This is a genomic window from Nocardioides jishulii (assembly GCF_006007965.1).
Classification (GTDB): domain Bacteria; phylum Actinomycetota; class Actinomycetes; order Propionibacteriales; family Nocardioidaceae; genus Nocardioides; species Nocardioides jishulii.
Window position 1 is genome coordinate 905,027 of record NZ_CP040748.1, and the last position, 113,619, is coordinate 1,018,645.

General features: G+C 70.5%; 102 protein-coding genes, 6 tRNA genes and 1 riboswitch (2 of these 109 only partly in view). Of the genes, 63 read left to right on the top strand and 45 right to left on the bottom strand.

Going from position 1 to position 113,619, the window contains the following annotated elements:
• From FCL41_RS04320 to FCL41_RS04330, 3 genes are all read right to left on the bottom strand, one after another.
• Positions 1–340 carry the 5' portion of an isochorismatase family protein gene (locus tag FCL41_RS04320; protein ID WP_275403778.1) on the bottom strand. It extends 245 nt beyond the left edge of the window, so only the first 340 of its 585 coding nucleotides appear in the window; the start codon lies at positions 338–340; its stop codon lies off the left edge, out of view.
• 95 nt (positions 341–435) lie between these two features.
• A complete protein-coding gene (locus FCL41_RS04325) occupies positions 436–1,347 on the bottom strand; it encodes a hypothetical protein (RefSeq protein ID WP_137066172.1) in 912 nt (303 codons plus the stop codon).
• A gap of 145 nt (positions 1,348–1,492) precedes the next feature.
• Entirely contained in the window at positions 1,493–2,794 is a 1,302-nt protein-coding gene (locus FCL41_RS04330; RefSeq protein WP_275403756.1) for a nicotinate phosphoribosyltransferase, read from the bottom strand.
• A gap of 26 nt (positions 2,795–2,820) precedes the next feature.
• Between FCL41_RS04330 and clpS the strand changes: the two genes are divergently transcribed.
• Together clpS and FCL41_RS04340 are read left to right on the top strand one after the other, a co-directional pair.
• Positions 2,821–3,114: an ATP-dependent Clp protease adapter ClpS gene (clpS, locus tag FCL41_RS04335; protein WP_137066174.1), complete on the top strand. Its 294-nt coding sequence runs from the start codon at positions 2,821–2,823 to the stop codon at positions 3,112–3,114.
• A complete protein-coding gene (locus FCL41_RS04340) occupies positions 3,114–3,698 on the top strand; it encodes a DUF2017 domain-containing protein (RefSeq protein ID WP_137066175.1) in 585 nt (194 codons plus the stop codon). Before clpS ends, FCL41_RS04340 begins: the two co-directional genes overlap by 1 nt.
• Positions 3,699–3,722: 24 nt before the next feature.
• On the opposite strand, the gene FCL41_RS04345 is transcribed toward FCL41_RS04340, so the two are convergent.
• Positions 3,723–5,000, bottom strand: coding sequence for an MFS transporter (locus tag FCL41_RS04345; RefSeq protein ID WP_170970273.1), 1,278 nt, complete (start codon positions 4,998–5,000; stop codon positions 3,723–3,725).
• Positions 5,001–5,129: 129 nt separating this feature from the next.
• Here FCL41_RS04345 and FCL41_RS04350 point away from each other — a divergent pair, with 129 nt between their 5' ends.
• The 3 genes from FCL41_RS04350 to FCL41_RS04360 are packed head-to-tail and all read left to right on the top strand — an operon-like array spanning position 5,130 to position 6,825.
• Entirely contained in the window at positions 5,130–5,546 is a 417-nt protein-coding gene (locus FCL41_RS04350; RefSeq protein WP_137066177.1) for a M67 family metallopeptidase, read from the top strand.
• Positions 5,547–5,597: 51 nt separating this feature from the next.
• Positions 5,598–5,873 (top strand): MoaD/ThiS family protein, encoded by a 276-nt coding sequence (locus FCL41_RS04355; RefSeq protein WP_137066178.1) that lies wholly within the window; start codon positions 5,598–5,600, stop codon positions 5,871–5,873.
• A gap of 4 nt (positions 5,874–5,877) precedes the next feature.
• A complete protein-coding gene (locus FCL41_RS04360) occupies positions 5,878–6,825 on the top strand; it encodes a PLP-dependent cysteine synthase family protein (RefSeq protein ID WP_137066179.1) in 948 nt (315 codons plus the stop codon).
• 31 nt (positions 6,826–6,856) lie between these two features.
• Here FCL41_RS04360 and FCL41_RS04365 read toward each other — a convergent pair whose 3' ends face one another.
• Positions 6,857–7,876: an alkaline phosphatase family protein gene (locus FCL41_RS04365; protein WP_175422341.1), complete on the bottom strand. Its 1,020-nt coding sequence runs from the start codon at positions 7,874–7,876 to the stop codon at positions 6,857–6,859.
• A 262-nt stretch (positions 7,877–8,138) separates the two neighbouring features.
• On the opposite strand from FCL41_RS04365, the gene FCL41_RS04370 reads away from it, so the two are divergent.
• The 5 genes from FCL41_RS04370 (at position 8,139) to rdgB (ending at position 12,169) form a co-directional block, all read left to right on the top strand.
• Positions 8,139–8,903: an MBL fold metallo-hydrolase gene (locus FCL41_RS04370; RefSeq protein ID WP_137066181.1), complete on the top strand. Its 765-nt coding sequence runs from the start codon at positions 8,139–8,141 to the stop codon at positions 8,901–8,903.
• Positions 8,904–8,960: 57 nt separating this feature from the next.
• A complete protein-coding gene (locus FCL41_RS04375; RefSeq protein ID WP_137066182.1) occupies positions 8,961–9,875 on the top strand; it encodes an ABC transporter ATP-binding protein in 915 nt (304 codons plus the stop codon).
• Positions 9,872–10,708 carry an ABC transporter permease gene (locus tag FCL41_RS04380; protein ID WP_137066183.1) on the top strand — a complete coding sequence of 279 codons (837 nt, stop codon included), beginning with the start codon at positions 9,872–9,874 and terminating at the stop codon, positions 10,706–10,708. The genes FCL41_RS04375 and FCL41_RS04380 overlap by 4 nt, the downstream gene beginning before the upstream one ends.
• A gap of 77 nt (positions 10,709–10,785) precedes the next feature.
• Complete coding sequence (rph, locus tag FCL41_RS04385; protein WP_137066184.1) at positions 10,786–11,538, top strand: ribonuclease PH; 753 nt, start codon at positions 10,786–10,788, stop codon at positions 11,536–11,538.
• 1 nt (position 11,539) lies between these two features.
• Positions 11,540–12,169 carry an RdgB/HAM1 family non-canonical purine NTP pyrophosphatase gene (gene rdgB / locus FCL41_RS04390; RefSeq protein ID WP_275403757.1) on the top strand — a complete coding sequence of 210 codons (630 nt, stop codon included), beginning with the start codon at positions 11,540–11,542 and terminating at the stop codon, positions 12,167–12,169.
• Positions 12,170–12,223: 54 nt separating this feature from the next.
• Here the strand turns inward: rdgB and FCL41_RS04395 are convergent, their stop codons facing one another.
• Both FCL41_RS04395 and FCL41_RS04400 read right to left on the bottom strand, forming a co-directional pair.
• On the bottom strand, positions 12,224–13,105 hold the full coding sequence (locus FCL41_RS04395; protein WP_137066185.1) for a bile acid:sodium symporter family protein: 882 nt from the start codon (positions 13,103–13,105) through the stop codon (positions 12,224–12,226).
• Between the two features lie 156 nt (positions 13,106–13,261).
• Positions 13,262–13,346 (bottom strand) — tRNA-Leu (locus FCL41_RS04400).
• A gap of 19 nt (positions 13,347–13,365) precedes the next feature.
• Here FCL41_RS04400 and FCL41_RS04405 point away from each other — a divergent pair.
• Together FCL41_RS04405 and FCL41_RS04410 are read left to right on the top strand one after the other, a co-directional pair.
• The gene (locus FCL41_RS04405) at positions 13,366–14,307 is read left to right on the top strand and encodes an ABC transporter ATP-binding protein (RefSeq protein ID WP_212723153.1); all 942 of its coding nucleotides are present in this window, start codon (positions 13,366–13,368) and stop codon (positions 14,305–14,307) included.
• The gene (locus FCL41_RS04410; RefSeq protein ID WP_137066186.1) at positions 14,304–15,116 is read left to right on the top strand and encodes an ABC transporter permease; all 813 of its coding nucleotides are present in this window, start codon (positions 14,304–14,306) and stop codon (positions 15,114–15,116) included. The genes FCL41_RS04405 and FCL41_RS04410 overlap by 4 nt, the downstream gene beginning before the upstream one ends.
• 5 nt (positions 15,117–15,121) lie before the next feature.
• Here FCL41_RS04410 and bcp read toward each other — a convergent pair whose 3' ends face one another.
• Positions 15,122–15,592, bottom strand: a complete 471-nt coding sequence (bcp, locus tag FCL41_RS04415; RefSeq protein WP_137066187.1) for a thioredoxin-dependent thiol peroxidase — start codon at positions 15,590–15,592, stop codon at positions 15,122–15,124.
• A gap of 135 nt (positions 15,593–15,727) precedes the next feature.
• Between bcp and FCL41_RS04420 the strand changes: the two genes are divergently transcribed.
• Complete coding sequence (locus tag FCL41_RS04420) at positions 15,728–15,979, top strand: DUF3618 domain-containing protein (protein WP_137066188.1); 252 nt, start codon at positions 15,728–15,730, stop codon at positions 15,977–15,979.
• 40 nt (positions 15,980–16,019) lie between these two features.
• Positions 16,020–16,319, top strand: a complete 300-nt coding sequence (locus FCL41_RS04425) for a GroES family chaperonin (protein WP_137066849.1) — start codon at positions 16,020–16,022, stop codon at positions 16,317–16,319.
• 36 nt (positions 16,320–16,355) lie between these two features.
• Here the strand turns inward: FCL41_RS04425 and FCL41_RS04430 are convergent, their stop codons facing one another.
• The gene (locus FCL41_RS04430; protein ID WP_137066189.1) at positions 16,356–18,002 is read right to left on the bottom strand and encodes a sensor histidine kinase; all 1,647 of its coding nucleotides are present in this window, start codon (positions 18,000–18,002) and stop codon (positions 16,356–16,358) included.
• Between the two features lie 333 nt (positions 18,003–18,335).
• Here FCL41_RS04430 and FCL41_RS04435 point away from each other — a divergent pair, with 333 nt between their 5' ends.
• Positions 18,336–21,752 (top strand): Ig-like domain repeat protein, encoded by a 3,417-nt coding sequence (locus FCL41_RS04435; RefSeq protein WP_137066190.1) that lies wholly within the window; start codon positions 18,336–18,338, stop codon positions 21,750–21,752.
• Between the two features lie 206 nt (positions 21,753–21,958).
• On the opposite strand, the gene FCL41_RS04440 is transcribed toward FCL41_RS04435, so the two are convergent.
• From FCL41_RS04440 to FCL41_RS04450, 3 genes are all read right to left on the bottom strand, one after another.
• Entirely contained in the window at positions 21,959–22,483 is a 525-nt protein-coding gene (locus tag FCL41_RS04440) for a hypothetical protein (protein ID WP_137066191.1), read from the bottom strand.
• A gap of 110 nt (positions 22,484–22,593) precedes the next feature.
• Positions 22,594–22,666, bottom strand: a tRNA-Lys gene (locus FCL41_RS04445).
• A 90-nt stretch (positions 22,667–22,756) separates the two neighbouring features.
• On the bottom strand, positions 22,757–24,328 hold the full coding sequence (locus FCL41_RS04450) for a phytoene desaturase family protein (protein ID WP_137066850.1): 1,572 nt from the start codon (positions 24,326–24,328) through the stop codon (positions 22,757–22,759).
• Between the two features lie 129 nt (positions 24,329–24,457).
• Between FCL41_RS04450 and FCL41_RS04455 the strand changes: the two genes are divergently transcribed.
• Positions 24,458–26,554, top strand: a complete 2,097-nt coding sequence (locus FCL41_RS04455) for a sensor histidine kinase (RefSeq protein ID WP_137066192.1) — start codon at positions 24,458–24,460, stop codon at positions 26,552–26,554.
• A 64-nt stretch (positions 26,555–26,618) separates the two neighbouring features.
• Here the strand turns inward: FCL41_RS04455 and FCL41_RS04460 are convergent.
• Both FCL41_RS04460 and orn read right to left on the bottom strand, forming a co-directional pair.
• Positions 26,619–26,694: transfer RNA gene (locus tag FCL41_RS04460), tRNA-His, on the bottom strand.
• Between the two features lie 42 nt (positions 26,695–26,736).
• Positions 26,737–27,384 (bottom strand): oligoribonuclease, encoded by a 648-nt coding sequence (orn, locus tag FCL41_RS04465; RefSeq protein ID WP_137066193.1) that lies wholly within the window; start codon positions 27,382–27,384, stop codon positions 26,737–26,739.
• Between the two features lie 89 nt (positions 27,385–27,473).
• Here orn and FCL41_RS04470 point away from each other — a divergent pair, with 89 nt between their 5' ends.
• From FCL41_RS04470 to FCL41_RS17610, 5 genes are all read left to right on the top strand, one after another.
• On the top strand, positions 27,474–28,025 hold the full coding sequence (locus tag FCL41_RS04470; RefSeq protein ID WP_137066194.1) for a MauE/DoxX family redox-associated membrane protein: 552 nt from the start codon (positions 27,474–27,476) through the stop codon (positions 28,023–28,025).
• The gene (locus FCL41_RS04475; protein WP_137066195.1) at positions 27,979–28,785 is read left to right on the top strand and encodes a DsbA family protein; all 807 of its coding nucleotides are present in this window, start codon (positions 27,979–27,981) and stop codon (positions 28,783–28,785) included. Before FCL41_RS04470 ends, FCL41_RS04475 begins: the two co-directional genes overlap by 47 nt.
• On the top strand, positions 28,785–29,039 hold the full coding sequence (locus FCL41_RS04480) for a hypothetical protein (RefSeq protein WP_137066196.1): 255 nt from the start codon (positions 28,785–28,787) through the stop codon (positions 29,037–29,039). The genes FCL41_RS04475 and FCL41_RS04480 overlap by 1 nt, the downstream gene beginning before the upstream one ends.
• Before the next feature lie 67 nt (positions 29,040–29,106).
• Positions 29,107–30,171, top strand: coding sequence for an adenosine deaminase (locus tag FCL41_RS04485; RefSeq protein ID WP_137066197.1), 1,065 nt, complete (start codon positions 29,107–29,109; stop codon positions 30,169–30,171).
• Between the two features lie 4 nt (positions 30,172–30,175).
• The gene (locus FCL41_RS17610; protein WP_275403758.1) at positions 30,176–30,772 is read left to right on the top strand and encodes a sugar O-acetyltransferase; all 597 of its coding nucleotides are present in this window, start codon (positions 30,176–30,178) and stop codon (positions 30,770–30,772) included.
• A gap of 47 nt (positions 30,773–30,819) precedes the next feature.
• Here the strand turns inward: FCL41_RS17610 and FCL41_RS04495 are convergent, their stop codons facing one another.
• The 3 genes from FCL41_RS04495 to FCL41_RS04505 form a co-directional block, all read right to left on the bottom strand.
• Positions 30,820–32,112 carry an HNH endonuclease signature motif containing protein gene (locus FCL41_RS04495; protein WP_239021775.1) on the bottom strand — a complete coding sequence of 431 codons (1,293 nt, stop codon included), beginning with the start codon at positions 32,110–32,112 and terminating at the stop codon, positions 30,820–30,822.
• A 257-nt stretch (positions 32,113–32,369) separates the two neighbouring features.
• Positions 32,370–32,936, bottom strand: a complete 567-nt coding sequence (locus FCL41_RS04500) for a DUF2231 domain-containing protein (RefSeq protein WP_137066198.1) — start codon at positions 32,934–32,936, stop codon at positions 32,370–32,372.
• Between the two features lie 80 nt (positions 32,937–33,016).
• Entirely contained in the window at positions 33,017–33,346 is a 330-nt protein-coding gene (locus FCL41_RS04505; RefSeq protein ID WP_420846571.1) for a YnfA family protein, read from the bottom strand.
• A gap of 94 nt (positions 33,347–33,440) precedes the next feature.
• A riboswitch (SAM riboswitch) is annotated at positions 33,441–33,555 on the top strand.
• A 29-nt stretch (positions 33,556–33,584) separates the two neighbouring features.
• On the opposite strand from FCL41_RS04505, the gene FCL41_RS04510 reads away from it, so the two are divergent.
• The 4 genes from FCL41_RS04510 to FCL41_RS04525 all read left to right on the top strand — a co-directional run bounded on the left by FCL41_RS04510 (position 33,585) and on the right by FCL41_RS04525 (position 39,520).
• Positions 33,585–34,925 (top strand): aminotransferase class V-fold PLP-dependent enzyme, encoded by a 1,341-nt coding sequence (locus FCL41_RS04510; RefSeq protein ID WP_137066200.1) that lies wholly within the window; start codon positions 33,585–33,587, stop codon positions 34,923–34,925.
• Positions 34,926–35,025: 100 nt separating this feature from the next.
• Entirely contained in the window at positions 35,026–36,453 is a 1,428-nt protein-coding gene (locus FCL41_RS04515; protein ID WP_137066201.1) for a dicarboxylate/amino acid:cation symporter, read from the top strand.
• Positions 36,454–36,496: 43 nt separating this feature from the next.
• Entirely contained in the window at positions 36,497–37,303 is an 807-nt protein-coding gene (locus tag FCL41_RS04520; protein WP_137066202.1) for a hypothetical protein, read from the top strand.
• Positions 37,304–37,351: 48 nt separating this feature from the next.
• Positions 37,352–39,520, top strand: coding sequence for an Ig-like domain-containing protein (locus tag FCL41_RS04525; RefSeq protein ID WP_137066203.1), 2,169 nt, complete (start codon positions 37,352–37,354; stop codon positions 39,518–39,520).
• Between the two features lie 66 nt (positions 39,521–39,586).
• Here the strand turns inward: FCL41_RS04525 and FCL41_RS04530 are convergent.
• The 7 genes from FCL41_RS04530 to glsA form a co-directional block, all read right to left on the bottom strand.
• Positions 39,587–39,660: transfer RNA gene (locus FCL41_RS04530), tRNA-Arg, on the bottom strand.
• 539 nt (positions 39,661–40,199) lie between these two features.
• Positions 40,200–40,421 (bottom strand): hypothetical protein, encoded by a 222-nt coding sequence (locus tag FCL41_RS04535; protein ID WP_137066204.1) that lies wholly within the window; start codon positions 40,419–40,421, stop codon positions 40,200–40,202.
• Positions 40,422–40,502: 81 nt separating this feature from the next.
• Positions 40,503–41,213 carry a hypothetical protein gene (locus FCL41_RS04540; RefSeq protein ID WP_137066205.1) on the bottom strand — a complete coding sequence of 237 codons (711 nt, stop codon included), beginning with the start codon at positions 41,211–41,213 and terminating at the stop codon, positions 40,503–40,505.
• Between the two features lie 41 nt (positions 41,214–41,254).
• Positions 41,255–43,078 (bottom strand): substrate-binding and vWA domain-containing protein, encoded by a 1,824-nt coding sequence (locus tag FCL41_RS04545; protein WP_212723154.1) that lies wholly within the window; start codon positions 43,076–43,078, stop codon positions 41,255–41,257.
• Between the two features lie 523 nt (positions 43,079–43,601).
• On the bottom strand, positions 43,602–45,653 hold the full coding sequence (locus FCL41_RS04550; protein WP_137066209.1) for a hypothetical protein: 2,052 nt from the start codon (positions 45,651–45,653) through the stop codon (positions 43,602–43,604).
• Between the two features lie 176 nt (positions 45,654–45,829).
• On the bottom strand, positions 45,830–46,678 hold the full coding sequence (locus FCL41_RS04555; protein ID WP_137066210.1) for an SDR family NAD(P)-dependent oxidoreductase: 849 nt from the start codon (positions 46,676–46,678) through the stop codon (positions 45,830–45,832).
• 3 nt (positions 46,679–46,681) lie between these two features.
• Positions 46,682–47,680 carry a glutaminase A gene (glsA, locus tag FCL41_RS04560; RefSeq protein ID WP_137066212.1) on the bottom strand — a complete coding sequence of 333 codons (999 nt, stop codon included), beginning with the start codon at positions 47,678–47,680 and terminating at the stop codon, positions 46,682–46,684.
• 169 nt (positions 47,681–47,849) lie between these two features.
• Between glsA and FCL41_RS04565 the strand changes: the two genes are divergently transcribed.
• Positions 47,850–49,364 carry a DUF4389 domain-containing protein gene (locus FCL41_RS04565; RefSeq protein WP_137066213.1) on the top strand — a complete coding sequence of 505 codons (1,515 nt, stop codon included), beginning with the start codon at positions 47,850–47,852 and terminating at the stop codon, positions 49,362–49,364.
• Positions 49,365–49,368: 4 nt separating this feature from the next.
• On the opposite strand, the gene FCL41_RS04570 is transcribed toward FCL41_RS04565, so the two are convergent.
• From FCL41_RS04570 to FCL41_RS04580, 3 genes are all read right to left on the bottom strand, one after another.
• Positions 49,369–50,271 (bottom strand): class C sortase, encoded by a 903-nt coding sequence (locus FCL41_RS04570; RefSeq protein WP_175422342.1) that lies wholly within the window; start codon positions 50,269–50,271, stop codon positions 49,369–49,371.
• Positions 50,272–50,285: 14 nt separating this feature from the next.
• Complete coding sequence (locus FCL41_RS04575; RefSeq protein ID WP_212723155.1) at positions 50,286–51,806, bottom strand: SpaH/EbpB family LPXTG-anchored major pilin; 1,521 nt, start codon at positions 51,804–51,806, stop codon at positions 50,286–50,288.
• Between the two features lie 95 nt (positions 51,807–51,901).
• Positions 51,902–54,532: a CshA/CshB family fibrillar adhesin-related protein gene (locus tag FCL41_RS04580; protein ID WP_137066217.1), complete on the bottom strand. Its 2,631-nt coding sequence runs from the start codon at positions 54,530–54,532 to the stop codon at positions 51,902–51,904.
• Between the two features lie 398 nt (positions 54,533–54,930).
• Between FCL41_RS04580 and FCL41_RS04585 the strand changes: the two genes are divergently transcribed.
• From FCL41_RS04585 to FCL41_RS04600, 4 genes are read left to right on the top strand one after another with little or no spacing between them, the layout of a single operon-like run.
• Complete coding sequence (locus tag FCL41_RS04585; RefSeq protein WP_137066219.1) at positions 54,931–55,926, top strand: Bug family tripartite tricarboxylate transporter substrate binding protein; 996 nt, start codon at positions 54,931–54,933, stop codon at positions 55,924–55,926.
• Positions 55,923–56,450 (top strand): tripartite tricarboxylate transporter TctB family protein, encoded by a 528-nt coding sequence (locus FCL41_RS04590; protein ID WP_137066221.1) that lies wholly within the window; start codon positions 55,923–55,925, stop codon positions 56,448–56,450. The genes FCL41_RS04585 and FCL41_RS04590 overlap by 4 nt, the downstream gene beginning before the upstream one ends.
• The gene (locus tag FCL41_RS04595) at positions 56,450–57,982 is read left to right on the top strand and encodes a tripartite tricarboxylate transporter permease (RefSeq protein ID WP_137066222.1); all 1,533 of its coding nucleotides are present in this window, start codon (positions 56,450–56,452) and stop codon (positions 57,980–57,982) included. Before FCL41_RS04590 ends, FCL41_RS04595 begins: the two co-directional genes overlap by 1 nt.
• Positions 57,979–58,383, top strand: a complete 405-nt coding sequence (locus FCL41_RS04600; RefSeq protein WP_137066224.1) for a universal stress protein — start codon at positions 57,979–57,981, stop codon at positions 58,381–58,383. The genes FCL41_RS04595 and FCL41_RS04600 overlap by 4 nt, the downstream gene beginning before the upstream one ends.
• Positions 58,384–58,395: 12 nt before the next feature.
• Here the strand turns inward: FCL41_RS04600 and FCL41_RS04605 are convergent, their stop codons facing one another.
• The 6 genes from FCL41_RS04605 to FCL41_RS04630 form a co-directional block, all read right to left on the bottom strand.
• Positions 58,396–59,433: a hypothetical protein gene (locus FCL41_RS04605; RefSeq protein WP_137066226.1), complete on the bottom strand. Its 1,038-nt coding sequence runs from the start codon at positions 59,431–59,433 to the stop codon at positions 58,396–58,398.
• 264 nt (positions 59,434–59,697) lie between these two features.
• Entirely contained in the window at positions 59,698–61,017 is a 1,320-nt protein-coding gene (locus FCL41_RS04610; protein WP_137066228.1) for a uracil-xanthine permease family protein, read from the bottom strand.
• Between the two features lie 70 nt (positions 61,018–61,087).
• The gene (locus FCL41_RS04615) at positions 61,088–61,720 is read right to left on the bottom strand and encodes a hypothetical protein (protein ID WP_212723156.1); all 633 of its coding nucleotides are present in this window, start codon (positions 61,718–61,720) and stop codon (positions 61,088–61,090) included.
• A 79-nt stretch (positions 61,721–61,799) separates the two neighbouring features.
• Positions 61,800–62,477: an enoyl-CoA hydratase/isomerase family protein gene (locus FCL41_RS04620; protein ID WP_137066230.1), complete on the bottom strand. Its 678-nt coding sequence runs from the start codon at positions 62,475–62,477 to the stop codon at positions 61,800–61,802.
• Positions 62,478–62,614: 137 nt separating this feature from the next.
• Positions 62,615–63,754, bottom strand: a complete 1,140-nt coding sequence (gene rlmC / locus FCL41_RS04625) for a 23S rRNA (uracil(747)-C(5))-methyltransferase RlmC (RefSeq protein ID WP_275403759.1) — start codon at positions 63,752–63,754, stop codon at positions 62,615–62,617.
• Positions 63,755–63,790: 36 nt separating this feature from the next.
• Complete coding sequence (locus FCL41_RS04630; protein ID WP_239021777.1) at positions 63,791–65,239, bottom strand: aminopeptidase P family protein; 1,449 nt, start codon at positions 65,237–65,239, stop codon at positions 63,791–63,793.
• Positions 65,240–65,309: 70 nt separating this feature from the next.
• Here FCL41_RS04630 and FCL41_RS04635 point away from each other — a divergent pair, with 70 nt between their 5' ends.
• The 5 genes from FCL41_RS04635 to ettA all read left to right on the top strand — a co-directional run bounded on the left by FCL41_RS04635 (position 65,310) and on the right by ettA (position 72,597).
• On the top strand, positions 65,310–66,431 hold the full coding sequence (locus FCL41_RS04635) for a PrsW family intramembrane metalloprotease (RefSeq protein ID WP_137066234.1): 1,122 nt from the start codon (positions 65,310–65,312) through the stop codon (positions 66,429–66,431).
• On the top strand, positions 66,428–68,245 hold the full coding sequence (locus tag FCL41_RS04640; RefSeq protein WP_239021778.1) for a dynamin family protein: 1,818 nt from the start codon (positions 66,428–66,430) through the stop codon (positions 68,243–68,245). Before FCL41_RS04635 ends, FCL41_RS04640 begins: the two co-directional genes overlap by 4 nt.
• 192 nt (positions 68,246–68,437) lie before the next feature.
• Positions 68,438–70,093, top strand: a complete 1,656-nt coding sequence (locus FCL41_RS04645) for a YfjP family GTPase (RefSeq protein WP_137066235.1) — start codon at positions 68,438–68,440, stop codon at positions 70,091–70,093.
• A gap of 207 nt (positions 70,094–70,300) precedes the next feature.
• Complete coding sequence (locus FCL41_RS04650) at positions 70,301–70,798, top strand: single-stranded DNA-binding protein (RefSeq protein ID WP_137066237.1); 498 nt, start codon at positions 70,301–70,303, stop codon at positions 70,796–70,798.
• Between the two features lie 116 nt (positions 70,799–70,914).
• Positions 70,915–72,597 carry an energy-dependent translational throttle protein EttA gene (gene ettA / locus FCL41_RS04655; RefSeq protein ID WP_137066239.1) on the top strand — a complete coding sequence of 561 codons (1,683 nt, stop codon included), beginning with the start codon at positions 70,915–70,917 and terminating at the stop codon, positions 72,595–72,597.
• Between the two features lie 87 nt (positions 72,598–72,684).
• Here the strand turns inward: ettA and FCL41_RS04660 are convergent, their stop codons facing one another.
• Complete coding sequence (locus FCL41_RS04660) at positions 72,685–73,182, bottom strand: MarR family winged helix-turn-helix transcriptional regulator (RefSeq protein WP_137066241.1); 498 nt, start codon at positions 73,180–73,182, stop codon at positions 72,685–72,687.
• Between the two features lie 73 nt (positions 73,183–73,255).
• Here FCL41_RS04660 and FCL41_RS04665 point away from each other — a divergent pair, with 73 nt between their 5' ends.
• Positions 73,256–74,143, top strand: a complete 888-nt coding sequence (locus FCL41_RS04665; protein ID WP_239021779.1) for an acyl-CoA thioesterase — start codon at positions 73,256–73,258, stop codon at positions 74,141–74,143.
• 15 nt (positions 74,144–74,158) lie between these two features.
• Here FCL41_RS04665 and FCL41_RS04670 read toward each other — a convergent pair whose 3' ends face one another.
• Positions 74,159–74,533 (bottom strand): globin, encoded by a 375-nt coding sequence (locus FCL41_RS04670; protein ID WP_137066243.1) that lies wholly within the window; start codon positions 74,531–74,533, stop codon positions 74,159–74,161.
• Between the two features lie 50 nt (positions 74,534–74,583).
• Positions 74,584–75,579: a mechanosensitive ion channel family protein gene (locus tag FCL41_RS04675; protein WP_170970276.1), complete on the bottom strand. Its 996-nt coding sequence runs from the start codon at positions 75,577–75,579 to the stop codon at positions 74,584–74,586.
• Between the two features lie 182 nt (positions 75,580–75,761).
• On the opposite strand from FCL41_RS04675, the gene FCL41_RS04680 reads away from it, so the two are divergent.
• Both FCL41_RS04680 and FCL41_RS04685 read left to right on the top strand, forming a co-directional pair.
• Positions 75,762–76,136, top strand: a complete 375-nt coding sequence (locus tag FCL41_RS04680) for a hypothetical protein (RefSeq protein ID WP_137066245.1) — start codon at positions 75,762–75,764, stop codon at positions 76,134–76,136.
• Complete coding sequence (locus FCL41_RS04685) at positions 76,114–76,503, top strand: DUF5130 family protein (protein ID WP_170970277.1); 390 nt, start codon at positions 76,114–76,116, stop codon at positions 76,501–76,503. The genes FCL41_RS04680 and FCL41_RS04685 overlap by 23 nt, the downstream gene beginning before the upstream one ends.
• Before the next feature lie 180 nt (positions 76,504–76,683).
• Here FCL41_RS04685 and pepN read toward each other — a convergent pair whose 3' ends face one another.
• Positions 76,684–79,239: an aminopeptidase N gene (gene pepN, locus FCL41_RS04690; protein WP_137066249.1), complete on the bottom strand. Its 2,556-nt coding sequence runs from the start codon at positions 79,237–79,239 to the stop codon at positions 76,684–76,686.
• Between the two features lie 154 nt (positions 79,240–79,393).
• Here pepN and FCL41_RS04695 point away from each other — a divergent pair, with 154 nt between their 5' ends.
• Complete coding sequence (locus FCL41_RS04695) at positions 79,394–80,026, top strand: DsbA family oxidoreductase (RefSeq protein ID WP_137066251.1); 633 nt, start codon at positions 79,394–79,396, stop codon at positions 80,024–80,026.
• Between the two features lie 746 nt (positions 80,027–80,772).
• Positions 80,773–81,354, top strand: coding sequence for an N-acetylmuramoyl-L-alanine amidase (locus FCL41_RS16955; protein ID WP_175422343.1), 582 nt, complete (start codon positions 80,773–80,775; stop codon positions 81,352–81,354).
• 21 nt (positions 81,355–81,375) lie between these two features.
• On the opposite strand, the gene FCL41_RS04705 is transcribed toward FCL41_RS16955, so the two are convergent.
• A complete protein-coding gene (locus tag FCL41_RS04705) occupies positions 81,376–82,083 on the bottom strand; it encodes a GOLPH3/VPS74 family protein (RefSeq protein WP_137066254.1) in 708 nt (235 codons plus the stop codon).
• A 56-nt stretch (positions 82,084–82,139) separates the two neighbouring features.
• On the opposite strand from FCL41_RS04705, the gene metG reads away from it, so the two are divergent.
• The 13 genes from metG to FCL41_RS04770 all read left to right on the top strand — a co-directional run bounded on the left by metG (position 82,140) and on the right by FCL41_RS04770 (position 93,589).
• A complete protein-coding gene (metG, locus tag FCL41_RS04710) occupies positions 82,140–83,930 on the top strand; it encodes a methionine--tRNA ligase (RefSeq protein WP_137066256.1) in 1,791 nt (596 codons plus the stop codon).
• A gap of 75 nt (positions 83,931–84,005) precedes the next feature.
• Positions 84,006–84,599: an LURP-one-related family protein gene (locus FCL41_RS04715; RefSeq protein ID WP_239021780.1), complete on the top strand. Its 594-nt coding sequence runs from the start codon at positions 84,006–84,008 to the stop codon at positions 84,597–84,599.
• A gap of 20 nt (positions 84,600–84,619) precedes the next feature.
• Entirely contained in the window at positions 84,620–85,507 is an 888-nt protein-coding gene (locus tag FCL41_RS04720; RefSeq protein WP_137066258.1) for an alpha/beta hydrolase, read from the top strand.
• Between the two features lie 14 nt (positions 85,508–85,521).
• Positions 85,522–86,028: a ribose-5-phosphate isomerase gene (locus FCL41_RS04725; RefSeq protein WP_137066260.1), complete on the top strand. Its 507-nt coding sequence runs from the start codon at positions 85,522–85,524 to the stop codon at positions 86,026–86,028.
• 27 nt (positions 86,029–86,055) lie between these two features.
• Positions 86,056–86,886, top strand: coding sequence for an Fpg/Nei family DNA glycosylase (locus FCL41_RS04730; RefSeq protein ID WP_137066262.1), 831 nt, complete (start codon positions 86,056–86,058; stop codon positions 86,884–86,886).
• Between the two features lie 30 nt (positions 86,887–86,916).
• On the top strand, positions 86,917–88,011 hold the full coding sequence (locus FCL41_RS04735) for a PP2C family protein-serine/threonine phosphatase (RefSeq protein WP_137066263.1): 1,095 nt from the start codon (positions 86,917–86,919) through the stop codon (positions 88,009–88,011).
• A gap of 93 nt (positions 88,012–88,104) precedes the next feature.
• Positions 88,105–88,178, top strand: a tRNA-Gly gene (locus FCL41_RS04740).
• 44 nt (positions 88,179–88,222) lie between these two features.
• Positions 88,223–88,298 (top strand) — tRNA-Pro (locus tag FCL41_RS04745).
• A 224-nt stretch (positions 88,299–88,522) separates the two neighbouring features.
• Complete coding sequence (gene tig, locus FCL41_RS04750; RefSeq protein ID WP_137066265.1) at positions 88,523–89,902, top strand: trigger factor; 1,380 nt, start codon at positions 88,523–88,525, stop codon at positions 89,900–89,902.
• A 240-nt stretch (positions 89,903–90,142) separates the two neighbouring features.
• Positions 90,143–90,748 carry an ATP-dependent Clp protease proteolytic subunit gene (locus FCL41_RS04755; protein ID WP_170970312.1) on the top strand — a complete coding sequence of 202 codons (606 nt, stop codon included), beginning with the start codon at positions 90,143–90,145 and terminating at the stop codon, positions 90,746–90,748.
• 5 nt (positions 90,749–90,753) lie between these two features.
• Entirely contained in the window at positions 90,754–91,362 is a 609-nt protein-coding gene (locus tag FCL41_RS04760) for an ATP-dependent Clp protease proteolytic subunit (RefSeq protein ID WP_137066268.1), read from the top strand.
• Between the two features lie 153 nt (positions 91,363–91,515).
• Positions 91,516–92,790, top strand: a complete 1,275-nt coding sequence (gene clpX, locus FCL41_RS04765; RefSeq protein WP_137066270.1) for an ATP-dependent Clp protease ATP-binding subunit ClpX — start codon at positions 91,516–91,518, stop codon at positions 92,788–92,790.
• 154 nt (positions 92,791–92,944) lie between these two features.
• Positions 92,945–93,589, top strand: a complete 645-nt coding sequence (locus tag FCL41_RS04770) for a hypothetical protein (protein ID WP_137066272.1) — start codon at positions 92,945–92,947, stop codon at positions 93,587–93,589.
• Between the two features lie 120 nt (positions 93,590–93,709).
• Here FCL41_RS04770 and valS read toward each other — a convergent pair whose 3' ends face one another.
• The 4 genes from valS to FCL41_RS04790 form a co-directional block, all read right to left on the bottom strand.
• The gene (gene valS, locus FCL41_RS04775; protein WP_137066274.1) at positions 93,710–96,322 is read right to left on the bottom strand and encodes a valine--tRNA ligase; all 2,613 of its coding nucleotides are present in this window, start codon (positions 96,320–96,322) and stop codon (positions 93,710–93,712) included.
• Positions 96,323–96,332: 10 nt separating this feature from the next.
• Positions 96,333–97,625, bottom strand: coding sequence for a M48 family metalloprotease (locus FCL41_RS04780; RefSeq protein ID WP_137066276.1), 1,293 nt, complete (start codon positions 97,623–97,625; stop codon positions 96,333–96,335).
• Between the two features lie 117 nt (positions 97,626–97,742).
• Positions 97,743–98,564, bottom strand: a complete 822-nt coding sequence (locus tag FCL41_RS04785; protein WP_137066278.1) for a flavodoxin family protein — start codon at positions 98,562–98,564, stop codon at positions 97,743–97,745.
• A 69-nt stretch (positions 98,565–98,633) separates the two neighbouring features.
• Positions 98,634–99,521 (bottom strand): hypothetical protein, encoded by an 888-nt coding sequence (locus FCL41_RS04790; protein WP_137066280.1) that lies wholly within the window; start codon positions 99,519–99,521, stop codon positions 98,634–98,636.
• A gap of 192 nt (positions 99,522–99,713) precedes the next feature.
• On the opposite strand from FCL41_RS04790, the gene FCL41_RS04795 reads away from it, so the two are divergent.
• Both FCL41_RS04795 and FCL41_RS04800 read left to right on the top strand, forming a co-directional pair.
• A complete protein-coding gene (locus FCL41_RS04795; RefSeq protein ID WP_137066282.1) occupies positions 99,714–101,108 on the top strand; it encodes a bifunctional folylpolyglutamate synthase/dihydrofolate synthase in 1,395 nt (464 codons plus the stop codon).
• A complete protein-coding gene (locus FCL41_RS04800) occupies positions 101,101–101,559 on the top strand; it encodes a DUF4233 domain-containing protein (RefSeq protein WP_239021781.1) in 459 nt (152 codons plus the stop codon). The genes FCL41_RS04795 and FCL41_RS04800 overlap by 8 nt, the downstream gene beginning before the upstream one ends.
• A 6-nt stretch (positions 101,560–101,565) precedes the next feature.
• Here the strand turns inward: FCL41_RS04800 and FCL41_RS04805 are convergent, their stop codons facing one another.
• A complete protein-coding gene (locus FCL41_RS04805) occupies positions 101,566–102,912 on the bottom strand; it encodes an aminotransferase-like domain-containing protein (RefSeq protein ID WP_239021782.1) in 1,347 nt (448 codons plus the stop codon).
• A gap of 88 nt (positions 102,913–103,000) precedes the next feature.
• Between FCL41_RS04805 and FCL41_RS04810 the strand changes: the two genes are divergently transcribed.
• The 8 genes from FCL41_RS04810 (at position 103,001) to rodA (ending at position 110,848) form a co-directional block, all read left to right on the top strand.
• Positions 103,001–103,762, top strand: coding sequence for a pyridoxamine 5'-phosphate oxidase family protein (locus tag FCL41_RS04810; protein WP_137066284.1), 762 nt, complete (start codon positions 103,001–103,003; stop codon positions 103,760–103,762).
• Between the two features lie 9 nt (positions 103,763–103,771).
• Positions 103,772–104,179 carry a nucleoside-diphosphate kinase gene (ndk, locus tag FCL41_RS04815; protein WP_137066286.1) on the top strand — a complete coding sequence of 136 codons (408 nt, stop codon included), beginning with the start codon at positions 103,772–103,774 and terminating at the stop codon, positions 104,177–104,179.
• A gap of 27 nt (positions 104,180–104,206) precedes the next feature.
• Positions 104,207–104,908 carry a hypothetical protein gene (locus tag FCL41_RS04820; RefSeq protein ID WP_137066288.1) on the top strand — a complete coding sequence of 234 codons (702 nt, stop codon included), beginning with the start codon at positions 104,207–104,209 and terminating at the stop codon, positions 104,906–104,908.
• Positions 104,909–105,065: 157 nt separating this feature from the next.
• Positions 105,066–106,094, top strand: a complete 1,029-nt coding sequence (locus FCL41_RS04825; protein ID WP_170970279.1) for a rod shape-determining protein — start codon at positions 105,066–105,068, stop codon at positions 106,092–106,094.
• The gene (gene mreC / locus FCL41_RS04830; protein ID WP_137066290.1) at positions 106,094–107,011 is read left to right on the top strand and encodes a rod shape-determining protein MreC; all 918 of its coding nucleotides are present in this window, start codon (positions 106,094–106,096) and stop codon (positions 107,009–107,011) included. The genes FCL41_RS04825 and mreC overlap by 1 nt, the downstream gene beginning before the upstream one ends.
• Positions 107,008–107,529, top strand: a complete 522-nt coding sequence (gene mreD / locus FCL41_RS04835) for a rod shape-determining protein MreD (RefSeq protein WP_137066292.1) — start codon at positions 107,008–107,010, stop codon at positions 107,527–107,529. The genes mreC and mreD overlap by 4 nt, the downstream gene beginning before the upstream one ends.
• Positions 107,529–109,670 carry a penicillin-binding protein 2 gene (gene mrdA / locus FCL41_RS04840; RefSeq protein ID WP_137066294.1) on the top strand — a complete coding sequence of 714 codons (2,142 nt, stop codon included), beginning with the start codon at positions 107,529–107,531 and terminating at the stop codon, positions 109,668–109,670. The genes mreD and mrdA overlap by 1 nt, the downstream gene beginning before the upstream one ends.
• Positions 109,667–110,848 carry a rod shape-determining protein RodA gene (gene rodA / locus FCL41_RS04845; protein WP_137066295.1) on the top strand — a complete coding sequence of 394 codons (1,182 nt, stop codon included), beginning with the start codon at positions 109,667–109,669 and terminating at the stop codon, positions 110,846–110,848. The genes mrdA and rodA overlap by 4 nt, the downstream gene beginning before the upstream one ends.
• Positions 110,849–110,877: 29 nt before the next feature.
• Here rodA and FCL41_RS04850 read toward each other — a convergent pair whose 3' ends face one another.
• The gene (locus FCL41_RS04850) at positions 110,878–111,999 is read right to left on the bottom strand and encodes a calcium:cation antiporter (protein WP_137066297.1); all 1,122 of its coding nucleotides are present in this window, start codon (positions 111,997–111,999) and stop codon (positions 110,878–110,880) included.
• A gap of 21 nt (positions 112,000–112,020) precedes the next feature.
• Positions 112,021–113,619 carry the 3' portion of a sensor histidine kinase gene (locus FCL41_RS04855; RefSeq protein WP_170970280.1) on the bottom strand. Its footprint extends 465 nt past the window's final position, so the window shows 1,599 of its 2,064 coding nt (coding positions 466–2,064); the start codon falls outside the window, past its right edge — the gene reads right to left on this strand; it ends in the stop codon at positions 112,021–112,023.

Sequence of the window (113,619 nt, forward strand, 5' to 3'; positions counted from 1 at the left end):
ACGCGGCCGAGTGCCGCCCCTTGAGGAAGACCGCGTCGAAGGTGCGCGGCATGAGGTTGGGGTGGAACTCCTCGCCCGACGTACCGACCTCGCAGTGCACCGGCCACGTGTCGACGAAGTCGGGGTTGGAGGACCAGTGCTCACCGGGGTCGATGTGGTGGTCGCGCGTGGCGACGACGTACGGGTAGTGCGGGGCGGCGGCCGACTGCTCCTGCCGGGCCGCCAGCAGCGCCGCGATGTCGGCGGCCACCCGCGCGCCGCCCTGGACGGCCAGCGAACCGCCCTCACAGAAGTCGTTCTGCACGTCCACCACGATGAGTGCCCGAGTCATGGTGGTCAGCGTAGACCGCCTGACCAGTCGCGTCAGCGCAGAAACTGGCGGGTCGGCGACGCTGAGGGCGCTCGGAGCGTCTCCTCGCCGCCAATTGCGCGGCGTCACCGGACGAGCCGTCGGCCAAGCGCCGTACGCACGGAGTCGGTGAGAGCGGAGGAACGCAGCTGGTCGTGCCAGGAACGGACCCGGGCGGGATCGTGCGACCGTCCCAACGTCAGGTCGATGTCGCGCAGTACGCCGCTCGCCCGCCCGAGGAGGTCACTGCTGGTGTAGCCACGCCGCACCCATCCCGCTTCGACCAGACGGCGCTGCCTCCGCAGGTCCGTGCGCTGACGCTCGACCTCGAGGTGGTGGTGACCGTCGTACTCGTGCAGGACCGCGAAGCCGTCGAGACGGAGGTCGCCGCGAGCCACGAAGCCTCCGTCGTCGGTCCGGACCTCGAACTGCGGGGTGACCGCCACGCCCATCAGGCGGTGGAACTCGCGCAGCACCGTCTCCCATGCCGACTCGCTGCGCCCGTCGGCCAGCCGGATCACCCGGCGCAGCCGGGGTGCGCCACGCCGCCGGACCCGGCTGGCCTCCTGCAGCTGTGACAGGTCCACGAGACGGAGGTGCAGGGCGGAGTCGACGGCGACGAGGGCGTCGAGGTCAGCCAGGTCGCGGCACAGCGTCAGCAGGACGTCGACCACGCCGACCAGCGGGATGCCGCGATGGACGACAGGCGGTTGGACCGGCTCGCTCCTGATCACCCGGAGTCCCGGTCGCTCCGGTTTCGCCGAGCCCGGGACCTGCACGGTCACCGGGAGCGGCACGGGCACCGAGGGAAGCCACAGCCCCCACGCCTTCGCGCCGGTGAGGTGGGTGAAGGCCGCTCCCTCGGGAAGCCGGCTGGCCCAGGCGCGCAGCTCAGCACTGAAGGAATCGGCGGCGTCGGCGCGGCGAACGGCTCCGCGGGTCACCGGGACCCATGCGACGCCCCGGCGTTCGCCTCGATGCGTGGTGCGTACGTCCATGCACCGAGCGTGGCCGCTGGTCGCGCCGCCGGTGTGCGCAGGACGTACGGCAGGGGGAAGACGCAGCAACTGGCGGGTTGGTGACGCTTCGCGGCGCCGGGGCGTCTCCCTTCCGCCAGTTGCCGCGCGCGAGCGCCGAACGCGCTCAGCCCAGGTGGATCGTCGGGATGACCGGCTGGCCCTTGCTCAGCATCCGCGCCTGCAGCGGCAGCTCCTCGCGTGAGCTGAGGTGGCGCTCTCGCGAGGCGGCCAGCGGCTCCTCGCCCACGACCACGCCGTCGCGCACCAGCGGCACCAGCAGCTCGCGGTCGTCGCCGTCGTCGACGGGCGGCGTACCGATGCCGATGACCTCGGCCTCGGCGACGCCGTCGCGGTCGCGGCGTCTCAGGGCGTACTTCCGTCCGCCGACGGAGGCCTTGTCCTTGCTCTTCTTGGCCACCGGCACCAGCTCGCCGTCGTCGCCCTCGCGCGCGACCAGCTTGTAGACGAAGCCGGAGGTGGGGTGACCCGAGCCGGTGACCAGCTGGGTGCCGACGCCGTAGCCGTCCACGGGGGCGGCGGCCAGGGCGGCGATGGCGTACTCGTCGAGGTCGCTGGTGACGACGATCTTGGTCTCCCGCGCGCCGAGGGCGTCGAGCTGGGCGCGCACCTCGTGGGCCAGCAGCCCCAGGTCGCCGGAGTCGATGCGTACGGCCCCGAGCTCGGGTCCGGCCACCTCGACCGCCGTACGCACGGCCTCGGCGATGTCGTAGGTGTCGATGAGCAGCGTGGTCCCGCGGCCCAACGACGAGACCTGCGCGGTGAAGGCGTCGCGCTCGGTGTCGTGGAGCAGCGTGAAGCTGTGGGCCGACGTCCCGGTCGTGGGGATGCCGTGGCGCTGGCGTGCGGCGAGGTTGGAGGTGGCCTCGAAACCGGCGACGTACGCAGCCCGCGCCGCTGCGACCGCCGCCTCCTCGTGCGTGCGGCGCGACCCCATCTCGATGCACGGTCGCCCGTCCGCGGCCCAGGTCATCCGGGAGGCGGCCGAGGCGATCGCGGAGTCGTGGTTGTAGATCGACAGCAGCACCGTCTCCAGGAGCACGGCCTCGGCGAAGGTGCCCTCCACGACCACCAGCGGCGAGTAGGGGAGGTAGACCTCGCCCTCCGGGTAGCCCCAGACGTCGCCGGTGAACTCGTGGTCGGCCAGCCAGGAGAGCGTCTGCTCGTCGACGACGCGCCCCTCGTCGAGCACCCCCAGCACCTCGTCGTCGAAGCGGAATCGCGCGATGGTGTCCAGCGCGCGCCCGACACCGCCGACCACGCCGTAGCGCCTGCCCTCGGGGAGGCGGCGCGGGAAGAGCTCGAAGACCGCACGACGCCGTGCCGTTCCGGCCTGGAGGGCGGCCTGGAGCATGGTCAGCTCGTAGTGGTCGGTCAGCAGGGCGGTCGACGGTGCTCGTTCGCTCACGCACACCACTGTGCCACGATGAAGCCGTGTCATCTCCGAGCCCCGTCGAGGTCGAACCGGACCTCCACGTCCACGACGTCCTCCGTCCCGACCGCGGATGGGTGACCATCGTGTGGAACGACCCGGTGAACCTCATGTCCTACGTGACCTACGTCTTCCGCACCCACTTCGGCTACTCCAGGGAGAAGGCCGAGAAGCTGATGATGGAGGTCCACGAGGAGGGCCGCTCGTCGGTCAGCACGGGCAGCCGCGAGGAGATGGAGCGCGACGTCCAGGCCATGCACGGCTACGGACTGTGGGCCACGATGGAGCGCGCCTGATGGGAGCCTTCACCCGGCACCGCCGCAGTGGGCAGGTCATCGCCAACTTCTCCGGCTTCGAGGCCGACCTGCTGCGCAACCTCGCCTCCCAGCTGGTCGAGCTGCTGCGTGACGAGCAGCCGACGCCCGACGACGACGCCGATCCGCTCGAGGCGATGTTCGACTTCTCCGGCCCTGTCGACGAGCCCGAGGACCCGGTGCTGCTGCGGCTCTTCCCGACCGCGTACGCCGACGACCCCGAGGCCGCGGGCGAGTTCCGGCGCTACACCGAGACGACGCTGCGCGAGGCCAAGGAACGTACGGCGATGACGATGATCTCCTCGCTCGAGGAGGGCGGGCTGCCGCCCGAGCTGGAGGACTTCGACCTGGTCATCGACGTCGAGCTCGACGCCGAGGAGGCGCTCGCCTGGCTGCGCGGGCTCACCGACCTGCGCCTCGCCCTCGCCGCGCGTCTCGGCGTCGAGGACGGCGACGAGGAGTTCTGGGAGGCCCTCGACGACGAGGACCCCCGCGCCGCCACCCACGACATCTACGAGTGGCTCGGCTACCTGCAGGAGACCCTCGTCATGGCCGTCGACGTCTGACGCGACCGGACCGGCCGCACCGCCTCAGCCCGAGTGCGTGGTCACGCCGTAGTGCGCACGGCTCGTGAGTGCCCAGCGGGAGACCGGGACGATCGCCAGCGCGGTGGCGACCATGATCGCGCCCATCACCAGCCAGCCCAGCTCGCCGACGTCGACGCAGAGCAGCACCACCACGGGTGGCCCGAAGATCTCCATCAGGCTCCAGCCGAGACCGCTGAAGCCTTGGTACTGGCCCTGCTTCTCGTGCGGGGCGAGCCCCATCTGCAGCGCCCACTGGCCACCCGAGCCGACCATCTCCCCGACGACGTGGACGAGGCTGCCAGCCACCAGGGCGACCGAGGCGAGCACAGCGCCGAGCGTGCCGGCGAGGGCGACGAGCGCGAATCCGCCGGCCAGGAAGAGCGAGGCGATGAGCATGGAGCGCGCGCCCTCGGTGACCGTGCCGCTGCCGTGGGAGAGCCGCACCTGGAAGAGCGCCACCATGGCGGTGTTGAGCACCAGGAGCACCGAGATCATCACGTGCGGCGCGGTGGTGTGCTCGGCGAGGTAGAGGACGATGCCGATGTCCATCACCACGAAGTGCACGCAGAAGATGCCGATCAGGAGCGTGAGCACGGCGTAGGGCACGTCGCGCAGCACGCCCAGGCGCGGCTCGCCGGCCACGACGGGCCGCGGCGGCAGGTGGGGCAGCCGCAGGGTCACCACGGCTGACACGGCGCAGAGCAGGGCGTCGAGGACGAAGACGCTGACGTAGGCCCACGGCTCGTCGACGAGCAGGGCGAGTCCGCCGACCAGTGAGCCGAGACCCATGGAGACGTTGGTGACGGCGCGCAGGTAGGCCTTGAACTGCACGCCGCGACCACCCCTGGCCAGCTGGGCGATCACTCCGCCGCGGACGGCGTGGCCCGAGCTCCGGAAGAGGGCGAGTGCCCCCATCAGCAGGGCGAGCTGCAAGGGCGTACGCGCCAGCACCGGGGTCGCCGCCAGGAGCGCGGTGAAGGCAGCCGTGGCCACCACCACCTCGCGGGGACCGCGGGTGTCGGCGAGGTGACCGGCTGGCACTTGCACCAGGAGGCCGACCAGTCCGGCCATCGACAGTGCCAGCGCGACCTGACCGGGCGAGAAGCCCGCGACCCGGGTGAAGTAGAGGGCGCTGGTGGTCATCAGGGCGCCACTGCCGAAGCGGTGGGCGAAGGTGCTCGCAGCGAGGATCCGCAGGTCGGGGTCGAGGGGGATGCCGCGGCGCGTCAACGGGGGACGCGGCGCCTGGGAGGCGCTGGTGCCTGGGGTGGTTGAGGTCATGGCCGCCTTCCGAGTGACGTGCGCCGCGATCATGAGACTGCACCGGGCCGCGACTGCGCAAATGCTTTACGCCGTACGCTGCGCGGCCACCCGTGGAGCGCGCCCTCGCGCTCGCCTAGGATTGAGGTCGTGTTGACCATCAGCAGCCTCCTGCGCGACGCGATCGTCGCCCACGCCGAGCGGGACCATCCGGACGAGGCCTGCGGCATCGTCGCCGGCCCGGAGGGCAGCGACACCCCCACGCGCCTCGTCGAGATGGTCAACGCGGCCAGCAGCCCGACCTTCTACGAGTTCGACCCGACGGAGCTGCTCGCCCTCTACAAGCAGATGTGGGCGAACGACGAGGAACCGGTCGTCGTCTACCACTCCCACACCGCGACCGAGGCCTACCCGAGCCGCACCGACATCGGTCTGGCCAGTGAGCCGGGCGCCCACTACGTGCTGGTCAGCACCCGCCACCTCGAGGACGGGGGAGAGGCGGAGTTCCGCTCCTTCCGGATCATCGACGGCACCGTCACGGAGGAAGAGATCACCTTCACCGACTGACCTCCACCGTCCCCCCGCACGTCCCGCACCCAGCCCCACGAGGAGTTCCCCATGGCCATCGAGGTCAAGATCCCCACCATCATGCGCACCTACACCGGCGGCGAGAAGGTCGTCACCGGCGAGGGCACCACGCTCGCGGCCCTCATCGAGGACCTCGAGGCCCACCACCACGGCATCGCCGAGCGCCTGCTCGAGGACGGCAAGCTGCGCCGCTTCGTCAACGTCTACGTCAACGACGAGGACGTGCGCTTCCTCGGTGGTCTGGAGGCCAAGCTCAGCGACGGCGACGAGGTCGTCGTCCTGCCGGCCGTCGCGGGCGGCTGCTGACCGCGTGCGCTTCGACAACCTCCTCGCCTCGGTCGGCGGGACCCCGTTGGTCGGGCTCCCGCGTCTCTCGCCGAGCCCCGACGTACGCCTGTGGGCGAAGCTCGAGGACCGCAACCCGACCGGGTCGATCAAGGACCGCCCCGCCCTGAAGATGGTCGAGATGGCGGAGGCCGACGGCACCCTGCGCCCCGGATGCACCATCCTGGAGCCGACCAGCGGCAACACCGGCATCTCGCTCGCCATGGCGGCCAAGCTCAAGGGCTACCGGATCGTCTGCGTGATGCCGGAGAACACCTCCGAGGAGCGGCGCCAGCTGCTGCGGATGTGGGGCGCGGAGATCATCTCCTCGCCCGCTGCCGGTGGGTCCAACGAGGCCGTGCGGGTGGCCAAGGAGCTGGCCCAGCAGCACCCGGAGTGGGTGATGCTCTACCAGTACGGCAACCCCGCCAACGCCCTCGCGCACGAGCAGGGCACGGGCCCCGAGCTGCTGGCCGACCTGCCCGAGATCACCCACTTCGTCGCGGGCCTCGGCACCACCGGAACCCTGATGGGCGTCTCGCGCTTCTTCCGCGCGGCCAAGCCGGACGTACGCATCGTGGCCGCCGAGCCGCGCTACGGCGAGCTCGTCTACGGACTGCGCAACCTCGACGAGGGCTTCGTGCCCGAGCTGTACGACGCCGACCTCATCGACGCACGCTTCAGCGTCGGCCCCCGCGACGCGGTCAAGCGGGTCCGTGAGCTGCTGGAGCAGGAGGGGATCTTCGCCGGCATCTCGACCGGTGCGATCCTGCACGCGGCCATCCGCCAGGCGCAGGCGGCCGTCAAGGCCGGTCAGCGGGCCGACATCGCCTTCGTCGTGGCCGACGGCGGCTGGAAGTACCTCTCCACGGGCGCCTACGAGGGCACGCTCGACGAGGCGGAGGACCAGCTCGACGGCCAGCTCTGGGCCTGACCGCACGGTCGCGGCCCGACGGGCGTGACCCTCAGGGGCGGACCCACTTCAGGTGCTGGTCCTTGTTGAACTCGCTGCCCGGCACCGGGGGGAGCCCCAGGAGGTCGAGCACGAAGTTGGCGGCGTCGCCGTTGCGCACCGGTGGCAGGTCGGCGTCGTACGCCGGCTGCTGGCGCCCCGGGTCGGCGACCGTGTCGGGGTTGATCCGGTAGAAGTCGGCGCCGGCCGCGATGCCGGGACCCTGGGCGATGAAGAAGATCTTCTGGTTGCCCAGCCGGTCGGCGTCGCCGTGGCCCTTGCCGCCCGCGGAGCCGTGGTCGGAGGTGAGCACGATCGCGACCTTGCCGCGCAGCCGTGGGGTGGTGCGGATGGTGCGCACCGCCTTGCCGATCAACTGGTCGGTGCGCATGACTGCCCTCAGGTACGCCTTCGAGGAGAAGCCATGGGCGTGACCGGCGCGGTCGGGCGTGGCGATGTGCCAGAACCGCAGCGCCCGCTTCTTCCGGCGCAGGTCGGTGGTCACGTCCTTGGCGAGTCGGCCGTCATCGGTGCGCACCCGGAAGCGGTCGATCGACTTGCCCCAGCTGCGCCGGTGGAGCGTGAACTTCGTCTTGCCGGCGAAGAGCGCGGTGCGGCGACCCGCGGAGTCGACCCGGGTGAAGAGTGAGGCGACACGGTGCCCCGCGGCTTCGTGGACGGTGGCCGGCTCGCGGCGGGCGTCGTTCCACAGGACCCCGTGGCCGCCCGTCTCCGCGTCGATCCGCCGCCCGGTGAGCATGCCGGTGTGGTTGGGCAGGGTCGTGGTCAGCTCGACCGCCGTGCGCGCGTTGCGCGTCGAGGTGCCTCGGGCCATGAGCCGGTGCAGGTGCGGGGCGCGTTGGCGACCGAGCTTGGCCACGGAAGCGGGGGTGAGGCCGTCGACGGAGATCAGCAGCACGCTGCGTACGCGGGACCCGGCGCGCGCCGTGCCGTCCGCCGCGGGAGTCGAGGACGCCGTGGCGCTGGACCCACCGCTGGACCCACTGCTGGGACCATCGGAGGGAGTACTCACTGCCGCCCCGGCCGTGCCCTGGGAGGGAGGCGCCAGGAGGACTCCCGCAGCCAGCGCGGAGACGGCGAAGGAGGCCAACGGCGATGCGGTCCGGGTGCGCATACCGCCACCGTACGCCGGTGTGACGTGTCACAGGCATGGCTTGGAGGAGGTCCCGGACCCACGTGAGATGGATCGCCCCGGCCCCCACCGGAGCCCGAACCGCATAACCTTGGCCGCGTACGCGCACCCCGAGCGCGAACCGTTCGTGAAGGGACAGCGCATGAGGCTCACAGTGGTTGGTTGCTCCGGGTCCTACCCGGGCCCCGACTCTCCAGCGAGTTGCTACCTCCTGGAGGCCGACCACGAGGGCCGCACCTGGCGCGTCCTGCTGGACCTCGGCAACGGCGCGCTGGGCGTGCTGCAGCGGTTCGCTGACCCCCTGACCATCGACGCCGTCTTCCTCTCCCACCTGCACGCGGACCACTGCCTCGACCTCTGCGGCTACCACGTGATGCGCAAGTACCACCCCAGCGGCCACCAGCCGCGCATCCCGGTCTGGGGCCCGATCGGCACCGCGGAGCGCATGGCGAAGGCGTACGACCTTCCCCTCGACCCCGGCATGAGCGAGGAGTTCGACTTCCGGGTCTGGGGCGAGCCGGTGCGGATCGGTCCGTTCACGGTCGAGGCCGTGCCTGTCGACCACCCGGTGCCCGCCTTCTCCCTGCGCGTCACCTGGCAGGACAAGGTGCTGGCCTACACCGGCGACTGCGGGCCGTGCGACGGCGTGCGCGAGGCAGCGCTGGGCGCCGACCTGCTGCTGGCCGAGGCCTCCTTCGAGGAGGGGGCCGACAACCCTGCGAACCTTCACCTCACCGGCCAGGAGTGCGCCGACCTGGCCACCGTCGCCGGAGCGCCGCGGCTGGTGCTCACCCACATCCCGCCGTGGCACGACCCGCAGGTCGTCCTCAAGGAGGCGCGGGCCGCGTACGACGGTGAGCTGAGCCTCGCGCGCACCGGCGCGGTGTACGACTTCTCGACCTTCTGACGACCACTCGGTGGTGCGGCTCACACGGTGCGGCCGTGATGAGGCATCCTGAGGGCCATGATTTCTGTCCAGAACCTCAGCAAGAGCTATGGCGGGTTCCGCGCCGTGGACGACGTCTCGTTCGTCGCCGAGCCCGGGAGGGTGACCGGTTTCCTCGGGCCGAACGGGGCCGGCAAGACCACCACGATGCGGATGCTGGTCGGGCTGACCACCATCACCAACGGCACCGCCACGATCGGCGGGATGCGTTTCTCCGAGATCCCCAACCCGGGTCGCCACGTCGGCGTCCTGCTCGACGCGTCGGCGCAGCACGCCGGGCGTACGGGCCGGGAGGTGCTGGCCCTCTCGGCAGCGACGATGGGCCTTCCCGCCAGCCGGGTCGACGAGATGCTCGAGCTGGTCAGCCTGACCGGCACCGAGTCCAAGCGTCGGGTGCGCAACTACTCCCTCGGGATGAGGCAGCGCCTCGGCATCGCCAACGCGCTGCTCGGTGACCCGTCGGTCCTGATCCTGGACGAGCCGGCCAACGGCCTCGACCCGGCCGGCATCCACTGGATGCGTGGCCTGCTCAAGACCTTCGCCGACCAGGGCGGCACGGTGCTGCTCTCGTCGCACCTGCTCAACGAGGTCGAGCTCGTCGCCGACGAGATGGTGGTGATCGGCAACGGCCGGATCGTCGCCCAGGGCGACAAGAGGACGTTGCTCGAGCAGGCGGGCGGCTCCGGCTGCTACGTCACGGGCGAGGACCGCGAGGCGCTGGCCACCGCGCTCAAGGCCGCGGGGCTGCCCCACACCGTCGCCGGCGACGGCTTCCACGTCGAGGCTGAACCGCGCGAGGTGGGCCGTGCGGCGGCGCAGCACGGCGTCGTCCTCGTCGACCTCCGTCCGGCCGAGGGCGGGCTCGAGAAGCTCTTCCTGACGCTCACCGCCCCCACCCAGCGAGACCACCAGACCGAAGGAGCCTCGGCATGAGCACCCCGGCAACCGCCACGGCATCCACCGCGGCACCCGTCAACCGCACCTTTGACGTCTCCGGGACCCGCCCGGTCCCGTTCGCCCGCCTGGTCAAGGTCGAGCTGCGCAAGATGACCGACACGCGCGCCGGGCGCTGGATGCTCGGGATCATCGCGCTGGCCACCGCCGGCGTCGTGGTGCTGGGCTTCGTCCTCACCCGTGACGACGTCGACGACCGCACCTTCCTGAGCTTCTTCGAGAACACGAACACCCCGCAGATGCTGCTGCTGCCCGTGCTCGGCATCCTGCTGATCACCCAGGAGTGGGGCCAGCGGACCACGCTGACGACCTTCGCCCTGGAACCGTCGCGGGTCAAGGTGGTCGCCGCCAAGACGGTCGCAGCGCTGCTCTTCGGCCTCGCCGCCGTCCTCCTGGCGGGCGTGATCAGTGCCGTCGCCGCGGTCGTCGGAGGAGCGGCCGACCCGTGGCTCGACACCGAGTGGCTGCGCTTGGCCAACCTCACCCTGCTCCAGGTGATGGCGGTGCTCCAGGGCGTCGGCTTCGGCCTGCTGCTGCTCAACTCGGCCGGTGCGATCGTGCTCTTCTTCGCCCTGCCGGTCGTGGTCAACATCGTTGCCGGCTTCTCGTCCTGGGTGCGCGAGAACAGCCCCTGGTTCGACATCGCCATGGCGCAGGCGCCGCTCTACGGCTACGACCCCATGACGGGCGAAAGACTGGCCGCCGCGCTCAGCGGCGAGCAGTGGACCCAGCTCGGCGTGGTCACCGTGATCTGGATCGTCCTGCCGTTCGTGATCGGCATGGCGCGCGTGCTGCGCGGCGAGATGAAGTGAGCCGCTGAGCCCGTCGTACGACATCACAGGCGCCCCGGACCGGACGGTTCGGGGCGCCTGTGCCTAGGCTCGTCCCCATGACTGACCCCACCTCCCTCACCCACCCCCCGCGCGTCGACGGGCGAGCCGACGACGAGCTGCGCGAGATCCGGTTCACCCGCCAGTGGCAGGACCACCCGGCCGGGTCGGTCCTGGTCGAGTTCGGGCGTACGCGCGTGCTGTGTGCGGCCTCGGTGAGCGAAGGCGTGCCGCGCTGGCGCAAGGGGTCGGGCCTGGGCTGGGTGACGGCGGAGTACGCGATGCTTCCCTCGGCCACCAACACCCGCTCCGACCGCGAGTCGGTGAAGGGGCGCATCGGCGGGCGTACGCACGAGATCTCCCGCCTGATCGGACGCTCGCTGCGCGCGGTCATCGACTACAAGGCCCTCGGGGAGAACACGATCCAGCTCGACTGCGACGTGCTCCAGGCCGACGGCGGCACCCGCACAGCTGCGATCACCGGCGCGTACGTCGCGCTGTACGACGCCGTCGAGCACCTGCGCGCCAAGGGCGCGTTGGCCGGCGAGGCCCTCACCGGCTCCGTCGCCGCGGTCAGCGTGGGCATCATCGACGGCGCCCCGCGCCTCGACCTGCCCTACGTGGAGGACGTGCGCGCCGAGACCGACATGAACATCGTGATGACCGGTGACGGTCGCTTCATCGAGGTGCAGGGCACCGCCGAGGGCGCTCCCTTCGACCGCTCCGAGCTCGACGGACTACTCGCGCTCGGCGAGAAGGGGTGTGCCGACCTGACGCGTCTCCAGCGACTCACCCTCGGCCTGGAGGCCTGAGGTGGGCGGGGGGCCGCAGATCTTCCTCGCCTCGCGCAACGCGAAGAAGATCGCGGAGATGGAGCGCATCCTCGCCGAGCACGTGCCCGACGTGGAGGTGCTCGGCCTCGACGACGTCGACGACTACGACGAGCCGGCCGAGGACGAGGCGACCTTCGAGGGCAACGCCCTGCTGAAGGCACGCGCGGGCGTCGCGGCCACCGGGCTGCCCACGATCGCCGACGACTCGGGTCTCTGCGTCGACGCCCTCAACGGGATGCCGGGTGTGCTCTCCGCGCGCTGGGCGGGCCGCATGAAGAGCGACACGGCCAACAACGAGCTGCTCCTCGACCAGATGCACGACGTGCCGGACGCCCGTCGTGGCGCCCACTTCCGCTGCGCGGTGGCGTGGGTGCTCCCCGACGGCACCGAGCGCGTCGTCGAAGGGCGCATGGCCGGCCGGATCATCCGCGAGATGCGCGGGTCGGGCGGGTTCGGCTACGACGTGCTCTTCGTGCCGGAGGAGTACGCGACCTCCGGCCTCACCTCGGCCGAGATGCTGCCGCAGGAGAAGGACCGCATCTCGCACCGCGGCCGGGCGCTGCGCGAGATCGCGCCCCTGGTCGCCGCCGACCTGCGCGACCGGGACTGAGCCAGGGCCGGACGCAGGGCCGGACGCAGGGCCGGACGCAGGGCAGACGCAGGGTCAGACGGTCGCGTCCACCTGCACCTGCGGCGCGGACTCACGCCGCGAGACGAAGCTGCCCCAGGCTGCGGCGAAGACGAACATGATGATCGAGTAGACGGCTGCGGGCACCGAGATCTCCGTGTTGTCGAGCACCTCGACGGCCACGAAGATGGCCAGCGTGGAGTTGTGCACCCCGATCTCCATCGACGACGAGATGGCCTGGGGGCCGGGCACGCCCAGCGACTTCGGCACGAAGTAGCCGACCGCCAGGCTGATCGCGCAGAAGAGGGCCGCAGCGACCCCGATCTGGGCGAGGTAGTCGCCGATGTGGGCGCGCTCGGCCGCGATCACGCCGAGGATGAGGACCACCAGGATGATGGCCGAGGCAATGCGGACGGGCTTGTCCATCCGCTGGGCGAACCCGGGCTTCTTCGCCCTGACCAGCATGCCCAGCCCCACCGGCACCAGGATCAGCGCGAAGACGTTCAGCACCTCGCCCAGTGGCATCGTCACGTCGTCCTGACGGTCGTACCAGGCGATCGCGAAGCCGGTGATCAGCGGCAGCGTGAGGATGGCGATCAGCGAGTTGACCGCGGTCAGCGTGATGTTGAGGGCCACGTCGCCCCGGTAGAGGTGGCTGAAGAGTGCCGCCGTCGTCCCGCCGGGGGAGGCGGCCAGCAGCATGAGTCCGATGCCCAGCAGCGGGGAGAGGTCGAGCGCGACGACCAGCCCGAAGCAGATGGCCGGCAGCAGGAGCAGCTGGCAGACCAGCGCGATCACGGCCGCCCGCGGGTGCCGTCCGACCCGCTTGAAGTCGTTGACGGTGAGGTCGAGACCCAGCCCGAACATGATGATCCCGAGGGCGACGGGCAGACCGATGGTCGTGAGCGCTGAGTCCATGGCGACGGACCCTAGGGTGACGCACGTCACTTGGGAAGGGGCGGTCACTCCTCGGACGCGCCTGCCGAACCGCCGGGGGCCCAGCACCCCCGGGGCCAGGGAGGGTGCGCGTGTGGGAAAGTGAGCGCTCTCACGCAGGGGTCACGTCGAGGTGACTGGTGCCGAAGGGGGGACTCGAACCCCCACGCCCTGGAGCACAGGAACCTAAATCCTGCGTGTCTGCCAATTCCACCACTCCGGCCTGAGGAGAAAGTCTAGGTATGACGCCCGCTCCAGCCCGCACAGGGATGTCGATCGAGTTCCGCGGACTCAGCAAGTCGTTCGGAGGGGTGCAGGCCGTCAGCGACCTCACCTTCGAGGTGGCGCCGGGGAGGGTGACCGGCTTCCTCGGCCCCAACGGCTCCGGCAAGACCACGACGTTGCGGATGCTGATGGGGCTCGTCACCCCCGACGCGGGCACCGCCCTGGTCGGCGGGCGACCGTACGCCGAGCACCCGCACCCGGCCCGCGTGGTGGGTGCCTCGCTCGAGGCGAGCTTCCACCCCGGTCGCACCGCGCGGGGGCACCTGCGTACGTTGGCTCCGCACGTCGGCGTTCCGGCCGCGCGCGTCGACGAGGTGCTGGCGCAGGTCGGCCTCTCCGCGGCGGCGGACCGCAAGGTCGGCGGCTTCAGCCTCGGCATGCGTCAGCGCCTGGCCCTGGCCACCACGCTGCTCGGCGACCCCGACGTGCTGGTGCTCGACGAGCCGGCCAACGGGCTCGACCCGGCCGGCATCATCTGGCTGCGTGACCTCCTCCGCTTCCTGGCGAGCGAGGGCCGCACCGTCCTGGTCTCCTCCCACGTGCTCGCCGAGGTGCAGGCCACCGTCGACGACGTCGTCGTGATCGCCCAGGGGCGGCTCGTCCACGCCTCCAGCCTCGCGGAGATGGTCCGACTGGCCGACTCCCACGTGCGCGTCTGCGGGCCCGACCTCGCCGCCCTGGCGACGGTGGCGCAGGAGCAGGGGTGGCGCGTCGACCGACGCGGTGACCACCTCAGGATCTCCGGCGCCAGCGCCGCCCAGGTGGGCGCCGCCGCCTTTGCCGCCGGACAGGCGGTGCACGAGCTGACCGAGGTGGGCGCCAACCTCGAGGAGACCTTCCTGCAGCTGGTCTCGGGCGAGTCCGTCGCCGCGGAGAAGACCCAGGAGGTGGCGGCATGAGTGCGTTCAGGGCCGGACTGGTCTCCGAGCTCCGCAAGTCGACCTCCACCTCCCTGTGGTGGATCCTCGCCGGAGGGGCCTTCCTCTACCTGGCCTTCATGGGGGCGGTGATGGCCTTCGCCGTCTCGGTGCCCGTGGAGGAGGGTGGCATGGGCGGTGAGGGCATGGACCCGCTCGCCCTGGTGCAGACGATCTACTCGTTGCCCACCGCGATGGGCTACGTCTTCCCGCTGGTCTTCGGGGCACTCTCGATCACGGGGGAGTTCCGTCACCGCACGTTGACCTCGAGTCTCGTGGCAGACCCGAGTCGTACTCGACTGATCGTCTCCAAGGTGCTCGTCCAGGGCGGCTTCGGCGCCCTGATCGGCGCCTGCAGCATCTTGGGCGCGGTCCTGGCGGCTGCCCTCGTCTTCGCCGCGACCGACGTGGACCCCTTCCTCGGCTCCCCCGAGGTGTGGACGACGCTGGGCCTGAGCGTGCTGGCGCTCGCGCTGTGGGGCATGGTCGGGGTCGGCTTCGGTGCGTTGGTTCCCAACCAGGTGGCCTCGATCGTCATGATCCTGGCGTTCACCCAGCTGCTCGAGCCGATCCTGCGGCTGGCGCTGGGCGCCATGGGCGACGCCACCGCGCAGGTCTCGCTCTACTTCCCGGGCGCAGCAGCGGAGGCGCTCGTCGGCTCCAGCATCTACACCGCCATCGGCGCCTCGGAGCTGCTGTCGCGCTGGGCCGGGGGACTGGTCCTGCTGGCCTACGCCGTGCTCTTCGCGCTGGTCGGTCGGTTCACGACGCTGCGGCGCGACCTGACCTGAGCCCCTCAGGCGAGGGACAGGTCACGCCGTAGCTTGGCGACGTGGCCGGTGGCCTTGACGTTGTACTGGGCGACCTCGACCTTGCCCTCGGGGTCGACGACCACGGTGGAGCGGATCACGCCCTCGACGACCTTGCCGTAGAGCTTCTTCTCGCCGAACGCGCCGTAGGCCGTCAGCGTCTCCTTGGTCGGGTCGGAGAGGAGCGTGATGGTGAGCCCGTCGCGCTCGCGGAACTTGGCCAGCTTCTCCGGCTTGTCGGGGGAGATGCCGACGACCTCGTAGCCAGCGGCCTTGAGGGAGTCGAGCGAGTCGGTGAAGTCGCAGGCCTGCTTGGTGCAACCGGGGGTCATCGCAGCCGGGTAGAAGTAGACGATGACGCGACGGCCCGCGAAGTCGGAGAGCGAGACCTGCTCGCCGGTGTCAGAGGTGAGGGTGAAGGCGGGGGCGGTGTCGCCGACGGCGAGGCGGTGGCTCACGGGGGTCTCCTGGGGTCGTACGGGCGGGGCCCGGTCGGGCCCGGGCACGAGGTGACGGTACCGGGCGAAGGGGACGCAGCGTCCGCGGTGCCGCCTACCCTGTCCTCGCGATGGACCGGTTGGTAGCCTGCGGGGGTGACCAATGACGTTGCCGCCCTTGAGCGGGAGATCGAGCAGACGCGCGACCGACTGGCCGACACCTTGGACCAGTTGCTCTACCGGGCCCACCCGAAGACCATCGTCAGTCGAGAGGTCACCTCGTTGAAGGCGCACTTCGTCGACCTCGACACCGGTGCCGCGCGCACCGACAACATCCTCAAGGCAGCCGCCGGCGTGGCCGGGTTCGTGGTGCTCTTCGCGGTGATCCGCAAGATTGCTCGTGACTGACCCCTCGCTCGCCTCTGCGGGGTTCAAGGCCCCGATCAAGATGCTGCACGACCGACTCCTGGTCCAGTCCGACGAGGAGGCCGGTGAGCGTCGCTCCAGCGGTGGCATCGTCATCCCGGCGACCGCGGCGCTGGGCGCCCGTCGCCTGAGCTGGTCGAAGGTCGTCTCCACCGGTCCGCAGGCGCGCGCCGTGCAGGTGGGCGACCGGGTCCTCTTCGACCCCGAGGACAAGGCCGAGGTCGAGGTCCACGGAGAGGTCTACGTCGTGATGCGGGAGCGGGACGTCCACGCGGTGGCCTCCGAGCGTCTCGAGGGCGGCTCGACCGGGCTCTACCTCTGACCCAGCCCCTGTCACCCAGCGTCGTACGCAGCCGCCTCAGGCGGGCAGGTACACGCGGAACGTCGTACCGACGTTGACCCGTGAGGCCACCTCGACCTGACCGCCGTGGCTCTCCACGATGGAGCGCACGATCGACAGGCCCAGGCCGGTGCCCTGGATGTGCTTCTCCTGGGAGACCGAGGAGCGGAAGAACTGGGCGAAGAGCCGGTCCAGGTCCTCCTCCGGGATGCCGTAACCGGTGTCGGAGACCTCGATGATCGCCCACTTCGCCTCCTGGGTGAGGCGTACCGTCACCCGCCCCAGCGGAGGCGTGAACTTCACCGCGTTGGACATCAGGTTGACCAGGACGCGCTCGAGCTTCTCCGCCTCGCCGACCACCTTCACCGGGTGGGGCGGAAGGTCCATCTCGAGGCTGACCTCGGCGCTGCGCAGTCGCGGCAGGATCGCCTCCTCGCCTGAGCGCACCACCGCCACCAGGTCGACCGGGTCCTGGGCGATCTCCATCTTCTTAGCCCGCAGCCGGGAGAGGTCGAGGAGGTCGTCGATGAGGGAAAGCAGGCGGCGGCCGTTGTCGCCGATGCGGATCGTGGCCTCGCTCTGGTCGGGGGAGAGGCGCCCGAAGTCCCCGTCCTCGAGCATCTCGGTGTAGCCGATGATGTTGGTGATCGGGGTGCGCAGCTCATGGCTGACCGTGGAGACGAAGGCGTCCTTGACCCGGTCGACCTCGCGCATCTCCTCCAGGGCGCTGCGTTCGGCCTCGAGCGCCTCGAAGACGGTGTTGAGCTTGCTCTCTGCCACCTTGCCGGCCTTGTCCAGCGCCTCACGGCGGCTCTCGGAGCGCGCCCGGGCGCTGCTGATGTTGAGCGCGACGACGGCCACCGAGCAGGTGATGAGGAAGATCTGCGCATAGACCATCTGCAGGTCCTCAGGCAGGGCGCGACCGTGGGTGGCGCCGTTGTAGGGCCCGGAGCCGTGCCCGGTGAAGAAGGTGATGATCAGGCGGACCACGACCAGCTGGACCAGTGTCTCGACCAAGGAGAGGCGCAGGCCCGCCCACATCAGGAGCACGAGGACCACGTAGGGGAACTCGGTGGTGAAGGGGGTCGCGAAGACCACGATGGTCGCGACCAGGAGGGCCGTCCACTGCGTGGCCCGCTCGGGCACGGTGGCCAGGGAGGGGGCGTCGCGGCCGCGCATCACGAGCGGCAACCAGAGGACCAGGGAGGCCGTCATGTCGACGAAGGAACCCAGGGTGAGAGCCGCGACCTCGTCGACGCCGGAGAGCGCGCCCACGATCCCGACCGGCACGGCCACGATGACGCCACCGACGTTGGCCGCGATGACCACCCGTAGCAGGTCGAGCTCGGTACGCATGCGCAGCTCGCCCGCGGACTCGCGCAACACCTGCAGGGCCACGAAGGCCGCCGCAACGCCCGTGCCGGCGTACGCCAGTGCGAGGGGGAGTGGCGTGCCGAAGGCCCAGAGGCTGACAGCCGTCGAGAGGAACGCGACTCCCGCCAACGAGAGCCGTTGCGGGCCGTGGACCGTCAGCAGGGCGACGGCGATCAGTCCGAGCGGGTAGAGGCCCATCCCCGTCACCGCCGGTGAGTCGGTGGCGTTCGCCAACGCCGCCAGGAGGACGCCGCCAACGATCAGCAGCACGCCCTTTCCTGCTCCGGGCATCCGGAATCCTCCCCCCTGAGAAGTCGCAGTATCCATTCTGGCGTGGATGGGGCGACGGTGTGGGGAATCGCGCACACCAGGCACCGAACCGGGTCACAGGTCATGGGTCTTCAGTGGTGTGACAGCCGTGGAGCGAGATCTACTCCGCGTTGTTACATGCTGTTCATGCAAGGCGGTCTAATGCACGATCGGTGAAATCTGAACGAAAAGATTCCTCCCTAGCGTCTGCCCTTCCACGTCGCGGTCCCCCCAGCCGCCCTCACCAGCGGCACCGCGCGCGTGGCGAAGGAGGACCTCGTGATCACTCGTGCCCGAGGCAGACTCGCACTCTCGTTGAGTACTGCCGCGCTCCTGGCCGTCCCCTTGGTGGCGGCCCTGCCCGCCGCCAACGCCGCCCCCAGCGGTGACGGCTGGTCCATCACCACCGCGCCCGGTGGCTACCAGGTCACCGTTGCCCTGGACGAGCCGCTGCCGATGCGCTCCGACGCCCCCACCCTGGTCGTGGACGGCACCACCCTGGGTCTCGCCACCGAGTCCGAGGACGGCTCACGCCTCAGCATCTTCACCACGGACGCCTCGGTGCTGGAGGCCGACGAGGTCGAGGCGGGCTGGGCCAGCGAGTCCTTCGACGCTGAGGCCCCGGACAGCACCGTGGTCGAGGTGCCCGACGCCGCCAGCATCAGGGCGCTCGGCGTGGACCCCGACGAGCACGGCTCCTTCGCGTGGACCGAGTCGATCTACAAGTTCGGTGACCAGGCCATCGACCTGGCCAACATCGGCGGCGTCCGCGGCGAGCTCGAGGGCAAGGTCTACCTGCCGACGACCGGCGGCGCTCGCCCCGTGGTCATGCTGCTGCACGGCCGCCACACCTCCTGCTACGGCACCGGCCCGACGCACAGCAACCGCTGGCCCTGCGCCACCGCGCCCGACAACGAGCTGCGGATGTCCATCCCCAGCTACGCCGGCTACGACAACCTGGCCCAGGCCCTGGCCAGCCACGGCTACGCCGTCGTCTCGGTCTCGGCCAACGCCATCAACTCCAACGACAACCAGCTCGCCGCCGACCGCGGTGCGGTCGCCCGAGGCCAGCTGATGCTCGACACCCTCGAGATGCTGCGCAAGGCCGACGCCGGCAAGGCTGTCTCCTACACCGACACGTGGACCGGCAACACGCTCGACCTGGACGCCGCGCTCGCCGAGGGGGCACGGTCGTACGAGCTGCGCCGCGAGGGCTTCATCACGGGCGCCCCCGACCTCGACCCGGTGCGCGCCGCCGACTTCGAGGGCCGCTTCGACTTCTCCACCATCGGCATGATGGGCCACTCGCGTGGTGGTGAGGGCGTCACCGCCGCCGCCACCCTCAACCAGGGCCTCGACACGCCGTGGGAGATCACCTCGATCCTGCCGCTCGCCCCGGTCGACTTCGGTCGCATGACCGTGCCGAACGTCCCGATGAACGTGGTGCTGCCCTACTGCGACGGTGACGTCTCCAACCAGCAGGGTCAGCACATGCTCGACGACTCCCGGTACGCCTTCGGCGACGACGTGCTCCGCTCCGCCACCTGGATGATGGGCACCAACCACAACTTCTACAACACCGCCTGGACGCCCGGCCTGTACCGCTACAGCGTCTCCGACGACTGGAGCAACTCCGCCGCGCGTCGCACCGACCCGACCTGTGGCACCGACCCGTCGGTCGCCGAGACGTCGATCCGGATCAGCGCCGCCGACCAGTACGCCCTCGGCAGCGACTACATGACCGCCTGGTTCCGCCTGACCATGGGCGGCGAGGACGTCTTCCTCCCGATGTTCGACGGCACCGGCGTGCTTCCGCAGAGCGCGAAGGGCGCCGACGTCCGCACCGTGGCCACGGCTCCCTCGTCGACGCGCAGCACCGTCGCCTCGTTCGAGAACGCCAGCACCCGGGTCACCCAGGCCGGCACGGCCAGCACCACCGTCTGCGCGAGCCTCGGCGGACGTACGGCCGGCACCGAGCTGCCCGCCTGCGCCACCACCCTGGCCAGCTCCCAGGTCCCGCACTGGACCCCCGCCACCAACGGCGGCAACGTGCCGGCCACCCCGGTGACCCGGATGACCTGGACCTCGCAGACCGGTGAGCTCCGTGTCGGCATCGCCAAGGGCCAGCGTGACGCCTCGCCGTTCGACCGCCTCTCCATCAAGATGGCGGCCGACGAGACCGTCGCCACCGCGACCGACCTGACCCTGAGCGTCGTCGACGGCCAGGGTGAGCGGTACGACGCCCTCGTGAGCGAGCTGAACCCGTTCGCGCTGACCCGCCTGCCGGCGTCCTCGTCCTCCGCGGGGATCAACACCCTCAAGAAGATCGTGCTGCAGCAGGTCAACGTGGAGCTCGCCGAGCTGGCCAGCGCTGGCCTGGACCTCTCCGACCTGCGTGAGGTCCGCCTCAAGGCTGTCACCGGCGGCCCGGGTGCCGCCTACCTCTCGGACCTGGCCTTCGAGTCCTCGTCGGTCGGCACCGCCGACTCCACGCGGATGCCGGTCATCGGCCTGTACGCCCCGAACGTGGAGGAGGGCAACGCCCCGGACTCGTACGAGCTCGCCGTCCACCTCGACGCTCCCGCGACGAGCACGGTCGTCGGCGACGTCTCGGTCCTGGGCTCCACGACCGGTCGCGCCGGCATCGCCACCCAGAGGGTCACGTTCGCCCCGGGTGAGACCTGCAAGGTCGTCAGCGTCGCGCTGCAGGGTGACCGCGAGGCCAGCAGCACGGCGACCACCCAGGTGACCCACAGCGTCATCAACACCCGCAACGCCGTGATGGGTGCCGAGTCCATCGGCTTCACCCAGGTCCGTGAGGACGACGGTGTCACCGGGTCCGCCCTCGAGGCCGCGCCGTTCGGCAAGGCCGGCGACCCGTGCGCCGAGCTCGGGTCCTTCCGTGCCGGTGGCGTCCTGGACGTCGCCGACGAGGTCGCCCCGGGTGACGACCTGACGGTGGGCCTGCCCGGCAACCGCGCCGGTGAGGCCGTCGTCGTCACCGTCGCCGGGCACGAGCCCACCACCGTCGTCGCCGACGCCGAGGGCGTGGCGTCGACCACGTTCCCGGTCCCTGCCGACGCCGAGCGCGGCGAGCTCGCGGTGAACGCCGTGGCCGCGGGCACCGGCCGCACCGCCGAGGCCGTCGTCAACGTCCGTGACGCCAGCACCACCACGTTGGTCGTCGACCCGGTCACCCCGAAGCTGGGGCAGAAGGTGACGCTCACCGCGACCGTCACCGGTGGTGAGACCCCCGGCACCGTCGAGTTCCTGGACGGCACGACGTCGCTGGGCACGGCTCCTGTCGCCTCCGGCACCGCGACCCTGACCGTCAAGGGCTTCAAGGCCGGCGCCCACGCGCTGGTCGCGAAGTTCGGCGGCAGCACGGTCACCTCGGCGTCGCAGTCCGCCCCGGTCGCGTTCCTGCTCGGCAAGGGCGTCACCGCCACCAAGGTCACCGGACCGAAGAAGGTCGGCAAGGGCAAGAAGTACGTGATCCGCGTGGCCGTCACCGGCGCCGCCGGCGAGGAGAAGCTCACCGGCAAGGTCAAGGTGGTCGTCAAGGGCGCCAAGAAGGCGACCCGCACGGTCACGGTCAAGGCCAACGGCACCGCGACGCTCACCTTGGTGGCGCCGAAGCGCAAGGGCCAGCTCCGCATCACCGCCACCTACCAGGGTGCGGGCAGCTACCAGGCCAGCACCTCCACCGTGAAGGTGGTGAGGGTCCGCTGATCCGGCACTGACACACCAGAAGGGCGGGAGGTCGATGACCTCCCGCCCTTCTGGTCGTGCGCCGTCGTCACGCCTCGGAGAGAGGCCGTGGACAAACGAAAGAACCGCAGGTCACGAGGTGACCTGCGGTTCTCATCTGAGCTCGACATGGGCATTCGCACGGACGGCGCTGGTGCCTACTGCAGGACTCTCGACAACTCGGCAGATCAGTCGAAGTAGCCGTTGTCGCCAGGGAACGCCGAGGTGAACGGCTCGAACTCGGCGCCGGTGATGCGCGCGTCGAGCATCGACTGGCGCACCTGCTCGCTGACGGCCACGGATCCGGTGCGTTGACCTCGCTTCATGCTGTGCACAGGCCCAGGCTTCTTGGTCTCCTCCAGCACGCCGAGGTAGCCCGCGATCGGCGAGCCGTCGTTGTACCGGACATCGATGGGGAACGTGGACAGTTCGGCTCCCTGGTCTGCCAGAAGCGAGCACAGCCGTTCGCTGTAGACCTTCAAGCCTTCGCCGTCCTGCCACACGACGTCGACAAGCGTCTTGCCGGGGTTCGCGGGATTCTGCTGGAACCACCACTCGACGGTGACGCCGGGCGGTCCCTTGCGCGCCAACGTGTTGGTCACGTCGCGCCCCAGCGGTGTCTTCCAGCGACCGTACTCGGGTTTGCCGGGCCCAGTGATCGTGAGCCACAGATGGCGGCGTGCCCCGGCTGGTGTCATCACGTGCCACGTCACGGCTCGTAACCTAGAGGATGCTGGTCATGACCAAGCGGCGATCCTTCACCGGGACGCAGAAGAGGCCCCCTCCCGGTGAAGGGAGAGGGCCTCTGAACTGCTGCTGTCTGTACGCCATCAGGGACTCGAACCCCGAACCCGCTGATTAAGAGTCAGCTGCTCTGCCAATTGAGCTAATGGCGCCCGTTGCCGGGACTCGCCCGGCAACGAGGAAAACAGTAGCACCGGGGTCTGGGGCCGCCAAATTCGGGGGAGTCGTGCCGCCGGCGGCTCTCAGCGGGCCTCGAGGACGGCCTGTGCGGCGTTGTGGCCACCCAGCCCTGAGACGGCCCCGCCGCGCCTCGCGCCCGACCCGCACATGAGGACGACGTCGTGGGGCGTGGCCACGCCCCAGCGCTGGGCCGGGGTGTCGAGTCGCGCGCGGTTGGGGGCCCACGGCCAGTCGAGGTCGCCGTGGAAGATGTGTCCGCCCGGCATGGCGAGCTCGGCCTCCACGTCGTGCGGGAACTTCGCCTCGAGGCAGAGCTTGTCCTCGCCGTCCCGGGCGATGCAGTCGACGATCGAGCCGACGAGGTGCTCGTCGATGCTGGCGATCGCGCGTTGCACGGCGGTCACGCGGTTGTCCTCGCCGTCCGGGCCCGTGAACAGCTCCTCGGGCATGTGCAGCCCGAAGTAGGTGAGCGTGTGCACGCCCATCGGTGCCAGGTCCTCGAGGATCGAGGGGTCGGTGAGCGAGTGGCAGTAGATCTCGCCCGGCGGATGCTGCGGGACCGTGCCCGCCCGCGCCTCCTCGTACGCGAGCTGCAGGTCGCCCCAGCCCTCGGACAGGTGCATCGTCCCGGAGAAGGCCACCCGGGGGTCGACGCCCGAGCGCAGCGTGGGAAGTCGCTCCAGCAGCAGGTTGAGCTTCAGCTGGGACCCCGCCGGCTTGGCGGGGAGGGTGGCCTCGTCGCCGAGCAGCCCTGCCATCGTCCACGGCGCGACCCCGGACAGGACGGTGCGCGCGGTGGCCCCCCGCTCTCCCGTGGCCGTACGCCACCGCACCTCCGCGCCGTGGGCGCCCGTCGCGACCGACGTCACCTCGGCGCCCGTGATCAGGGTGGCGCCGGCGAGCCTGGCCGACTTCGCCAGGGCGTCGGTGACCGCGCCCATGCCTCCGATCGGCACCCGCCACTCGCCGGTGCCGTTGCCCATGAGGTGGTAGAGGAAGCAGCGGTTCTGCGCCAACGAGGCGTCGTCCATCCCCACGAAGGTTCCGATCAGGGCGTCGGTGGCGACCACGCCGCGCACCGTGTCGTCGGCGAAGCGGTCGGTGATCGTACGACCCAGCGGCTGGGCGACGAGGTCGTTCCAGACGGTGGGGGAGACCTGCTCCGCGACGTCCCGCTCCCGGGAGAGCGGCTGGGTCAGGGTCGGAGCGACCACGGCGGTCAGCTCGGCCACGTCGGCGTAGAACTGCTGCCACGCGGCGTAGTCGTCGTCGCTGCCCGTCAGGGTCCGGAAGGAGGCCTTGGTGGCTGGTCCCTCGGTCCGCTCGACCAGGAGGCCACCGGGTGCACCCGTGTGCAGGTGGGGCGTGAACGACGACGTACGACGCGACGCCAGCGTGACGTCGAGCGAGAGGTCGCGCATGATCTCGTCGGGAAGCAGGCTGACGAGGTAGGAGTAGCGGGAGAGGCGTGCGGGCAGCCCCGCGAAGGGCCGGGTGGAGACCGCGGCGCCGCCGACGTGGTCGAGCCGCTCGAGCACGAGCACGGTGAGTCCGGCGCGGGCCAAGTATGAGGCGCTCACCAGGGCGTTGTGTCCGCCCCCCACGACAATTGCGTCGTAGTCATTTCGGGCCATGTGAGTCGTCACTCGGTCAAGGTAGGGCAACCGGGGCGCGTCGAGCGGTGAAACTCACACAATCGCCGGGGCCGACGTCTAGTCTCCGGGGAGTACTGGGAGTGGCACACAGGCAGGAGGGGCCTAGGGATGACCACGCACCCCCGCACCTCGTTCGCCCTGCTCACGTGCTTCACCGTCGTCGTGGCGTTCTACCTCGTCGGTGTGCAACCCGCCCCGCTCGTCGTCGCCGAGGCCTTCCCCGCCGGTCTGATCGCCGGTGCGTGGCTCTTCGTCCCGCGGCGGCGCCAGCTGCTCTACTTCGTATGTGCGTGGGTCGTCTCCACCGGGATCTACCTGGCCTGCGGCCGTGACCTCTTCGTGGCGCTGGGCTGGGCCCTGGCAGCGGTCGTGGGCTCTGCGATCGTCGCCCACGGCATCACCCAGGGGCCCGAGCGCCGTGCCGCCCTGCTGACCGACGTCGACCTGCGTCGCTTCATCGCCCAGACCTTCCTGGGCTCGTTGGTGGCCGCGGGCATCGCCGGGGCGGTCGCCAGCGTCTCCGGCCACACGCAGTGGTGGGTGGCCGCCCTTGGCGTGGGCCTCGCCCACTTCGCGACCTACCTGGTGCTGCTGCCGCACTTCCTCGGACGTCCGCGCTTCCCCGGGGTGGCCAGCCGGCTGGAGCGCGTGATCCAGTGGGTCGTCACGGTCTCACTCACCGTCGTCGCCTTCCTGCCGCTCGACCTGGGGCCGTCGATCGCCTTCGGCGTCATCCCGTGCCTGGGGTGGTCGGCGCTGCGCGCCCCGATGCGCGAGACCTTGGTGCAGCTCCTCGTGGTGGCCACCGCCAGCCACGCGATGACCATGCAGGGTCTAGGCCCGTTCGCGGTCGACCCCGGCAGCAGCGTCCTGCGGGCCGAGATGCTCACGATCCTGTTCGCGCTGTGGGTCATCGCCTGCGGCCTCACCACCATCCCGTTCTCCCTGGCCGTCGGTGTGCAGCGACGCGAGGCGTGGCAGTCACGCCAGGAGCAGGCGCGGGTGCGGCAGCTCGTGCAGAGCGCCACCAGCGTGGCCATCATCGGCACGGACGCCCACGGACACATCGACCTCTTCAACCCGGGCGCCGAGCTGATCTTCGGCTACACCTCGCACGAGGTGCTGGGCCTGACGCCGAGCATCTTCCTCACTCGCGCCGAGATCGAGCGGGTCGCCCAGGTGCTCGGCACCCGGTCGACGTTCGTCGACGTCGCGTACGCCCTGGCGAGCAGTGAGAACGAGAGCCTCGACCTGGACTTCCTCCGCAAGGACGGCAGCGTCGTGACGTTGCAGTTCTCGATCTCGCGCATCTTCAACGACGACGGCAAGGTGATCGGCTACGTCACCACGGGCGAGGACGTCACGAGCCGGGTCAAGCGCCAGCTCGCCCTCGAGGAGGCGCTGGCCCACGAACGGCTGGCGGTCGAGAACCTCAAGGAGGTCGACCAGGTCAAGGACGCCCTCGTGTCGGGCGTGAGCCACGAGCTGCGCACCCCGATCACCTCGATCCTGGGCTACCTGGAGATGCTCGAGGACGGCGGTTTCGGTCCGCTCGCCGAGGGCCAGGCCAAGGCGCTCGGCCGGGTCAAGGGCAACAGCAACCGGCTGCTCTCGCTGATCGACGACCTGCTGATGCTCTCGCGCATCCAGGACGGCTACCTGGCCGTCGAGAGCACCCGGATCGACCTGCGGGACGTGGTGGCCTCGGCGCGTGACGAGATGGCTCCGGTCCTCACCGCCTCCGGCCTCACCTTCGACGTGGAGCTGCCCGAGCAACCGGTCGCCGTGGTCGGGGACGCCGAGAGACTCGGGCGTGTGCTCGTCAACCTGTTGAGCAACGCGATGAAGTTCACCGACCGCTTCGGCGCCGTGACCGTACGCCTGGCCGTCGAGGGGGCAGACGCCGTCGTCTCGGTCAGCGACACCGGCATCGGCATCCCCGAGGGCGAGCAGGACCACCTCTTCGAGCGCTTCTTCCGGGCGACGTCGGCGCGCGAACGCGCCATCCAGGGCAGCGGGCTCGGCCTCGCCATCGCGCGTGCCCTCGTCCAGTCGCACGGTGGCGGCATCGAGGTCCAGTCCCAGGTCGACGTCGGCTCGACCTTCGTGATCCGCCTGCCGCTCGAGGAGGCCCTCTCCGTGATCGAGCAGGCCCCGGGGCCGCCGCAGGAGCAGGAGACCGCGGGCGCCCCGGCGGGTCGCTGAGACGCGCTGAGAGTCACGGAACGCGAAGGAACCCCCGGTCATCGACCGGGGGTTCCTTGCTGACTGGGGTGAGTGACGGGGCTCGAACCCGCGACAACCGCGACCACAACGCGGTGCTCTACCAGCTGAGCTACACCCACCATGGCGACTTGCTGGGCAAGTCGTGAGGAAGCATAGAGGACTCAGGCGTCCGTTGTGGAATCGGGGGTGGCGCCGCCGTCACCCAGGCCAGTGATGGAGCCGGCGTACTTCGCGGCGATCTCCTTGGCGGCGGCCGAGTCGGGGCCGGGAGGCGCCACGAAGACGGCCTCGCGGTAGTAGCGCAGCTCCTCGATGCTCTCCTGGATGTCGGCGAGCGCACGGTGGTTGCCGCGCTTCTCCGGCGCCTGGAAGTAGGCGCGCGGGTACCACCGTCGCGACAGCTCCTTGATCGAGGAGACGTCGATGTTGCGGTAGTGCAGGAACCCCTCGAGCCCCTTCATGTCGCGGGCGAGGAAGGCGCGGTCGGTGCCGATGGTGTTGCCGGCCAGAGGAGGGCGGCTGCCGTCGGGGCAGTGCTCGCGGATGTAGTCCAGGACGAGGGTCTCGGCCTCCTCCATCGTGACGCCGCCGTCGAGCTCCTCGAGGAGGCCGGACTTCTCGTGCATGTCACGGACGAAGTCGATCATCGTCTCCAGCGCCTCGGCTGGCGGTTTGATGATGACGTCGACCCCCTCACCGAGCACGTTGAGCTCGAAGTCGGTCACCAGGGCGGCCACCTCGATCAGGGCATCCTTCTCGAGGTCGAGGCCGGTCATCTCGCAGTCGATCCACACCAGTCGGTCGTTCACGCTTGACGACACTACTAGTGGTCACCGACATCCGAGGGGTCATGGGCCCAACGACCGCCGCGTTCCGGGTCGCTGGCTAATCTGTGGACGTGCAGCCTCCACGCCCCCCGCAGGGAGCAGCTCCCTGGATCGGAACCGCCGCCCGTCTGGTGACCGGTGGGGTCTGGCTGGTCGCCGGAGCGATCAAGCTGCCCGACCCCTACGAGAGCATCAGTGCTGTCCGGGCGTACGAAGTGCTGCCCGAGTCGCTCGTACCTGCGGTCGGCTACCTCCTGCCCGTCGTGGAGGTGGCGATCGGCCTGCTCCTGCTGCTGGGCCTGCTGACCCGGGTGAGCGGCCTCGCGTCCGCGATCCTCTTCGCGGTCTTCGTGGCCGGCATCGCGTCGGTGTGGATCCGGGGGATCGATATCGACTGCGGGTGCTTCGGTGGAGGTGGCGCGAAGGAGGGGGCCTCGGCGGAGTATCCGATCGAGATCGCCCGTGACGCCGCCCTGCTGCTCCTCTCTGCCTGGTTGGTGTGGCGCCCGCGTACACGGTGGGCGCTGGACAACATGCTCTTCCGCTCGTCCGAGCGGGAACTGGAAAGGAACGACGATGGCGAAGAATCCGCCGAAGAAGAACACGCCCGGCAGTCGGGCTGACGAGCGGGCCACCACCGCCGCCAAGCGGGAGGCACGTCGCGAGAAGGCCGCACGTCAGGCTGCTGCCCTCAAGAAGGCGCAGCAGGCTCGCCAGCGCAAGGAGCGCCTGCTGGTCGGCGGCATCGTCGGCGCCGTGCTGCTCGTCATCGTCGGCGTCGTCGCGTGGCAGATCTCCCGCAACTCCGGGCCGGTGGCCATCCCCGACAACGCCACGGACAAGTACGGCGTCGCGGTGGGCAAGGCCGACGCCGAGACCCAGGTCGACATCTACGCCGACTTCCTCTGCCCCGCCTGCAAGACCTTCGAGGGCGCGACGGACGAGCCGCTGAGCCAGCTGGCCGAGGCCGGGACGGCGCGGGTCGTCTACAACCCCGTCAGCATCCTCAACGAGTACTCCGACCGGGCCGCCAACGCCTTCGCCGTCGTCCTCGACACCGCCGGTGCCGACGTCGCGCTGGAGTTCCAGCGGGCGCTCTTCGCTGAGCAGCCCGGCGAGGGTGGCGCGATGCCCGATGACGACTGGCTGATCGACCTCGCCGTCGAGTCCGGTGCCAAGGAGTCCGAGATCCGCGACGACATCGAGGACATGAAGTACGAGAAGTGGGTGAAGGAGGCGACGCAGGAGGCTGAGCGTCGCGGACTCCGAGGGACCCCGACGATCTTCATCAACGACACCCAGCTCGAGCCGCAGGAAGCGCTGACGCAGATCCAGCAGCTGGCCCAGGCCTCGGGCGGGTCGGGAGAGGAGGACACGAACTGATGCACGTCGTCACTGTCCAGCGCTGGGTCATGAGCGTGCTGGTGCTCACCACTGCCCTGCACTTCGTGGGCGGTCTGCTGATCCTCGCGGTCACGCTCGACCGCCCGGACGCCTTCTGGGTGCTCACCATCATCTCGATGATCGTCACCGCGTTGTCGATCGTGGGCGCCCGCCTGCTCCACCAGACCTCCGCGCTCACCTGGTGGCTGCTGGTGGCCTTGCTCCCGTTGGCCATCTCGCTCTACTTCCGCTGAGTCGGCTCCAGCCGGTCAGCCCGTCTCGCAGTGGCGAGCGTGGCTGACCGGCTGGCACACTCGCTCGATGACCTTCGCCGAGCCGTCCGGACGACTCCACGACTTCATCGCAGGCCTGCCGAAGGTCGAGCTGCACGTGCACCACGTCGGGTCCGCGTCACCGCGGATCGTGCAGCAGCTGGCGGAGCGCCACCCGGGCACGGTCCCGAGCGACCCCGACCAGCTTCGGGCGTTCTACGAGTTCCGCGACTTCGCCCACTTCATCGAGGTCTACCTCGCCGTGGTGGACCTGCTGAAGGAGCCGGAGGACATCCGGATGCTCACCTACGAGGTCGCCCGTGACCTCGCCCGCCAGAACGTCCGCTACGCCGAGCTGACCTGCACGCCCTACACGTCGGTGCTCCCGCACGAGGCGGGGCGAGGCATGTCGATCGAGGACTACACCGACGCGATCGAGGAGGGGCGGGTCGCGGCCGAGGCCGAGTTCGGTGTCGTGCTGCGATGGATCTACGACATCCCGGGGGAGTCGGGCATACCCGCTGCCGACGAGACGCTGCGCTTCGCGCTGGACTACCCACCGGTTGCCCTGGTGGGCTTCGGCCTGGGTGGTCCTGAGATCGGCGTACCGCGCCCCCAGTTCCAACGGCACTTCGAGGCAGCCAGGGCAGCTGGGCTGCACTCGGTCCCGCACGCCGGGGAGACCACGGGGCCGGAGACCGTGTGGGACGCCATCAGGTTGCTCGGCGCCGAACGGATCGGTCACGGGACCACGGCCGCCCAGGACCCGGTGCTCCTGGAGTACCTCGCCGCCCACCGCATCCCGTTGGAGGTCTGCCCGACGTCCAACGTCGCCACCGGGGCGGTCGAGTCGCTGGCCGCCCACCCGCTCCGCGCGTTCCGCGACGCCGGGGTGCTGCTGTCGATCAACTCCGACGACCCGCCGATGTTCGACACCGACCTCAACCGCGAGTACGCGGTGGCGGCCGAGATGCTGCACCTCGACGAGCGTGGTGTCGCCGACCTGGCGATCGCGGGGGTGGATGCCTCGTTCGCCCCGGACGAGCTGAAGGCGAACCTGCGCGCGGAGATCGACGGCTGGACGACGGCTTGGCTCGCCGGAGAGGCAGACTGACCCCATGGCTCGCCACACCGACTCGACGTCCGAGACCGCTGCACCGCTGATCCCGACGATGCGCGACCGCATGGTCGCCGGACAGCCGTACGTCGTCGACGGCACCGTCCGCGTGGCGCTGGCCCGCGGCCAGGAACGAGCCGACCTCTTCAACGAGACGACGGGCGAGGATCCGGAGACGCGTCGCGCGCTCCTGCGTGACCTGCTGGGCAGCCTCGGTGAGGGCGTCGAGGTGCGTGGTCCGGTCCACGTCGACGTCGGTCGTAACCTCCACCTGGGGGCACGCACGTTCGTCAATGCCAACCTCGTCGCGCTGGACCGTGCCCCGATCCGCGTGGGTGAAGGCGTGCAGATCGGACCCAACGTGCAGCTCCTGACTCCGGTGCACCCGCTCGACCCCGCGAAGCGTCGCGACGGTTGGGAGGGGGCAGAGCCCGTGACCATCGGCGACAACGTCGTGCTCGGCGGCGGCGTCACCGTCTGCCCGGGCGTCACGATCGGTGACGACACCGTGGTGGGGGCGGGATCGGTGGTCGCCAGCGACCTGCCCGCCGGCGTACTGGCCGTGGGCAACCCGGCGAAGGTGATCCGCCAGCTCTGACCTACTACTGCGTGGTCGGGACTCGACATCACTTGGGGCATCGCGGTCTACCTCCGTCGGTGGAACCGTAGGTCGCCGTTGGCCATCCGACTGGTGTCGTAGCCGGGGTCGTGGGCTCGGTGGTGATGGTGGGAGCAAAGAAGCGCGGCGTTGTCGAGATCGGTGGCGCCGCCCTGCGACCAGGGGACGAGGTGGTGGGCTTCGGACCAGGTGCCGGGGATGTCGCAGCCTTCGGCGCGGCAGGTCTGGTCGCGCAGGGCGAGTGCGCGGCGTTGGGCCTTGCTGAAGAGTCGTGAGGCCCGCCCGAGGTCGAGCACTTCGGAGTCGGTGCCCAGGACGGCGGGGATGATCTTGGCGTTGCAGGCGAGGCGTCGGGCTTGGGCGGCGGTGAGGGTGTCGAACCCGTCGCCGGGGACTCCGTTGTCCAGGGTCGCGGTGCCGATGCCGTCGCGCAGGGCGTCCAGGGTGATCGTGACGGTCACGTTGGTGGCGTCGCCGCCGTGGATGGGCAGGCGCTTCGGGTCGAGGGCCTCGAGGAGCTGGGCGAAGGCTTCGGCCATGCGGCGTGGGTGGGACACCTGCACGCCGAAGCCGGTCTGCTCGTCGGCGTCGCGGTCGTTGCCGGTGTCGTCCTGAGCGGCGTTGCTTCGGACCGCGCCATCGGCCAGCCGTGGGTTGGTGAAGGCGTGGAGGTAGGTCGCCAACCTCGCGGCGGTGGCGTCGGGCACGATCGCGCTGATCCGACTTGTCCCGTCGCCCAGCGCACGGATGCGGAGTCGCTGACGCTCCTGGGCATGCTTCTCGGCCTCAGCCAGCCGGCGGGCTTCTTCGTCCTCGAACCGGTCGGGGTCGACGACTTCGAGGATCCGGCGGCCAAGCCTCGCGAGGTCCGTGGGGTCGTGATCAGCGGCGAGCTCCACCAGCCTCACCTCGGCTGCCTCGATCACGTCGGCTCCCACGCGGGACGGCAGCTCATCCACCGCCGCTGCGATGACGCGCGCCTGGGCGATCGACACCTGCCCCTCACGGACCGCCCGCGCCAGGGTGAGCCGCTGCCGGTCCAACGCCGTCGCCAAGCGCAGATCTGCGGCGGCGTCGCCGCGGCGTACGTGCCCGTGGTGGGCCAGCCAGGTCGCGATCGAGCGGAACCCTTCGCCCTCGGCGACGTCACCGGCCGCAGCCATGACCCGCAGCCGCAGCTCGGCCACGCGCGACTCCGCGTCCGCCAGGGCGAGGAGTGCATCCGCCTTCTCGTCGGTCCGCATGAAGGTCGGGTTCACGTCGGCCACCGACTTCAGCGACGAGCTGATCGACGCAGCCACAACGTTCACCGGATGCACGACCCCACCTCCCCACGACCACGACTCGGCACGCCACGTCTGTGGCGTCTGCTGGTCGTTGCTCCTGGAGGCCCGGACCTGCCGGACGATCACGTCACCCTCGCAACTGGACCCACCGTCTCCGGATGCCACCGCGAGGCGGTGACCCGGTGCCCTGAGCGAGAACCTGCGACGACTCTATCGAACGCACGTTCGAATCGACAATGCCCCATCCTGAGGATGTTCGGTGTGCTGCGGGGTGGTGATGGAACCACCCCTCAATCCGTCTCCGCCTCCGCGAACGCGGGGTGACGGCTCCCGACCTCACGCGCGATCGCCAGGTGGCCGCCCAGGTAGGCGCTGGCGCCCAGAACGGTTGCTCCGCCCAGGGCGAGCGCGGCTCCGGCCCGGTGGTGACCGCGTCGCCGGGCGACCCAGGAGCCGGCGTAGGCGCCGAACGTGACCACGATGCTCCCGGCATGCACCAGGCCTACGCGCTTCTCGCGTTCCCCGGACGTCGACCACTCGGCCCAGCCGGCCCAAGCTGTGGGGGCGATGGTCAGCAGTCCTACGCCGACAAGTCGCTGCGCCGCGGGGGATGACTCACGCCCGCCGAAGAGGTCGAGCACGGTCGCCGATGTCCAGGAGCCGATGACGGCGTCGGTGAGCAATGGGTGGAGGGCGTGCCCCAGCCACTCGCCGCGCAGGAACGAGCCGCGTGCGCCCGTGGCGAACAGGAAGCGCACCTTGGGCTCCATCGCGTGGACCGCGCCGTCGAGGCTCGTGGCCTCCTCGAGCTGCCGGGTCCAGCGCACGAGGGCTGGAGCCTTGTCGACCGCACTCATGGTGCCTCCCGTGTCCGGCGCGAACGGTGGACCGGCCGCGATCCCACCACCGTGCCCGGCGGGGCGGCGCGGGTCAAGGGTCAGGCCGTGCGTGGGGCGTACATGATGACGGCGACGCCGACCAGGCAGATCAGGGCGCCCGCGACGTCGAACCGGTCCGGCTTGAAGCCGTCGACCGCCATGCCCCAGAGCAGCGACCCGGCCACGAAGACGCCGCCGTACGCCGCCAGGATGCGCCCGAAGTTTGCGTCGGGCTGGAGTGTGGCGACGAAGCCGTAGATGCCGAGCGCGATGATGCCGGCACCGATCCACAGCCAGCCGCGGTGCTCGCGCACGCCCTGCCAGACCAGCCAGGCGCCGCCGATCTCGGCGACCGCGGCGAGGGCGAAGAGCGTCGTTGATCGCAGCATGTCCACGCGGCCATTGTGCGCGAGCTCGGCCGCCGAGGTGGGACGTGCCCGGGTTAACTTGACAAAGTGTAGTGACTAGGTGTTGATTACTCCCTGTCACGAGAACTGATGCGAAGCCCCGGCTGGTCAGTCGGCAACCCTCCACTGCGGCGGGGTGCCCCGGGTGATGACACGGTCCCTCCGCAACCGCGGACGGGCAAGCGCAGACCCTGCGGGGTCCCCGGACCTGGGAGAGAGCATGTCCCTTCACGCCACACTGGACGAGCGCCCGCTGCCTGCGGTCGCGTCGCTCCCGCCGCTCGCCGAGCTTGTCGGCTCCGACCTCGTGAGCCCGTTGGTCACCGGTGGTGCGGTGCGCTACGTCAACCTCGACCTGGCGGCCAGCGCCCCCGCGCTCCGCGCCGTGGTCGACCGGGTGACGGAGTTCCTTCCCTACTGCTCCAGCGTGCACCGGGGCTCGGGCTATGCGTCCATGGTCAGCACGTCGGCCTACGAGACGTCGCGGCGCGTGATCGCTGCCTTCGTGGGCGCCCGGCCCGACGACGTGGTCCAGGTCGTACGCAACACGACGGACGCGTTCAACCTGCTGGCCGCCGTCGTGCCCGGTGAGGTCGTCCACCTCGACCTTGAGCACCATGCCAACCTGCTGCCCTGGCAGGCGAGGGGGGCGCGCGGCGTCGAGGCGCGCGAGACGCTCGAGGAGACGTTGTCCGCCCTCGAGCTCGAGCTGCTCGCGGCCCCCGCGGCGCTGCTGGCGGTCACCGGCGCCTCGAACGTCACGGGTGAGCTCCTGCCGGTGCAACGCCTCGCCGCCCTCGCGCACCGTCACGGGGCGCGGATCGCCGTCGACGCGGCGCAGTGGGCCCCCCATCGTCGGATCGACGTGGCCGGCCTGGGCGTCGACTACCTGGCCCTCTCTGGCCACAAGCTGTACGCCCCCTACGGGGCCGGAGTCCTGGTGGGTCGACGGGACTGGTTGGACGCGGCCGCGCCCCACCTGCTCGGCGGGGGCGCGGTGCGTGAGGTGTCGCTGGGGGGTGTCACCTGGGCTGCTGCGCCTGCGCGCCACGAGGCCGGCACGCCCAACGTCGTCGGCGCGGTGGCCCTCGCCGCCGCCTGCGAGGTGATCGGGAGCCTGCCCGACGGCGCGCTCGAGCGCCACGAGGGTCTCCTGCGCGAGCGGCTCGTCGCCGGGCTCGACGCTGTCGCCGGGGTGCGGCGCCTGGAGCTGTGGCCCGGTGAGGCGGAGGCCATCGGCGTCGTCACGTTCGGCGTCGACGGTCACTCCGCCGAGGCCGTGGCGCACTACCTCTCCGCCGAGTGGGGGATCGGGGTCCGCGACGGACGCTTCTGCGCGCACCCGTTGCTGCAACGTCTCAACGGTGGTCGCACCGCCGTCCGGGCCAGCCTCGGCCTGGGCTCGTCGAGCGAGGACGTGGACCGGCTCGTGGAGGCCCTGCGCCACCTCGTCGACCACGGGCCGACTGCGGCGTACGGCAGTGACCACCTTCCTGACCCGGACCCGCGACCGTTGCCGGCGTGGGCGCGCTGGTCGGGGCCACCTCGCGCCTGCAGCTGACGCCCGGCACTGCGGCTGACGCCTCGGCGCTCCGGACCGGTCGTCCGGTGCGCCCTCAAAGAACAGTTCTTCAATCGAATTAATAGACAGGAACAGTCCAGTGGAGTGGCAGAATCTCGCGACGCTCGCCGTGGTGGCAGTCGTCTTCCTCGGAATCCGCCTGCTGCGCCGGCGCGGGGTCAACTTCAGTCTCCTCACGCTGCTCGCCCTGGTGGCGGGCATCCCGATCGGCCTCGTCGCCGGGCAGCACGCCGACTGGGTCGAGCCGATCGGACGCATCTACGTCAACGTGCTGCTCGCCTCGGTCGCGCCGCTCGTCGTGGTCGCGATCGTCTCCAGCATCACGGCGCTGGGTGACGTCGCCAAGCTCCGCACCATCGGCCTGCGGTCGGTGGCCTGGTTGCTGCTCAGCAACGCCATCGGCGTCGCCCTGGCGCTGGGCCTCGGCCTGGCTGTCGGCACCGGCCTCGGCGTCGACGAGGAGCTCGGGGGAGAGGAGCTCTCGGTCCTGGAGAACTCCGTGCAGGACTTCGGCGAGGTCGTGGTCAACTTCTTCCCCGTCAACATCGTGGGCGACCTGGCGGGCAACAAGATCATCCCGATCATCCTGGTCTCGGTGGTGCTCTCGGTCGCCTACCTCTCGCTGGCCGAGCGCGACTCCCGCTCGGTCCGCCCCTTCCGGGACGGCGTCGAAGCCCTCAAGCTCGTCATCTTCAAGGCCGTGGGCATGGTCATCGGCCTCACGCCCTACGCGATCGTGGCGCTCACCGTGACCGTGGTGTCCACCACCGCCGACCTCCAGGACAAGTTCTGGTCGCTCATCGGACTGCTCGCCCTGACCTGGGGCACCTGCTTCGCCCACATGTGGCTGGTCAACGGTGTCCTCCTGCGCGTCTTCGCGGACGTCTCACCGCTTGCCTTCTTCCGCAAGGTCCTGCCGGCACAGCTGACCGCCTTCTCGACGCAGAGCAGCGTCGGCACGCTGCCGGTGACGACCGACGTCCTCACCCGTCGGGTCGGCGTCCACCCGGAGGTCGCCCACTTCACTGCACCGCTGGGCACCACGATCGGGATGCCCGGATGCGCCGGGATCTGGCCCCTGCTGATCGCCGTGTGGGGGATCAACGCCTACGGGATCCCCTACACGACCCAGGACTACCTGGTGCTGGCGCTCCTGGGGGTCGTGGTCTCGGTCGGGACCGCCGGAGTTCCGGGTGCGGCCACGGTCGCGGCCGTGACCGTCTTCGCTGCCGCCGGCCTGCCGCTGGAGTTCGTGGCCGTGACCCTGCCGATCAGCACGATCGCCGACATGGCGCGTACCGCCACCAACGTCACCGCAGCCGCGGTGAGCGCCACGGTCGTGGCCCGTCAGACCGGCCTCCTCGACGACGAGATCTTCGAGGGTCGGGCGGAGTTCGACCCGGCGGCCCACGCCAGCGCCACCGTCGAGGACGGCGCCGGTGACACCGCGTACGACGTCGCCGTCAGCACGCCGGAAGCGGGGCGCCACCGCGTCCCGGCGACCTGAGTCTCCCCGCATCGCCGCATCCACTCCTCACGGAAGGCCAACCATGAAGAAGATCCTCACCACCTCACTGACGTCGCTGGGCGTACTGGCGGGCAGCGTGCTCCTCGCCCCCATCGCGCACGCGATCACCAACCCCGCCTCGAACCCCCACCCGATCGTCGTCAAGGGCGACGACGGACGGACGTACGAGGACGGGCGTGACACCCTCCCCGGCTACGACGACGAGGAGTGCTCCTACATCCCCGGGGCCTGGTTCGACTTCGACAACAACCGCGTCAACTACGCCGACGGACAGTCGATCCCGTGGACCGAGTGGGAGCGCATCCCCGGCTACAAGCAGTGGCAGGCGAAGCAGAAGGAGAAGAAGGAGGAGACCCCGGCGCCGAGCGGCGGCTCCTCCTCGGGCTCGACCGGCAAGACCGGTGGCTCCTCCTCGGGCAAGAGCGGCGGGTCCTCCCAGGGCAAGTCCGGCTCCTCGGGGTCCAGCCCGTCCGGCACCTCGGGCACCGGCTCCGCAGGTCAGCCCAGCGGTGGGACCGGCAGCTCCGACGCCGCCACCGGCACCGCCACCGACGACCCCACGGTCGGCACCACGACGGACGAGTCGGGCGAGCCCGGCGAGAAGCGTGCCAAGCGTAAGGGCGCCTCCGAGGCCGAAGCCGCCGACGAGTCCGTGGAGACGGTCGACGGGACGTTCGTCGCTGCCACCGCCGACGACGACACCCAGGCAGCGGCGCAGTCCGGCAACGGCTCCGGGCTCGTCATCCTCGCCAGCCTGCTCGTGGGCGGCCTGGCCCTGGTGGGCGGCTACGGCGTCTTCGGCCGCCGCCGTCGCCAGAAGACCTCCTGACGTTCCGCACCTTGCATCCGCCCATCACACGAAGGAACAGCACCTGAGATGAACGCACACTCAACCCGCCGTCGCCTCGCCGCGGCAGCCGCCGGGCTCGCCGTCGCCGTGAGTCCGTTGGCGGTGACCGGGCTCCAGGCCAGCGCCGCGCCGGCCCGCAACGCCCAGACCGCCGTGGACGAGACCTACCTCCAGGACACCCTGGGCCTCCCGACCACCACGATCGTGGAGACGGTGACCTACGACCGACTCCAGTGGCTGCTCCAGCAGCCGGGACAGTTCGCGTACGTCATCGGCTCGGTGACCGACGCCGGCTTCAAGGAGAAGGTCGTCCAGGCCGACGCGGCGGCACGGGCCGCCGGCGCCAGCCGGATCTACTGGTACGACCCCAACCTGTCGGGCCAGAGCGGCGTGAAGAACCTCAACACCCGCCAGCCCGAGGGGATCAACCTCGCCGAGGCCCCGCGTACGGTCTTCGGCAACACGTGGCGCAACCTCCTGGGCCAGCACCTCGGCAACGGGATCAAGTCGGTGCCGGCGGCCAGCGGCTCGTCGGTGACGATCACGCTCGACGACGCCGTGGTCAACGACGCCCACGACCCGGCCTTCGACCACCGCACCGGGGCCACCGCGGCCATCGGCGCCGACGACGCCGTCTTCTTCGTCTACGACAAGGACCACGAGGTCGGCGGTGCCGCCGACAAGATCGTGGACTGGGTGGCCTTGTCCGGGAGCGAGGACGTGGCCGCCGGCGTCACCGCGGCCGTGGGCGCGGTCGGTGGCGGCGCTGCCATCGACCAGCTCAGCCAGTTCCAGTGGTGGAAGTCGACCACGAACGCCAAGCACGACCTGGCCAACCCGGACGACGCCCGCTACGGGGGCGACATCCTGACGGACGCCGACGGTGCGGACGGCTGGCGCGTGGAGCAGGTCACCTACCCCGAGCTGCTGCACCTGCTGAACCTCAAGGACGCCGCGGCGTCGAAGAGCTTCGTGCTCCTCTTCGGTGGCACGTGGTGCCCCAACACCCGCGCCGTCATCAAGGACGTCAACGCCCAGGCGCAGGCCAACGGCGTGCGCAAGGTCTACAACTTCGACCTGGTCCTCGACGGGGCCACGGTCAACGGTGCCAACGCCGGTGCCAACCCGCTCCACGTGCGTGACAACGCCAACCGCGAGGGCGTCAACAACTTCCGTCCCTCGTACCTCTACGGCGACGTGGTGCGGAGCCACTTCCGCAACGTGGTCACCGAGTACGACCCCAACTCCGGCAACCGGGTCGCCTACTACCCGAACGGCGACCTGACCGCCTTCCCCGACGTGGTCCGCAAGATCCAGGTGCCGTTCCTGATCAACTACGAGCGGGGGACCGGGGCCACCCCGTCCACCAATGCGGTCAAGCGTCAGTGGATCCAGCAGGACACCGACGCCTCGACCGGCCTGCCGACCTTCAAGGAGTACATGTCGCAGTGGTGGTTCACCCACCCCTCCGCACAGCTGGGCCTCAACTTCGCGATCCCCGCCGACGAGTCGACGCTGACGCCTGCCCAGGCGCAGCAACTGGCCCAGGCCCGCGCCCAGGTTGACTTCGGCCGTGACGCGTTGTCGAAGCTCGAGAAGTACTTCGGTGGCCTGCCGGGCGCCGTCGTGGCTCGACGCACCGTCACCGCCCCGGCCGTGGCGTACGGCAAGCGCGCGACGGTCACCGTCGCGCTCGAGAACGACCACGGACGCATCCCGTCCGGTCCGGTCACGCTCACCGTGGGCGGCAAGACGTACACCCGCGTGATCGAGTCCAACGCTGCCTCGTTCACGCTCGACACGCTCGTGCCCGGGGCGTACGACTGGACCCTCACCTACGCCGGTGACGACCAGGTCGTCGGCTTCACCGAGAAGGGCAAGCTCAGCGTCACCAAGGGCAAGGTCACCTCGACCAAGGCCAAGGTCGTCAAGGCGCCGACCAGCAAGAAGGCGGGCAGCTACAAGGTCACCGTCGCCACCCCGGCCGGCCTCGCCAAGGCCGCGGGCAAGGTGACCGTGACGCTCACCAAGGGCAAGACGAAGCGCGCCTTGACCGGCACGCTCAAGTCGGGTGCGGTCACCGTCACGATCCCCAAGCTCGCGAAGGGGACGTGGAAGGTCGCGCTCGCGTACGCCGGTGACGCGCGGTACGCCGCCGCCAGCGCTGCGGGCGCCAAGGTCGTGGTCAAGAAGTAGTGCCACTGCCGTGGTGAGGAGGAGGCCCCAGTCGCTCGGCGACTGGGGCCTTCTGCCTCGTACGGGTGCCCCCGGCAGGATTCGAACCTGCGACCGGCGGATTAGAAGGCCGCTGCTCTATCCAGCTGAGCTACGGAGGCGGCGGGTCGGAAGAACAGTCGGAACAAACATCGGGACAACTCCCGTGCAGTTCAGCCCGTCCGGCCTAAGAACCCGAGCGGAGTCTAACTGCTGACGCTGGCCCGGACCCGTCTGGTTGAGCGCCGAACTGGCGGACCGAGAATCAGGTCGCGGTCCTGGGATTGCGGCGCCCGCACGCTGGCGCGAATACCCCTGAGCGATTGGTGCCCTGGGGTGCGCCTGGTCCCTCAAGGAGCTTGCCCCTGATGACCAACCGTCTTCGTCGCGTACTCACTGCTGTCGTCGCGGTCTGCACACTTCTCGTCATCGCTGTTGCAGCCGGGGGGGCTTCTCCCGTTGGACCCGGGACCGAAGAAGGAGCAGGAGCACGAGCCCGTTCTGTACGGCAGGCCGACCGGGTCGATGTGCCACAAGCCGCGCGGCGCGCCGGACCGCACGGGGAACTCCCCGCAGGGTGTGAAGAGGGCGGCAGTCGGCGGGTTCAACCAGATCGACCTCGACCTGAACATGACGAAGGACGGCCACCAGAAACGGCCGTTCAGCGCCTGTTGCGGGGATGCTGGCGAGCCACCCGCTCGTTGCCGTGCCGGTAGTTCCCGGTCCACCGGGCCATGACCAGCTGGGGATCGTCCTCGACCTCGGCGAGGAACTCCGCGGCGCGGCCGCCTCGCAGCTTCGCCGCCACCCGGCCGTGGTGCGTGATGACCACGCTGCCGTCGGCGCGGCGGACGTACTCGAATCCCTCGGGAGAACCACCCACGTGCTGGATGCTAGTCCTTCGCCTGGCCATGACGCACAGGCTGTGAGGGACCGTCTTGGCTGACGTCACGCCCCACCCGGGTCAGGAAAGCTCGGGCGTCTCCGCAGCCTCGAGCTCGGCGAACGCTCCGCGCAGGGAATCGATCGAGCTGGCCACCTCGTCGAGGTTCGTCGAGTCGGCGACGACACCGGAGGTGGACACGGTCGCGGACAGCTCCAGCAGCTTCGTGTACACCTCCGCCACCTCAGCCACAGCGTGACGGAGCCGGTTGAGGACGTCGTCGCGGCGCTCACTCATGCGGGCGACGGAGGAGCCGACCTCGTTGTGCCGATTCGACCACTGCGCGGACACGGCCCGGCTGCGGGAGAGGGCGTCGTCGAGCAGGTCGACGGCCAGGGCCGCACGCACGGCACCGTCGTGAGCGTTCTCCGCAGCGACGAGCGCCTCGATCGCCTGGCTGGTCACGCCTTCGGCCATCTTGGAGCTTCGCAAGCCGCGCAGGTCAGCGATGTAGCCGTCGAGCGCGCCGACGAGATGGTTCTGCTCCGTGCCACGCCGCAGCTGGGGCAGGTCCTTGCCGCGGGTCAGCTCCTCTGGTCCGTAACCCCCGGACAGGGCCGCGGTCACGGCGCCTGCACCCCACATGAGGGCAGCGACACCGGTCGCTACGAGGATCGGGATCCCCAGCGCCCACGCCACGCCGCCCCCCAGACCGCTGGCCAGCAGGACCCACGGTTCGCGGGCACCGTGGAGAACCAGCCGGGCCATGGTGGGCCGTCCGGGGTTGTTCATGAGCGGGTTCCTTCCCTCGTGCTCAACGTCTGCCTCACGCGTCAGAAGTTGGAGAGGACGTCGATGAAGACCTTGTTGATCTTGGAGGCGTCGCGGCTGTCGTACGCGGCTGCCGACGAGGCCTCGGAGATCTGCTTGAGGGTGTCGAGGTCGGCGCCGTCGCCGTAGGCGATGGAGAAGACGCGCAACGCGTTCTCGCTCGAGCCGCCACCCAGGTCTTCCAGCAGGGAGTCGAGGTCGTTGTCGCTCATGTCCTCGTTGCGACCGTCGGTGAGGACGACGACGGCACAGATGTAGCCGTCGGCGCACTCCGACTTCATGGTCGCGGCAGCGGCGCGGGTGGCGGCGTACAGCGGAGTGCCGCTCAACGGGATGAGGCCGTTGAGGGTCGTGGTGAGCTTCTTCGAGTTCGCCTGGTCCAGCTTCGACAGCGGCATGAGCTCGGAGTAGAAGTCGGTCTCTCCGCCGGCCATCCCGGTGGTGAAGGCCCACAGGCCGACCTCGTCGTGGGCGGTGAACTGGTCGAGGGCACCGGCGGCGGCCTCCTTCGCCAGCTCCAGCTTCGACTTGCCCCGGTGGCCGGAGTCGTCGCCCATGGAGCCGGAGACGTCCATCAGCATGAGGACGCGGGCGGGCTTGCGGACCTCGGCCCACGTGGAGCGGACACCGTTGAGGACGGAGGCGGACGGGGCGTTGATGACGGACTTGACCTTGGCGGCACTGAGGTTGGAGTCGTCCTTGATGGCCTTGCCGGCCGCACCGTCGTGGGCGCGGAACCCAGCGTCGGTGAACGTCTTCTGGGACGCTGGCGTCTTCATGAACTCCTCGATGTCGGCCGCGCCCTTCTTCTGCGTCTCGCTCACCCAGTCCGCGTCGAGAACGACGTAGGGGCTGTCGGAGACGAGGGTGCCCTCCTTCGGGTAGATCGCGACGAGCGGCACCTGCGGCTTCCTCGCATCCTTGAGGGTCGTCGGGTCGCCGGTCGGGTTGCCGAGGTTGTAGTCGATGACTGACTTCTCCTCCACGGCGACCGCCGACACGTACGTCATGCCCTTGCCGGACCTGTCGGCCTTCGCGAGGTTGGACAGGAACGTGAGGGTGGTGTCGCCGTAGTGGACGACAGCCGACTCGACGTCTTGCACGTACTTCAGGACCTTCTTGTCCGTCAGGTCCTTGGCGGTCAGGTCAGAAGCGCGGCCGGTGGAGGCGTAGAACGCGCCGACCGTGGCGGCCAGGCCGGACGTGGAGATGTTCGGGTTGGTCTTGCCGAGGGTGAACTTGCCCCACTCGGGGTGACCGACCGAGCCCCACCCAGCAGGGTTGGTGGCGAGCTGGTGGACGTCGCCCCAACCGAGCTGCTTCTTCGGCCAGCCGAGCGCCTCCGCCATCGGCTTCGGCATGGCGAGCACGAGCGGGGACGTGACGATCGAGCTCGACTTCTCCGGCAGGATGTTCGGCTTGTCGGCGGCCATGAGGTCCTGCTTCAGCATGCCGACCCAGGTGGAGGCGGCCGGCGACCACACGGTCGGCTTCGCCCCGTGGACCTTCTCGTCCCACCCCTCGGCGAGGGCAGTCTGGGCGGATCCGGACGCGACCGTGGTCACGACGGCTTCGAAGCACGTGCCGTCGACCTTGCGTCCGGCGGAGTTGTACTGGTCCGCGATCTCACCCATCAGGCCGGCCTTCTCGCTGGAGGCGGCGATGACGACGGACTCGCATCCCTCGGAGGACCGAGACGCGGTGGTCTTGCCTTCAGTCTCGAGGGTCTCGTCGCTGCCGCCGCCGGTGGCGAGCTTGATGCCGCCGATCGCGAGGACTCCGACGACGGCGGCCGCGATGAGCGGCGCCTTCTTCGAGCTGGCCATGAACTCTCCTGGGTGGTGTCGCATCCGCTCTCGTGGAGTGGACGGTTGGCTTTCGGCGCTCGACCCAGCGTGCGGTCGAGGCGGGCGGGCGCATTCGGCTCGCGGTGCGCCCCGGTCGCCCTCAGGGGCGCGAGTCCATGGTGGTGCACAGAAGGTGCCCGGCGCGTCGGTTTGCGCGGAGTCGTCGCGGTTGCCTCCGCGACGAGAATCCGCGAATGCCTGGGGGGCGGCGACACTTTTCCTACCCTTTCGTGGGTACAGGGCCTCCGGATCGCGAGGGACACATGAAGCACCACCGCGCCCAGGTGTTCGCCGGCAACGCCAAGGTGTACGTCTACAACAACAAGCCCTTCAGGCGCACGAAGTCCTACCGCACGGCCCAGCGTCAGGCGAAGTACGCCGACCGTGGCCTGTGGGGCCACTGCTGGACGACTGCCCGCGGCGCAGGCAGTCGTCCAGCAGTTGACTCTCGGCACACGAACCGACGGGGCACCGTGGTTCGGTCAGTGGACGCGAGCAGACGTCAGGGCCTGAACGTCTTGTCCGGGCTCGTCACGGTGCCGTGGGGCGTCGTCAGGGTGACCGAGTAGTGATAGGTCGTCCCTGCCTTCAGGCTGCTGAGCGTGTCCCCGATGACCGCGGTGTACAGGCCGTTGGACTGCTTGGTGCCCGCCACCGTCCTGGTCACCGTCTGTGCGTAGGACGAGGTCGTCCCGTAGCGGATCGTCTGCGTGGCCGAGGGCGCGGTGAAGAACTTCGACATCCCCATCACCGTCACGGAGCCGGCACCCAGGGGGACCGTCCCGACGGTTTCGATCGTCGGCGGACCCGCGACCGTGAAGGTCTGGTCGGGGCTCGAGACGGACCCGAACGATGTCGTGACGGTGACCGAGTAGTGGTAGACGCCCGGGGCGAGCCCGCTGATCACGCCGCCGACGGACGCAGTGTGGTCCCCGTTGATGTCGGACTGCACCGTGACGGGCTGGCTCAGCGTCGTGGTCCCGTAGCTCGAGGTCGGGCCGTAGCGCACAGTCTGGGTGCCCGAGGTCGCGGTGAACAGCCTGGCCTTGCCGAAGAGCAGCACCGCCCCGTCCCCGTGGGGCCCCGCCTTGAGGTTCGCGATGGCGGGCGGTCCCGGGACCGCCGCTGCGCCGGGCGCCGTGAACGTCTGGTTGGCGCTGGAGACGGAACCGAATGGCGTCGTGACCGTGACCGAGTAGTGGTACGTGGCGCCGGGAGTGAGCCCGGTCAGGGTCTCGCCGACCGCGGCCTGGTAGGTGCCGTCCCCCTGATGGGCGCCGGTGATCGACCTGGCCGCCGTCGTCTTCCCGTACGAGGCCGTGGTCCCGTAGCGGATCGACAGGGTGGCTCTGCTCGCGGCGGAGAGCTCGGCGGTCCCGGTGATCCTGGCCGAACCGCTGGCGACGCGAGCCACCTGCAACGCCTCGACCGTCGGCGGACGGCCGACCTCGATGACGGCCCCCTGCTCGGTGGCGGCGCCCACGCTCAGCGTGAAGCCGTCGGGGGAGGTCCAGACCTCGCCGCCGCCGAGGGTCGCGGTGGCGACCGACGGCTGGGTGCCGGGCGTCGGGTCGATCAGCATGGCCGCGTCCGAATGCGCACCGAGACCGGTGAAGCGCACCTGTACGCCTGCGTACCCGGCAGGTCGCATCTTCGAGTCGTAGCCGACCTTCTGCCGGTACTCGACCCAGTAGGTCCGGCCTCCTGCGCTCACCTTCGCCGCCCTGACGCCGGACGTCTGGCTCGCCATGGGACGGAGGGTGACGACGCCCCCCTTGGTGAGGTCGACCTGACGACCGTTGCCCAACCACCCCAGCTTGTCCTTCTGCGGTGCGCTGTAGTGGGGCGTCTCGTCGGCCCGACCCATGGTGTCGTAGTCGTCGCCGTAGCCCTTGTAGGTGCACGAGTCGTCGATGGCGCCGGTGCACAGCAGCGCGTCGCTGTGGCCGAGACCGTACGCGTGGCCCAGTTCGTGGGCGACGACGGGCAGGTCCATCTGTCCGTTGAGCCAGACGCCGTTGGCGCTGCCCCACCCGGGATAGCTGCTGCAGTCGCCGGACGTCACCTTCGGGAAGTAGACGACGAAGCTCTGGAAGCTCGCCAGGTCCTTGCCCTGCGCCTGGGCCGCGGCCTTCGCCTGGGTCAGGATGCTCTTGCCGTCGCTGTAGCACTTGCCCGCAGCGGGGCCCTGGATCTTGAGCCAGTCGGTGACCTCGCCGCTGATCCCCAGCGCACCGTAGGACACCTCCCGGAACCACGAGTTGGCCTCGGTGAACACCTTCTCGGCCTGCTCCTTGGTCAGTGAGTCGGGCTGAGTCCAGTGGGCGCGCAGCACGAGGGTCTTCGTCGTGCCCGTCGTGGGCAGCGCGCCGGAGGTGGTGCTCGCGCTCGGAGCGGCGGCCGCCACCGGGGCGACGGTCGGGACCGGGGCGGTGGTCGGGAGCGGCACGGCGGCCGAGGCGCTCGCGAGCGTGGTCCCGGCGAGGGCGGAGAGGACGAGCAGGGCCACGGCGGGCGCGACCCGCCAACGGCCCCGGCGGAGTGTGTTCTTCATGGGCTTCCTCAGAGGCCAGGCGTAGGGGGCGCCGGCCAAGGTCTCGAGCAGGATGGGCGTGAGCGGTGCGGGGGCCGTCCCTCACGATGTCGGGACCGCACCGAGCCCGTCCAGACCCATCCACCATGCGGGAACCCGTCCTGGGTGGAGCGCCTCGCGCTATGGCTGTCGCCGGGTCAGAGGCCGCTGGGGCCCTCCGGGTCCACCCCGACCATGCGGGCGGACTCCTCCCAGAGCCGGGTGGCGAGCGCGGCGCCGTCGGCCTGACGGCTCGACCTGGCGGGCCTCTTCTTCTCGTAGTAGACGCCTGGTTCCCAGTCGGTGCCGGGGGCACCCTTCGCGAGCCAGACCAGCTGCTCGGCTCCCTTGTCGGGCGAGATCGTGACGAGGTTCTTCACGATCGGCGTGTGGTAGACGAACCGCAGGAAGGTGCCGGTGTCGTTGGCGAAGTTGGTACCGACCACGCCGGGATGGAACGCCGCAGCGGCGAGGCCGTGGGTGGCGTACCGGCGGTGCAGCTCGCGGGTGAAGAGGATGTTGGCGAGCTTGCCGTTGCCGTACGCCTGGTGCGGCGAGTAGTCGCGCTCGTTCTGCAGGTCGTCGAGGGAGAAGGCGCTGAAGGCCCGCGCCGCCTGGCTGGACGTCTGGATGACGTGGGCCTGGCTGGAGACCAGCTTGGGCAGCAGTAGGTGGGTCAGCAGGAACCCGCCGAGGTGGTTGACCTGGAAGGTCTTCTCGAAGCCGTCGACGGTCAGCGTGCGGGCGCCCATGATGCCGCCGGCGTTGTTGGCGAGCACGTCGATGCGCGGATAGTCGTAGAGCTCGGCCGCGAGCCGGCGCACCTGGTCGAGCTCGGCGTAGTCGGCGACGTGGAAGGGGGCGTCGAGCTCCCGGGCCACCGCCTCGGTCTTGCCCGGGTCGCGACCCACGAGGACGACGTGCTCGCCCCGGGACTTCAGCCGGCGTGCTGCCGCGGTGCCGATGCCGTCGCTGGCGCCGGTGATGACGATGGTCCTGGTGGTCATGGATCAGTCCTCGGGGACGTAGGAGTCGGAGGCGAAGATGTTGAGGCCGAGAGCTCGGGACAGGTGCGCGGTGAACTGCTCACTCCGGACACTGTTGCCGGCGCTGTCCAGCCGCGGGGAGAACGCGCCGATGCCGCCCTTGCCGGGCGCGATGGTCACGATCCCGCCGGAGACGCCCGACTTGCCGGGCAGGCCAATGCGGAAGAGCCACTCGCCGGAGCGCTCGTACATGCCGGTCGTGGCCAGCAGTGCGAGGGTGTCGCGGCTGACCTCCGCCGACACCACCCGCTCGCCGGTGACCGGGTTGGTGCCGCCGTCGGCGAGGGTGGCGCCCATGACGGCGAGGTCGTGCGCGCTCACCCGCAACGAGCACTGCTTGGTGAAGAGCTCGGCCGTGTCCATCGGGTCGTCCAGGCGCCCGTGGCTCTCGAGCAGGAGGGCGATCGCCCGGTTGCGCTGGTTGGTCGCCTGCTCGGAACGGTGGACCTCCTCGTCGAAGTCGAGGGGCCGACCGGCGAAGGCCGAGAGGCCGGTCCGGATGGCGTGCCACTGTTCGTCCGGGGTCTCACCGGGCACGAGCGAGGTGGTGGCCAGGGCTCCGGCGTTGACCATCGGGTTGAGGGGGTGGCCGTCGTTGAGCTCGAGCGCCATGACGGAGTGGAAGGGAAGTCCGGTGTTGTTGACCCCCACCCGCTCGCGGACGACCTCGTGGCCCCGGGCCTGACTGACGAGGGCATAGACGAACGCCTTGGAGATCGACTGGATCGTGAACTCGACGTCGGCGTCACCCGCCTCGTGGATGCTGCCGTCGACCCCGGCCAGGCAGACGCCGAAGAGCTCGGGATCGGCCTCGGCCAGGGAAGGGATGTGGTCGGCGAGGTCACCGCCCTCGACGTTCCGGCTCTCCTCGTACGCCGCCGCCACGGCCTCGTCGACCTCGTCGCGGCCGGGGAGGAGCCCGGTGGCCACGCGCTGCTTGCTCTCGTCGCTCCCTGGGGTCATGCCCCCATCCTGCCGACCGGGTGGGCGCGCACGGTGGCGACACCCGACCAGCGTCCGCGTCCGGGACCTTGGCCTCCGGAACACGTGTCGATGGCCTCCTGGCCGTGCCACCGCCTGCCGCGAACGCTGGACTCAGACACTCCTGCCCCCACGAGGCCTCGAGGACATCATGACCACGGACCCACGCACCGCGACCTACCCCCTGCGTCTCGAAGGGATCTTGGACGAGCGGACGAGCAGGGCGCTCTGGCTGGTGAAGTGGCTCCTGCTGATCCCGCACTACGTCGTGCTCTTCTTCCTGTGGCTGACGTTCAGCGTGTTCACCGTCATGGCCTTCTTCGCGATCCTCGTGACGGGGCGTTATCCGCGTGCCCTCTTCGACTTCAACGTCGGGGTGCTCAGGTGGTCCTGGCGCGTGGGCTTCTACGGGTACTCGGCGTTGGCGACCGACCGCTACCCGCCGTTCTCGCTGCGCGACGACGCCAGCTATCCCGCGCGTCTGGTGCTGCAACGACCCGAGCACCTCTCCCGCGGTCTCGTCCTGGTCAAGTGGTGGTTGCTCGCGATCCCGCACTACCTGGTGGTCGGACTCTTCGTCGGCGTCGGGAGCTACTCGACCAACAGTGACGTTCCGTGGACTCCCCAGGCCGGACTCATCTGGCTCCTGGCCCTGGTGGCTGCCGTGGTCCTGCTCTTCCGGCGTCGTTACCCCCCACGGATCTTCGACTTCGTCATGGGCCTGAACCGGTGGGTCTACCGGCTCGCTGCCTACGTCATGCTCATGACCGACCGTTACCCCCCGTTCGCCCTCGACCAGGGCGGTGCTGAGCCCGGGCCAGAGCACGTGGCCGACACGGGCACAGCGGCGGCAGGCACAGCGGCGGCAGGCACGGCGGTGGCAGGCACGGCGGCCGCCGGGCCGGAGGGCGTGACGGGAGAGTCGAACCCTCAGCCGTCCCCCAGCTCTCAGCCGGTCGAAGGGGAGCACGCCGGAGAGAGGACGAAGGACTGGACTGCCGGCAAGGTGGCCTCGGCGGTCATCGGCTCAGTCGCCGTCGTCACCAGCCTGGCCCTCTTCCTCGGCGGAACCGCCCTGGCGGCCGTCGACGTGGCCCTCGAGGACGACGACGGGTTCCTGATGAGCGACGACAAGGCGCTCACCAGCTCGGCCGCCGCGATCACCTCCGAGAACCTCGACCTGGGCGACGGGCCCGAGAGCTTCCTCCCGGAGACGATCCTGGGGGAGACGAAGCTCGAGGTGCGCTCGCTGACGGGCAACGAGGTCTTCGTCGGGGTGGGACCCACCGACGCCGTTCGGCGCTACCTGGCCGACGTCCCTCACGACACCTTCATCGACCTGCACGACGGGAGACCGGTCTACCGCCACCACCCCGGGACCTTCCTCCCCGCTCCGCCGCAGTCGCAGGACTTCTGGGACGCCGCAGTCAGCGGGTCGGGACCGCTCGACCTGACGTGGAAACCGTCCGGCGGTGACTGGACCTTCGTGGTCATGAACGCCGACACCAGGCCGGCGATCGCGGTGGACGCGTCGGTCGGGGCGAAGCTGCCGATCCTGGCAACGATCGGCGCTTCGCTCTACGCAGCGGCAGCGGTCTGCCTGCTCCTCGGAATCATCCTCATCGCGATACCCCTCGTGCTCCTCTCGCGGAGAAGGCGTACCTGACGGCTCACCCGGACTGGTGCTGACGCCGGCGTGTGACGAGGAGGTACGCGACGGCGAGGAGGAGGGCAGCCACGGCGCCCACGGCCCAGAACGGGAAGCCCGCCTCAGCCACGGGGGCGCGCAGCTCCTCGGTGTCGGCCACCGGTGTGTCCACCCGTTCACCGGTGACGAGGATGCGGTGGCTGTTGACGCCCAGAGGCGTGCAGGTGACGAGCGTGACCAGGTCCTTGCCCCTTTCAGGTCGCAGCTCGTCGGTGTCGTCGGGCTCCACGACCCGGGCCTCGCGCACCTCGTACGTCAGCACCTCGCCGAGTACCTCGAGCGAGAACCGGTCGCCGGGTTCCACCTGCCCCAGGTCGTCGAACATCTGGCCCTCGGGCAGCCCGCGGTGTGCGGCGATCACGGCATGGGTCCCCGGCCCTCCGACCGGCAGGTGTGACCCTTCCAGGTGTCCCGCGCCGCGCCGCAGCGTCTCGTCCCCGGTCCCGTGGAAGACGGGGAGGTCGACGTCGATCGACGGGATCCGGACGTGACCCATGACGCCCGTCCCGGTGGGGTCGAGAAGGGTGTCGTAGTCGAGCGACGGGTCACTGCTGACGCCGTTGCCCTGCGGCTTGCGGGCGTCCGCGTCGAGGAGCGCGCCGGCGCTGAGTGCGTCGTTGTACGTCTTCGCCCGCCGCAGCTGCCGTGCCAGGTCAGCAGGGTCGGCGTCGACCACGGCGGCGTGGTACTCCTCGATCACCGCGGCCTGGTTGACGGCGGTGAACCAGCTGGCCGCGCTCGGGTAGAGCAGCAGACCGCTCCCGGCCAGGATCAGGACGGCGACGAGCAGGCGCGAGAAGAGCGAGTCCTGCACCCTCCCCCGACGAGGCGGAGGAGGGTGCGGGACACCGTGTGTGGTGCTCACCAGGTCGAGGTGGTTCAGACCTGGCTCTCGCGGCGACGGTTCCTGAGCATCACGGCGAGCGCGAGGCCCAGGAGTGCCAGTCCGCCGATCACCAGGAGCGCGCTGCCCTGACCACCGGTGAGGGGGATCCCGGGGACTCGCTGCTGCGCGTTCTCGATGGTGACGTCGACGTCGGCGGTCGCACCCGTCTTGACGGCCACGGGCGTGAGGGCCGCGTCACCGCTCGGGGTGGCGAAGCCAGCAGGTGCCTGCACCTCCTTGAGGACGTAGCAACGCTGGCCCGCGTCGACCTTCTCGTTGACGCTGTCGCTCACGAACAGCCCGGCGATCTGGATCCGACCGTCGGCGCCGGAGGTGAACTGCGTGGCGCCGTTGACCGCCAGGGGAGAGCCGACGGGCTTGGCGGCCGAGCACTGGTCGGCGTACGGCGTGTCGGCGGCGTACACCTCGAAGACCGCTCCCTCCAGACCGGTGCCCGGGTTCGACGCGTCGGTCTTGTGGAGGACGAGGTCACCCCAGTGGGTGCTGACCTCGTTGGTGGTGAGCCCCTTCTGCTCGTCGGGGTCGTTGACGAACACGTCCGCCTCGTTCTTCAGGACACCGTCGCCGAGGCGCGCGATGGTGCCGACGAAGTCGACCACGACGTGCTTCCCGCCCTGGCTCTTGAGCCAGGCCAGACCGGCCTCGGTGAACTCCACGCGCACCGTGTGCCCGGTGACAACCACGTCGTAGTAGGCCTTGTCGACGGCCGCACCCTCCACGGTGACGGTGCCGACGCCCACCTTGTCGAGCCGGTCGTCCAGGGTGTCGCGGACCACGTAGTTCTCGAACGACGTGCCCGGGGCGAGACTCGGGATCTTGGCCGAGACCGGGAAGGTCACCACGCTGCCGAGCCCGAGCGAGCCCGCGGGCTGCTGCTCGACGGACTTCGAGACGCTGGCGAGCGCGTTCTTCGGGTAGACGTTCACGTCGTACAGCCAGCCGTCCTCCCACGGGAACGGGATGGTCACGACGAAGGGCGCGGCCTGCTGCACGACGTCGGCCGGGGCGTCACTCTCCACGACGACGTAGGCGCCGATGGTGTCCACCTCGAGAGTGGCCTCGCCCTGGGCGTCGGTGGTGGCGCTGTCCACGGCGCCACCCACCGTCCACGGCCCGGAAGGAGCTCCAGGTCCTCCGGTCAAGGTGGTGCCGTCAGCTGACACCTTGAGGTCCTCGAGGTGGTCCCAGGTGGAGGGGACCGTCAGGTCGACGGGCTTTCCGTCGGCGTCCAGGATCTGGTACGCCGTGAACTTCACCCCCGACACGGGCGGGGTGGGAATGGGCGTTCCGTTGCCGTCCGGGTCCTGCACCGCGTCGGTGCCGACCTGGTTCTCGTGCTTGTGCACGACGATGGTGCCCGAGGCGTTCTCGTCGATGTTGCCGTAGCTGGGGGCGGCGTGAGCTGGCGTGAGGGCCAGCGCACCGAGCGCGAGCGCGCCGGCGCCGAGAACTGACAGGAGGCGCGTAGCACGATTCCTGCCCAGTGGTGACATGTGCTTCCTTCCTTTCTCGTGTGCCCGGGCGGCCAGGGGCCACCACGGCGGTTGACACGTCAGGTGACGACGAGTGCGAGGCGCGGAGGCTCGCCTCACGCTCGTCGGTCGTGGGAGGTCGCTCGGGAGCGGCGGCGCCAGATCGCCAGCGTCACGCCGGCCAGCAGCGCTACGACCCCCGCGACGAGGTAGGCGTCCCGACCGATGCCACCGGTCAACGGGACGCTCAAGGACGGGGCGCTCTGGTTGACGAACCGGTAGAGGGCGTGGGTCCCTGCAGGAACCGTGACTGCTTCCTCGGGGTCCTCGACGCGCTGCCACGTGCGACCACCGTCGAGGCTCATCTCGACGCGGTCGAGGAAGTAGTCGTCCTGCGCGACCGCCGCGGTGGGCTCCTCGGCGAGGACGTACGCCTGGTCAGGCCGCACCTCCCACGTCTGGGCCGACTCAGGGTCGGAGGAACCCGGCGTCGACCGGGTGTCGAGCCCCAGGTCGTTCGGTGCGGGCGTCGCACTCAGCGTCCAGTCGTCCGGAGCCGCGTCACCACCCTCGACGCTCTTCAGCAGCGTGAGCTTCGCCGTCGTGTTCGTGACCGTGCACGTGACGTCCTGGCCCGCCTGGAGGGTCACCGTGCCCTTCGTGGTCTCCACGTCGTCGCCGGTGCGCGTGTCGAGGCACTGCCACCCGTCAGCGGTGGCGACGTACTCGGACGGCCCGTCCTCGCTCAGGGTGTAGGGAACGCCCGCCGACACGGGAAGCGTGGTCCCGCTCTCCTCGTCCTGGTGGCCCGGCAGCGCGTCGGCAGGGCCGGTGGCGGAGAGCGACCAGTCCTCGGGCTGCCGCTCCCCGAACTCGACCTCCTTGACGAGGGTCAGGCGCTGCTCACACTCGACGGTGTTGGTGATGCGGTAGCGGTTCGAGCTGCCGGGCAGCGTCACCGTCGCGGTGGTCCCACCCCTGCGCAGGTCGACACCGCCAGCTGCCACCCCGTCGCCGGTCAGGGTGCTTCGGGTCAGTCGGCAGCCCGTCAGGCTCTCGTCGATGTCGGTGGTCTCACCGATCTCCAGCGCGTCCTGGGGCCGGTACCCGTCCTGCCACGCGCCCCACTCAGGCGTGCCGTGCGACGGAGTCAGCGTGGGCGAGGCGTCGAGCCCCGGGGGCTGCGTCCCGTGGTCGTACTCCTGGCCGTCGACCACCCAGGTCTTGTCGACCTGCACCCGGGCGGCCAGGTCGACCCGGTGGTCCTCGACCTCACCGGTGAGGCTGAATCCGGTCGGCTGCTCGGCCTGGTCGCGGTCCTCCGCGATGCGCAGGCGCACGAACGTGTGGCTCATCCCCGGGTTGGCGTCGGCCGGGACGTCCCACTCCAGCGTCACCCGGTGGGGGCCACCCGAGGGGCACGTCGCCGTGGACGAGCGCTCGTCGGGGTCGAACACGCCGTTGCCGTTCCAGTCGATCCAGCCCGAGACGTAGGCCTCGCCCGTGTCGGGGCCGTAGCAGGGCACGTCGCCGAGCGAGTAGGTCTCCCGGGTGAGCACGTCTGCTGGCAAGCGACGCCCCTCGAGGCTCGAACCGTCGAGCCCGTCCTCGTCCTGGCTCGTCGCGAGGTCGTCCCCGTCAGCGCCGGGGCTGTGCTGGAGCTGGCGTTCGGCGTCGACCGTCTCGCCGAGGAGGGTCCGTTGGGGCAGGAGCAGGCTGCTCTGCTGCGCGGTGGACAGGTTGGTCGTGGCCCAGGCGGGAATCTCGCCGCCGCGCCACGTCGGCTGCAGCAGCGCACCGGCCCGGTCGTAGCTCTCGGGAGCGTCACCGAAGTCGGCGCCCAGGACGTACCCGAGGGCGATGGCGCTGTAGCCGCGACCCTGGATCTCGACCCGGGCCGAGACGGTGTCGCGGTCAGCGTCGTTCTGCAGGAAGGCCACGGCGTTGGGCCCGTGCCCCTGGGGGTCCGGGTAGGGCCAGACGAAACCGTTCTGGAGGGCGCACTCCTGCCCTTCCGTCCCCATCCGCAACGTGTTCGCGGCTGGCCAGGACGCCTGCGTGTACGCCTGGGTGCAGGTGCGCTGCTGCTCCAGCAGCCGCCAAGCCGAGCCCGGCTCCGCGGACGTCGCCTGCACCCACTCGGGGCCGTTCTTCGGATTGGGGTTGCTGTAGTTGCGGCCGCTGCTCGCCTCGGCGTCGGCGAAGACGATGCCCTCCAGCGGGAACGGGGCGCCGTCGAGCGTGGCTTCGCACGAGAAGTCGAAGGACATGCGTGCACCGTCGGTCTGGTCCTCGGTGACGCCCACGGGGGCGCCCTCCAGGCTGGGATTCGGGTTGCCCAGGCCGATCACCATCGAGTTCGGGTTGCGGAAGTCCTGCGGGTACTGCGGGTACGCGCCTTGCGCGTACCCCGCGCCACCGACGTTGTAGAGGTCGTCCAAGGAGTCGCCGGCCCAGCTGCCCGGGGTGTAGGTCACCAGCGGGGGAGTGAGCACCACGCCGGTGTTCGCGCCGTTGGCCCCGGTCTGCTGAGGCTGCTCCCAGGACAGGCCCTTGACCGTGCAGGTGGTCCGCAGGGTCGAGGAGCCGATCCTGCGCTCGGACGTCACGGTCTTCGAGCTCGAGGGACCCTGGAGGACGACGTCGTTGTTCTGGGAACCCCACTGCACCCAGTCGATGACCTCGGTGTAGCGGCCCTGGCTCGTCGAGGAGTCGGCGAACTCGGCCTCGGCCGGGGGGAGTGTCACCGCCCCCAGCGCACTCAGCGCCGTGGCGGCCACGGTGACGCCGACCACCGTGCGGCGCCGCCGGGTGACTCGAGTGTGTGCACCTTTCTGCAGGCAACCCATGACTTGTTCGCTCTCCCGAGACGAATGGACGTGCGTTTTCACTGGGGAGGGTAGGCAGACGTTTTCGGCCGCCCAAGGCAGGACGGCTGACCTGATGGGGTGAAGACGAGCACACCTCTTCAGGAGCGTCAGGAACGGTGTGGAGACGCGTTTTTGCTGCGCTGCGAGGGGCCGACGCGAAGCCGGCCAGTACCCGCACGTGGGCAGGTGGACGGGCCGATGCCCGTCTCGCGCCCGATGCCCCGCACGAGACGCAGAGGGTCGACAGCGCACGCTGGGCGAGCCAAGATGAGGGAATGCCCCCCAAGCGTGGTCGTCGACGGATCACGGCGACGGTGTGTGCGCTGGTGGTGGCGACCGCGAGCGCTGCCTGCGGAGTCACTCGCGGGGACGACAGCCGCGACCTCCTCATGATCATCCCCAACAGCCCAGGGGGTGGGTACGACCTCACCGGTCGCGCAGCGGTCGGGGTGATGGAGGCGGGCGGAATCACCGGCGGCGACATCACGGTCGACAACGTCGTGGGCGCCGGTGGAGCGGTTGCGATGACCTCCCTCATCGGGCGTGCCGGCGACGAGAACACGCTGATGACGGTGGGGCTCGGGGTCGTGGGATCGACCTACTCCTTCGGCAGCGAGTACGGCGTCACCGACGCCACTCCCATCGCCCAGCTCATGAGCGAGCCGGAGGGCATCCTGGTGCCTGCCGACTCGCCCTTCGCCACGCTCGACGACCTGGTGGCCGCCTGGAAGGCCGACCCCGGTGAGATCGCCATCGGTGGTGGTTCCTCGCCGGGCGGCCCGGACCACCTCTTCCCGATGCAGCTGGCCGACACGGTCGGCATCGACCCCAACGACGTCAACTACGTGGTCTACGACGGCGGCGGTCCGCTGACCTCCGCGCTGCTGGGCAAGAAGATCCAGGTCGGCTTCTCCGGCCTCTCCGAGTTCGAGGGCTCGATCAGGAGCGGCGACCTGCGGGTGCTCGGGGTGTCGGGGGAGGAGCGCTACCCCGCCGGCCCGCTCGCCGACGTCCCGACGCTCACCGAGCAGGACGTCGACCTCGTCTTCCTCAACTGGCGCGGCGTCCTGGCGCCTCCCGACATCAGCGACGAACGCGCCGCGGCCCTCATCGGCTACTTCGAGGAGATGCACCAGAGCCCGGGCTGGGCCGAGGAGGTCGAGGCGAACGGCTGGACCGACGACTTCAGGACCGGCGACGAATTCGGCGCCTTCCTCGCCGAGCAGGACACCCGGGTGTCGGACACCCTCGACGACCTGGGGTTGCTGTGAGCACCACCGACCTGGACCGCCCTGCCCCCGACGCGCAGCCCGCCCGTCCCCGGGACCGGGCCCAGTACGTCCTGGCCCTCGTCCTCGCAGCGCTCGGCGTCTACACGGTGGTCGACGCCCGGGGCCTCAACGTCGGGTTCGGCGACCCGATCGGCCCGCGGGTCTTCCCGTACGTCATCGGTACCGCCATGGTGCTGCTCGCGGTCCTGCTGGCCATCGCGACCTCGCGCGGTGACCTGCCGCAGGCCGAGGAGGGGGAGGACGTCGACCTGACGACCCCGGCCGACTGGGTCACGGTCGCCAAGCTGGTCGCCATCTGCGTGCTCAACCTGCTGCTCGTCAACGTGCTCGGGTGGGCGATCACCGGCGCGTTCCTCTTCGTGGGCGCGGCCTGGGCGCTGGGCAGCCGCACCCTGCTGAGGGACGTGCTCGTCGGGATCGTGCTGTCGGTGGGCTCCTGGTACTTCTTCTACTCCGGCCTGGGCGTGCAGCTGACCCCCGGCATCCTCGACGGGATCCTGTGATGGAGACCCTCGACCTCCTGCTCGGCGGCTTCGCCCAGGCCTTCACCTGGCAGAACCTGGCCTTCGCCGCGATCGGCGTCCTGCTCGGCACCTTCGTCGGCGTCCTGCCCGGTATCGGGCCGGCGATGGCGCTGGCCCTGCTGCTGCCGGTCACCTACGGCCTCGACGTGACCCAGGCGTTGATCATGTTCGCCGGCATCTACTACGGCGGCATGTACGGCGGGTCCACGACCTCGATCCTGCTCAACACGCCCGGTGAGAGCGCGTCGGTGATGACCGCCATCGAGGGCAACAAGATGGCCAAGCGCGGACGCGCGGCGCAGGCCCTGGCCACGGCCGCGATCGGCTCCTTCATCGCCGGCACCATCGGCACGCTGCTGGTCGCCTTCTTCATGCCGACCCTGGCCGAGCAGGCGGTGAAGATCGGGGCGCCGACCTACTTCGCGATCATGCTGCTCTCGATGGTCCTGGTCACGAGCGTGCTCGGGGCCTCGAAGCTGCGCGGCTTCATCGGGCTCTTCATCGGCCTCACCATCGGCCTCGTGGGCCTCGACCAGTCCACCGGGCAGGCGCGCCTCACGGGCGGCACCCTCGAGCTTGCCGACGGCATCGACATCGTGGTGGTCGCGGTCGGCGTCTTCGCCATCGGCGAGGCGTTGTGGACCGCTGCCCACCTGAGGCGCCGGCCCCTCGACGTCATCCCGGTGGGCCGCCCCTTCCTGGGCCGCGAGGACTGGCAGCGGTCGTGGGCCCCGTGGCTGCGAGGCACCGCCCTCGGCTTCCCGTTCGGGGCGCTGCCGGCCGGAGGCGCAGAGACGCCGACCTTCCTGTCGTACATCGCGGAGCGCCGGCTCGCCGCGCGCAAGGGACGCGACGACGAGTTCGGCCACGGTGCCATCGAGGGCGTCGCCGGTCCCGAGGCGGCCAACAACGCCAGCGCGGCGGGCATGTTCGTCCCGCTGTTGGCGCTGGGTCTCCCGGTGACCGCGACCGCCTCGATCCTGCTGGCGGCCATGCAGAAGTACGGCATCGTCGCCGGCCCCACCCTCATGACCGACCAGGCCGACCTGATCTGGACGCTGCTGGCGAGCCTGCTGATCGGCAACACCCTGCTGCTGGTGATCAACCTGCCGTTGGCGCCGATCTGGGCCAAGCTGCTCCGGGTGCCGCGACCGCAGCTGTACGCGGGCATCCTCTTCTTCGCCTCGCTGGGCGCCTACAGCGTCAACAGGGACCCGTTCGACCTGGCCCTGCTGCTGGTGTTCGGGGCGCTCGGCTTCGCCGTCCGCCGGTTCGGCATCCCGGTCCTGCCGCTGATCCTGGGCGTCATCCTGGGGCCGCTGATGGAGCTGAAGCTGCGCGAGGCGCTCGACGTCTCCGGCGGTGACCTCAGTGGCCTGGTCAACGAGCGGCTGGCGATCGTCGTGTACGTCCTCGTCGCGCTGGCAGTGGTGGGGCCGATCGTGCTGGGCAGGCTGCGTCCGAGGTCCGCCGTGGACGAGGTGCGGGACAACCAGGAGGTGGAGCGATGACGGTCGTGGTGGGATACGTCCCCAACGAGTTCGGGGATTCCGCCCTGGAGGCAGGCGTGGAGGAGGCCCGACGCCGCGGCTCACGGGTCGTGGCCGTCAACGCCACGCGGGGCGACGCCTACATCGACGAGCGGTTCGTGGGGGAGTCCTTGCTCGGCGAGCTCGAGGAGCGGCTGGCCAGCCTGGACGTGGAGTGCGTCTTCCGCCAGACCATCGGAGCCGACATCGCCGATGAGCTGATCGCGGTCGCCGAGGAGGTGGATGCCGACATGATCGTGCTGGGCCTGCGCTCGCGTACGCCGGTCGGCAAGCTGCTGATGGGCAGCGTCGCGCAACGGGTGCTGCTCGACGCCCCCTGCGCCGTGCTCACGGTGAAGCCGCCGGGCTTCCGGGCGCGCTGAGCGGGCGCCCGGTCACGGCGCGCCCACTCCTCGCTCGACCTCCGTCGAGGTGCGGGGAGGTGCGCCCTCGTTCCACCGGTCCACGGTCTGCAGGGTCCAGAACACGAAGAAGCCGGCCAGCAGCCAGACCTCCAGCTGGAGGACCAGTCGGCTGTCGTCACCGACGGGGACGTTGAGGCCCCAGAGCGCGAGGCACCCGACGACCATGGCCGAGCCCAGCAAGAGGTAGGCGATCCCCCACCGGCGTTCGGGCGCGTCGCCGGCATGGGCGTCCTCACGCAGCCGGTGCACACCGATGGCGAAGATCGTCGCGATGACGAGGATGAACATGACGATGGCCGACGCGTTGTGGGCCCCGGTGAGGAAGTCGTCGCGGTCGTTGGTGAAGCTCCACACCCCCCACGCCCAGAGGGCCGTCGCGGCGCCCCACGACAACCAGTAGCTCGTCGCGTGCTCGACGACGGGCGCCCAGCGCGTCCACAGGTGCGCGACCACGCCGACCACTCCGATGGCGAGCAGGGCCACGAAGAGCACCGTGTAGTAGGAGCTCACGTTGTTGACCACCGCGGGGGTGTGGCCCGCGATCACCGAGTCGGCCTCAGGACGGGAGGTGACCAGGCCGCCGGTGGCGTCACGCAGCCCGCACCGGTTCGTGTCCAGCGTGGGTACGAAGGCGACGATCGGCGTCAGCATTCCCGCCAGGTTGAAGAGGCTGTCCTCGACGACCGTCTTGCCCCAGAGCACGATCATCACCACGCCCAGTGCGACGAGCGTTCCGACGAAGACCGACTGGACCGGGGTGAAGTAGTACGCGCTGATCGAGCCCTGCCAGCAGCCGCCGGCGGCGCGGTACTCCCGCAGGACCGACACTGCCAGGAGGGTGAGGAGGCCGAGGACGCTCAGCCGCAGGAAGCGGTAGGTCCGCAGGGCCACCACGGGCGCAGGGTGGCCGTGGACAGGGCCGACCGACTGGTGCTGGGCAGGGCCGAGGTCCGTGCGGACCGGCTCGCCGGCCCTCGTGCTGCTCCTGCTGTCGTCCGAGATCGCCATGGCCGACTCCACCCCAGCGCTTGCCCAGCACTTGCCCGTGGTGCGCCCGAGCGCGCACCACGCCTGGCTGGTCCTCCCAGTGTGGCCCGGCCGGGTCCGCTGCGCCAGAGGCGAGGTCGTCGCCAGCGACGTACGCGCCTGCCTGGCCGCGGGGCTGCGGTCGCTGTGCACACGGCCCAGGACCAGCCCGTCGTGCTGCGTCAGCCCGTGCGGGCAGGTGCTTCGGGGCTGGTGCTCAAGGGCGGGGAGGACCGACCCTGACGGTCAGGCCTTCGCCGGGTCCTTGCGGAGCTTCTCCAGACCGGCCATCAGGTGGTAGAGCACCAGCACGGCAGCCGTGCCGATGGCGATGCCACCGAGCTTGACGTCGCCGAAGACCAGGACGTCGTTGCCCATGCCCATGGCCAGGATGAGGGCGACGGCGACCGGGAAGAGGTTGCGCTGCTGGCCGAAGTCGACGCGCTCGTCGATCCACATGCGGACGCCGATGAGGCCGATGATGCCGTAGAGCGCGAGGGTGGCGCCGCCGATGACGCCGTTGGGGATCGTGAAGAGCAGCGCGCCGATCTTGGGCGACATGGCCAGCAGGACGGCGATGATGCCCGCCACCCAGTAGGCGGCGGTGGAGAAGACCCGCGTCGCACTCATGACGCCGATGTTCTCGCCGTAGGTGGTGGTCGCCGAACCACCGCCGAGGCCAGCGACGACGGTGGCGGCGCCGTCGGCGAAGAGGGTGCGACCGGTCATCTCGTTGATCGAGTCGTCCTTGACCAGGTGGGCGACGGAGCGCACGTGGCCGACGTTCTCCGCGATGAGCACGAAGACCACCGGCAGGAACATCGGCAGGATCGACCAGTCGACGCTGGGGGTGGTGAAGTCGGGCAGGCCGATCCAGTCAGCAGCCTCGACCTGGGTGAAGTCGATGACGCCGAGCGCCAGGGCCACGAGGTAGCCCACCACGAAGCCGAGCAGCACGGCGATGCGGCCGACGAGGCCACGGAAGAGGGCGGCGATCACGACGATGGAGAGCACCGTCACGGTTGCCAGCAGGACGCTCTCGTTGTCGGCCGGCTTGCCGCCCGGCGCGAAGAGACCGCCTGCATCGAGGGCGATCACGTTGTTCCACGACGCCTGGGCGAGGTTGAAGCCGATGAGGGCGACGATCGCGCCCATGACCACCGGCGGCATGAGGACGTGGATCCAGCGCGTGCCGACCTGGTTGACCAGGAGGCCGACCAGCGCCAGCAGGACGCCGGTCACGATGATGCCGAAGAGGGCGGCGCTGAAGTCGTCGCCGTTCTTGGCGGCCAGGACCGGCGCGATGAAGGCGAAGGAGGACCCGAGGTAGCTGGGCACCCGGTTGCGGGTGATCAGCAGGAAGAGCATCGTGCCGATGCCGGAGAAGAGCAGCGTGGTGCTGGCCGGGAAACCGGTGATGATCGGGACCAGGAAGGTCGCGCCGAACATCGCCACGACGTGCTGGGCGCCGAAGCCGATGGTGCGCGGCCACGAGAGTCGCTCGTGCGGCGCCACGATGGCGTCGGGGGCTACGGTCTTGCCGTCGCCGTGAAGGGACCAGGACAAGAAGTCCTCCTGTGGGAATGAGGTGGAGGAACCCGCGGAGCAGGTTCGAATGCCCTGAGCCTAGGAGCGTTCAGTCGCAGTTGTCGCACAACCCCGTGGCCGGAAGCACCATGAAGCAGTGGGGGCAGAGCTTCTCGGCCGGGGGAGCGGGCTTCGCCGGGGCCTTGGGCGTGGTGGTGCGCGGCGTCCGGGGGGCGCTCGTACGCGGGCTGCTCGCCCGCGGCGTCGACGACCGAGGTGCGCGTGGCGCCCGCTCACCCGCCGCCGGGGCGGGAGGCAGGGCGGGCTCCCCGCCGTCGGCGGGGAGGTCGGCGCCGTGGCGGCGGTAGCACTCGAGGCGCTCGATCGCGGCATGCATCTCGGGGTTGGTGACGACGTCGCCACGTACGGCGTTGACGGTGTCGGCGTACCACTCCGGCATCCGGCCGTCCGGTCCCACGACGAGGGAGCCGAGCAGCGGCTCGGCACGCCGGCGGCAGTCCTTGGCCACGCGGAAGAGGATGTCGCCGATCCACAGGCCGGGCGCCTGACGGTTGCGGATGCGGGTGCGCTCCTGCACCTGACGCGCGAGCTCGGGGACCGTGATCACGGCGTGGTACTCGGTCGCGACGTCCGCCAGGACGTGGCGCGCCGCCAGCGCGAAGGTCTCCCTCGCGTTCTCCAGGTCGATGGTGCGGGCCTCGATCCACGGAGTGTCATTCACGTCCCGGAATTCTACGCCTGCGACGACGAAGGTCCCTCGCCGTCCACGGCGGGGGACCTTCGCGTGTGACCTGTCTGACTCAGAAGGTGAGGTCGGACGGCTGGGGCTCCAGGAGCGCCTCGACCGCACCGGCGTACAGCACCTGCTTGATGCGTCCCAGGGTGCGGCGGTCCTTGCCGGCCAGGGGCGCGACCCGCGCCTCGGCGGCCTCGCGGAGCCGGTCGAGCGAGGTGGCCTCGTCGACGAGTCCGGCCTCGGCCGCCTCGGCGCCACCCCAGCGCCGTCCCGTGGTCATGGAGGCGACCTGGGCCTGGGGGGTGGTCTTGGCGACGATCAGCGCGTTCATGCCCGCGGTGAAGGGGATGAGGATGTCGACCTCGGGGAAGCAGAAGAAGCCGCGGTCGTCGCGCATCACCCGGAAGTCGTGGGCGATGGCGAGCATGGCGCCCCCGCCGAAGGCATGGCCGTTGATCGCCGCCACGGTCGGCACGGGCAGCGTGAGGACCTTGGCGAACATCGCGTGGATGCGGTCGACGTAGCCGGGCAGCTCGCCGGCGTGGGCCATGATCCAGTCGAGGTCGAGGCCGTTGGAGAAGAACTTGCCGCTGCCCGTGGTCAGCAGCACGGCCGGCTCGGCGCTGGCGGCGATCTCGTCGAGGGCGGTGTCGACCTCGGTGAGGAAGTCGGGGGAGAAGCGGTTCTCGTCGCCGCCGAGGTCGAGGGTCCAGACCGGACCGTCCTTGATCAGTGCAGGCATGTTCTCTCTCCTGGTTGCGTACGTCTGTCGCGTCGGCGACTGCCCAGAGGTTACCCATGGGTAGTCGACTTGTCCTCCCTACGCCTCACCGGCCGCGTGAGCGTGAGCGACCTGGCTGTGCTCTGGTCCCACGCGCGTCACCGCGCGAGGAGCACCAGCACCTCGTAGTGACCGGTCTGCGGAAACATGTCGAGCAGCTGGGCGCGTACGGGGCGCAACGATCCCATCGCGGCCAGGTCGCGAGTCAGGCTCTGTGCGTTGCAGCTCGAGTAGAGGACGTACGGCGTCTCCGAGCGCTCCAGCCATCCCGCGAGGTCGTCGCCGATGCCGCGCCGCGGTGGGTTGACCACGACCAGGTCGGGCGCCTCGTCCTGGGCCAGGGCCCATGTGGTCGCGTCGGCCGTGACGAAGTCCAGGCTGTCCAGCCCGAGCTCGGTGGCGGTGGTGCGGGCGCTCACGACGGCCTCGGCGCTCACCTCCACGCCGGTGATCCGTCGGCCCGGCGTCGCCAGGTGCAGCGCGAAGCCGCCGACCCCGCAGTAGAGGTCCCACACGCTCTCGGCGTCGCCGGCGAGCTCGCCGACCCAGGCGCGGGCGGCGCGGTAGAGCCCGGCGGCCACCGCGGTGTTGGTCTGGAAGAAGCTCTGCGGGCGCAGGTGCAGGCCCACCTCGTTGACCTGCATCGTCAGCGTCTCGCCGTGGAGCACGACCTCGTCGGGCCCCTCGAGGACGGCCTTGTGCTCAGGCTGCAGGTTGACCGAGACCACCTCGACGGGGCTGCCGGCCTCGCGCAGCTGCGACAGGAGCGTGGTCAGGTGCTTGCGGATCCGCAGCACCGGCTCGGTCGAGCGCAGCACGAAGCGCACCATCAGCGCGCCCGAGGGCGCCTCGGTGACCAGCACGTGCTTGAGCTCGCCGCGGCGCGTCGCGAGGTCGTACGGCACGAGGCGCGCGAGCGTCACGAAGTGGGCGAGGACGCCGAGCGCGGCGTGCATGCGAGGCGTGTAGAGCGGGCAGTCGCGCAGGTCGACCCCGGCGCCGCCAGGCGTCAGGATGCCGAGAGTGGGTGACTCCACGGTCCCGCCGGCGACCATCTTCGCCTTGTTGCGGAAACCTGCCTCGGGGCCGGTGAAGGGCTCCAGCCACTCCGGGCTCCCGAGCGGGTCGAGCAGGGTACGCACGTGGGCGCTCTTGTCGGCGACCTGGTCGACGCGCGGCACGGGGAGCAGGCTGCAGGAGCGGCACCGCCCGGTCGCGAAGTGGGCGCACTCGATCACGGCCGTGCCCCCACCCGCGCCGTCCCGGGAGACGGGTCAGCCACGCAGCCGGCCCATCCACTCCTCGACGGCCTCGGGGGTGCGGGGCAGCGCCTCGGAGAGGTTGCGCGACCCGTCGGCGGTGACCAAGATGTCGTCCTCGATGCGGATGCCGATGCCGCGCAGCTCCTCGGGCACGAGCAGGTCGTCGGCCTGGAAGTAGAGGCCCGGCTCGACGGTGAGGACCATGCCCTCGGCGAGGTCGCCCTTCGCGTAGGACTCGGGAGCCGCCTGGGCGCAGTCGTGCACGTCCATGCCGAGCATGTGCGAGGTGCCGTGGAGCGTCCAGCGGGCGTACACCTTCGACGACGGGTCGAGCGCTTCCTCGGCGCTCACCGGGAGCAGGCCCATGTCGGCCAACCCGTGGGCGAGCACCTGCATCGCGGCCTCGTGCGGCGCGGAGAAGGGGGCGCCGGGGCGGACGGCGTCGATGCCGGCCGTCTGGGCGGCGAGCACGAGCGAGTAGAGGTCGCGCTGCACGGGGGACCAGGTACCGGTGACGGGAAGGGTGCGGGTGACGTCGGCGGTGTAGAGGTTCGTGTTCTCCACGCCCATGTCGAGCAGGAGGAGGTCGCCGGGGGTGACCGGCCCGGTGTTCTCGATCCAGTGCAGGGTCGTCGCGTGCGACCCTCCGCCGACGATCGAGTCGTAGCCGATGTCGTTGCCCATCGCGCGGGCGCGACGGAAGAAGGTGCCCTCGATCCAGCGCTCGCCGAACTCGAGCACTCGGTCCCACTCACGCACCGAGTCCTCGAAGCCGAGGGTCGTGATGTCGCACGCCTGCTGGAGCTGCTCGACCTCCCAGTCGTCCTTGAGCAGGCGCAGCTCCGAGAGCACCCGGGTCAGCTCGGCGTCGGCGCCCTCGTCGCCGTCGATCACACGGTCGACCTCGGCGGAGACGCCACGGTGCACCCGGGTCTTGGTCTGGTCGGCGAGGCGGCGCGGCAGCTCGTCGACGTGGCGCACCTCCATGTCCAGCGAGGTCGCGATCTCCTCCAGGGAGGGGCGCTTGCCGGCCCAGAGTGCGCCGTACTGCCGGTCGCGGAAGAACTCGTCGGTCTCCCGCGAGGAACGGGGACGGGCGTACAGGACCTGGCTGCCGTCGGGCTCGACCACCAGCACCGCGTCGGTGGTCTGGTTGCCCGTCAGCCAGGTGTGGGCGGTGTCGGGCCGGAAGCGGTAGTCGGTGTCGTTGGCCCGCACCTTGAAGGTGCCGGCAGGCACCACCAGGCGCTCGCCCGGGAAGAGCCCGGCGAGGTGGGCGCGACGGCGTGCGGCGTGCGGCGCGACGGCGTGGACCCCTGTGTCGGAGGGCAGGTCGGCCCACCCGGTGCGCATGAACGCGGCGTACGCCTCGGGCACCGCGGGATCGTGCGACTGGGTGCCGGGAGCCTGCGCGTCGGGCTGCTCGCTCAGTGGGGCCTGGGGATCAGTCTGCTCGCTCACGGAGTCCACTGTACGCCCGCGCCTGCGACGGCAGGTGTGCGCCGAAGGGCGTCCCGGATAGGGTTCGCGCATGGTCCGACACCACCGCGAGAGCCTCGTCTTCACGCTCGTGGTCACCCTGATGGCGCTCGTCGGCGCCGGCGTGATGCTCGTGATCATCGCGCTCTCGGGGGCTCCCGGGACGCTGGCGCTGGCCACGGTGGTGGCGTTCCTGCCGGTCGGGCCGCTCGTCGCCTGCTTCCTGTGGCTGGACCGCTACGAGCCCGAGCCGCGCGTCCTGCTGGGTTCCGGCCTCGCCTGGGGTGCCTTCGTCGCCACGGCAGCGGCGATCATCCTCCAGGGCGTCGGGGGCCTCTTCGCGGGCTTCGACGAGGTGCAGAGCATCGCCGTCGTCGCGCCGATCGTGGAGGAGGCCACCAAGGGAGCCTTCCTCGTGCTCCTGCTCTGGTGGCGCCGCGCCGAGCTCGACGGCATGCTCGACGGGATCGTGTACGCCGGCATGGTCGGCATCGGGTTCGCGTTCGTCGAGAACATCCTCTACCTGGCCGCGGCCTACAACGGCACGGACGGTCTGGGCCCCGGTGGCACCGAGGCGCTGACCGCGACCTTCGTCGTCCGTTGCCTGGTCAGTCCCTTCGCGCACCCGCTCTTCACCGCCTTCATCGGCATCGGCGTCGGCCTGGCCGTCGGCAGTCGCACCAGGGGAGGCCGCCTGCTCGCCCTCGCGACGGGCTACGCCCTGGCGGTGCTGGCCCACATGCTCTGGAACGCCGCCTCGGTGGGCCTCACCGGCAACTTCGTCATCGTCTACCTGACGCTGATGGCGCCCCTCTTCCTCGCGCTCGTCGGTTTCGCCGTCTGGCTCCGCTCCTCCGAGGGACGCATGTTGTACGCGGCCCTCGACGACGCCGCCCGGCGCGGGCTCCTGCCCGCCACCGACGTCCCCTGGCTGGTGGACCTCTCGGCCCGGCGCGCAGCTCGCCGCTTCGCCCGGCTGCACGGTGGCGAGCGGGGCGAGGAGGCCATGGAGGAGTACCAGCAGGCAGCCGTCGAGCTCGGCTTCCTCCATCACCGGTACCTTCGAGGTACGCCGCCGCCGGACTTCGCCGTCCGTGGCCAGACCTTCGTGGCCAGGCTCAACGCCGTACGTCCCTACATCTCCTTCCCCGGACAGGTGGTCCCCACGCGATGACCGACGAGACTCACGTCGAGGGCGAGCCGACCCCGCAGCCCGACTCGACCCAGGCCCCCGCCGAGGGCACTTCCGCCGACTCGGAGGCCACCGCCCTGCCGAGCGTCGAGAGCACGCAGATGTTGACCGCGTTGGTCCAGCTGCGCGGCGCCCTGCTGGCCGCTGAGCTCCCGTTGGAGACCCCCGGCGTCGCGGACGACCGCACGTCGCGCCGCGAGATGGTCTCCCAGCTCGAGGACTACGTGATCCCGCGCCTCATGACGATCGAGGCCCCCATGCTGGCGGTCGTCGGCGGCTCGACCGGCGCCGGCAAGTCGACGCTGGTGAACTCCCTCGTCGGGCACCGGGTCACCGAGCCCGGTGTGCTGCGACCCACCACGCGCTCACCCGTCCTGGTGCACCACCCCGACGACGGCCACTGGTTCGGCCAGGACCGGCTCCTGCCCGACCTCGAGCGGGTCGCCGTCTCCACCAACGACCCCGCCGCCCTCCAGCTCGTCTCCTCGGAGTCGATGCCGCAGGGACTCGCCATCCTCGACGCCCCCGACATCGACTCGGTGGAGGAGCGCAACCGGACGTTGGCCGCGCAGCTGCTGGCCGCCGCCGACCTCTGGCTCTTCGTCACCTCCGCCGCGCGGTACGCCGACCAGGTGCCGTGGGACTTCCTGCGTGAGGCCGCGGAGCGTTCCGCAGCCGTCGCGATCGTCCTCGACCGCACCCCCGACGACGCCCTGGAGACGGTGGCCACCCACCTGGCCCGCATGCTCGCCTCGCGCGGGTTGAAGGACTCCCCGCTCTTCACCGTCCCCGAGCGTCCGCTGCCGCCCTCAGGGCTGCTTCCCGGTGAGGCGGTCGCCGACATCCGCGAGTGGTTGGAGTCGCTGGCCGCCGACGCCGAGGCGCGCGCCGGGGTGGTCCGTCAGACCCTGGATGGCGCGATCCGCACCATCGCCCGCCGCACCCACCAGATCGCCGACGCGGAGAGCGAGCAGGCCGCTGCGCTCGAGCGACTGCGTACGGGGGTCGACAAGGCCTACGACGACGCGACGGCCCAGGTGCTGGAGGCGACCGCCGACGGCACGCTGCTGCGTGGCGAGGTGCTGGCCCGCTGGCAGGAGTTCGTCGGCACCGGCGAGCTGCTCAAGTCGTTGGAGAACCGCGTCGGGTGGCTGCGCGACCGCGTCGTCAACGCGGTCAAGGGCAAGCCCCAGCAGGCCGAACGGGTCACCGTGGCGGTCGAGTCGGGCCTGGAGACCCTCCTGATGGAGCATGCCGAGGCAGCCGCCGAGGCAGCCGAGGCGTCCTGGAACTCGCTGGGCTCCGGCCAGGCGCTGCTCGCCGACGCGGGGGAGGACCTCTCCCGTGCGTCGCGCGACTTCCGTCGCAAGGCCGAGCGAGCGGTGCGGGACTGGCAGGGAGGGGTGCTCGACATGGTCCGCACCGAGGGCGCGGACAAGCGGAGCACCGCCCGCTTCCTGGCCTACGGCGTGAACGGTCTCTCCGTGGCCCTGATGATCGTCGTCTTCGCCCACACCGGCGGGATGCTCGTCGGTGCCGAGGTCGGCGTGGCTGGTGGTGGCGCCCTGCTGGGCCAGAAGCTGCTGGAGGCCGTCTTCGGCGACCAGGCGGTGCGGACCCTGGCCGCCCGTGCCCGTCGCGACCTCGAGCAGCGCGTCAACGAGCTCTTCGAGTCCGAGCGGCGTCGCTACACCGACCTGCTCGACTCCTTGGGCAACGCTGCCGGGGCCTCGGAGAACCTGCGCCAGGCCGCGCGCCGCATCGACGACCTCCGCTTCGCCCAGTCGTCCAGCTGACCGTTCCTCCCGGCGTCCAGCACCCTCCGGCACACCCGTGACCCGGGCCTCGCCGACCCCTCGAGGAGGGGGTCTGGTCGCCGAGGCGTGGGGGGCTTGTGACCACTGGGGCGTGCCCGCTTGCTGCTCCGGCGGCTGTCGACCACTATTCTGGGTAACCGCAGACCTTTCCCCCGGTTGCAGAAGGAAGCGATGACGTCTCTCCTTGAGGGTGCCAAGAAGTTGGTCACCCGTGGCTCGGACATCGGTGCCCGTCTCGACGGGCTCGAGAAGGCCGTCGACTCCGCGCACGGCCGCGTCGACGAGTCGGTCCTCGCCGAGACCTCTGCGCTGGTCCAGCGCAGCGCGTCCCGTCTCCGGATCTCCGCCGACCACACCATCGTCGCGCTGGCCGGTGCCACCGGCTCCGGCAAGTCCACGACGTTCAACGCCCTGACCGGGCTCGAGCTGAGCGCCGTCGGCGTACGCCGCCCGACCACGTCGTGGGCGACGGCGTGCGTGTGGGGCTCCGAGGGTGCTCCCGAGCTGCTCGACTGGCTCGGCATCCCGCCACGCCACCAGGTCACCCGCGACTCCATGCTCAGCGTGGGCAACGAGAAGGACGAGCTCGACGGGGTCATCCTTCTCGACCTGCCCGACCACGACTCGACCGAGGTCAGCCACCACCTCGAGGTCGATCGCCTGGTCGAGCTCGCCGACATGCTGATCTGGGTGCTGGACCCGCAGAAGTACGCCGACGCCGCGATCCACGACCGCTACCTGTCGAAGCTCACGGGCTATCAGGACGTGATGCTGGTCGTGCTCAACCAGATCGACCGCGTCCCCGCCGAGCGCCGTGACGCGATGGTCGACGACGTACGACGCCTGCTCGCCGCCGACGGCCTCACCGGCGTCCCGGTGATCCCGGTGAGCTCGCGCGAGGGCTGGGGCGTGGCCGAGCTCCGCTCCGAGATCGCCAAGAAGGTCGCCAGCAAGAAGGTCGCCAAGGCGCGCCTCGAGGCCGACCTGCGCGCCGCCGCCACGACTCTCCAGGGCTACACCGGCACCGCCGAGGTCCCGACGCTGTCGCCCCAGCGTGTGGAGGCCCTCGAGGACGCCTTCGCCGACGCCGCCGGCGTCCCGACCGTCGTCAAGGCGGTGGAGGACTCCACCCGCCTGCGCGCCAACCTCGCCACCGGGTGGCCCGTCACCGCATGGGCCGCGCGCTTCAAGCCCGACCCACTCAAGCGTCTGCACCTCGACCTCGGTGCCGAGGGCAAGATGCTCACGGGTGCCGCGCGGACGTCCGTGCCCCAGGCCACCCAGGTGCAGCGTGCCCGGGTGGACAACGAGGTCCGGGCCCTCGTCGACGACGTGACGACCGGGTTCAAGCAGAACTGGGCGCACGCCGTCCGGGTCGCCTCGGTCTCGCGCCTCACCGACGTCAACGACCGCCTCGACCGCGCCCTGGCCACCACCGAGCTGGGTGCCGACCGCATCCCGGTCTGGGCCAACGCCGTGCGTGTGCTCCAGTGGATCCTCATCCTCTCCGCCGTGACGGGCGCCGCCTGGCTCGCCCTGCTGATGCTGGGTACCGGCGCCGGACTCTCCGGGACCGAGACCCCTGAGGTCGTCGGCTGGCCGCTCCCGCTGTTCCTCCTCGCGGGAGGCATCGGGTTGGGCATCGTCCTGGCGCTGGTCTGCCGCCTCCTGGTCTCCGCCACCGCGAAGCGTCGCGCCCGGATGGCCGAGGCGCGGTTGCGGGCCGCCATCCACGAGGTCTCCGAGGACCTGGTCGTGGGTCCGGTGCGCGCCGAGCTGGACAACTACGCGGCCACTCGCGCCGGCATCGCTGCTGCTCTGGCCTGATCGGTCGCCTGGGCTGACCCTGGGGTCGGGCGCAGGGCTGTGACGTCCTCACGGCTCACCAAGCCGGGCTGGGGCCCGCCGCGCGCTCCCACCGCCGCTCGGGCGTGAACCTCCACAGGTGTGCGTCCGGTGCCACGCGCACCCGAGGTGCTCCGACCCAGCATCGGGGGGACGACGCCACCGGGGCGTCGGGACGAGGAGCACGACATGAACGACGACCTGATCACCTTCAGCGGATGGGTCGGCTCCCGCGTGGAGCTGAGCCACGTGGGCGACGCGGTGCCCCTGGCCTCCTTCCGGGTGGGGAGCACACCGAGGCGCCTGCGCGACGGACGCTGGGAGAACGGCGAGACGATCTGGTACGCGGTCAAGGCCTGGCGGCACCTCGCCGCCAACGTCGCCGCCTCGGTCCGCAGCGGTGACCCCGTGCTCGTCACCGGCCGGTTCACCGCCGAGACGTGGCAGAAGGAGGACGGCACGAGCGTCACCCGTCACGTCGTCGTGGCCCAGTCGGTGGGGCACGACCTCAGCAAGGGGACCAGCACCTTCGTGCGTCCTGCCCCGGCCGGGGTGCCCCCACGCGACCCGGGGGAGGAAGCCGGGCAGTCGGCGGGCGAGTCGGCAGGGGAGAGCGCCGACGAGGCGGTGGCCGGGACCACGGAGGCTCCCGAGGAGGGGGCGGAGCCGGAGCGTACGGCGGCCTGAGCCGGCCGGACGGCTGAGGTGCACCTCGTGCGCGGTGGTCCGGTCACGCGCGGGCAGGGCCGGGCCGCCGTCGCCGATGGACGCCCGGCCCGGGCGTCCCGGTAGGCTCTGGCCTCATGGCTGAGTACGTATTCACCTTGCGCAACGTGCGCAAGGCCCACGGCGACAAGGTCGTCCTCGACAACGTCACCCTCTCGTTCCTGCACGGCGCCAAGATCGGTGTCGTCGGACCCAACGGCGCGGGCAAGTCCTCGCTGCTGAAGATCATGGCCGGTCTCGACCAGCCCAACAACGGCGACGCGATCAAGGACCCCGAGGCCACCGTCGGCATGCTCCAGCAGGAGCCGCCGCTGACCGAGGGCAAGACCGTCCTGGAGAACGTCGAGGAGGCTGTCGGCGAGATCAAGGCGAAGCTCGACCGCTACAACGCGATCTCCGAGCAGATGGCCGACCCCGACGCCGACTTCGACACCCTGCTCGCGGAGATGGGTGACCTCCAGACCGACCTCGACCACGCCAACGCGTGGGACCTCGACAGTCGGCTCGACCAGGCGATGGACGCCCTGCGCTGCCCGCCGCCGGACACCCTCGTCGACAACCTCTCCGGTGGTGAGCGTCGCCGGGTCGCGCTCTGCAAGCTGCTGCTGCAGCAGCCCGACCTGCTGCTCCTCGACGAGCCCACCAACCACCTCGACGCGGAGTCGGTCCAGTGGCTCGAGGGCCACCTCAAGACCTACCCGGGCGCCGTCCTGGCCATCACCCACGACCGGTACTTCCTCGACAACGTCGCCGAGTGGATCGCCGAGGTCGACCGCGGCTCCATCCACGGCTACGAGGGCAACTACTCCACCTACCTGGAGACCAAGAAGGACCGCCTCAAGATCGAGGGCCAGAAGGACGCCAAGCGCGCCAAGATGCTCGAGCGCGAGCTTGACTGGGTGCGCTCCAACGCCAAGGCCCGCCAGACGAAGTCGAAGTCGCGTCTGGCCCGCTACGAGGAGCTCGCCGCCGAGGCCGACAAGGCCCGCAAGATCGACACCGCCGACATCAACATCCCGCCGGGCCCGCGCCTGGGCGACGTGGTGCTCGAGGCGGAGCACCTGACCAAGGGCTTCGAGGGCCGGGTCCTGTGGAACGACATCTCCTTCAGCCTCCCGCGCGCCGGCATCGTCGGCATCGTGGGCCCCAACGGTGTCGGCAAGACCACGCTCTTCCGCATGATCACCGGCCAGGAGGAGCCCGACTCCGGCAAGCTCACCGTGGGGCAGACGGTCAAGATCTCCTACGTTGACCAGAGCCGTGGCGGCATCGACCCCAACAAGAACGTCTGGGAGGTCGTCTCGGACGGCCTGGACTTCATCAAGGTCGCCAACTTCGAGATGAACTCGCGCGCCTACGTCGCCTCGTTCGGCTTCAAGGGTCCCGACCAGCAGAAGAAGGCCGGCGTCCTCTCCGGTGGTGAGCGCAACCGCCTCAACCTGGCGCTGACCCTCAAGCAGGGCGGCAACATGCTGCTCCTCGACGAGCCCACCAACGACCTGGACGTGGAGACCCTCTCGTCGCTCGAGGACGCCCTGCTCGACTTCCCCGGCTGCGCCGTGGTCACCTCCCACGACCGGTGGTTCCTCGACCGGGTCGCCACCCACATCCTCGCCTGGGAGGGTGACGAGGAGGACGGCGGCAAGTGGTTCTGGTTCGAGGGCAACTTCGCCTCGTACGAGGCCAACAAGGTCGAGCGTCTCGGCGCCGAGGCCGCCCGCCCGCACCGCGTCACCCACCGTCGCCTCACCCGCGACTGACCTCCGTACGACGAAGCCCCCTGCCGCGACTGCGGTGGGGGGCTTCGTCGTACAGGGAGCGGGGGACCGGGCGCCGAGGCCGAGGGCTCAGCGCTGGCGGCGGAACTCCATGGCCGGGTGGGAGCCGACGAGGTGGTCCGAGAGAGTGTTGAAGACCCGGCCGACCGCTTCGAAGTCCTCGGGGGAGACGAGGTCGACGAGGTTGTCACGCACGCCCCGCACGTGGACGTGGGCTGCCTGCTCCAGCAGCTTCATGCCCCGGTCGGTGATCGAGGCCACCACGCCGCGGCCGTCCTCCGGGGAGGCGCTGCGGGCGACGTAGCCCGCCTTCTCCATCCGGTCGATCGTGTGGGTCACGCGGCTGCGACTGTGGGCAAGCGCGTCGGCGAGGTGGGCCATCCGCATGGAGTGGCCCTCCTGCTCGGAGAGGCGGACGAGGATCTCGTACTCGGTGAGCGAGATGTCATGCGCCCGGCGCAGGTCGTCGTCCAACCGGTGGAGCAGCAGCGTGTGCCCCAGCAGGAGCGCCCGCCACGATCGTTGTTGCCCCTCGTCGAGCCATCGGGTCTCCCCCTGATCAGTCATGGGGGTGACCTTATCGCTCTGCTCCGACGTGGGTGTGACTCCGCTGCAGAACGCGGTAGTTGAGGGTGAGACGATGACGCGCGTGCGCCACGTCTACGAGTGCCCGGTGCGCTGGGCCGACCTCGACATGCTCAACCACGTCAACAACGTGACCTACGTCGACTACCTCCAGGAGGCGCGGGTCGACATGTTGCGCACCCACGCCCCGGACACCCGCGCCCACGACCTGGCCGGCAGCCCGACCGAAGGGCTCGTGGTGGTCAGCCACGACATCACCTACCTCGCCCCGATCGCCCCGCGCACGGCGCCGATCGCGATCGAGGTGTGGGTCACCGAGGTCCGTGCCGCGACGGTGACCATGGCGTACGAGATCTTCGACGAACCGTCCGACGGGGGAGAGCGCGTCGTCCACGCACGGGCCCAGACCGTGCTGACGCCCTTCGTCTTCGCCGAGGAGCGGCCGCGCCGCCTCACCGCCGCCGAGAAGGACGCGCTGTCGGTCTTCCTGGAGGAGAGCCCCTCCCCGCGCCCGGAGCGCTCCGAGCCGCGCCACCTCGAGGCCGGTCACTACCCCCTGCACGTGCGCTTCAGCGACGTCGACGTCTACGGCCACGTCAACAACGTCAAGTACTTCGAGTACTTCCAGGAGGCGCGCATCCCCGTCGTGGAGCGGATCAGCGCCGGGGAGGACCACAGCGGCGTCGGTGTCGTGGTGGCGCGCAAGGAGGTCGACTACCTGCGGCCGATTCACTTCCGTGCCGAGCCCTACGACGTGTGGAGCTGGGTGTCGAGGGTCGGCAGCCGGTCGGTGACCGTGGAGTCGGAGATCCGCGACGGGGACACCCTCCTCAGCCGCGCCAAGGTGGTCATGGTCTTCTTCGACCCGCTCACCCAGCGTAGTGCCACCCCGCCGGAGTCGCTGATGACCAAGTTGCGGGAGTTCGCGGCCCTCAGCGCCTGACGGCTGGAGCCTGCGTCACCCGGGCGTGTTGACCAGGAACTGGGCGGCGTGCGTGACGTACGCCCAGAACTTCTCGTCCTGCTCGGGCGTCAGGTCGGCGGCGTCGAGCCCGGCACGGAAGTGCTGGAGCCAGTGCGACGCGGCGTCGGAGTCGACGGGGAAGGTGGCGTGGCGCATCCGCAGGCGCGGGTGACCGCGCTGCTCGCCGTAGGTGCTGGGGCCGCCCCAGTACTGGGCGAGGAAGAGGGCGAAGCGGTCCGCTGCCGGAGCGAGGTCCTCCTCCTCGTACATCGGCCGGAGCACCTCGTCCTCGGCGACGCCCGCGTAGAACGTGTCGACGATCGTCCGGATGGTCTCCATGCCGCCGATCTCGTCGTAGAACGTGCTCATGGCCCCATTGTGCCGGGTCGAGCCAGCGCGAGCCGCTTCCTCGACGCCGCTCACTCCGCCGCCACGGGCTCCTCGACGTAGCGGGTGTGGGGCACGACGATCCCCTCGGCGTCGAACCGGGCCTTGATCCGCTCCCGCAGGGCGCGGGCCACCGGCCACTGCTCCATCGGCGCGGTCTTGACCGAGAGGCGCACGGTCACGCCCTCCACTGAGATCGCCTCGACGCCGGGCACCTCCGGCTCCTCGATGATGCGCCCGGTGAAGTCGTCGTCGCGCCACATCTCCCGGGCCAGGTCGAGCAGCACCTCACGCGTACGCGTGACGTCGGCCTCGTGCGAGACGGTGACGTCGAGCACCGCACGCGCCCAGTTCTGGCTCATGTTGCCGACGCGCAGGATCTCGCCGTTGCGCACGTACCAGACCGTGCCGTTGCCGTCGCGCAGCCGCGTCACCCGCAAGGTGACGGCCTCGACCGTGCCCTGGACGTCGTTGACCCGGATGACGTCGCCGACGCCGTACTGGTCCTCGAAGATCATGAAGATTCCCGAGAGGAAGTCCTTGACCAAGGTCTGGGCCCCGAAGCCGAGCGCCAGACCGACGATGCCGGCGCTGGCCAGGACCGGCGCGATGTTGAGCCCGAGCTCGCTCAGCGCCATGGTGATGCCGACGGCCAGGAGCACGCCGGTGATCACCGACTTGAGCAGGCTGCCGATGGTCTTGGCGCGCTGGACGCGGCGGGTGGTCGCGGCCAGGTCCGAGGGGGACTGCGTGACGCTGCGACCCAGGCCGCCGTTGCGCACCAGGCGGTTCGGGACCATCGGCGTCTCGGCCGAGCGGACGAGGCGGTCGACCATGCGGTGCAGGAACCATCGGGCCACCATGGCCAGCACGATGAGCAGCGTGATGGTGACGATCACCTGGGTGGCTGCGGAGAGGCCCTCGTTGCCGGTGGCCCGCAGCATCATCTCGCAGACTGCCTGCCCGTCGGTGCAGGGCGACTCGGCGGCGCTCTCGACGGGGCTCTTCGCGGTGCTCAGGACAGACATGGCGCCCAGTATGGCGAACGCGTGGTGGGTGCCTGCGCGGGGTGGAGCGCGGAGCAGGGCGCGGGGTGGGACGTGAGCTGGAGCGCGGGCTGGGCGGAGGAAGCAGCGTCGGGGAGCGGCGTTGGGCGCGAAGGTTCGATCAGGGTGAGGGCTCCGGAAGACGAGACGATATCCTTTGGCCCGTGACCACCAAGAGCACCTCCGTGACCACCAGCCCCGCCCGCGCCCTGCGCTCGTCGCTGCGCCTGTCCGTGCCGCTCACCGTCATCGGTACCGCGCTGCTCGCGGCCCCCGCCCTGGCCCTCCCGCCCGAGGGCTGGGACACCCCGGAATCGGTCAGCTTCATGGACTACTTCCTCCTCGTGCTCGTCTTCCCGCTCGCGCTGGCCCTCGTGATCACGCTGGCGGCCATCCTGCCGAGCCTGGTCCGGGGCGAGAAGCTCTCGGGCCACAGCTCGCCCGTGAGCGACGACTGGTTCGGCGGTCCGCGTGGTGGCAAGGCCGAGGTGGAGGCCGGCGCCGCCAAGGATGCCGGTGGCGCCAGTGGCAAGTGGTGAGCTGAGCGCGCGTGAGCGCGCCGATCTCGACAAGGTCATCCGCGCGGCGGAGCAGGCCAGTCGGGTCGAGTTCTCCCTCTTCCGCGGCGTGAGCGAAGGCGACCCCAAGGCCTTCGCGCAGTCGCTGCACGCCTCCCTCGCGGCTCCGGACCGCTCCGTGCTCATCATGGTCGACCCGCTCAGGCGCGTGGTCGAGGTCGTCACCGGCGCCGACGTACGCCGCACCCTCACCGACGCGGAGGCCGGGCTCGCGGTGGTCGCCATGCAGACGGCCTTCGCCGAGGGCGACGAGGTCGGCGGCCTCAAGCGCGGCATCAACCTGCTCGCCGAGCACGCTCGCGCCCCGCGCAGCAACCACACGGCCTAGCAACCACACGGCCCAGCAACCACACGGCCCAGCAACCACACGGCCCAGCAACCACACGGCCCAGCAACGCAGGGCCCAGCAGCACCGACGCCACCACGCACCCACGCTCGGCCCCCGGCCGCGCCGGAACGTACGACGGCCCCGTCCCCTCCTGTGAGGGGGCGGGGCCGTCGGCGGTTCTCAGGCCCGGGAAGCCTGGGCGTCGCGCTCCTGGGCGGCGAGCGCCCGTACGACGTCCGCACGGCCCTCGCGCACGTAGCGCAGCGCCTGGGCGGGTGCCTGGGTCTGCTCGAGCCAGGCGTCGACCGTCGCGACCGTCTCCTGGGAGGCGAGCGCCTTCGGGAAGCCGTACTCGAGCACGACCGAGGCCTTGTGGAAGCCCAGCACGTCGACGAGTGTCTCGGCGGCCTCGAGGTACTGGCCCAGGTAGGGCGCGACGACCTCGTCCTGGCCGTGGCGGAAGATCGACAGCACCATCTCGCGCGAGGTCTCGTTGGGCGTCTTCGGGTCGAGGATCGCGGCCCATCCGCTGGCCTTGGCCTCGGCGGTGGGCTGCGCGACGCGAGCCGCTGCGGCTGCCTCCTTGCCGGCGATCGTGCTGTCACGCTCGAGCTCGGCGTCGATCTCGGCGTCGGTGAACCGGCCCCCGGCGGCGAGGGCACCGACGAGCAGCCAGCGCAGGTCCTGGTCGACCGCGAGGCCCTGGATGGTGACCGAGCCGTCGAGCAGGCCGGCGAGGCGGTCCAGCCCTTCCTCCGAGCGCGCCGCGCCCGCGTACTGGCGGGCGAAGGTGAGCTGGTGGTCGCTGCCGGGCTCCGCGTCGACCAGCAGCTGGAGCAGGCCCTGCTCCCACTCCCTCTTGAGCGCGGGGCGGGTGGCCGGGTCGGAGTAGGTGGCCACGGCCTGCGCCGCGGAGGCGGGGATGCGCGTGACGCCCCACGAGTCCGTCTCCGAACCGATGTTGGCGAGCACGAGCCGCACGAAGTCGGTGGCCGCCATCTCCGCGTCGCGGGTCATGTCCCACGCAGCGCCCCAGACCAGGGCACGGGCGAGCGAGTCCTCCAGGTCCGACAGGTGCGCGACGGCCGTGGCCAGCGAGCGCTCGTCCAGACGGATCTTCGCGTAGGCGTGGTCCTCGTCGTTGAGCAGGAGCAGGTCGGGCTGAGCCTTGCCGACCAGCTCCTCCAGCGCGCTGTCGGCGCCCTCGACGTCGACCTCGACGTACTCACGGCGCACGAGCGAACCCGCGTCGGTCAGGTCGTAGAGACCGATGCCGAGGCGGTGGCGACGCAGGGTGGGCTGCTCGGGGGCAGCGGTCTGCACGACCGAGAACGAGGCGTACGTCCCGTCGTCGGCGAGCGTGAACTCCGGACGGAGCGTGTTGACCCCGGCGGTCTGCAGCCACTCCTTCGCCCACCCCTTGAGCTCGCGCCCCGAGGCGGTCTCAAGAGCGGCGAGCAGGTCGTCGAAGGTCGCGTTGCCGAAGGCGTGGTCCTTGAAGTACTGACGCAGGCCGGCCAGGAACGGGTCGAGCCCGACCCAGGCCACCAGCTGCTTCAGCACCGAGGCGCCCTTGGCGTAGGTGATCATGTCGAAGTTGACCTCCACCGCGTGCAGGTCGACGTTGTCGGCCGCGACCGGGTGGGTCGAGGGCAGCTGGTCGGCGCGGTAGCCGGTCTGCTTGCGGGCGTTGGCGAAGCCGGTCCAGGCGTCGGTGAACTCGGTGGCCTCGGCCTCGCACCAGTAGCAGGCCCACTCGGCGAACGACTCGTTGAGCCAGAGGTCGTCCCACCACTGCATCGTCACGAGGTTGCCGAACCACATGTGGGCCATCTCGTGGGTGATGATCGAGGTGCGGAACTCGTAGAACGAGCGCGGCTGGCGCGAGCGGGGGAGGTACTCGTCGCGGATGGTCACGCAGCCCGCGTTCTCCATGGCGCCCATGTTGTACTCCGGCACGTAGAGCTGGTCGTACTTGCCGAAGGGGTAGGGGAAGTCGAACTTCTCCTCGAAGAACTCGAACGACTTCTTGGTGGTCTCCACCAGGTTGTCGCGGTCGAGGAACTCCACCAAGGACTGGCGGCAGTAGTGGCCGAGCGGGATCGTGCCGTACTTGCCCTCGTAGGTGTCGAGCACCTCGTGGTACTCGCCGGCCACGATCGCGGTGATGTAGGTCGACATGCGCTCGGTCGGGGCGAAGCGCCACACCGCCGTGCCCTCGCCAGCTGCCTCGGGCTCGGGCGTGGGGGAGTTGGAGACGACCTTCCACTGCTCCGGCGCCGTCACGGTGAAGGTGAACACCGACTTGAGGTCGGGCTGCTCGAACGTGGTGAAGACGCGGCGGGCGTCGGGCACCTCGAACTGGCTGTAGAGGTAGACGCGGTCGTCGACGGGGTCGACGAAGCGGTGCAGGCCCTCTCCGGTGTGGGAGTAGGTGCAGTCGGCCTTCACGACCAGCGTGTTGCTCTCGGCGAGGTCGTCGAGGGCGATCCGACTGTCGGAGTAGACGACGGCCGGGTCGAGCGAGCGCCCGTTCAGGGTGATCTCGTGGATCTCTGCGTCCACGAGGTCGGCGAAGGTGCTCGCGCCGGGGGTGGTGGCGGAGAACTCGAGGGTGGTCGTCGAGCCGAAGGTCTTCTCACCCGTGGTGAGGTCCAGCTCGACGGTGTACGACGTGACGTCCAGGAGGGCGGCGCGGGTGGCGGCCTCGTCCCTGGTCAGGTTGGTTCCAGGCATGCGCCCGATCATGTCACCTCGTCGCACAGCCGGACAGGGGCCGTCACACCCCTGTGTGTGGCAGGAGGAGGGAGACGCCCGGACTCCGTGGGCGGACTGTGCGCCCGACTGTCTGCGCGTCGGGTGAGGGGAGGGGTCTGCTTGACTGGGGCGCGTGAGCACCGAGACGACCGACACGCCCCGCAAGGACACCGCCGACTTCTGGTTCGACCCGCTGTGTCCCTTCGCCTGGATCACTTCCCGATGGATCCTGGAGGTGGAGAAGGTGCGCGACGTCGAGGTCGTGTGGCACGTGATGAGCCTCGCCTACCTCAACAAGGACAAGGACATCCCGGACGAGTACCGGGCCATGCTCGAGCCCGCCTGGGGTCCGGTCCGCGTCTGCATCGCGGCTGAGCAGCGCCACGGCCGCGAGGTGCTGGCTCGGCTCTACACCGCGTTCGGCACCCGGATCCACCTCACCGAGGGCAGCGAGATCAACCGTGAGCTGATCGCTGACGCCGTTGCCGAGGCCGGCCTCGAGCCCGACCTGGTCGACGCCATGGACGACACCTCGCTCGACGAGGCCGTCGCCCGCTCCCACCACGAGGGGATGGACCAGGTCGGTGACGACGTGGGCACGCCCACCATCGCCATCAACGGCTCCGCCTTCTTCGGCCCGGTGCTCTCGAAGGCTCCGCGCGGCGAGGAGGCCGGCGAGCTGTGGGACGGCTGCGTGGCGGTCGCGAAGTTCCCCTACTTCTACGAGCTCAAGCGCTCGCGGACGGGCGACCTCGACTTCAGCTGACCCGCCTCCGCCGGCTTCTGGGGGGTGTTTCCGCGCAGGGCGGTCGGTGCATGCTGGACGACATGCAGCGACTCCCGGCACCCCCCAGTTCTCGCCGTCCCCGGAGCGCCGCGACCGTCGCCCTCGTGCTGGCCGCGGCAGGGCTGACCGTCCCGGTGTCGGCGTCATCCGCAGCACGCCCCGCCCCCACGAGGTCGGCCTCGCCGGCCGTGCACGCCACCGACCCCTCCGGTCTCGGACCTTCGCGACAGGTCTCCCTGGCGCCGGTGGGCGGCGGCGTACGTGAGGTCCGTGCTGCCCTCCCGGCGGGCACGTCCACCCTGCGCAGCGACCGCTTCACGATGGTCGGCGCCACCTGGACCGGTGCCGGTGAGCCCCGCGTGCAGTTCAGCCTCCGCGCCCGTGACGGGTGGGGAGGCTGGCGTGACCTGCCCGTCCTCCACGACGGGCCCACGGCCGGCGCCGAGGGCGACGGCGTACGCGGCACCGACCTGGTGTGGGTCGGTGCGTCGTCGTCCGTGCGAGTCCGGACGCTGGGGCAGCGCCCCCAGGGCCTGCGGCTCCTCCTGCTCGACACGTCCGGCAGGCCGGCGGCTGACCCCGCCCCTGAGCCGACCCCCTCACCAGAGCCCACCGCGGAGCCGACCTCAGAACCAACCTCTGCGCCCACGACTGAGCCAACCGCTGCTCCCACCGCGCAGCCGACCGAGCAGGCAGCGCCCCGCCGCAGCGCGCCCCCACCCCGGATGCGCCCGCGCAAGAAGTGGGGGGCGAAGGAGAAGTGGCGCACGAGCCCGCCGGTGATGCGTCGGACCCTGAAGCAGGTGCACGTCCACCACACCGCGAGCAGCAATTCGTACGGACGTGACGACGTCCCGGGCATCCTGCGCGGCTTCTACCGCTACCACACCAAGTCGCTGGGTTGGTCCGACATCGGCTACAACGTGCTGGTCGACCGGTTCGGGCGCGCCTGGGTCGGGCGCTACGGCGGCGACATGGTGCAGGGCGCCCACACCTTGGGCTTCAACCACAACTCGATCGGTGTCGCCGTGATCGGTGACTACCGCAAGAAGAAGCCGACCAGGCCCGTGATCCGCACGGTCGCTCGCGTGGCCGCCTGGCAGCTCGACAAGAACGAGCGCCGCGCTGTCGGCAAGGTCAAGGTCGTCTCGAAGGGCTCCGACCGGTTCCGCCGTGGCAAGAAGGTCACGCTCCCGGTCATCGACGGTCACCTGCACACCAACCAGACGGCCTGCCCCGGGCGTCAGCTGGTGAAGGTGCTGCCGGGCATCCGCAGCCGCGCGCAGTACCGCATCCGGCGCCACTGAGCCGAGAGGCCTTCGGTGACGTCAGGTCGACGCGGTCGCCGAGGACGTGGCGACCATCACGGCTGTCGTGACCGCAGCCTGGGAGGCAGCCACGGCCTCACGGACCGCCTTCGCCGCCCAAGCGCCCTCGGCAATGGCCTTGGCCCGCTTCCTCACCTCGCTGTTGCTGAGAGGGCCGCGGTCGACGACCTTGTGCGCCTGGTCGACCGAGGAGAGCAGGGCGACCAGCGCGGCAGTGCGTGGTCGAGGGGTGAGGCCGGTGACCAGGCAGCCCTGGAGCTCCTGGCGGAGCTGGCGCTCGTGCCGCATGTCCGCCGCGGGCCAGGTCGTGCTCGGGAAGAGGCCCAGCACCTTCGTCTCCCGCCGCTCGAGGATGCCGCGGGTGACCAGGCGTGCCTGCAGCTCCTCGCGCACGCCCTTGCCCAGCCGGTTGACCAGGTCCTGGGCGCTGCGCGGCTTCTCCGCGACCGTGTGCCAGGCCCGGGCCAGCAGCGGGTCGGGCCGCTCCCGGACGCGCGGCTGGCGCGCGTGCACCTTGGGGGTGTGCAGGAGGCCGCGCTTCTCCTCGACCTCGACGGCCTCGTCGAGCGCGAGCTCGATCAGGAGCGCGCCCCCGAACAGTGGGCGTGATGCGGAGGCGGCCGCCAGCCGCCCCTTCTCGTCGTCCATCAGCAGCAGGAGGAGGTCCTCCGCGATCAGTGTCTCGGACTCGGCAGGCAGCTGGCTCATGGCGAGGAACCTATCCGGCGGCGACGACTCCTCACGCGCGTCACTAGGATCGCCCCATGAGCAAAGTCCTCTCCGCTGTCGCCTGGCCGTATGCGAACGGCCCACGCCACATCGGCCACGTGGCCGGATTCGGTGTGCCCTCCGACGTCTTCAGTCGGTACATGCGCATGGCGGGCCACGACGTGCTCATGGTCTCCGGCTCCGACGAGCACGGCACCCCGATCCTCATCGCGGCCGACGAGGCGGGCCTGACCCCGCAGGAGCTCGCCGACCGCAACCACCGCCTGATCGTCGAGGACCTCGTGGGCCTGGGGCTCTCGTACGACCTCTACACGCGCACCACCACCGGCAACCACCACGCGGTGGTGCAGGAGATGTTCCAGGGCGTCTACGAGAACGGCTACTTCGTCGAGGAGACCACCTTCGGGGCGATCTCCCCGTCGACCGGGCGCACGCTGCCCGATCGCTACATCGAGGGCACCTGCCCGATCTGCAAGACCCCCGGCGCCCGTGGCGACCAGTGCGACGCCTGCGGCAACCAGCTCGACCCGCACGACCTGATCGACCCCGTGAGCCGGATCAACGGCGAGACCCCGCAGTTCATCGAGACCCAGCACTTCTTCCTCGACCTGCCCGCCCTGGCCGAGGCACTGGGGGAGTGGCTCGACGAGCGCGACGCGTCGGGCACCTGGCGCCCCAACGTCATCAAGTTCTCGATGAACATCCTCAAGGAGATCCGTCCGCGCGCCATGACGCGCGACATCGACTGGGGCATCGCGGTGCCGCTCGACGGCTGGCGCGACAACCCGACGAAGAAGCTGTACGTCTGGTTCGACGCCGTGATCGGCTACCTGTCGGCCTCGATCGAGTGGGCGCGTCGCTCGGGCAACCCCGACGCGTGGCGCGAGTGGTGGAACGACCCGCAGGCCCTGTCGTACTACTTCATGGGCAAGGACAACATCACCTTCCACTCGCAGATCTGGCCCGCCGAGCTGCTCGCCTACAACGGCAAGGGCGCCAAGGGCGGCTCCGCCCACGAGCTGGGTGAGCTCAACCTGCCGACCGAGGTCGTCTCCTCGGAGTTCCTGACCATGGAGGGGCGCAAGTTCTCCTCCTCCAAGAAGGTCGTCATCTACGTGGCCGACCTGCTGAGCCGCTACCAGGCCGACGCGTTCCGCTACTTCGTGGCGGCGGCCGGTCCGGAGAACCAGGACTCGGACTTCTCCTGGGGCGAGTTCGTGCAACGCACCAACTCCGAGCTGGTCGCCGGCTGGGGCAACCTGGTGAGCCGCACGGCGACGCTGATCGCGAAGAACTTCGGTCAGGTCCCGGCGCCGGCGGCGTTGACCGCCGACGACGAGGCCGTGCTCGCCACGACGCTGGCCGCCTTCGACACCGTGGGTGACCTGATCAGCCGCAACCGCATGCGCAACGCCATCAACGAGGCGATGCGCGTGGTGGGCGACGTCAACAAGTACGTCACCGACGCGGAGCCGTGGAAGATCAAGGAGGACCCCGAGCGTCTGGGCACCGTCCTGTGGGTCATGGCCCAGTGCGTGCAGGACCTCAACACGCTGCTCAGCCCCTTCCTGCCCTTCACCGCCAACCAGATCGACACGATCCTCGGTGGCGACGGCAACCTCCAGCCGATGCCGCGGGTCGAGGAGGTGGCCGACCTCGACATCGAGGGGCGTGCCTACCCCGTGATCACAGGCGACTACTCCTCGGTGCGGACGTGGGGCCGCCACGACGTCGTGGTCGGCACTCCGATCGAGAAGCCCACCCCGGTCTTCACCAAGCTCGACCCGGCCGTGGTCGACGAGGAGCTCGCCCGTCTGGGTCTGTGACGCCCGCCCCGAGCCCTGTCGCCTTCCTGTGAATTCTGGGGGTGCGGCAGGGCTCGTTGCCGTTAGGGTCACGCCATGACCGAGCCAGCGCCTGACGCCACGTCCCACACCATGCACCTGCCCCGCTTCTTCGTGCGGCAGAAGATCACGATGATGGTCAACCGCTTCGAGATCTACGCGGCCGACCCCGCCACGGGCGCCCAGGGGCAGCTCATGGCCTTCGCCGAGCAGAAGCGGTTCGCCTTCAAGGAGCAGGTGACCTTCTTCGAGGACGCCTCGAAGACCCGCCCGGTCTTCGGCTTCAAGGCTCGCCAGGTGATCGACCTCAACGCCGGCTACGACATCACCGACGAGGTGGGCGCACCCCTGGGCTTCTTCAAGAAGGACTTCGCCCAGAGCCTGTTGCAGACGACCTTCCACGTGGAGGGCCCGGGCTACGCCGGCAGCGGCAAGGAGCGCTCGCTGGTCTTCGCCCTGCTGCGTCGTTTCGGCGACCTGCCCGTCCCGGTCCACTTCGACTACGTGGACCACACCGGAGCGCCCCTGCTCTCGATCACCCGCAAGTTCGCCCTGCGCGACCAGTACGACGTCCAGGTCGCCGACCCGCGGGTCGACTTCCGGGTCGCCGCCGCGATCGCGGTCGGCATGGACGTCCTGATGGCTCGCTGACCGATCCCGAGGGAATCCTGATGCTGCCTCCCGAACCTGACGCGGTCGTCGACATGGACGACCTGGACGTCACCGATCCACGTTTCGACGTGGCCGTCGCGCGTGCGCAGGACCGGGAGGCAGCGCTCCGGGCGCCGCGAGAGGACGTACGGCACGTGGAGGACCTGGACGTCGACGGCGTGCTGGTCCGCCACTACCGACCGGTCGAGGCGCCGGCCGGGCTGGTGGTCCATCTCCACGGGGGAGGGTTCGTCTTCAACGACGTCGAGGTGCACGACGCGTCGGCCCGCCGACTGGCCAACCGGTCGGGGCTGGCGGTCCTGAGCGTGGAGTACCGCCGTCCGCCCGAGCACCGCTTCCCGGCGGCCGTCGATGACGTCTCCACCGTCGTCCGGTGGCTCGACGAGGGCGGCGTCGACGCCTTGGGGCTCCCTGCGGGCGTGCCGGTCTTCGCCCACGGCGACAGCGCCGGCGCCAACCTCGCGCTGGTCGCCGCACTGCGTCATCCCGGTCGTTTCACGGGTGTGGTCCTGATCTATCCCTTCCTCGACCCGACGCTGGCCGGGCCGTCGTACGCCGAGGAGACCGAGGGCTTCGACGCCGCGGAGGCGCGGTGGTACTGGGAGCAGTACGCCGCCTCGCCCGACGACCTGACCCACCCCGACCTCGCGCCCCTGCTGAGTGATGGGCTCGCCGGGCTGCCGCCCACCCTGGTGGCCACCGCGCAGGACGATCCCTGCCGCGACGACGGGGAGACACTGGTCGAGCGGCTGACCGAGCTCGGGGTCGAGGTCGTCGGCACCCGCTACCTGGGCGTCGTCCACGGCTTCTGGCGCCGCCCGGAGGAGTTCCCCGCCGCCGAGGTCCTGATGGGACAGGTGGCCGGTTTTCTGACGCGCAGCGTCTGAGGAAGAATGGCCCCATGCGCGTTCACATCGGTTCCGACCACGCCGGCCTCGAACTCAAGGACCACCTGCTCAACTGGCTCGTCGACGAGGGTCACGAGGTCGTGGACCACGGCCCCTTCGTCTACGACGCGCTCGACGACTATCCGGTCTTCTGCCTGCGCGCCGCCGAGGGCGTCGCCGGGGAGCGTGCGGAGGGCCAGGACAGCCTCGGCATCGTGATCGGCGGCTCGGGCAACGGCGAGCAGATGGCCGCCAACAAGGTGCAGGGCATCCGCGCCGCCCTGGTCTGGAACGACGACACCGCCGCCCTCGCCCGGGAGCACAATGACGCCAACGTCATCTCCCTCGGCGGACGGCAGCACTCCATCGAGGAGATGACCCGCTTCATCGGGATCTTCCTGCGGACCCCGTTCACCAACGACGAGCGCCACGTCCGTCGGATCGGCCAGATGAGCGACTACGAGCAGACCCACGAGCTGCCGCCGCTGCCCGAGTCCGCCCTGCGCGGCCCCGAGGCCTGAGCCGGGACCACCGGACTCCGGTCGCCGATGCCCGAGGGCCACACCCTTCGTCGTCTTGCGGGACACCTCGACGACGCCTTCGCCGGTCTGCCGGTGAGGGCGTCGAGCCCGCAGGGCCGCTTCGCCGTGGAGGCGCGCCAGCTCGACGGCGCGCTCATGGTGGGGGCGGACTCGATCGGCAAGCAGCTCTTCGTCGAGTTCAGCGGCGAGCGCTTCGTCCACGTGCACCTCGGTCTGATCGGCGGGTGGGAGGTCACCACGGGCGTCGAGGAGGTCCCCGCGCCGGTCGGCGCCGTGCGGCTGCGGCTGGCCACGGCGACGGCGTACGCGGACCTGCGCGGCGCGACCCGGTGCGACCTGGTCGGACCGGAGACCGTCGAACGGGTGCGTGCCCAGCTCGGGCCTGACCCACTGCGTGCCGACGGCGACGTCGAGCGGGCGTGGGCGAAGGTCCGGGTCAGCAACCGGACCATCGGTGACCTGCTGATGGACCAGACGGTGCTGGCCGGGGTCGGCAACGTCTACCGCGCGGAGGTGCTCTTCCGCCACCGCATCCACCCGCTCCGGCTGGGGCGCCACCTGACCAAGAAGCAGTTCGTGGCGATGTGGGACGACCTCGTGGTGCTGATGACCGAGGGCGTCGCGACCGGGCGGATCGACACGGTCCGGCCCGAGCACACCCCCGAGGCGATGGGACGATCGCCGCGCAAGGACGACCACGGCGGCGAGGTGTACGTCTACCGACGGGCCCAGATGCCGTGCCACGTGTGCGGCGCCCCGGTGCGCAGCAGCACGCTGGCAGGGCGCAACCTCTTCTGGTGCGCCAAATGCCAGCCCGCGCCCCGCAGGCGAGACTAGTGTTGGCGGCGACGGAGACCGGGGTGAGGAATGGCTGAGCAGGTGTCGCTGCTGTCTGCGCCCGTCCGCACCGTGCGTCGCCGCTGGCAGCGGGCTGCCCGCACCGGTTGGTCGGCCGAGCTGCTGGCGCTGATCGTGGTCGCGGTGGGCATGGCGCTCGTGATCGTCACGTTCCCCTCGTGGGCGCCGCTGATGATGCTCGTGCTGCCGCTGGCGGTGGGCAGCCTCGTCCTCAGCCCGAAGGAGCTGCCCTGGTTCGTGGTCTTCGTGCTGCTGGTGCTGGCCCTGACGACCACGCAGCGCGCCGACCTGAACGCCCGCTCCGCGGTCACCGTCGGGGTGGTCTTCGCCCTCGGCTTCATCATCCTGCTGGCTTCCTTCCGGCGCTCCCGGCTGGGGGTGGCGGGGCTGCGTGGCGAGTCGATGCTCGTCGACCTCCGTGACCGGATCCTCAAGCAGGGCGCCATCCCCGACCTTCCCGACGACTGGCAGGTGGAGTGGGAGCTGCGTGCCTCCGGCGGGACCCTCTTCTCCGGTGACTTCGTGGTCGCCTCGCGCGCCGACTGCGGCCGACTCGACCTGGTCGTGGTCGACGTCTCGGGCAAGGGGGAGCAGGCCGGGACCCGGGCGCTGCTCCTGTCCGGCGCCTTCGGCGGCCTGATGGGGGCGCTGCCGCCCGAGGAGTTCCTGCCGGCCGCCAACGACTACCTGCTGCGCCAGGAGTGGGTGGAGGGGTTCGCCTCTGCTGTCCACCTCTCGCTCGACCTGACCACCGGCCACTTCGAGGCGCGCTCAGCCGGCCACCCGCCCGCAGCGTTCCACGACGCCGGCTCCGGCCGCTGGGGGGTGCTGGACACCGAGGGGCCGTTGCTGGGCCTCATCCCGGGGGCGGAGTTCCCGGTGACCACAGGGACGATGCGTCGCGGCGACGCGCTGCTGCTCTACACCGACGGCCTGGTGGAGATCAAGGGACGCGACATCTCGATGGGCATCGACCGGATGCTCGGTCAGGCTGAGCGGGTCCTGCGCGGAGACTTCTCCGGCGGGGCCTCACGCCTGGTCGACGCCGTCGGTGGCCCTGACGACGACCGGGGCCTGTTGCTGCTGCACCGCCGCTTCGCCTGACGACCCGACTTGCACCACCGGCGTCGAGGTGTGGCAACATGTGTCCCGCGTGACCTGCTCCACCGACGTACGTCGGGAGCGTGGCACGTGCACGCGGATGTAGCTCAATGGTAGAGCCTCAGTCTTCCAAACTGATTACGCGGGTTCGATTCCCGTCATCCGCTCCAAGGAGCTCGGGGGAGTGCTCGGCTGGCCCCCCGGGGCGCTTTGACGGGGCGTAGCGTAGTGGCTAGCGCGCCTGCTTTGGGAGCAGGAGACCGCAGGTTCGAGTCCTGTCGCCCCGACCAACGGGCCTGACGCGCACGCGTGCTGAAGGGGGATTTACGCCCAGCCGCCGGCGGCCAGTAGTCTGGTCGGTGGACAAATCTGCCGGGCCCCACGCGACCAGCCGTACTGAGTGTTGCGAAGGTCTGCCCGTTCGGACCAGCCGCTCGTCGTACGCGCGACGACGTGGTGACCACGCCCCGAGCGGGCGCCCCTGAACTGCACCACCATCGATAGGAGAACACCTGTGAAGAGCGCCGTCGAGAACTTGAACCCCACCAGGGTCAAGCTGACTGTCGAGGTGCCCTTCGAGGAGCTCAAGCCGAGCCTCGACGCGGCGTACAAGAAGATCGCTCAGCAGATCAACGTGCCCGGCTTCCGCCGCGGCAAGGTCCCGGCCGCCGTCATCGACCGCCAGGTCGGCCGCGGCGCCGTGCTGAACGAGGCGATCAACGAGATCGTCCCGGCCAAGTACATGGAGGCCCTGGAGGCGAACGAGCTGGAGCCGCTGGCCCAGCCCGAGATCGAGGTCACCAAGCTCGAGGACAACGACCTCGTCGAGTTCGTGGCCGAGGTCGACGTGAAGCCCCAGTTCGAGCTCCCGGCCTACGACGGCCTCGAGGCCGAGGTCGAGGACATCGTCATCACCGACGCCGACGTCGAGGAGCAGGTCCAGGCGCTGCGTGAGCGCTTCGGCACCCTCGTCGACGTGGAGCGTCCGGCTGCCGACGGCGACTTCGTGACCATCGACCTCCGCGCGGCCCAGGACGGCGAGACCGTCGAGGGCGGCGAGGTCTCCGGCATGTCCTACAAGGTCGGCCGTGGCGGCATGCTCGACGGCCTCGACGAGACCCTCGCCGGCATGTCGGCCGGCGACGAGAAGACCTTCAGCTCCGAGCTGGTCGGTGGCGACCTGGTCGGCGAGCCCGTCGAGGTCACCGTCAAGGTCACCGGCGTGCAGGAGCAGCAGCTGCCCGAGTTCGACGACGAGTTCGCCCAGCTCGCCTCCGAGTTCGACACCGCCGAGGAGCTCACCGCCGACGTGCGTGAGCGCCTGGGCCGCGGCAAGCGCCTCGAGCAGGCCGCAGCCGCTCGCGACGCCGTGCTCGAGGTCCTGCTCGAGAAGGTCTCGATCCCGCTCCCGGAGACCGTGGTCACCGACGAGCTCAACTCCCGCCGTGCCAACGTCGAGCAGCAGCTCGTGTTCTCCGGCACCACCATGGAGAAGTACCTCGAGGACGAGGGCCAGACCCTGGAGGAGTTCGAGGCCGACCTCGACCGCCGCGTGCGTGACGCGATCACCGCGCAGTTCATCCTCGACAAGGTCGCGAAGGCCGAGGAGATCGGCGTCGACCAGAACGACCTCAGCCAGCACATGGTGATGCGCGCCCAGCAGTCCGGCCAGGACCCGCAGGAGTTCGCGAACCACATGTTCGAGCACAACCACATCCCCGAGCTGGTGCAGGAGATCCTGCGCGGCAAGGCGCTGGCCCAGATCGTTGAGTCGGCGACCGTCAAGGACGCCTCCGGCAACGTGGTCGACCTGAAGAACCTCCGCCCCGACGGCACCATCGGTGAGCCCGCCGACGAGGCCGCTGCCGAGGAGGAGGCCGGCGAGGAGGCCTGAGCCTCCCGCTGACCCCGCAGCATCCGGACCCCCGTCGCCCACCAGGGCGGCGGGGGTCCTGCGCGTCGTCGCGCTCGTACGCCGCGCGGCTGCCGGGCGCGAGTGGGCGCGGGGACCCGGCGTACCCGGGCGTGTGCGCTGTGGGCGAACAGGGCGCCACAACGCGTGGATTGGTCGGTGCCACGGGCTAGTGTCAGCGACGTGAACCTGAACTCCAGCGCTTCCCCGACGTCGCCCCAGATGAACGGCGGCGGCTCCTACGGGCTCGACGACCACATCTACCAGCGCCTGCTCAAGGAACGGATCCTCTTCCTCGGGTCCGAGGTCCGTGACGCGAACGCGAACGCGATCTGCGCGGCGCTCCTGCTGCTCTCGGCGGAGGACCCCGAGGCAGACATCTTCCTCCACATCAACAGCCCCGGTGGCTCGGTCGACGCCGGCATGGCGATCTACGACACGATGAACTACATCCCCAACGACGTGGTCACCGTGGGCATGGGTCTGGCCGCGTCGATGGGTCAGTTCCTGCTCTGCGCCGGCACCAAGGGCAAGCGGTACGCCCTTCCGCACGCGCGCATCATGATGCACCAGCCCTCCTCGGGCATGGGCGGATCCGCCTCGGACATCAAGATCCAGGCGCAGCAGTCCCTGCACATCAAGAAGGTGCTCCTCGACCTCATCGCGGACCACACCGGCCAGAGCGTCGAGCAGGTCATTGCCGATGCCGACCGTGACCGCTGGTTCACCGCTGACCAGGCCAAGGAGTACGGCCTGGTCGACAAGGTGATCGCCAGTGCCCGCGACGCCGCCGACGAGGGTCGCCCCGCCCACATGAAGAAGGACTGACCCACATGAACTACTACATCCCGCAGTGGGAGGAGCGGACCTCCTACGGGTTCCGCCGCATCGACCCCTACGCGAAGCTCTTCGAGGAGCGCATCATCTTCCTCGGGTCGCCGATCTCCGACGACGTGGCCAACGCCGTCATGGCTCAGCTGCTGTGCCTGGAGACGATGAACCCCGACCAGGACATCTCGATCTACATCAACTCGCCCGGTGGCTCCTTCACGGCGCTCACCGCGATCTACGACACGATGCAGTTCATCAAGCCGGACGTGCAGACCGTCTGCCTGGGCCAGGCGGCCTCCGCGGCGGCCATCCTGCTCGCCGCCGGCACCCCCGGCAAGCGGCTCGCGCTGCCCAACAGCCGGATCCTCATCCACCAGCCCTACACCGAGGGCACCTTCGGCCAGACCTCCGACATCGAGATCCAGGCCAACGAGATCCTCCGCATGCGCGAGCTGCTGGAGCGGATGATCTCCCAGCACTCCGGCAAGGACATCGAGCAGGTCAGCCGCGACATCGAGCGCGACAAGATCCTCACCGCCGAGCAGGCCGTCGAGTACGGTCTGATCGACGCGATTCTCCAGAACCGCAACCCGGCGCTCGCCCTCGGCTGAGGCCGCGCGCCCCACGGGTCGGCACCGCCCGGCTCCTGGAGGGACTCCGTGTCCCGCCCTCATGCGAGGGCGGGACCGGGGTACCTTCGACCAAGTTCCAAGCACCACCCCGGCGGGGAACGCTCCCGGCCCAGACCAGAGGAATGATCGCTCGTGGCTCGAATCGGTGACGGCGGTGACCTGCTGAAGTGCAACTTCTGCGGGAAGAGCCAGAAGCAGGTCAAGAAGCTCATCGCCGGACCCAACGTCTACATCTGCGACGAGTGCATCGAGCTCTGCAACGAGATCATCGAGGAGGAGCTCGCCGAGGGCACCGAGGTCGGCATGGCCGAGCTCCCCAAGCCGCGCGAGATCTTCGAGTTCCTCAACTCCTACGTGATCGGCCAGGAGCACGCCAAGAAGTCGCTGGCCGTCGCGGTCTACAACCACTACAAGCGCGTGCAGGCGCAGGCGGCGATCGCGACCACCAAGCACAAGGACGAGGCCGTCGAGGTCGCGAAGTCCAACATCCTCGTCATCGGACCGACCGGGTGCGGCAAGACCTACCTGGCCCAGACGCTGGCCCGCATGCTCAACGTGCCGTTCGCGATCGCCGACGCCACCGCGCTCACCGAGGCCGGCTATGTCGGTGAGGACGTCGAGAACATCCTGCTGAAGCTGATCCAGGCTGCCGACTATGACGTCAAGAAGGCCGAGACGGGCATCATCTACATCGACGAGATCGACAAGGTCGCCCGCAAGGCCGAGAACCCGTCGATCACGCGCGACGTCTCCGGTGAGGGCGTCCAGCAGGCACTGCTGAAGATGCTGGAGGGCACGACCGCGTCGGTGCCCCCGCAGGGCGGGCGCAAGCATCCCCACCAGGAGTTCATCCAGATCGACACCACCAACATCCTGTTCATCGTGGGTGGCGCCTTCGCCGGCCTCGAGCACATCGTCGAGCAGCGGGTGGGCAAGAAGTCCCTGGGCTTCACCGCGGAGGTCCGCGGCGAGGCCGAGCGCGAGGCCGAGGACCTGATGGCGCTGGTGCGCCCCGAGGACCTGACCAAGTTCGGCCTGATCCCCGAGTTCATCGGCCGTCTGCCGCTGATCGCCAGTGTGAGCAAGCTCGACACCGACGCGTTGGTGCAGATCCTCACCGAGCCGCGCAACGCCTTGGTCAAGCAGTACCAGCGTCTCTTCGAGCTCGACGGGGTCGAGCTGGAGTTCGACCAGGACGCCATCGACTCCATCGCCGACAAGGCGTTGGAGCGGGGGACCGGTGCGCGCGGACTGCGCGCCATCATCGAGGAGGTGCTCCTCCACGTGATGTACGAGGTGCCCTCGCGCGGTGACGTCGCCAAGGTCGTCGTCACCCGGGCTTCCGTGATGGACGGGGCCGCGCCCACCCTGGTGCTGCGTGAGCCGGAGAAGAAGAAGTCCGCCTGAGCTGCCCGCTTGACGCGGTTCTCCTTCTCGGCCGCGATCGCCCTCCCCAGGGCCACAGGACTTTGGGGGAATCGTCACGTTCCCCGGACGAACGCGACACAATGGGAGAAGTCATCGAACGACTCTCGGGACGAGAAGGACCGCAACCCCAGCAATGAGCTCCGATCACAAGCGCCCCCTGTACGCCTTCGCGGTCGTCGCGCTGCTGTGCGCCCTCTTCGTGGGCAACGGTCTGCGCAGCGACGCTTTCGTCGGCATGCTGCAGGTCGTCGAGTCCCCCCGCATGGCGTTGCCCCACCTGGCCCCGCGCGAGGACGCGCCCGCCATGGTGTCCGACGTCGCCCGGACGCCGGTCTCCGGCTCGGCCACCAGGTCGGCACCAGAGACCACCGCCGAGGCCAAGGGCAAGGCGCCGGTCAAGCCCCGCTCCGCTGCGAAGGGCGACGGACGCACGTCTGCCCCGCAGGTGCGTGGACACCAGCTGGGGCGTGACCAGGCCAAGGGACGCGACAAGACCCCCGGCAAGAGGCACCCGAAGAGCCATCACGGCGGCGAGGGCAAGGCCCATGGTCCGCACACGTCGCACGGGAAGAACAAGTCCAATGGCAAGGGCGACCGTCCGGGCAGGGCGCAAGGCAAGTCTGACGGCCGCGGCAAGGCGCACGGCAAGACTGACGGCCGCGGCAAGGCCCACGGCAAGACTGGCGGCCGGGGCAAGGCGCACGGCAAGTCCGACGGCCGCGGCAAGGCCCACGGCAAGAGCCGGGGCCACGGCAAGGGTGGCCGCGGCCACCGCTGAGCCACTGCGTTGAGCCGGTCCCGGACCACGTCCGGGCCGCGCCGCGCCGCAGCGGGCGTACGCCCCCCAACGACGAACGGGCTCCCCACCTGATGGTGGGGAGCCCGTCGTCGTCGCGGGTCACTCCGCGGCGGGTGCGACCTCTGCCTCGACGGTCAGCTCGGTGGCTGCCTCGTCGACGGTGAAGATGAGGGCTCCGCTGACCTTGCCGGCCTGGCGCAGGTCAGCCTCAGCCGCGCGGGCACCCTCGACCAGGGCCGCGGGACCGGAGATCTCCACGCGGGTCAGCTCGTGGCGCATCGAGACCTTGGCCTTCGACTTGGCGCCACGGATGCCGCCCAGGGCGGCGGAGACGCCGACCAGGGCGCCCGGGTCGATCGCTGCCGCGCTGCCCAGGTCGTTGGGCTCGGGCCACTTGCTCGTGTGGATCGAGCCGTCACGCCACCACGACCAGACCTCTTCGGTCACGTAGGGCAGGAAGGGAGCCAGCAGACGCAGCTGGACGTGCAGGGCCACGGCCAGGGCCGCCCGGGCCGACTCGGTCGCCAGCCCGCCGTCCTCGGCGTACGCACGCTCCTTCACGAGCTCGACGTAGTCGTCGCAGAACTCCCAGAAGAAGCGCTCGGTGACCTCGAGGGCGGTGGTGTAGTCGTACGCCTCGAACGCCTCCGTGGCGCTGCGGATGGTCTCCGCGAGGCGCCCCATGAGTGCGGTGTCGACCGGCTCGGAGACGGCGACCGGGCTCGGGTTCGTCGCCCCCACGTAGCTGAGGACGAACTTGGAGACGTTGAGGACCTTCATCGCGAGACGACGGCCGACCTTCATCTGGCTCTCGTCGAACGGCGAGTCCAGGCCGGGCCGGGCCATGGCGGCCCGCCAGCGCACGGCGTCAGCGCCGAACTTGTCGAGGATCTCGGTGGGCACGACGACGTTGCCCTTCGACTTCGACATCTTCTTGCGGTCGGGGTCGACCACGAAGCCCGAGAGCATGGCGTGCGACCACGGCACGACGCCGTTCTCGTGGTGCGCACGCACCACGCGCGCGAAGAGCCAGGTGCGGATGATGTCGTGGGCCTGCGTGCACAGGTCCATCGGGAAGACCCGGTTGAAGAGGTCGTTGTCCAGCTCCCACTTGCCGGCGATGTGGGGCGTGAGCGACGAGGTCGCCCAGGTGTCCATCACGTCGGGGTCGCCGATGAAGCCGCCGGGCTTGCCGCGCTGCTCCTCGGAGTAGCCCTCGGGGGCGTCCGTGGAGGGGTCCACGGGCAGCTGGGCCTCGGTCGGCAGCAGGGGGTGGTCGTAGTCGGGCTCGCCCTCGGCGTCGAGCGCGTACCAGACCGGGAAGGGGATGCCGAAGAAGCGCTGGCGGCTGATCAGCCAGTCACCGTTGAGCCCGCCGACCCAGTTGTCGTAGCGGTGCTTCATGTGCTCGGGCACCCAGGTGATCTGGTCGCCGCTGGCGATGAGCTCGTTGCGCAGGTCGAGGTCACGGCCACCGTTGCGCAGGTACCACTGACGCGTGGAGACGATCTCTAGCGGCTTCTCACCCCGCTCGTAGAAGTTCGCCATGCGCTCGGTGGCCTTGGGCTCGCCGTCGAGGTCACCGGTCGCGCGCAGCTTGGCGACCATCTCCTCGCGCGCCGAGAAGACCGTCTTGCCGGCCAGGTCGGCGTACGCGGTCGATGCCTGCTCGCTGGAGAGCCAGTCGGGGGTCTCGCGGGTCAGTCGGCCGTCGCGACCGACGACGGTACGCACCGGGAGCTGGAGCTCGCGCCACCACTGGACGTCGGTGAGGTCACCGAAGGTGCAGCACATCGCGATGCCGGCACCCTTGTCGGGCTCGGCGGCGGGGTGGGCGAGCACCGGGACCTCGACGCCGAAGACCGGCGACGTGACCGTGGTGCCGAAGAGCTTCTGGTAGCGCTCGTCGTCGGGGTGCGCGATGAGCGCGACCACGGAGGGGATCAGCTCGGGACGCGTGGTCTCGATGTGGATCGGGCCCTCGGGGCCGTGGAAGGCGACGCGGTGGTAGGCGCCGGGGTAGGCGCGGGCCTCGAGCTCGGCCTGGGCGACGGCGGTCTGGAAGGTGACGTCCCACAGGGTGGGGGCCTTCTGGAGGTAGGCCTCGCCGCGGGCGTAGTTGCGCAGGAAGGCGCGCTGGCTGACGGTCTGGGCGTCGTTGCCGATGGTGGTGTAGGTCGTGTTCCAGTCGACCGAGAGGCCCAGGCGACGCCAGAGCGACTCGAAGACCTGCTCGTCCTGCTCGACCAGCTGCTCGCAGAGCTCGACGAAGTTGGGGCGGCTGATCGCCACCTGCTTCTTCGGGTCGGGCTTGGCCGGCGGCGTGAAGTCGGGGTCGTACGCCAGGCTCGGGTCGCAACGGACGCCGAAGTAGTTCTGGACGCGGCGCTCGGTCGGCAGCCCGTTGTCGTCCCACCCCATGGGGTAGAAGACCGACTTGCCGGTCATGCGCTGGTAGCGCGCGACCACGTCGGTGTGGGTGTAGGAGAAGACGTGGCCGACGTGCAGTGAGCCGGAGACGGTGGGCGGGGGAGTGTCGATGGAGTAGACGTTCTCCCGCGGCTGGGTGCGGTCGAAGGCGTAGGTGTCGTCAGCCTTCCACTGCGCGGCCCACTTCTCCTCAAGACCCTCCAGGGCCGGCTTGTCCGGTACGACGACGTCGCGCGGGGCAGGCGACGTCGGGGACAGGTCGGGTTGCTGGTTGTCAGTCATGGGGGGAAGTCTAGGAGGCGCCCGCCTCGTGCAGGAAACCAGTTCCGGGCGCCTTGCGTCGACCCGTCGTCGCCAGGAAGGACTGGTAGGCGCGGTCGTCGTCGGCGGAGCCCGGCGCGGGGGACCAGCCGGAGGTGACCTGGTAGTCGGTGAGGATGTCGCGCAGGAAGGGCACCACGCTGGTGTCGTCGACGACCTGCCGGGCGACGCCGCGCAGGTCGAGGGGTCCTTCGGTGGGGCTCACCAGGTCGATGACGCCACCCCACGAGCAGGTGAGGCTTCCGGCGCCGTGCTCGGCGAAGGCGTCGGCCAGCACCCCGGTGAGCAGGAAGATGCAGGCGTCACGCACGCCCGCCTCCTTCGTACGCAGGGCGTTGCCCACGCGCTTGGCCAGGTCGCCGCGCTCGATGACGTCGAGCAGTCCGGCCAGCGTCCGCACCTCGGGGGAGGCGGCGTTGAAGAGGATCAGCGACGAGGAACGCGCGCGACGGTGCGCCCAGCGCGTCATCGCGTCCTCCCAGTAGAGCTCCTGGGTGCCCGGTGGCAGGCCCGCGTCGGCGACGGCCTCGAGCAGCGCGTCCTCGTTGGTGAGGAGGAAGATGGCCGGTTCGCCTGCCTGCGGGTGGGCGGGGTCGTGCGGGCGTTCGCCCAGCTCGGCGAGGTCGGCGATCTCGCCACCACGCTCCATCAGCAGCTCGATGAGACCCAGGTAGACCGGGCGCGGGACCAGGTTGTCGCTGAGGTCGGGCAGCACGAACTCGTCGATCCACCACTGGGTGGCGGCGGCGATGGCCTCCTCGAGGCGGCTGCGTCCGGGCGTGCTGGCCGTGGCCGATCCGTGGGAGGAGGAGCCGCCACCGAGGAGGCGTCCGAGACGACCCTTGCGGGAGGGGCGCTGGTGCACCGGCGTCTCGACGGTCTCGCCGCGGGCGGCCATGCGGTCGGTCAGCGCACGGGTGATGATCTCGGCCAGGTCACCCTGGTCCAGGGCCAGCAGCAGCGGGACGCCGATGTCGAGGGAGAACGGGTCCTCGTGGGTGACCACGTGGGCGTTGCCCACCACCCGGATCTGCTCGGGGGCCGGGGTGCCGGACTCCATGGCGACCGTGCGAACGAAGTGCCACAGGCCGGGCTGCTCCAGGGGGCCGACGGAGGTGGCTCCCTGCAGCATGGAGCTGGCGTCGACGGTGTAGACCTGCTGCCACAGGGTGGCCAGCCACTCCTGGCCGGGGGCCGGGGAGTTCTGGGCAGGAACCGGAGTTCCCGTCGGCAGGCCGAGGTCTCCTACAGCGATGTCCGTCACGTCACCCTCCCTGGGCGGGGTCTCCCGGGGCTGTCCCGAGGGATTTTGATCGTAACGGCGGCATCAGACGAAATGTGCTGGTTCCGGCGAACTCCCGCTCTGGGCGTGACCTGCGGGTCAGCCGCGTGCGCGACCGCCGGTCCAGGGCTTCGCGGAGCCCTCCTCGATCCCGGCGCGGATCTTCTTCTCCACCATGGCGGCGATCCGGTTGGCCAGCTTCGGCACCGGCCGGTCGCTGAACCAGTCGGCGTCGAACCAGCCGCGCTCGTCCCAGTAGGCTGCGTCGACGGGGCCCTCGGAGCGCCCGCCCTCGACCAGGAGTCGGGCCACCCGGAAGCCGATCAGGTCGGCGACCGTCTGCTTCGGCTCCACCGGGTCCAGGGCCTGGGCGTGCAGGGTCCGGACCAGCTCGTCGAGCGCGCGGTCCACCTTCTCGCGGTAGGGAGCCTTGGCCAGCCCGGGCCCGTTGACCCCGAGCTGGCCGACGGTGTGGAAGCCCCAGCGGCGTACGGCACTGCTCAGGTAGCCGAGTGCGGCGTCGTGACCGGCGCCCGCGGCGGTCGAGACCAGGACCGCCGGCTTGCCGACGTACGCCGGGCGGTGGATGAGGTAGGCGAAGTGGTCGACGAACCGCTTCATGGTCGCCGAGACGTGGAAGGAGTGCACCGGGGTGGCGAAGACCACCAGGTCGGCGGCGTCCATCAGCGCACGGGCCGGTGAGGTGCGTTCGAAGGAGGGGCAGCTCTGCTCCCCGGCCGTCATGCACGACAGGCAGGCGGGACAGCTGGGCCCGAGGTCGAGGTCGTCGGTGGTGACGACGTCCACCTCGACCGTGAGGGAGGGATCCACGGCGCGGACCCGCTCCAGGAGCTGGGTGACGAGTGCCCCGGTGGTGCCGGTGCTGCCGTGGCCGGTCCCCATGATCACGCCGATGCGCACGACTGCGCCCCTTTCCTCGAAGGTCTATATCCTATCGAGGGCCGCGCAGCCGTGCGCCGGAAACTCGTGTCAGCGCCGCACGCGCACCGTGGTCGACGCGGTGCTCCTCAGGTGGCCGCCGCCGGCCGGGGTGAAGGTCACCGTGACCTTGTGGCGTCCGGGGCGCAGCTTCCGCGGCAGCGCGGTACGGAAGGAGACTCCCTTCCTCACCGTGCGGGTGGCCAGGACGCGCTTGCCCACGGTGACCTTGACGGTGCCGGTCGGCTGCGCGGTCGCGCCCTTGCCCTTGGCCAGGGTCACGACGACCTTGGCCGGGGCCTTGCCGACCCGCTGCACCTTCTTGGTGAGCTTGGCCTTGAGCACCGGCTTGACGGCGGGGGCAGGGGCCGGGGGAGTGGCGGTACGCCCGTCCACCGGGATCCGGATGACCGGCGTGCTCGCCGGCGTGCAGGTGATCGCGACGGTCCAGGCGGCGACGGTGAACTCGACCCTCAGGGCACCGGGAGTGAGGGCCACCGTCGCCCGCGACGACGCGACCCGTCCGGTGAGCACGGGCAGGTCGGTCGGGGCGCCGGGGGTGATCGTCACGTCGCGGCTCCCGGCCAGCGGGACGGCGACCCCGTCGACGGTCGTCGCCATCGAGCTGCGGATCGTGACCGTGAGCGGGTCGTTGACGTCGGGGATGACCGGTCGGCCGGTGGTCATGGTGAGGTTCACCGCGTCGCCGTCGGCCGTGGCCGTGAGCTCCGCGGTCACCGGCATCTCGAAGGCGGTGGGCGCCGGGACCAGGGCGCTCTTCTCCGGCAGGCAGGTGTAGTCGAGCGAGGCGCTGGTGGCGGCCGTGGCAGGAACGGCGACGAGCAGCGAGGCGGCCAGAGCTCCTGTGGCCAGAGCTCCCGTGGCCAGAGCTCCCCTGGCCAGGGTGGTGACGCGGTGGGCGTGCAGGGCGACGGTCACTGGCGGACTCCTCAAGGGCTGTGCCGGCGGAGCGAGCTGGCGGGCTGGCTGGGTCGGGGCTGACGCCTGAGTGTCGGCGCTGCCGGGTGTGGCGTCAGCCACTTCGACAGGTCATCCCAAGGATTGGGTATGAGGTGGTCCAGTGGCGAGGGTGCGGGTCTCTGCGGACCCAGCGCCTAGAATCAACGAGCGATGACCCATACTCCTGACGCCCCTGAGGGCCCCCGTTTTGCGCAGACCTACGACGAGGTCAGCGACGCGCTCCTGTCCCGGTGGCCCGAGACCCGTCTCGAGCCCTCGCTCGACCGCATCGAGGCCTTCACCGAGCTGCTCGGAGACCCGCAGCGTGCCTACCAGGTCGTGCACCTGACCGGCACCAACGGCAAGACCTCCACCGCGCGGATGATCGACACCCTCCTGCAGGCCCTCGACCTGCGCACGGGGCGCTTCACCTCGCCGCACGTCGAGAAGATGAGCGAGCGGATCTGCCTCGACGGTCAGCCCTTGAGCGACGAGGCCTTCGTCGAGGCGTTCAACGACGTCGCGCCCTACACGCACCTCGTGGACTCGGCCAGCGAGCACCCGCTCTCCTTCTTCGAGACCGTCGTCGGGATGGCATTCGCCGCCTTTGCCGACGCCCCGGTCGACGTCGCGGTGGTCGAGGTGGGCATGGGCGGCTCGTGGGACGCCACCAACGTCGCCGACGCCCAGGTCGCGGTCGTGCTGCCGATCGCGCTCGACCACGCCAAGTACCTGGGCGAGACCGCCGTCGAGATCGCCCGTGAGAAGGCCGGCATCATCAAGCCCGGCAGCCACGCCGTGCTCGCGGAGCAGACCCCGGAGGTCGCGGCCGTGCTGCTCGAGCGCGCGGCGGAGGTCGGCGCCACGATCGTGCGCGAGGGCATGGAGTTCGGCGTCATCTCGCGGGTGCCCGCGGTCGGAGGCCAGATGGTCTCCATCCAGGGCCTGCGAGCCCGCTTCGACGACCTCTTCCTCCCCCTGCACGGCGCCCACCAGGCCCAGAACGCGGCCGTCGCCCTCGCCTCGGTGGAGGCGCTGCTGGGGGAGAGCCCCCTCGACGAGGAGCTGGTGCGCGCCGCGTTCGCCGCCTTCACCTCGCCGGGCCGCCTCGAGGTCGTACGCCGCTCGCCCACGGTTCTCCTCGACGCCGCGCACAACCCGCACGGTGCCCGGGCGACCGCAGCGGCACTGGAGGACTCCTTCGCCTTCGAGCCGCTGATCGGCGTGATCGGCGTGATGAACGACAAGGACTACGAGGGCGTCGTCGCTGCCTTCGAGCCGCACCTCGAGCACCTGATCGTCACCCAGAACTCGACCCCGCGGTCCATGAGCGCCGAGTCGCTGGGCGAGATCGCCCGCGGCGTCTTCGGTGAGGACCGCGTCACCGTCGTGCCCGACCTGGCCGACGCCATCGACCGGGCCGCCACGCTCGCGGAGGCTGGTCAGGCGTTCGGCGGCGGCCTCGGAGCCGGCGCCGTCCTGGTGACCGGCTCGGTCGTCACCGTGGGGGAGGCCCGCGCCATGCTGCGCCGGCGTGACCGCACTGCTGGAGGCTCCGATGACTGATCCCGTGCCCACCGGCGTCGACCCCGACGACGCAGCGGCCGTGACCCCCGAGGAGACCCCGGAGGAGATCGTCGCCCGCAACCTCGCCAAGTCGCCGACCCGCGGGATGTGCGCCGCGATCCTCGCGCTCCAGTCGATCGCCCTGGGTCTCACCACGCCGGTGATGATCATGGTGGCCGACGTGCCGCAGGGTGTGGCGCTGGTGATCGGGCTCGGCCTGGCCGTCCTCTGCCTGCTCGCCGCCGGGATGCTGCGTCGACCCTGGGCCTACCACCTGGGCACGGCGATCCAGGTCGCCTCGCTCGCGCTGGGCTTCGTGATCCCCCTGATGTTCGTGCTGGGCGTCATCTTCGCCGTGCTCTGGGGCGGCGCGATCGCGCTCGGCCGCAAGATCGAGCGCGAGAAGGCGGCTGCCTGGCAGGCATGGCTGGTGGAGCAGAAGAGCGCCTGACCGGCCTCAGCGCAACGCCCGGACGAGGACGTCGAGCGCGCGGTCCAGCTCGGCGTCGTCCGGACCCCCGAAGCCGACCACCAGCCCGCTGAGCCCTGCGCTGCGGCAGTAGGTGGAGAGCAGGTTGACCCGGAACCCCGCCTCCTCGGCGGCCTTCCGGGCGGCCACCGCCCGTTCCTCCTCCAGCAGCCACGTCGAGTACATGCCGGCGACCGGGCCGGCGAGCTCGGCGTACGGCGACAGGGCCGCGACCACCCGCGGTGCGCGCTCGGCGTACGCACGTCTCGCCGCGCGTACGACCGCGTCGACGTGGCCGTCGCGCAGCATCACCGCGAACGCCGCCTGCACCGCCCACGGCGGGGTGTCGTGGGTGAGGGCGCGGAAGGCGTCGACGGTCGGACGCAGGCCGTCGGGCAGCACCGCCCAGCCCAGCCTCAGGGACGGCATCACCGACTTCGACGCCGTCCCGAGCAGCGCGACCTGTCCACGCGCCATGGCAGCCAGCGCAGGCACGGGGGCCACGTCGTAGCGGAACTCGGAGTCGTAGTCGTCCTCGATGACGAGCACCCCGGTGCGCTCTGCCTCGGCCAGCAGCCGGACCCGTTCGTCGGCACCCATCACGTGGCCCAAGGGGTGCTGGTGGGCCGGCGTCACGTAGACCGCAGCGAGCCCGGACAGGTCGCCCACGGGACCGGCGGCCGGCAGGTCGACCACCTGCCGTCCACTCGCCAGGACCACCGCCACCGCGGCGCGGTAGCCCGGGTCCTCCACCCCGACGGGCAGCGGGGGCAGCCCGGTCAGCACGTGGCGCAGCCCCTGGGTGGTGCCGCTGGTGACCAGCACGTCGTCGGGATCGACGTCGAGGCCGCGGGTCCGGGCGATCCGCTCGGCGAGGGCTGTGCGCAAGGCTGGGAGGCCGAGCGGATCGTCGTAGCCGCGCGGAGGGGTGGCGTCGGTGACGCTGCGCCAGGCGCGGCGCCAGGCAGCTCTCGTCGTGCGCGGCAGGGGGGTCGGTCGCCACGGCGTGCCGGCATCCATCGGCACCAGCGGGGGTGACGGTGTGGCGGTGGCTCGTGGTGCGGCCTGGCGTCGGGCGACCTCGGGGCCGGCCGAGACCCACGTCCCCGACCCGGTGCGTCCCTCGAGCCAGCCCTCGGCCCGCAGCTGGTCCCAGGCGGTGTCGACCGTGGCCCGGGAGATCCCCAGCTCGGAAGCCAGGGCTCGGGTGCTGGGCAGGCGGTCGCCCACGACGAGGGTGCCGTCGAGGGCCAGGCGCCGTACGCCGTCGGCGAGCTGCACGCTCAGCGGCGTACGGGAGTCGCGGTCGAGGCGCACCGGCAGGGGAGTGGTCACAGGGTCAGCCTCACTGCCGGAAGTGGCCTGTCGATAAGGGTCTGGATTGGCCCGTTGCATCGGGCCACTTGTCGAGAACGATGGTCGCATGAGCTCGATCTCCTCTGACGTCGCATCCACCCTCCCGTCTGCCGAAGCGTTCGCCCTCCCGCTGGAGCCCACCGCCCGCACCACCGTCACCCGAGGACGCAACCGGGTGGTCGCCGACCGGGCCAAGCTGCTGGACCTGCTGGCCGACGGGTTGATGGCCCACGTCGGCGTCGACGGCGGCGACCACCCCGTCGTGCTGCCGTGCGCCTACGCCGTCGCCGTCGACGGTCCCGACGAGGGAGGCACGCTCTACCTCCACGGCTCCGTGGCGGCCGGCTGGATCCGCCGTCTGCTGGCCGATCCCGCCCGGGCGACCGTCTGCGTCACCGTCACCGAACTCGACGGGCTGGTCACCGCCCGCTCGCCCTTCCACCACTCCATGAACTACCGCTCGGCCGTGGTGGTGGGTCGTGCCCGTGAGGTGGTCGACCCGGACGAGCGGCGGCACGCGCTCGACCTCGTGGTGGACCACATGGTCCCGGGTCGCTCGGCGACCTTGCGCCCGAGCACCCGCAAGGAGCTGGCAGCCACGGCCGTCCTGGCGGTGCCCCTGGCCGAGGCGTCGATGAAGGAGCGGGCGGGGGGACCGGTCGACGACGAGGCCGACGTGGCGACCGGGACGTGGGGCGGGCACATCCCGCTGCGACGGGTGGCCGACGCCCCACTCCCTGACCCCGACGCCAGTGGTGCGGTGCCCCAGGACGTGGCCGCCCGGGCCGCGGGGTTGGCCGATCGTGCCGTTCGGGCTACGGCTCGTTAGGCTGACTCCATGACTCAGCGCACCTTCGTCCTGCTCAAGCCCGACGCCGTCAAGCGGGGTCTGGTCGGCCAGATCCTGGCCCGCTTCGAGTCGAAGGGTCTGCGCATCGTCGCGCTCGAGCAGCGCACCATCGACGCCGCCCAGGCTGATGGGCACTACGCCGAGCACGTCGAGCGCGACTTCTACCCGCCGCTGCGCGACTTCGTGACCTCCGGTCCGCTCGTCGCCCTCGTGCTCGAGGGTGACGAGGCCGTCCAGGTCGTCCGGGCGCTCAACGGCGCCACCGACGGTCGTCAGGCCGCCCCCGGCACCATCCGCGGCGACTACTCCCTCTCCAACCGCGAGAACCTCGTGCACGGCTCCGACAGCCCCGAGTCGGCCGAGCGCGAGATCGCCCTCTGGTTCCCCGCTCTCTGAGCCCCACCCGCACGGAGGCAACACCTGATGGGCACCACCCTCGCCGCCCGTCTCGCCGACTGGATCGACGGACTCGGCCTGACCGAGCACCTGGCCGACGCCGGCCTGCCCAGCTTCACCCGTGACGACGACGGTGTCGTCACGTGGACGGAGGCCGGCACCGGTGAGCCGCTCTCCGAGGAGCGTCTGGTCCAGCTGGACTCCTCCTTGCGCGACCAGGGGGACGACCCGGCCCACGGCGTGCCCGTGGCCCTCGTCCTCCTGGCCCGCAAGGCGCGGCTGCGTGCTGAGCTGCTGGGGACCCCTGCCTGGACCTACGAGCACCTGGCCCAGGTGCGCGACGCCTCGGTCAACGCGACCCGTTTCTGGGTGCACAAGCAGGCCCAGGCCCACCACCTGCTCACCGTGAGCACGGGCGAGCACCTGCTCGTGCCCGCCTTCCAGCTCACGCCGGCGGGAGACGTACGCCCCGAGCTGCTGCCCGTGCTCGAGCCGCTGCTCGCCTCGGGCACCGACCCGTGGGACGTGTGGATCTGGCTGACCCAGCCGGCGGGCCTCCTCAGCGGCGGCGTCCCGGAGCAGGTCGTGGCCGACGCCGAGGAGGCGCCCCTGGTCGCGTACGCCGCCCGCAAGCTCGCCGAGCGCGCGGCGGCCTCGCCGAGGAAGGCCCCTCGTCCCGCCCCCGCCGCACCGCCCTCCGGCGGGTGCGGTTGCGGCGGCCACCACTGACGTCCGGCCTCACCTCGCCGGTCACTTCACCGGCCCCGTGAGGGGCGCGCGTGTCCTGCCGGGATCGACGCCTTCGCCTCCCTAGGCTGATCCGTGTCGCCTCGGAGCCGCCCGGGTGACGTGACTTCCCCCCAGATCGACCAGCGAAGGCGTGCACATGGCGAACAGTGTCATCGGCCGTGACATGGCCGTCGACCTCGGAACGGCCAACACGCTCGTCTACGTCCGCGGCAAGGGCGTCGTGCTCGACGAACCGAGCGTCGTGGCGATGAACACCACGACCGGCGAGGTCCTGGCCGTCGGCCACGAGGCCAAGCGCATGATCGGTCGCACCCCCGAGTCCATCGCGGCCATCCGCCCGCTCAAGGACGGCGTGATCGCCGACTTCGACGCGACCGAGCAGATGCTGCGCTACTTCATCCAGCAGGTCCACCGGCGCCGCTACTTCGCCAAGCCCCGCATGGTCATCTGCGTGCCGAGCGGCATCACCGCCGTGGAGCAGCGCGCGGTGAAGGAGGCGGCCTACTCCGCCGGTGCCCGGCGCGTGTACGTCGTGGAGGAGCCGATGGCTGCCGCGATCGGTGCCGGGCTGCCCGTCCACGAGGCGACCGGCAACATGGTCGTCGACGTCGGTGGAGGCACCACCGAGGTCGCCGTGATCTCGCTGGGCGGCATCGTCACCAGTCTCAGCGTGCGCACCGCCGGTGACGACCTCGACCAGGCGATCATGGCGTGGATGAAGAAGGAGTACTCCCTGATGCTGGGGGAGCGCACCGCCGAGGAGGTCAAGATGACCCTCGGCTCCGCCTTCCCCCTGCCGCAGGAGCCCGAGGCCGAGATCCGCGGCCGCGACATGGTCTCCGGCCTGCCGCGCACGGTGACCGTCTCCACGGTCGAGGTGCGCCAGGCGCTCGAGGAGCAGATCCACGACATCGTCGACGCGGTCCGCATGACCCTCGACCAGACCCCGCCCGAGCTGGCCGGCGACATCATGGACCGCGGCATCGTGCTCACCGGTGGCGGCGCCCTGCTGCGTGGCCTCGACGAGCGTCTGCGCCACGAGACGGGCATGCCGGTCCACGTCGCCGAGCACCCCCTCGAGGCCGTCGTCTTCGGAGCGGGCCGCTGCGTGGAGGAGTTCGAGGCCCTCCAGCAGGTGCTCGTCTCCGACCCGCGGAGATTCTGATGGGGCTGCGACTGCCCGAGAAGCGCTGGCGCGGGCTCGACGACCGCCAGCCGCCCCGGTCCACGCTGATCGCGCTGGTGCTGGCCTCGATCACCCTGATGGTCCTCGACCAGCAGACGGGGGACTCCTCGCCGGTCGAGCCCGTCCGCGCGGTCGCGAGCGAGGTCTTCGCGCCCGTCGAGGCGGTGACCTCGACCGCCGTACGTCCGTTCACCGCCGTGCCCACCTGGTTCCGCACCAAGAGCTCGCTGCGTGAGCAGGTCGAGCACCTCGAGGCCGAGAACGCGGCCTTGCGCGAGGAGGTCGCCTCCAGCGACCTCGACGTGGCGACGCTGGCCGAGTTCGAGGGCCTCACCACGGCGGCGGCCGACCTCGGCCGCGCCCTCGTCCCGGCTCGCGTCATCGGCTACGGCCCCGCCCAGTCGTTCAGCCGCACCGTCACCATCGACGCCGGCACCTCTGCCGGCATCCGTCCCGACATGACCGTGGTCAACGACGACGGCCTGGTGGGCCGCGTGCTGCGGGCGACCCGCCGCACCGCGACCGTCCTGCTGATCCTCGACCCCGAGTCGGTGGTCGGAGGACGCATCGGCCAGAGCAAGGAGATCGGCTTCCTCAAGGGCCGCGGCGTCCTGGGGAGCCAGGGTCGCCTCGACCTCGAGCTGCTCGACCAGAGCCTCGTCCCCGCCCAGGGCGACACGGTCCTGAGCTGGGGCAGCGACGGCGTCGGCCCCTACATCCCCGGCGTCCCGGTGGGCACCGTCACCGATGTCTTCGAGAGCGTGCGCGAGCAGAGCCGCCGTGCCGTGATCGAGCCGTTCGTCGACTTCACCGCCCTCGACGTGGTCGGCGTCGTCGTGCCGCCGAACACCTCCAGCGACCGCGCTCTGGTCCGCGTCGACGGGAGCATCGGATGACCTTCGTCCGTGGCCTGGTCGCGCTGCTCCTCGTGGTCGTGGCGCTCGGCCTGCAGACCTCCCTCTTCCCGCACCTGGCGTGGAACGGCGTCGTGCCCAACCTCGTCCTCCTGGTCGTGGTCGCCGCCGCCCTCACCCGCAGCCCGCAGTTCGCGCTCGTCCTCGGCTTCACCGGGGGCGTGCTGATGGACGTGGTCGGCCCCGCCGACCACGTCGCCGGCCGGTGGGCCCTGGCGCTGGTCGTCGTGGCCTGGGTGGCGTCGCGGGTCCGTCAGGACACCCGCCCGGGCACGCTGGCCGTGCTCGTCACGGTGGTGGCGTCGTCCTTCATCGGCACCTCGGTCTTCGCGCTCACCGGTCTCGTGCTCCGTGACCCCGTCGTGGGTGTGGGGGAGATGCTCGCGGTGATCGGCGTCGCGGTCCTGTGGGACCTGCTGCTCACGCCCTTCGTCCTTCCGCTGACGATGAAGGTCCTGCGTCGCGGCGCCGTCAGGGGCGCGGAGCGGGTCGGCGTCTGATGGCGGTGACGGGAGCCGAGCGCAGCCGGTTGCGCCTGCTGGTGCTGCGTGCCCTCGTGCTGACGCTCTTCCTCACGCTCTTCGCGCGGCTCTACTACCTCCAGGTCGTCGGGGGCGAGGACTACCAGGCCAAGGCGGCCGACCAGTCGGTGCGCGACATCGTGGTCCAGCCTCAGCGAGGCCTGGTCGTCGACGACATGGGCCGTCCGTTGGTCGCCAACCGGCTGAGCTGGGTCGTCGCGATCGACCGCTCCGTCCTGGGCAAGCTGGACCAGGACGAGCGCACGAAGCTCGTCGCCCGGGTGGCGACGGCCGCTGGCCTGCGGCCGGCGCGCGTCGAGAAGAAGCTCCTCGACTGCGGCTCGCCCGACGCCGAGTCCGGCACCTGCTGGAACGGCTCGCCCTTCCAGGCCGTCCCGGTGGCCACCGACATCGACCGCGCGGTGGCGTTGCGCATCCTCGAGCAGCCGGAGGACTACCCCGGCGTCGTCGTGGAGCAGCAGAACGTCCGGTCCTACCCGGCGCCCTTCGGCGTCAACCTGGCCCACGTGCTCGGCTACCTCAGCCCGATCACCGAGGAGGAGTTCGACAGAGCGACCGAGCAGGACGACCGCTCGCTCAACGGCGCCTCGGTCGTCGGGCGCGCCGGCGTCGAGCGCCAGTACGACGAGTGGCTGCGCGGGATGCCCGGCTACCGGCGCGTCTCGGTCGACTCGATGGGACGGGTCCTGGGCGACGACAGCGAGATCGCCAGCACGCCCGGCGACACGCTCGTCACCTCCATCGACGCCAAGGTCCAGTCGGTCGTCGAGAAGGAGCTGGCCCGCTCGATCGCCACCCAGCGCGCCACCGTCGACAAGGTCACCGGTCGCAGGTTCGAGGCCGACTCGGGCGCCGCGGTGGTGCTCGAGGCGAAGACCGGTCGCGTGGTCGCCATGGCCAGCCAGCCGACGTACGACCCCGAGGTCTGGGTCGACGGCATCTCGGCCAAGGAGCTGAGCCGTCTCTACTCGGAGAAGGCCGGCACCCCCCTGCTCTCCCGCGTCACCCAGGGCCAGTTCGCCCCCGGCTCGACGTGGAAGCCGTTCATGACGGCCGCGGCGCTGCGCAACGGTTACAGCCGCGACAGCCGCATTCCCTGCGGCTCGGGCTACCGGGTGGGCAACCGTACGTTCAAGAACTTCGAGTCCGGCGCCTACGGCGTCATCGGCTTCGCCAAGGCGCTCGAGGTCTCCTGCAACACGTTCTTCTACTCGATCGGCCACGACTTCTGGAAGAAGTTCGGCTCCGACGTCGACGACGTCGACGCCCGCGACCCGCTCGTGGAGGGGGCGCAGGAGTGGGGCTTCGGCTCGGAGACGGGCATCGACCTGCCGGGCGAGGCCTCGGGCCGCATCGCCGACCGTGCCTGGAAGCGGGCCTACTACGAGGCGCAGAAGAAGTACTACTGCGGCATCGCGAAGAAGCCCAGGGAGGCGGACACCTCCGACTTCCTCCACCGGTTCGCCCGCGAGTTCTGCATCGAGGGCTACGCCTACCGGGCCGGTGACGCGGTCAACTTCTCCATCGGCCAGGGCGACACCATGGTGACGCCGCTCCAGCTCGCCGTCGGCTACGCGGCCCTCTCCAACGGCGGCACGCTGTGGCAGCCCCGCGTCGGCAAGGCCATCGTCACCCCCCAGGGCGAGGTGCTGCAGAGGATCAAGCCGAAGAAGGCCGGCAAGGTGAAGTCGACCAAGGCCCAGCTGGCCTTCATCGACGACGCCCTCAAGGGTGTCGCCAGCGTCGGAACGATGAGTTGGAAGCTCGGCGGCTTCCCGCTCGACCAGGTGCCGATCCGTGCCAAGACGGGCTCGGCCGAGGTCTACGGCAAGCAGTCGACCGGATGGGTGGCCAGCTACACCAAGGACTACGTCGTCATCATGATGATCAGCCAGGGCGGCACCGGCTCGGGCTCCACGGGTGACTCGGTGCGCAAGATCTGGGAGACGCTGTACGGCGTCGAGGGCGACCGCGTCGTGCCGCGCAAGGCCGCCATCCCGGGCACCACCCCGCCCGCCAAGCTGCCGACCTTCGCCGACGACGGTTCGATCCTTCCGCCCGTGACGGCGCGCGAGAAGAAGGCCGGGGGCAAGCGATGAGTCGGGTGCCACGCCGCTCGGGCCTGCGCGGCCCCGGCTTCGACTGGGTGCTGATGGGAGCCGTGCTCGGCCTGCTGGTCATCGGCACCCTGGTCATCTGGTCGAGCACCAGCTCACGCGAGGCGCTGACCGGCGGTGACTCCACGGCCTACCTGCGCAAGCAGCTCGTCAACCTCGCCATCGGCGGCGTACTCATGGTGCTGGTGATGGCCACCGACCACCGGTGGGTCCGCATCCTGGCCCCGGTGGTCTACCTCGGGGCGATCGTTGGGCTCGTGCTGGTGCTCGCGATCGGCTCGGAGGCCAACGGCTCACAGTCGTGGCTGCGGCTGGGAGGCATGTCGGTCCAGCCCTCGGAGTTCGCCAAGCTCGCCGTCGTCATCGGGATGGCCCTGCTCGTGGCCGAGCGCACCGAGGGCAGCTGGCGCCGGCAGGTCGGCACCAGCGACGTGGTCGGCATGCTGCTGATCGCGGGCGTGCCTGCGGTGCTGATCCTGCTCCAGCCCGACCTCGGCACCATGCTCGTGCTGAGCGCGACCGTCTTCGGCGTGCTCGCCATCTCGGGCGCGCCGCGGCGCTGGCTGGGGAGCCTCGTCCTCGGGGGCGTCGCCGTCGCGGCGGCGGCGGTGACCCTGAGGGTGCTCAAGCCCTACCAGGTCGACCGGTTCATGGCCTTCACCGATCCCGAGCTCGACCCGCTCGGGGCGGGCTACAACACCGAGCAGGCGCGCATCGCCGTTGGCAACGGAGGCCTGTGGGGGCAGGGACTCTTCGAGGGGTCCCAGACCCAGGCCGGCTTCGTGCCCGAGCAGCACACGGACTTCATCTTCACCGCCGTCGGTGAGGAGCTGGGCCTGCTGGGTGCAGGTGCGGTCATCGCCCTCACCTGCCTGGTGATCTGGCGGGCGCTGTCGATCTCGTTCCACACCGACGACATGTTCGGTCGCGTCGCCGCGGCCGGCATCGCCTGCTGGTTCGGCTTCCAGGCCTTCCAGAACATCGGCATGTGCCTGGGCATCATGCCGGTGACGGGCGTCCCGCTGCCGTTCGTCTCCTACGGAGGCTCCTCGATCTTCGCAGGCATGCTCGCGGTCGGGCTGCTGCAGAACATCCACCTGCGCTCCAGCACGCTGGTGCCGGGCGCGGTCTTCGCGTCGCGTTCGTACGCCCTGCGCTGAGCCGGCACGCCGTGCGCTGAGCCCTCGGGTCAGGGCACCATCGACACGAAGATGAAGGCGGCCAGCAGGGTCAGGTGGACCACTCCCTGCAAGGGCTTCGCGCGCCCCTGCCCGACCGTCAGCACCGACACCACGACCGTCAGTGCCAGCAGCACCATCTGCATCGGCAGCAGGCCGAGCTCGAGGTTGCCGTCGAGCCAGATCATGGCCACCGCGATGGTCGGGATGGTCAGGCCGATGGAGGCCATCGCCGAGCCGTATCCCAGGTTGAGGCTGTTCTGCACGCGGTCGCGCGCGGCGTTGCGCACCGCCGAGATGGTCTCGGGCGCGAGCACGACGAGGGCGATCATGACGCCGACGACGGTGTAGGGCAGGCCGAGCGAGGCGACGCCGTCCTCGATGGTGGGGGAGAGCATCTTGGCCAGGCCGATGACCGAGACCAGGGCGACCAGGAGCAGCCCGACGCTGGTCCACGTCTCGCGCACCGTCGGAGGGTCGGCACGGTCGTCGCGGTCGAGGTCGAGCAGGCCCGTGACGCGGCCGTACTCGTCGCTGCTCACCGGCACGAAGAAGTCACGGTGGCGCCCGGTCTGGGTGAGCACGAAGACGACGTAGAGCACGAGTGAGACGACCGCGGCGAAGGCGAGCTGTGCGGTGGAGAACTCCCGGGTGTGGCCCGACTCCGTGAAGCTGGGCAGGACCAGCGTCATGCCGGCCAGGGTGATCACGGTGGCCAGTGCGGCGCCGGTGCCCGAGGCGTTGAAGCTGACCAGGTGGTGCTTGGTGGCGCCGACGAGCAGGGAGATGCCGACGATGCCGTTGAGCGTGATCATCATGGCCGCGAAGACGGTGTCGCGGGCGTAGGTGCTCGCCCCCTGGCCCCCGGAGACCATGAGCATGACGATCAGCCCGACCTCGATGACGGTGACCGCCACGGCCAGGATCAGCGATCCGAACGGTTCGCCCACCCGGAGGGCGACGACCTCCGCGTGGTGGACGGAGGAGACCACGGCAGCCACCAGCGCGATCGCGATCGCGACCAGGACGGCCCAGTGCTCGTGGTTGGTCCAGGTGGCGACGAGGAGGAGCAGGGCCAGGGGCGGTACGACCACTGTCCAGTTGAACCTGCCGCGGACGGTGGAGGCACTCATGGGGTGAAATCTACCGGTGGGTCACTCGAGGCCCGTCAGCTCGTCCGCCCATTCCGCGGCGGGCAGGGTGAAGCTGAAGGTCGCCCCGCCCCGGTCGTTGGTGTGGGCACTGATCTGTCCGCCGTGCCGCTCCACGATGCGGCGGCAGGCAGCCAGGCCCATGCCGAAGCCCTCCCTGGACTGGGCGGCCCCCGCGGCGCGGTGGTAGTCCTCGAAGATCCGGTCCTCCTCGCCGACCGGCAGGCCGATGCCCTCGTCGATGACGTCCACCCGGATCCAGCCAGCGACGTCGGTCATCGACCGCACCGTGATCGTGGGCGTCTCGCCGTGGCGCACGAACTTCGACGCGTTGCCGATCAGGTTGGCCAGCAGCTGCCGCACCAGTCCGAGGTCGGCGCTGACGTGGTGGGGCGTGTCGACGGTGAAGACGTGGGGACCGATCTCGGCGACCTGCGCCATGACGGCTCGGACCGGGGTGGTGAGGGGGACGTCCGCGAGCTCGAGGGTGCCCTCGCGCACGACGGTGTAGTCGAGCCAGTCCGAGATCACCTCGCGCATCCGTCGGTTGCTCGCTCGTGCCCTGGCGAGCAGGGCGCTGGCCTCGTCGGGGTCGCGGCTCGCCAGCGACTCCTCGGCCATCTCCAGCCAACCCTCGACGCTGGTCAGGGGAGCACGAAGGTCGTGGGCCACGACACCGGCGAAGCCGCTGAGCTCTCGCAGGCGCGCGTGGTGCTCGGTGTTGTCGGTGAGGAAGATCATCCAGCCGTCGGCGGGGTCGCTGCTGACCCGGGTGACGCTCTGGCGCAGGATCCGCTGCCCGCCGTGGATGCCGAGGTTCATGAAGTCGGAGGCGATGAGCTCCGAGTCGCTCAGTGGCGTGCCGTCGATGCGGGTGATGCCGAACCAGCCGGTCCAGCTCTCGGGCCGTCCCTTCGGGAAGGGGCGCCCCAGGAGCGTGACCGCGGCGGGGTTGTGCATCCGTACGGCCAGGTGGCGGTCGACGACGACGACTCCGTCCTGCATCGCCTCGAAGACGTTCTGCAGCATCTCGGCCCGTCGCCTGACCCGGGAGCGCTCGCGCTCGAGGTCGTCCACGAGCTGGGCACGTCGCTGGCTGAGCTGGGCGACGAGGAGCGAGACCAGGATGAACGTGGAGACCACCAGGTCCATCACGCTCCCCAGCGGCACGAGGTGCGACGAGCCCCGGACGAGGTTCGACCGACCGTCGAGGGTGTTGAGGGCGGGCGAGAGCAGGATGCTGACCAGCCCGACCAGGAGCCCGAACGTGTTCGTCACCCAGAGGCCGCGGTTGAGCGCGACGAAGACGACCGGGAGGACGGCCAGCCACGCCATGGTGACCGCGCCGGTGGCGTACACCCAGGAGAGCAGCCCCACCGAGACGAGCCATACCGCCAGGATCCTGAGCCAGGGCTCGCGCAGGCTCGCGGGTGACCAGGTGGCGAAGGTGATCAACGTGGTCGCGCCGCCGACGCTGGAGACGACGAAGACGTGTGACATCCACTGCAACGCCACGCTGGTCGAGACCTCGCCGAGGTGCAGGCCAGGCACAGCACCGAGCAGCAGGCCGACCGCGCCACTGACCAGGGCACTGCCTGCCAG

What these genes read in the sequence shown, in the direction of transcription:
- FCL41_RS04705 (WP_137066254.1), bottom strand. Translation starts at nt 82,083, where the DNA reads ATGAGCCAGCTGCCTGCCGAGTCCGAGACACTGATCGCGGAGGACCTC.
- FCL41_RS04425 (WP_137066849.1), top strand. Translation starts at nt 16,020, where the DNA reads ATGCTGCACGACCGACTCCTGGTCCAGTCCGACGAGGAGGCCGGTGAG.
- FCL41_RS04850 (WP_137066297.1), bottom strand. Translation starts at nt 111,999, where the DNA reads ATGAGTGCCTCCACCGTCCGCGGCAGGTTCAACTGGACAGTGGTCGTA.
- FCL41_RS04660 (WP_137066241.1), bottom strand. Translation starts at nt 73,182, where the DNA reads ATGACTGATCAGGGGGAGACCCGATGGCTCGACGAGGGGCAACAACGA.
- valS (WP_137066274.1), bottom strand. Translation starts at nt 96,322, where the DNA reads ATGACTGACAACCAGCAACCCGACCTGTCCCCGACGTCGCCTGCCCCG.
- FCL41_RS17610 (WP_275403758.1), top strand. Translation starts at nt 30,176, where the DNA reads ATGGCTCGCCACACCGACTCGACGTCCGAGACCGCTGCACCGCTGATC.
- mreC (WP_137066290.1), top strand. Translation starts at nt 106,094, where the DNA reads ATGGGGCTGCGACTGCCCGAGAAGCGCTGGCGCGGGCTCGACGACCGC.
- FCL41_RS04550 (WP_137066209.1), bottom strand. Translation starts at nt 45,653, where the DNA reads ATGAAGAACACACTCCGCCGGGGCCGTTGGCGGGTCGCGCCCGCCGTG.
- FCL41_RS04825 (WP_170970279.1), top strand. Translation starts at nt 105,066, where the DNA reads ATGGCGAACAGTGTCATCGGCCGTGACATGGCCGTCGACCTCGGAACG.
- FCL41_RS04640 (WP_239021778.1), top strand. Translation starts at nt 66,428, where the DNA reads ATGACCGACGAGACTCACGTCGAGGGCGAGCCGACCCCGCAGCCCGAC.
- FCL41_RS04410 (WP_137066186.1), top strand. Translation starts at nt 14,304, where the DNA reads ATGAGTGCGTTCAGGGCCGGACTGGTCTCCGAGCTCCGCAAGTCGACC.
- FCL41_RS04405 (WP_212723153.1), top strand. Translation starts at nt 13,366, where the DNA reads ATGACGCCCGCTCCAGCCCGCACAGGGATGTCGATCGAGTTCCGCGGA.
- FCL41_RS04650 (WP_137066237.1), top strand. Translation starts at nt 70,301, where the DNA reads ATGAACGACGACCTGATCACCTTCAGCGGATGGGTCGGCTCCCGCGTG.
- FCL41_RS04345 (WP_170970273.1), bottom strand. Translation starts at nt 5,000, where the DNA reads ATGACCTCAACCACCCCAGGCACCAGCGCCTCCCAGGCGCCGCGTCCC.
- FCL41_RS04370 (WP_137066181.1), top strand. Translation starts at nt 8,139, where the DNA reads ATGAGGCTCACAGTGGTTGGTTGCTCCGGGTCCTACCCGGGCCCCGAC.
- FCL41_RS04735 (WP_137066263.1), top strand. Translation starts at nt 86,917, where the DNA reads ATGGCTGAGCAGGTGTCGCTGCTGTCTGCGCCCGTCCGCACCGTGCGT.
- FCL41_RS04340 (WP_137066175.1), top strand. Translation starts at nt 3,114, where the DNA reads ATGGGAGCCTTCACCCGGCACCGCCGCAGTGGGCAGGTCATCGCCAAC.
- FCL41_RS04430 (WP_137066189.1), bottom strand. Translation starts at nt 18,002, where the DNA reads ATGCCCGGAGCAGGAAAGGGCGTGCTGCTGATCGTTGGCGGCGTCCTC.
- FCL41_RS04725 (WP_137066260.1), top strand. Translation starts at nt 85,522, where the DNA reads ATGCGCGTTCACATCGGTTCCGACCACGCCGGCCTCGAACTCAAGGAC.
- FCL41_RS04510 (WP_137066200.1), top strand. Translation starts at nt 33,585, where the DNA reads ATGTCCCTTCACGCCACACTGGACGAGCGCCCGCTGCCTGCGGTCGCG.
- FCL41_RS04520 (WP_137066202.1), top strand. Translation starts at nt 36,497, where the DNA reads ATGAAGAAGATCCTCACCACCTCACTGACGTCGCTGGGCGTACTGGCG.
- FCL41_RS04795 (WP_137066282.1), top strand. Translation starts at nt 99,714, where the DNA reads ATGACCCATACTCCTGACGCCCCTGAGGGCCCCCGTTTTGCGCAGACC.
- ndk (WP_137066286.1), top strand. Translation starts at nt 103,772, where the DNA reads ATGACTCAGCGCACCTTCGTCCTGCTCAAGCCCGACGCCGTCAAGCGG.
- FCL41_RS04525 (WP_137066203.1), top strand. Translation starts at nt 37,352, where the DNA reads ATGAACGCACACTCAACCCGCCGTCGCCTCGCCGCGGCAGCCGCCGGG.
- FCL41_RS04675 (WP_170970276.1), bottom strand. Translation starts at nt 75,579, where the DNA reads ATGTCTGTCCTGAGCACCGCGAAGAGCCCCGTCGAGAGCGCCGCCGAG.
- FCL41_RS04475 (WP_137066195.1), top strand. Translation starts at nt 27,979, where the DNA reads ATGGCGAAGAATCCGCCGAAGAAGAACACGCCCGGCAGTCGGGCTGAC.
- FCL41_RS04505 (WP_420846571.1), bottom strand. Translation starts at nt 33,346, where the DNA reads ATGCTGCGATCAACGACGCTCTTCGCCCTCGCCGCGGTCGCCGAGATC.
- rodA (WP_137066295.1), top strand. Translation starts at nt 109,667, where the DNA reads ATGAGTCGGGTGCCACGCCGCTCGGGCCTGCGCGGCCCCGGCTTCGAC.
- FCL41_RS04820 (WP_137066288.1), top strand. Translation starts at nt 104,207, where the DNA reads ATGGGCACCACCCTCGCCGCCCGTCTCGCCGACTGGATCGACGGACTC.
- FCL41_RS04595 (WP_137066222.1), top strand. Translation starts at nt 56,450, where the DNA reads ATGGAGACCCTCGACCTCCTGCTCGGCGGCTTCGCCCAGGCCTTCACC.
- FCL41_RS04800 (WP_239021781.1), top strand. Translation starts at nt 101,101, where the DNA reads ATGACTGATCCCGTGCCCACCGGCGTCGACCCCGACGACGCAGCGGCC.
- pepN (WP_137066249.1), bottom strand. Translation starts at nt 79,239, where the DNA reads ATGCCTGGAACCAACCTGACCAGGGACGAGGCCGCCACCCGCGCCGCC.
- FCL41_RS04715 (WP_239021780.1), top strand. Translation starts at nt 84,006, where the DNA reads ATGACCGAGCCAGCGCCTGACGCCACGTCCCACACCATGCACCTGCCC.
- FCL41_RS04605 (WP_137066226.1), bottom strand. Translation starts at nt 59,433, where the DNA reads ATGGCGATCTCGGACGACAGCAGGAGCAGCACGAGGGCCGGCGAGCCG.
- FCL41_RS04555 (WP_137066210.1), bottom strand. Translation starts at nt 46,678, where the DNA reads ATGACCACCAGGACCATCGTCATCACCGGCGCCAGCGACGGCATCGGC.
- FCL41_RS04395 (WP_137066185.1), bottom strand. Translation starts at nt 13,105, where the DNA reads ATGGACTCAGCGCTCACGACCATCGGTCTGCCCGTCGCCCTCGGGATC.
- FCL41_RS04480 (WP_137066196.1), top strand. Translation starts at nt 28,785, where the DNA reads ATGCACGTCGTCACTGTCCAGCGCTGGGTCATGAGCGTGCTGGTGCTC.
- glsA (WP_137066212.1), bottom strand. Translation starts at nt 47,680, where the DNA reads ATGACCCCAGGGAGCGACGAGAGCAAGCAGCGCGTGGCCACCGGGCTC.
- metG (WP_137066256.1), top strand. Translation starts at nt 82,140, where the DNA reads ATGAGCAAAGTCCTCTCCGCTGTCGCCTGGCCGTATGCGAACGGCCCA.
- FCL41_RS04600 (WP_137066224.1), top strand. Translation starts at nt 57,979, where the DNA reads ATGACGGTCGTGGTGGGATACGTCCCCAACGAGTTCGGGGATTCCGCC.
- FCL41_RS04450 (WP_137066850.1), bottom strand. Translation starts at nt 24,328, where the DNA reads ATGGCCCGAAATGACTACGACGCAATTGTCGTGGGGGGCGGACACAAC.
- FCL41_RS04755 (WP_170970312.1), top strand. Translation starts at nt 90,143, where the DNA reads ATGAACGGCGGCGGCTCCTACGGGCTCGACGACCACATCTACCAGCGC.
- FCL41_RS04665 (WP_239021779.1), top strand. Translation starts at nt 73,256, where the DNA reads ATGACGCGCGTGCGCCACGTCTACGAGTGCCCGGTGCGCTGGGCCGAC.
- rph (WP_137066184.1), top strand. Translation starts at nt 10,786, where the DNA reads ATGACTGACCCCACCTCCCTCACCCACCCCCCGCGCGTCGACGGGCGA.
- ettA (WP_137066239.1), top strand. Translation starts at nt 70,915, where the DNA reads ATGGCTGAGTACGTATTCACCTTGCGCAACGTGCGCAAGGCCCACGGC.
- FCL41_RS04455 (WP_137066192.1), top strand. Translation starts at nt 24,458, where the DNA reads ATGACCACGCACCCCCGCACCTCGTTCGCCCTGCTCACGTGCTTCACC.
- FCL41_RS04545 (WP_212723154.1), bottom strand. Translation starts at nt 43,078, where the DNA reads ATGGCCAGCTCGAAGAAGGCGCCGCTCATCGCGGCCGCCGTCGTCGGA.
- FCL41_RS04810 (WP_137066284.1), top strand. Translation starts at nt 103,001, where the DNA reads ATGAGCTCGATCTCCTCTGACGTCGCATCCACCCTCCCGTCTGCCGAA.
- FCL41_RS04540 (WP_137066205.1), bottom strand. Translation starts at nt 41,213, where the DNA reads ATGAACAACCCCGGACGGCCCACCATGGCCCGGCTGGTTCTCCACGGT.
- FCL41_RS04380 (WP_137066183.1), top strand. Translation starts at nt 9,872, where the DNA reads ATGAGCACCCCGGCAACCGCCACGGCATCCACCGCGGCACCCGTCAAC.
- FCL41_RS04720 (WP_137066258.1), top strand. Translation starts at nt 84,620, where the DNA reads ATGCTGCCTCCCGAACCTGACGCGGTCGTCGACATGGACGACCTGGAC.
- FCL41_RS04325 (WP_137066172.1), bottom strand. Translation starts at nt 1,347, where the DNA reads ATGGACGTACGCACCACGCATCGAGGCGAACGCCGGGGCGTCGCATGG.
- mreD (WP_137066292.1), top strand. Translation starts at nt 107,008, where the DNA reads ATGACCTTCGTCCGTGGCCTGGTCGCGCTGCTCCTCGTGGTCGTGGCG.
- FCL41_RS04500 (WP_137066198.1), bottom strand. Translation starts at nt 32,936, where the DNA reads ATGAGTGCGGTCGACAAGGCTCCAGCCCTCGTGCGCTGGACCCGGCAG.
- FCL41_RS04645 (WP_137066235.1), top strand. Translation starts at nt 68,438, where the DNA reads ATGACGTCTCTCCTTGAGGGTGCCAAGAAGTTGGTCACCCGTGGCTCG.
- FCL41_RS04485 (WP_137066197.1), top strand. Translation starts at nt 29,107, where the DNA reads ATGACCTTCGCCGAGCCGTCCGGACGACTCCACGACTTCATCGCAGGC.
- FCL41_RS04730 (WP_137066262.1), top strand. Translation starts at nt 86,056, where the DNA reads ATGCCCGAGGGCCACACCCTTCGTCGTCTTGCGGGACACCTCGACGAC.
- mrdA (WP_137066294.1), top strand. Translation starts at nt 107,529, where the DNA reads ATGGCGGTGACGGGAGCCGAGCGCAGCCGGTTGCGCCTGCTGGTGCTG.
- FCL41_RS04565 (WP_137066213.1), top strand. Translation starts at nt 47,850, where the DNA reads ATGACCACGGACCCACGCACCGCGACCTACCCCCTGCGTCTCGAAGGG.
- FCL41_RS04575 (WP_212723155.1), bottom strand. Translation starts at nt 51,806, where the DNA reads ATGTCACCACTGGGCAGGAATCGTGCTACGCGCCTCCTGTCAGTTCTC.
- FCL41_RS04355 (WP_137066178.1), top strand. Translation starts at nt 5,598, where the DNA reads ATGGCCATCGAGGTCAAGATCCCCACCATCATGCGCACCTACACCGGC.
- FCL41_RS04585 (WP_137066219.1), top strand. Translation starts at nt 54,931, where the DNA reads ATGCCCCCCAAGCGTGGTCGTCGACGGATCACGGCGACGGTGTGTGCG.
- FCL41_RS16955 (WP_175422343.1), top strand. Translation starts at nt 80,773, where the DNA reads ATGCGCCCGCGCAAGAAGTGGGGGGCGAAGGAGAAGTGGCGCACGAGC.
- FCL41_RS04670 (WP_137066243.1), bottom strand. Translation starts at nt 74,533, where the DNA reads ATGAGCACGTTCTACGACGAGATCGGCGGCATGGAGACCATCCGGACG.
- FCL41_RS04770 (WP_137066272.1), top strand. Translation starts at nt 92,945, where the DNA reads ATGAGCTCCGATCACAAGCGCCCCCTGTACGCCTTCGCGGTCGTCGCG.
- FCL41_RS04760 (WP_137066268.1), top strand. Translation starts at nt 90,754, where the DNA reads ATGAACTACTACATCCCGCAGTGGGAGGAGCGGACCTCCTACGGGTTC.
- FCL41_RS04375 (WP_137066182.1), top strand. Translation starts at nt 8,961, where the DNA reads ATGATTTCTGTCCAGAACCTCAGCAAGAGCTATGGCGGGTTCCGCGCC.
- FCL41_RS04635 (WP_137066234.1), top strand. Translation starts at nt 65,310, where the DNA reads ATGGTCCGACACCACCGCGAGAGCCTCGTCTTCACGCTCGTGGTCACC.
- FCL41_RS04620 (WP_137066230.1), bottom strand. Translation starts at nt 62,477, where the DNA reads ATGCCTGCACTGATCAAGGACGGTCCGGTCTGGACCCTCGACCTCGGC.